Annotated in this window: 91 protein-coding genes, 5 tRNA genes, 1 other RNA gene, 1 pseudogene, 1 riboswitch and 1 other annotated feature; of the genes and pseudogenes, 4 read left to right on the forward strand and 94 right to left on the reverse strand. The window is 40.3% G+C overall.

Translation table 11 applies throughout. From position 1 onward, the window contains the following. Positions 1-108 precede the first annotated feature (108 nt). From ACJQWY_RS02535 to rpsL, 7 genes are all read right to left on the reverse strand, one after another. Positions 109-1,212 carry an ABC transporter substrate-binding protein gene (locus ACJQWY_RS02535; protein ID WP_407076192.1) on the reverse strand — a complete coding sequence of 368 codons (1,104 nt, stop codon included), beginning with the start codon at positions 1,210-1,212 and terminating at the stop codon, positions 109-111. Beyond that, complete coding sequence (locus ACJQWY_RS02540; protein ID WP_407076193.1) at positions 1,209-2,045, reverse strand: ABC transporter permease; 837 nt, start codon at positions 2,043-2,045, stop codon at positions 1,209-1,211. Before ACJQWY_RS02540 ends, ACJQWY_RS02535 begins: the two co-directional genes overlap by 4 nt. Further along, positions 2,045-2,854, reverse strand: coding sequence for an ABC transporter permease (locus ACJQWY_RS02545; RefSeq protein WP_407076194.1), 810 nt, complete (start codon positions 2,852-2,854; stop codon positions 2,045-2,047). The genes ACJQWY_RS02540 and ACJQWY_RS02545 overlap by 1 nt, the downstream gene beginning before the upstream one ends. Further along, positions 2,844-3,932 carry an ABC transporter ATP-binding protein gene (locus ACJQWY_RS02550; RefSeq protein ID WP_407076195.1) on the reverse strand — a complete coding sequence of 363 codons (1,089 nt, stop codon included), beginning with the start codon at positions 3,930-3,932 and terminating at the stop codon, positions 2,844-2,846. The genes ACJQWY_RS02545 and ACJQWY_RS02550 overlap by 11 nt, the downstream gene beginning before the upstream one ends. 478 nt (positions 3,933-4,410) lie before the next feature. After that, on the reverse strand, positions 4,411-6,537 hold the full coding sequence (gene fusA / locus ACJQWY_RS02555; RefSeq protein ID WP_407076196.1) for an elongation factor G: 2,127 nt from the start codon (positions 6,535-6,537) through the stop codon (positions 4,411-4,413). A gap of 276 nt (positions 6,538-6,813) precedes the next feature. Then, positions 6,814-7,284, reverse strand: coding sequence for a 30S ribosomal protein S7 (gene rpsG, locus ACJQWY_RS02560; RefSeq protein ID WP_057754584.1), 471 nt, complete (start codon positions 7,282-7,284; stop codon positions 6,814-6,816). A gap of 19 nt (positions 7,285-7,303) precedes the next feature. Beyond that, on the reverse strand, positions 7,304-7,720 hold the full coding sequence (rpsL, locus tag ACJQWY_RS02565; protein WP_057754581.1) for a 30S ribosomal protein S12: 417 nt from the start codon (positions 7,718-7,720) through the stop codon (positions 7,304-7,306). Between the two features lie 310 nt (positions 7,721-8,030). Here rpsL and ACJQWY_RS02570 point away from each other — a divergent pair, with 310 nt between their 5' ends. Then, on the forward strand, positions 8,031-8,402 hold the full coding sequence (locus ACJQWY_RS02570) for a prepilin peptidase (protein ID WP_407076197.1): 372 nt from the start codon (positions 8,031-8,033) through the stop codon (positions 8,400-8,402). Positions 8,403-8,462: 60 nt separating this feature from the next. On the opposite strand, the gene ACJQWY_RS02575 is transcribed toward ACJQWY_RS02570, so the two are convergent. The 14 genes and pseudogenes from ACJQWY_RS02575 to ACJQWY_RS02640 all read right to left on the reverse strand — a co-directional run bounded on the left by ACJQWY_RS02575 (position 8,463) and on the right by ACJQWY_RS02640 (position 19,083). Further along, complete coding sequence (locus ACJQWY_RS02575) at positions 8,463-8,615, reverse strand: HeH/LEM domain-containing protein (RefSeq protein ID WP_407076274.1); 153 nt, start codon at positions 8,613-8,615, stop codon at positions 8,463-8,465. Continuing rightward, positions 8,610-9,023 (reverse strand): annotated as a pseudogene (gene rplT / locus ACJQWY_RS02580) (50S ribosomal protein L20); the annotation flags it as partial. The gene ACJQWY_RS02575 and the pseudogene rplT, both read right to left, overlap by 6 nt. 60 nt (positions 9,024-9,083) lie before the next feature. Next, entirely contained in the window at positions 9,084-9,281 is a 198-nt protein-coding gene (rpmI, locus tag ACJQWY_RS02585; RefSeq protein ID WP_407076198.1) for a 50S ribosomal protein L35, read from the reverse strand. A 30-nt stretch (positions 9,282-9,311) separates the two neighbouring features. Further along, complete coding sequence (gene infC / locus ACJQWY_RS02590) at positions 9,312-9,809, reverse strand: translation initiation factor IF-3 (protein ID WP_407076199.1); 498 nt, start codon at positions 9,807-9,809, stop codon at positions 9,312-9,314. A gap of 223 nt (positions 9,810-10,032) precedes the next feature. Further along, the gene (gene nusB / locus ACJQWY_RS02595; protein ID WP_407076200.1) at positions 10,033-10,449 is read right to left on the reverse strand and encodes a transcription antitermination factor NusB; all 417 of its coding nucleotides are present in this window, start codon (positions 10,447-10,449) and stop codon (positions 10,033-10,035) included. Further along, positions 10,449-10,889 (reverse strand): Asp23/Gls24 family envelope stress response protein, encoded by a 441-nt coding sequence (locus ACJQWY_RS02600; protein ID WP_407076201.1) that lies wholly within the window; start codon positions 10,887-10,889, stop codon positions 10,449-10,451. The genes nusB and ACJQWY_RS02600 overlap by 1 nt, the downstream gene beginning before the upstream one ends. Positions 10,890-11,061: 172 nt before the next feature. Beyond that, the gene (gene efp / locus ACJQWY_RS02605) at positions 11,062-11,625 is read right to left on the reverse strand and encodes an elongation factor P (protein WP_407076202.1); all 564 of its coding nucleotides are present in this window, start codon (positions 11,623-11,625) and stop codon (positions 11,062-11,064) included. A gap of 125 nt (positions 11,626-11,750) precedes the next feature. Next, positions 11,751-12,572 (reverse strand): DUF368 domain-containing protein, encoded by an 822-nt coding sequence (locus ACJQWY_RS02610; protein WP_407076275.1) that lies wholly within the window; start codon positions 12,570-12,572, stop codon positions 11,751-11,753. Between the two features lie 155 nt (positions 12,573-12,727). Continuing rightward, the gene (locus ACJQWY_RS02615) at positions 12,728-14,071 is read right to left on the reverse strand and encodes a glucose-6-phosphate isomerase (RefSeq protein WP_407076203.1); all 1,344 of its coding nucleotides are present in this window, start codon (positions 14,069-14,071) and stop codon (positions 12,728-12,730) included. A 24-nt stretch (positions 14,072-14,095) separates the two neighbouring features. After that, positions 14,096-15,127, reverse strand: coding sequence for an aldose epimerase family protein (locus ACJQWY_RS02620; RefSeq protein ID WP_407076204.1), 1,032 nt, complete (start codon positions 15,125-15,127; stop codon positions 14,096-14,098). A 110-nt stretch (positions 15,128-15,237) separates the two neighbouring features. Next, positions 15,238-15,924, reverse strand: a complete 687-nt coding sequence (locus ACJQWY_RS02625; RefSeq protein WP_407076205.1) for a winged helix-turn-helix transcriptional regulator — start codon at positions 15,922-15,924, stop codon at positions 15,238-15,240. Positions 15,925-16,071: 147 nt separating this feature from the next. Beyond that, entirely contained in the window at positions 16,072-17,307 is a 1,236-nt protein-coding gene (gene codA, locus ACJQWY_RS02630; RefSeq protein WP_407076206.1) for a cytosine deaminase, read from the reverse strand. Positions 17,308-17,417: 110 nt separating this feature from the next. Further along, on the reverse strand, positions 17,418-18,440 hold the full coding sequence (locus ACJQWY_RS02635) for an AI-2E family transporter (RefSeq protein ID WP_407076207.1): 1,023 nt from the start codon (positions 18,438-18,440) through the stop codon (positions 17,418-17,420). Positions 18,441-18,552: 112 nt separating this feature from the next. Continuing rightward, positions 18,553-19,083 (reverse strand): GNAT family N-acetyltransferase, encoded by a 531-nt coding sequence (locus ACJQWY_RS02640; protein WP_407076208.1) that lies wholly within the window; start codon positions 19,081-19,083, stop codon positions 18,553-18,555. 237 nt (positions 19,084-19,320) lie between these two features. On the opposite strand from ACJQWY_RS02640, the gene ssrA reads away from it, so the two are divergent. Then, positions 19,321-19,682: a transfer-messenger RNA gene (gene ssrA / locus ACJQWY_RS02645) on the forward strand. Positions 19,683-19,864: 182 nt separating this feature from the next. Here ssrA and ACJQWY_RS02650 read toward each other — a convergent pair. From ACJQWY_RS02650 to mreB, 44 genes are all read right to left on the reverse strand, one after another. Continuing rightward, positions 19,865-21,868 (reverse strand): penicillin-binding transpeptidase domain-containing protein, encoded by a 2,004-nt coding sequence (locus tag ACJQWY_RS02650; protein WP_407076209.1) that lies wholly within the window; start codon positions 21,866-21,868, stop codon positions 19,865-19,867. A 249-nt stretch (positions 21,869-22,117) separates the two neighbouring features. Continuing rightward, positions 22,118-23,680, reverse strand: coding sequence for a ribonuclease Y (gene rny / locus ACJQWY_RS02655; protein WP_407076210.1), 1,563 nt, complete (start codon positions 23,678-23,680; stop codon positions 22,118-22,120). A 143-nt stretch (positions 23,681-23,823) separates the two neighbouring features. Beyond that, the gene (locus ACJQWY_RS02660; RefSeq protein ID WP_407076211.1) at positions 23,824-25,377 is read right to left on the reverse strand and encodes an HAD family hydrolase; all 1,554 of its coding nucleotides are present in this window, start codon (positions 25,375-25,377) and stop codon (positions 23,824-23,826) included. Between the two features lie 198 nt (positions 25,378-25,575). Further along, positions 25,576-25,649, reverse strand: a tRNA-Met gene (locus tag ACJQWY_RS02665). Between the two features lie 9 nt (positions 25,650-25,658). Then, a tRNA-Ser gene (locus ACJQWY_RS02670) sits at positions 25,659-25,748 on the reverse strand. 150 nt (positions 25,749-25,898) lie between these two features. Then, entirely contained in the window at positions 25,899-27,611 is a 1,713-nt protein-coding gene (locus tag ACJQWY_RS02675) for an HAD-IC family P-type ATPase (RefSeq protein ID WP_407076212.1), read from the reverse strand. A gap of 415 nt (positions 27,612-28,026) precedes the next feature. Further along, positions 28,027-28,110: transfer RNA gene (locus ACJQWY_RS02680), tRNA-Leu, on the reverse strand. Between the two features lie 56 nt (positions 28,111-28,166). Continuing rightward, on the reverse strand, positions 28,167-30,365 hold the full coding sequence (locus ACJQWY_RS02685) for a Tex family protein (protein ID WP_407076213.1): 2,199 nt from the start codon (positions 30,363-30,365) through the stop codon (positions 28,167-28,169). 2 nt (positions 30,366-30,367) lie between these two features. Beyond that, positions 30,368-30,811: a hypothetical protein gene (locus ACJQWY_RS02690; RefSeq protein ID WP_407076214.1), complete on the reverse strand. Its 444-nt coding sequence runs from the start codon at positions 30,809-30,811 to the stop codon at positions 30,368-30,370. 84 nt (positions 30,812-30,895) lie between these two features. Next, positions 30,896-33,586 (reverse strand): cation-translocating P-type ATPase, encoded by a 2,691-nt coding sequence (locus tag ACJQWY_RS02695; RefSeq protein WP_407076215.1) that lies wholly within the window; start codon positions 33,584-33,586, stop codon positions 30,896-30,898. Between the two features lie 293 nt (positions 33,587-33,879). Next, positions 33,880-34,080, reverse strand: a complete 201-nt coding sequence (locus ACJQWY_RS02700) for a cold-shock protein (protein WP_407076216.1) — start codon at positions 34,078-34,080, stop codon at positions 33,880-33,882. A 224-nt stretch (positions 34,081-34,304) separates the two neighbouring features. Next, complete coding sequence (locus ACJQWY_RS02705) at positions 34,305-35,348, reverse strand: linear amide C-N hydrolase (RefSeq protein ID WP_407076217.1); 1,044 nt, start codon at positions 35,346-35,348, stop codon at positions 34,305-34,307. 186 nt (positions 35,349-35,534) lie between these two features. Then, on the reverse strand, positions 35,535-36,458 hold the full coding sequence (locus tag ACJQWY_RS02710; protein ID WP_407076218.1) for a DUF561 domain-containing protein: 924 nt from the start codon (positions 36,456-36,458) through the stop codon (positions 35,535-35,537). Positions 36,459-36,573: 115 nt separating this feature from the next. Beyond that, a complete protein-coding gene (locus tag ACJQWY_RS02715) occupies positions 36,574-36,996 on the reverse strand; it encodes a pyridoxamine 5'-phosphate oxidase family protein (RefSeq protein WP_407076219.1) in 423 nt (140 codons plus the stop codon). Between the two features lie 71 nt (positions 36,997-37,067). Beyond that, on the reverse strand, positions 37,068-37,514 hold the full coding sequence (locus ACJQWY_RS02720) for a GNAT family N-acetyltransferase (RefSeq protein WP_407076220.1): 447 nt from the start codon (positions 37,512-37,514) through the stop codon (positions 37,068-37,070). A gap of 132 nt (positions 37,515-37,646) precedes the next feature. Then, positions 37,647-39,113 (reverse strand): peptide MFS transporter, encoded by a 1,467-nt coding sequence (locus ACJQWY_RS02725; RefSeq protein ID WP_475324978.1) that lies wholly within the window; start codon positions 39,111-39,113, stop codon positions 37,647-37,649. 206 nt (positions 39,114-39,319) lie between these two features. Further along, on the reverse strand, positions 39,320-40,006 hold the full coding sequence (locus tag ACJQWY_RS02730; protein ID WP_407076221.1) for an EAL domain-containing protein: 687 nt from the start codon (positions 40,004-40,006) through the stop codon (positions 39,320-39,322). 135 nt (positions 40,007-40,141) lie between these two features. Further along, on the reverse strand, positions 40,142-41,467 hold the full coding sequence (locus ACJQWY_RS02735) for a glycosyltransferase family 2 protein (protein ID WP_407076222.1): 1,326 nt from the start codon (positions 41,465-41,467) through the stop codon (positions 40,142-40,144). A gap of 24 nt (positions 41,468-41,491) precedes the next feature. Further along, on the reverse strand, positions 41,492-42,097 hold the full coding sequence (locus ACJQWY_RS02740; RefSeq protein ID WP_407076223.1) for a hypothetical protein: 606 nt from the start codon (positions 42,095-42,097) through the stop codon (positions 41,492-41,494). A gap of 738 nt (positions 42,098-42,835) precedes the next feature. After that, positions 42,836-43,147, reverse strand: a complete 312-nt coding sequence (gene rpmA / locus ACJQWY_RS02745) for a 50S ribosomal protein L27 (protein ID WP_057754495.1) — start codon at positions 43,145-43,147, stop codon at positions 42,836-42,838. 26 nt (positions 43,148-43,173) lie between these two features. Continuing rightward, positions 43,174-43,473, reverse strand: a complete 300-nt coding sequence (gene rplU, locus ACJQWY_RS02750) for a 50S ribosomal protein L21 (protein ID WP_407076224.1) — start codon at positions 43,471-43,473, stop codon at positions 43,174-43,176. A gap of 27 nt (positions 43,474-43,500) precedes the next feature. Beyond that, positions 43,501-43,570 (reverse strand) — a sequence feature (ribosomal protein L21 leader region). A gap of 55 nt (positions 43,571-43,625) precedes the next feature. Then, complete coding sequence (dnaB, locus tag ACJQWY_RS02755) at positions 43,626-45,032, reverse strand: replicative DNA helicase (protein WP_407076225.1); 1,407 nt, start codon at positions 45,030-45,032, stop codon at positions 43,626-43,628. A gap of 16 nt (positions 45,033-45,048) precedes the next feature. Further along, on the reverse strand, positions 45,049-45,501 hold the full coding sequence (gene rplI, locus ACJQWY_RS02760) for a 50S ribosomal protein L9 (RefSeq protein WP_407076226.1): 453 nt from the start codon (positions 45,499-45,501) through the stop codon (positions 45,049-45,051). A 3-nt stretch (positions 45,502-45,504) separates the two neighbouring features. Beyond that, positions 45,505-47,538 carry a DHH family phosphoesterase gene (locus tag ACJQWY_RS02765; RefSeq protein WP_407076227.1) on the reverse strand — a complete coding sequence of 678 codons (2,034 nt, stop codon included), beginning with the start codon at positions 47,536-47,538 and terminating at the stop codon, positions 45,505-45,507. 218 nt (positions 47,539-47,756) lie between these two features. After that, entirely contained in the window at positions 47,757-48,413 is a 657-nt protein-coding gene (locus tag ACJQWY_RS02770; RefSeq protein ID WP_407076228.1) for an amino acid ABC transporter permease, read from the reverse strand. Positions 48,414-48,416: 3 nt separating this feature from the next. Then, positions 48,417-49,061: an amino acid ABC transporter permease gene (locus ACJQWY_RS02775; RefSeq protein ID WP_407076229.1), complete on the reverse strand. Its 645-nt coding sequence runs from the start codon at positions 49,059-49,061 to the stop codon at positions 48,417-48,419. Continuing rightward, entirely contained in the window at positions 49,058-49,891 is an 834-nt protein-coding gene (locus ACJQWY_RS02780) for a transporter substrate-binding domain-containing protein (protein WP_407076230.1), read from the reverse strand. The genes ACJQWY_RS02775 and ACJQWY_RS02780 overlap by 4 nt, the downstream gene beginning before the upstream one ends. Before the next feature lie 33 nt (positions 49,892-49,924). Then, a complete protein-coding gene (locus ACJQWY_RS02785; RefSeq protein WP_407076231.1) occupies positions 49,925-50,659 on the reverse strand; it encodes an amino acid ABC transporter ATP-binding protein in 735 nt (244 codons plus the stop codon). 86 nt (positions 50,660-50,745) lie between these two features. Next, the gene (locus tag ACJQWY_RS02790) at positions 50,746-51,312 is read right to left on the reverse strand and encodes a guanylate kinase (protein ID WP_407076232.1); all 567 of its coding nucleotides are present in this window, start codon (positions 51,310-51,312) and stop codon (positions 50,746-50,748) included. Between the two features lie 134 nt (positions 51,313-51,446). Continuing rightward, the gene (gene pepV, locus ACJQWY_RS02795) at positions 51,447-52,874 is read right to left on the reverse strand and encodes a dipeptidase PepV (protein WP_407076233.1); all 1,428 of its coding nucleotides are present in this window, start codon (positions 52,872-52,874) and stop codon (positions 51,447-51,449) included. 228 nt (positions 52,875-53,102) lie between these two features. After that, on the reverse strand, positions 53,103-55,097 hold the full coding sequence (locus ACJQWY_RS02800; protein ID WP_407076234.1) for an ABC transporter ATP-binding protein/permease: 1,995 nt from the start codon (positions 55,095-55,097) through the stop codon (positions 53,103-53,105). Positions 55,098-55,294: 197 nt separating this feature from the next. Beyond that, on the reverse strand, positions 55,295-57,076 hold the full coding sequence (locus ACJQWY_RS02805) for an ABC transporter ATP-binding protein (protein WP_407076235.1): 1,782 nt from the start codon (positions 57,074-57,076) through the stop codon (positions 55,295-55,297). Then, positions 57,076-58,797, reverse strand: coding sequence for an ABC transporter ATP-binding protein (locus ACJQWY_RS02810; protein ID WP_407076236.1), 1,722 nt, complete (start codon positions 58,795-58,797; stop codon positions 57,076-57,078). Before ACJQWY_RS02810 ends, ACJQWY_RS02805 begins: the two co-directional genes overlap by 1 nt. Before the next feature lie 361 nt (positions 58,798-59,158). Further along, a complete protein-coding gene (gene hflX, locus ACJQWY_RS02815; RefSeq protein ID WP_407076237.1) occupies positions 59,159-60,442 on the reverse strand; it encodes a GTPase HflX in 1,284 nt (427 codons plus the stop codon). Between the two features lie 4 nt (positions 60,443-60,446). Next, a complete protein-coding gene (locus tag ACJQWY_RS02820; protein WP_407076238.1) occupies positions 60,447-61,118 on the reverse strand; it encodes a histidine phosphatase family protein in 672 nt (223 codons plus the stop codon). A gap of 261 nt (positions 61,119-61,379) precedes the next feature. Then, positions 61,380-61,451, reverse strand: a tRNA-Glu gene (locus ACJQWY_RS02825). Positions 61,452-61,583: 132 nt separating this feature from the next. Beyond that, the gene (locus ACJQWY_RS02830) at positions 61,584-62,402 is read right to left on the reverse strand and encodes an exodeoxyribonuclease III (protein WP_407076239.1); all 819 of its coding nucleotides are present in this window, start codon (positions 62,400-62,402) and stop codon (positions 61,584-61,586) included. Between the two features lie 327 nt (positions 62,403-62,729). Further along, positions 62,730-63,437 carry an FGGY family carbohydrate kinase gene (locus ACJQWY_RS02835; RefSeq protein WP_407076240.1) on the reverse strand — a complete coding sequence of 236 codons (708 nt, stop codon included), beginning with the start codon at positions 63,435-63,437 and terminating at the stop codon, positions 62,730-62,732. A gap of 17 nt (positions 63,438-63,454) precedes the next feature. Beyond that, the gene (locus tag ACJQWY_RS02840) at positions 63,455-64,180 is read right to left on the reverse strand and encodes a DUF4811 domain-containing protein (RefSeq protein ID WP_407076241.1); all 726 of its coding nucleotides are present in this window, start codon (positions 64,178-64,180) and stop codon (positions 63,455-63,457) included. Positions 64,181-64,336: 156 nt separating this feature from the next. Beyond that, positions 64,337-64,408: transfer RNA gene (locus ACJQWY_RS02845), tRNA-Glu, on the reverse strand. Positions 64,409-64,484: 76 nt separating this feature from the next. Beyond that, positions 64,485-65,282, reverse strand: a complete 798-nt coding sequence (proC, locus tag ACJQWY_RS02850; RefSeq protein ID WP_407076242.1) for a pyrroline-5-carboxylate reductase — start codon at positions 65,280-65,282, stop codon at positions 64,485-64,487. Further along, entirely contained in the window at positions 65,282-66,475 is a 1,194-nt protein-coding gene (locus ACJQWY_RS02855) for an FtsW/RodA/SpoVE family cell cycle protein (protein ID WP_407076243.1), read from the reverse strand. The genes proC and ACJQWY_RS02855 overlap by 1 nt, the downstream gene beginning before the upstream one ends. 15 nt (positions 66,476-66,490) lie before the next feature. Continuing rightward, entirely contained in the window at positions 66,491-66,703 is a 213-nt protein-coding gene (locus tag ACJQWY_RS02860) for a DUF2969 domain-containing protein (protein WP_407076244.1), read from the reverse strand. A 29-nt stretch (positions 66,704-66,732) separates the two neighbouring features. Continuing rightward, entirely contained in the window at positions 66,733-67,710 is a 978-nt protein-coding gene (gene mreB / locus ACJQWY_RS02865; protein ID WP_407076245.1) for a rod shape-determining protein, read from the reverse strand. Positions 67,711-67,834: 124 nt separating this feature from the next. Between mreB and ACJQWY_RS02870 the strand changes: the two genes are divergently transcribed. Next, positions 67,835-69,208, forward strand: a complete 1,374-nt coding sequence (locus ACJQWY_RS02870) for a UDP-N-acetylmuramoyl-tripeptide--D-alanyl-D-alanine ligase (protein ID WP_407076246.1) — start codon at positions 67,835-67,837, stop codon at positions 69,206-69,208. 133 nt (positions 69,209-69,341) lie between these two features. Here the strand turns inward: ACJQWY_RS02870 and ACJQWY_RS02875 are convergent, their stop codons facing one another. The 25 genes from ACJQWY_RS02875 to secA form a co-directional block, all read right to left on the reverse strand. Next, positions 69,342-70,541: an MBL fold metallo-hydrolase gene (locus ACJQWY_RS02875; protein ID WP_407076247.1), complete on the reverse strand. Its 1,200-nt coding sequence runs from the start codon at positions 70,539-70,541 to the stop codon at positions 69,342-69,344. Further along, positions 70,541-71,878, reverse strand: a complete 1,338-nt coding sequence (locus tag ACJQWY_RS02880; protein WP_407076248.1) for an ABC transporter substrate-binding protein — start codon at positions 71,876-71,878, stop codon at positions 70,541-70,543. Before ACJQWY_RS02880 ends, ACJQWY_RS02875 begins: the two co-directional genes overlap by 1 nt. Before the next feature lie 114 nt (positions 71,879-71,992). Further along, on the reverse strand, positions 71,993-72,814 hold the full coding sequence (locus tag ACJQWY_RS02885; RefSeq protein ID WP_407076249.1) for a carbohydrate ABC transporter permease: 822 nt from the start codon (positions 72,812-72,814) through the stop codon (positions 71,993-71,995). A gap of 12 nt (positions 72,815-72,826) precedes the next feature. Beyond that, complete coding sequence (locus ACJQWY_RS02890; protein WP_407076277.1) at positions 72,827-73,720, reverse strand: carbohydrate ABC transporter permease; 894 nt, start codon at positions 73,718-73,720, stop codon at positions 72,827-72,829. After that, on the reverse strand, positions 73,713-74,780 hold the full coding sequence (locus tag ACJQWY_RS02895) for an ABC transporter ATP-binding protein (protein ID WP_407076278.1): 1,068 nt from the start codon (positions 74,778-74,780) through the stop codon (positions 73,713-73,715). The genes ACJQWY_RS02890 and ACJQWY_RS02895 overlap by 8 nt, the downstream gene beginning before the upstream one ends. Before the next feature lie 55 nt (positions 74,781-74,835). Beyond that, positions 74,836-76,404 carry a bifunctional metallophosphatase/5'-nucleotidase gene (locus ACJQWY_RS02900; RefSeq protein ID WP_407076250.1) on the reverse strand — a complete coding sequence of 523 codons (1,569 nt, stop codon included), beginning with the start codon at positions 76,402-76,404 and terminating at the stop codon, positions 74,836-74,838. A gap of 358 nt (positions 76,405-76,762) precedes the next feature. Next, entirely contained in the window at positions 76,763-77,374 is a 612-nt protein-coding gene (locus ACJQWY_RS02905) for a TenA family protein (protein WP_407076251.1), read from the reverse strand. Then, complete coding sequence (gene thiE / locus ACJQWY_RS02910) at positions 77,364-78,017, reverse strand: thiamine phosphate synthase (RefSeq protein ID WP_407076252.1); 654 nt, start codon at positions 78,015-78,017, stop codon at positions 77,364-77,366. The genes ACJQWY_RS02905 and thiE overlap by 11 nt, the downstream gene beginning before the upstream one ends. 17 nt (positions 78,018-78,034) lie before the next feature. Beyond that, positions 78,035-78,829 (reverse strand): bifunctional hydroxymethylpyrimidine kinase/phosphomethylpyrimidine kinase, encoded by a 795-nt coding sequence (thiD, locus tag ACJQWY_RS02915; protein ID WP_407076253.1) that lies wholly within the window; start codon positions 78,827-78,829, stop codon positions 78,035-78,037. Between the two features lie 19 nt (positions 78,830-78,848). Further along, positions 78,849-79,610: a hydroxyethylthiazole kinase gene (gene thiM / locus ACJQWY_RS02920; protein WP_407076254.1), complete on the reverse strand. Its 762-nt coding sequence runs from the start codon at positions 79,608-79,610 to the stop codon at positions 78,849-78,851. 95 nt (positions 79,611-79,705) lie between these two features. Continuing rightward, positions 79,706-79,802: riboswitch (TPP riboswitch) on the reverse strand. A gap of 90 nt (positions 79,803-79,892) precedes the next feature. Next, positions 79,893-82,466: a YhgE/Pip family protein gene (locus tag ACJQWY_RS02925; protein WP_407076255.1), complete on the reverse strand. Its 2,574-nt coding sequence runs from the start codon at positions 82,464-82,466 to the stop codon at positions 79,893-79,895. 360 nt (positions 82,467-82,826) lie between these two features. Then, entirely contained in the window at positions 82,827-84,518 is a 1,692-nt protein-coding gene (locus tag ACJQWY_RS02930) for a glycosyltransferase family protein (RefSeq protein ID WP_407076256.1), read from the reverse strand. 167 nt (positions 84,519-84,685) lie between these two features. Beyond that, positions 84,686-86,662: a glycosyltransferase gene (locus ACJQWY_RS02935; RefSeq protein ID WP_407076257.1), complete on the reverse strand. Its 1,977-nt coding sequence runs from the start codon at positions 86,660-86,662 to the stop codon at positions 84,686-84,688. A gap of 14 nt (positions 86,663-86,676) precedes the next feature. Next, positions 86,677-87,741 (reverse strand): glycosyltransferase, encoded by a 1,065-nt coding sequence (locus tag ACJQWY_RS02940; protein ID WP_407076258.1) that lies wholly within the window; start codon positions 87,739-87,741, stop codon positions 86,677-86,679. 235 nt (positions 87,742-87,976) lie between these two features. Next, entirely contained in the window at positions 87,977-88,822 is an 846-nt protein-coding gene (locus tag ACJQWY_RS02945; protein ID WP_407076259.1) for a GGDEF domain-containing protein, read from the reverse strand. 176 nt (positions 88,823-88,998) lie between these two features. Next, positions 88,999-89,688, reverse strand: a complete 690-nt coding sequence (locus ACJQWY_RS02950; protein WP_407076260.1) for a hypothetical protein — start codon at positions 89,686-89,688, stop codon at positions 88,999-89,001. A 189-nt stretch (positions 89,689-89,877) separates the two neighbouring features. Beyond that, positions 89,878-90,594 (reverse strand): 2,3-diphosphoglycerate-dependent phosphoglycerate mutase, encoded by a 717-nt coding sequence (gene gpmA / locus ACJQWY_RS02955; protein ID WP_407076261.1) that lies wholly within the window; start codon positions 90,592-90,594, stop codon positions 89,878-89,880. Between the two features lie 127 nt (positions 90,595-90,721). Further along, positions 90,722-91,735, reverse strand: a complete 1,014-nt coding sequence (locus ACJQWY_RS02960) for an NAD(P)/FAD-dependent oxidoreductase (protein ID WP_407076262.1) — start codon at positions 91,733-91,735, stop codon at positions 90,722-90,724. Positions 91,736-91,767: 32 nt separating this feature from the next. After that, the gene (locus ACJQWY_RS02965; RefSeq protein WP_407076263.1) at positions 91,768-92,598 is read right to left on the reverse strand and encodes an SseB family protein; all 831 of its coding nucleotides are present in this window, start codon (positions 92,596-92,598) and stop codon (positions 91,768-91,770) included. Between the two features lie 207 nt (positions 92,599-92,805). Continuing rightward, positions 92,806-93,126: a winged helix-turn-helix transcriptional regulator gene (locus tag ACJQWY_RS02970; RefSeq protein ID WP_407076279.1), complete on the reverse strand. Its 321-nt coding sequence runs from the start codon at positions 93,124-93,126 to the stop codon at positions 92,806-92,808. Between the two features lie 67 nt (positions 93,127-93,193). Continuing rightward, entirely contained in the window at positions 93,194-93,697 is a 504-nt protein-coding gene (locus tag ACJQWY_RS02975) for an HD domain-containing protein (RefSeq protein WP_407076264.1), read from the reverse strand. A 45-nt stretch (positions 93,698-93,742) separates the two neighbouring features. Beyond that, positions 93,743-94,510 (reverse strand): TrmH family RNA methyltransferase, encoded by a 768-nt coding sequence (locus ACJQWY_RS02980; RefSeq protein ID WP_407076265.1) that lies wholly within the window; start codon positions 94,508-94,510, stop codon positions 93,743-93,745. Between the two features lie 167 nt (positions 94,511-94,677). Next, positions 94,678-95,697 (reverse strand): UDP-N-acetylmuramoylpentapeptide-lysine N(6)-alanyltransferase, encoded by a 1,020-nt coding sequence (gene femX / locus ACJQWY_RS02985; protein ID WP_407076266.1) that lies wholly within the window; start codon positions 95,695-95,697, stop codon positions 94,678-94,680. 96 nt (positions 95,698-95,793) lie between these two features. Continuing rightward, entirely contained in the window at positions 95,794-96,909 is a 1,116-nt protein-coding gene (gene prfB / locus ACJQWY_RS02990; protein ID WP_407076267.1) for a peptide chain release factor 2, read from the reverse strand. Between the two features lie 154 nt (positions 96,910-97,063). Further along, positions 97,064-99,430, reverse strand: a complete 2,367-nt coding sequence (gene secA, locus ACJQWY_RS02995; protein WP_407076268.1) for a preprotein translocase subunit SecA — start codon at positions 99,428-99,430, stop codon at positions 97,064-97,066. A gap of 358 nt (positions 99,431-99,788) precedes the next feature. Between secA and ACJQWY_RS03000 the strand changes: the two genes are divergently transcribed. After that, a complete protein-coding gene (locus ACJQWY_RS03000; protein ID WP_407076269.1) occupies positions 99,789-100,628 on the forward strand; it encodes an NAD(P)H-hydrate dehydratase in 840 nt (279 codons plus the stop codon). Between the two features lie 663 nt (positions 100,629-101,291). On the opposite strand, the gene ACJQWY_RS03005 is transcribed toward ACJQWY_RS03000, so the two are convergent. From ACJQWY_RS03005 to alr, 4 genes are all read right to left on the reverse strand, one after another. Continuing rightward, complete coding sequence (locus tag ACJQWY_RS03005) at positions 101,292-102,221, reverse strand: Ppx/GppA phosphatase family protein (protein WP_407076270.1); 930 nt, start codon at positions 102,219-102,221, stop codon at positions 101,292-101,294. 21 nt (positions 102,222-102,242) lie between these two features. Next, complete coding sequence (gene trpS / locus ACJQWY_RS03010) at positions 102,243-103,259, reverse strand: tryptophan--tRNA ligase (protein WP_407076271.1); 1,017 nt, start codon at positions 103,257-103,259, stop codon at positions 102,243-102,245. Then, positions 103,256-103,672 carry a type II toxin-antitoxin system PemK/MazF family toxin gene (locus ACJQWY_RS03015; RefSeq protein WP_407076272.1) on the reverse strand — a complete coding sequence of 139 codons (417 nt, stop codon included), beginning with the start codon at positions 103,670-103,672 and terminating at the stop codon, positions 103,256-103,258. Before ACJQWY_RS03015 ends, trpS begins: the two co-directional genes overlap by 4 nt. A 21-nt stretch (positions 103,673-103,693) precedes the next feature. Next, positions 103,694-104,741, reverse strand: a 1,048-nt coding sequence (alr, locus tag ACJQWY_RS03020; RefSeq protein WP_407076273.1) for an alanine racemase, incomplete at its 5' end; no start/stop codon positions are given.

A 104,741-nucleotide genomic window follows, 5' to 3' on the forward strand; every position in this document is an offset into this window, starting at 1 on the left:
CAAGTTTTATCCCGCTAACATGCCTAAAATAACGGTCAATGCAAATAAAAGTAAAAATGTCATTTCCGCTATTACAATCCGCTTTCTTTTTTTCATTACTTCGTCCCCCTACCGATGATTATTCATCTTAAACTCTAAATATAAATCATTATACGTGGTCGTCCAATCTAAGCCCAAATCTTGATAAACCGTCAATTTTTTCAATGTCTGTTGATTCGGATAAAAATCAGGATTATTTTTAACCACTGCGGGCAAAAGTTGCTTAGCTCCTACATTTGGAGTTGAGTAACCCGTGTACTCGGCATTTTTAGCCGCATGCTCCGGATCAGCCATAAAATTCATAAAAGCATAGGCTGCTTTTTTATTACGAACGGTCTTTGGAATCACCATATTATCAAACCATATATTACCGCGTCCTTGGGGTAAGACATAATGCAGGTGCGAATTTTGTGCTAACATTTGTTGCGCATCCCCTGAGAAATCTACCGCGATTTTAGCTTCATTTTGCACCATATACATTTTAATTTCATCACCGACAATTGCTTTTACATTCGGCATGAGCGCATCTAGGCGTCCCTTAGCTGCTAATAATTCACTCATATTAGCACTATTAATATCATCATCATTGGACGCCAGGCCAACACCCATCACATCCCGGGCTGAATCATAAAGCATCACTGATTGATGCCACTTAGGATTCCATAAATCATTCCACGTTTTTAATTCACCAACTGAAACATCCTGATCGTTATAAACAATCCCAAGCGTCCCCCAAAAATAAGGTAAAGAATACCGGTTCCCAGGATCAAATGGTTGATTCATTAATTCAGGATTATACTCCTGCAACTCAGTAAGTTCATGATAATCTAAAGGCTCCAATAAATTAGCAGCCCGCATTTTTTGAATCATATAATCAGAAGGAATCGCTAAATCATATCGCGTTCCGCCTTGTTTAATTTTAGTAAACATCGCTTCATTCGAATCAAATGTCTCATAATCAACATGATAACCGGTTTTCTGCTCAAACTCATGAATTAGAGCAGGATCGATATAATCACCCCAATTAAAAATGGTCAAAGTTTGGTCTTGATTTTTACTCTGACGGGCCGCAGCTTGCTGTTGACTAGACTGCCAATCTAAGCCTACTTTCACCCCAAATAGCAAGCCAACCACTGCTAAAATAATCCCCATGAACCAAAAGATTCTCTTCACTGCACTCCTCCCCCCAACTGTTGATTAACAGTTACGCGTTTATTCTTGCCAGACCCCTTTTGTTTATGATTGGCGATGAAATAATAAATAATCACCAGCATCAACGATACCAAAAACATTAACGCTGATAAGGCATTAATTGACAAATCTATTCCTTGCCGCGCCCGGGCATAAATTTCAACAGACAGCGTGGTAAAACCATTCCCCGTCACGAAAAATGTTACCGCAAAATCATCCAATGAATACGTAATCGCCATGAAAAATCCCGCCATAATACCCGTCCAAATGTATGGTAAAATCACGTAACTTAGCACCTGATACGGACGTGCACCTAAATCTTGCGCAGCCCGAATTAAAGCGGAATCCATCTCATTTAATTTTGGTAATACCAAGAGTACAACAATTGGAATGGAAAAAGCAATATGAGCTATCAAAACTGACCCAAAGCCCAGCGCTAACCCAGCCATTGTAAAGAGGATTAGAAAAGAGGCACCTATAATAACATCCGGTGAAACCATCAAAATATTATTTAAGCCTAAAAAAGTATTCTGTAAATGCCGGCGCTTTAACAAATAAATACCCAAGGCGCCAAACGTTCCCACAAGGGTCGCCACTAACGATGATAGAAGCGCAATAATAAATGTATTTAACAAAATGCCCATTAAACGCGTATCGGCAAACATCGTCACAAAATGCCGCAACGATAAACCGGTAAAACTAGTCATGTAGTCACCTCGATTAAAGGCAAATAAAATTAGGTAAAAAATTGGCAAATACATCAAAAGAAAGATTACGATTAAATAAACTTTCATCAAAAGACTTTGTTTTCTCATTACCGCTTCTCCCGTTTCTTACGATCACGCGTGACATACATAGTAATCCCCATCGCCACTACTAAAATAATCCCAATTGTGGAACCCATCCCCCAATTTTGCGTGATGAGAAAATGTTCTTCAATTGCTGTTCCTAAGGTAATGACCCGATTTCCACCAATCAAGCGTGTCAACATAAAGAGCGAAAGCGTCGGAATAAAGACCGCCTGTATGCCAGCACGGACCCCATCTAAGGTAAGCGGAAAAATAACCCGTCTTAAAGTTTGCCACGGCGTTGCTCCCAAGTCACGCGCTGCATTGGGCAGACTTGGGTTTAATTCCACGAGACTATTAAAAATCGGTAAAATCATAAAGGGTAATTCAATATAAGAAGCCACCAAAATAAAACTAGCATCCGTAAACAATAATTGTTGCGGTGCAACTCCAATAAAGCCTAAAAACTGATTCACAGTTCCAGTCTGCGAAAGAAGTCCAATAAACGCATATGCTTTTAGTAATAAATTCACCCAAGTCGGTAGAATCACTAACAATAACCAAAATTGGTTATTCTTAATCCGACTAAGTCCATACGCCATCGGATAACTAATACCTAGTGTAATCACTGTGACCATCAAGGCATAAAAAATCGAATTAAAGGTCATCTTTAAATATGTGCCTGATCGAAAAAAATTCGTATAATTAGCCAACGTCCAGTGCTGATGAATATCCTGAAGGGATTGAATCAACATCAGCAATAACGGCAAGATTACAAATAAAACAATCCAAAGGACATACGGAACCATGTAAGGAATCGATTGTCTACTCTTCATCGTAGGCCTCCAAACGTGCATCAAAATCCTCTTCGGTTTCATTTAAGCGCATAATATGAATATCTTCCGGATCAAAAGTTAACCCCACCCGACTGCCTTCTTCAACCCCATTTGTAGATTGAATTTGCCACTCATGATGATCGATGTCTGAAGCCGTAATTTCAAAATAATCTCCCCGAAAAGAAACCGTGTCAATACGAACCGTAACAGCGCCCGTTTCAACGGACACAATATCAACATCCTCTGGCCGAATCACCACTTCAACCGGTTCATTTGGTCGCATCCCCCCGTCTACGTTTTTGAAATCTTGTCCATTAAAATGCACTAAGTTATCCGAAACCATTGTGCCAGGGATGATATTAGCCTCACCAATAAAATCCGCCACAAAATGATTAATTGGCTCATCATAAATATCAATGGGATCCCCATTTTGAACGACTTCACCATCATTAATGACAAAAATCCAATCCGACATAGCTAATGCTTCCTCTTGATCATGCGTCACAAAGATAAAGGTGATCCCCAAACGTTGCTGAATCGCCCGTAACTCATATTGCATTTCCTTGCGTAATTTATAATCTAACGCTGATAGCGGTTCATCCAGTAACAAAACCTTGGGATCATTCGCTAATGCCCGCGCAATGGCAACCCGTTGCTGTTGACCACCTGACAATTCATCAATTTCACGCTCTTCAAAACCTTTTAATTTAACGAGCTCCAACATTTCTGTTACTTTGGTTTGAATTTGCGCCGGTGCTACTCCCCGCAAGGTCATCCCAAAAGCCACATTTTCATAAACATTCATACTTGGGAACAAGGCATAATTTTGAAAAACGGTATTAACTTGACGCTTCTCTGCGGGTACATCGTTAATCCGTTTTCCATCAAATAAAATATCACCACTACTGGCATCCAAAAAGCCAGAAATCAGTCTCAAAATGGTTGTCTTCCCCGACCCAGAAGGTCCTAACAAGGTATAAAATTTCCCAGCATCAATTTCTAAATCGACCCCGTTTAAAACCACGTGGTCATCATAGTTTTTTACAACATTTTTAAATTCGATTATTGGTTGCGTCACATCAAGTTCCACCTTTCATTACTCATTAGCATTATACTATGTTTAAACCCACCCCCGCCAGAATAAAAGTAAGTTCGTATACATTCTTCCTGATAAAATAACGAATCGACCCTAATGCTCCCCCCTAAGCGCAAAAAGATTATCAGTAAATTACTGATAATCTGTGAACCTACAAAGTCTACTAGCAATCCTTTAAATTAACGCATCTGTCATTAATTATGCCCATCGATAACACTAGACGCCGACGCCCGTTTGGTTTAGTTGGCTGCCCTCGTATAATCAATACCATTGGTATTGTAGCATACAAAAATTACCATTCATTCAACAAATGTTCAAAGCGCCTATTTGGCCAAAACTTATGGTGATAACGTCCCCGCAATTTATGTTAAACGCAATAAAGTCGATGCATAACATTTACACAATAAAAAAAGTCTATCTTAGATAATTTTCTAAGATAGACTTTGATTTAACTAATTAATTAGTCTTCATCACTGTTTCCACGACCATACTTCTTAACGATCTCTTCTTGAACGTTCTTAGGTACAGCTTCGTAGTGATCAAAGACCATCTGGAATGTTCCACGTCCTTGCGTTGATGAACGCAAAGTTGTAGCATATCCAAACATCTCTGACAATGGTACGTTACCATGAACTGTGACTGAGTTTCCACGTTGTTCTTGTCCTTCGATCACTCCACGACGAGCAGAAATGTGACCCATAACATCACCCAAGTTATCCTCAGGCACAACGATATCAACCTTCATGATTGGTTCCAAAATTACGGCACCAGCTGTCTTAGCTGCTTCACGCAAAGCCAATGATGCAGCAACCTTAAAGGCCGCTTCTGATGAGTCGACATCGTGGTATGATCCATCATACAACTTAGCCTTCAAATCAACCAATGGGAAGCCAGCTAATGGTCCGTTATTCAATGCTTCACGCAACCCAGCTTCAACTGAAGGGATGTATTCACGAGGAACAACTCCACCGACGATGGCATCATCAAATTCGAATCCAGCTCCTTCTTCATTTGGACTAAATTCAATCCAAACGTCTCCATACTGTCCTTTACCACCTGATTGACGCTTGAAGTATCCACGTGCTTGCACAGTCTTAGTAAAGGCTTCACGGTAAGCAACTTGTGGGGCTCCAACAGTGGCATCAACGTTAAATTCACGACGCAAACGGTCAACGTAAATATCCAAGTGCAATTCACCCATACCAGAAATCAAAGTGTCTCCAGTTTCAGGGTTCGTCTCAGCACGGAATGAAGGGTCTTCTTCAGTCAACTTTTGCAAACCTTCAGTCATCTTAGCTTGGTCAGCCTTAGTCTTAGGCTCGATTGCTAATTGAATAACAGGGTCTGGGAACTCCATTGATTCCAAAATCAATGGACGATCCATAGATGTCAAAGAATTTCCAGTTGTAGTATCCTTCAAACCGATTGCAGCAGCAATATCTCCTGAGAAGACTTCATCAATTTCAGTCCGATCAGTTGCGTGCATTTGTAGCAAACGTCCAACACGTTCACGCTTTCCCTTTGAAGTATTTTGCACGTATGAACCTGATTCCAAAGTTCCAGTGTAAACACGCAAGAAAGTCAAACGTCCGACATAAGGATCAGTCATGACCTTAAAGGCCAAAGCAGCGAATGGATCTTCGTCATTAGCGACCAAGTCAACTTCTTCATCTGTATCAGGATCAGTCGCAACATAAGGCTTAACATCCAATGGTGATGGCAAGTAGTCAACTACGGCATCCAATACCATTTGGACTCCCTTATCCTTATAAGCTGATCCAGCCAAAACTGGGTAGAATTGCAAAGACAAAACGGCCCGACGAATAGCTGCCTTCAATTCGTCTTGAGAAATCTCATCACCGTTTAAGTACTTTTCCATGATATCGTCATCGACATCCGCGATTGCTTCAACCAATTCATTGTACTTCTCTTCAGCTAATTCTTTGTAATCATCAGGAATCTCGCGAGGTTCCCACTTTTCTCCCAATTCGTCCACTGGATACATAGCTTCCATGGTAATCAAGTTAATGATTCCTTCGAAATCATCTTCAGTCCCGATTGGCCATTGGATAGCCTTAGCATTGGCATCCAAGCGTGTCTTCATTGAGTCAACTGACATTTGGAAGTCAGCTCCCAACTTGTCCATCTTATTGACGAACACGATACGTGGCACTTGGTAAGTTTCAGCTTGACGCCAAACAGTTTCAGTTTGAGGTTCTACTCCAGCCGCCCCGTCCAAAACGGCAACCGCTCCGTCCAAAACACGCAATGAACGCTCAACTTCGATAGTGAAGTCAACGTGACCAGGGGTGTCAATAATATTTACTCGGTAAGGAGTATCCGCAAATTGGTCATGGAAACCATGCCAAACGGCCGTTGTAGCGGCTGATTGAATCGTGATTCCACGTTCCTTTTCTTGATCCATAAAGTCCATTTGTGAAGCTCCATCGTGAGTTTCACCAATCTTGTGGATCTTTCCTGTGTAGTACAAAATACGCTCAGTAGTCGTTGTCTTACCGGCGTCAATGTGAGCCATAATCCCGATATTACGAGTCCGACTCAATGGGTATTCACGCTTGTTAGCCATTGTGAAAAATCTCCTGTTATTTAATTCAGCATTCTAGCTGCTTATGTTAAAGTATACCCTAAAAGCAGGAAAGAAACCACCCAAAAAGGCAATTACCAACCCGTTATGCACGTATTTTTTTAAAAATACAACTAGCCCAAAGACTAATTGGCATAAATTAGTGTTACTTCAGTTTTAACTCTTTTAGTTTAGCATAGTCCTTTTAAACACGCCAACTAAAGCCTACAAAAAAGACGTTGAATTGAATCCAACGCCCTCTTCATCGTTGCTAAAAGATTACCAACGATAGTGTGCAAAGGCACGGTTGGCTTCAGCCATCTTGTGTGTGTCTTCGCGCTTCTTAACAGATGCACCAGTATTCTTAGCAGCATCCATAATTTCCTTAGCTAAACGCTCATCCATTGTGTGCTCTCCACGCAAACGTGCGTATGAGACCAACCAACGAAGTCCAAGCGTTACACGACGCTCAGGACGAACTTCAACTGGAACTTGGTAGTTAGATCCACCGACACGACGTGCACGGACTTCCAAAACAGGCATGATGTTATTCATAGCCTCTTCGAAAACTGACAATGGTTCTTCACCGGTTTCTTCTTTAATACGATCAAAAGCATCGTACAAAATTGTTGAAGCAGTTCCCCGCTTACCGTCAAGCATCAAACGGTTAATCAACCGTGATACCAACTTTGAATTGTAAATTGGATCAGGCAGAACTTCAGCCTGCTTCGTATAACTTTTACGTGGCATATCTAATGTCCTCCCTTAATTATTTCTTCTTAGGGCGCTTTGCACCGTACTTAGAACGTGATTGCATCCGTCCGTCAACACCGGCAGTATCCAAAGCTCCACGAATGATATGGTAACGAACTCCAGGCAAGTCCTTAACACGACCACCACGGATCAAGACAACAGAGTGTTCTTGAAGGTTGTGACCGATTCCGGGAATATAAGCCGTAACTTCAATCAAGTTTGACAAACGTACACGAGCGTACTTCCGCAAAGCTGAGTTAGGCTTCTTAGGGGTCATTGTTCCCACACGAGTTGCAACTCCACGTTTTTGGGGAGCTGGAGCAAGAATGGTTTTCTTTGATTGTGAGTTATAACCGAAGTTCAAAGCTGGTGAGTTTGACTTCGTGCTCTTTGACTTACGAGGCTTACGAACCAATTGATTAATTGTAGGCATGTCTAAAGAGGCTCCTTTCGATTTATTATTTATTAGTCCACAATACCGGGCGTTTCCTTATATATAAGAAAAATTCGGATTGTTATTTACTGGTACTCCGCACAGTTAGTTCAGCACGTCGCGTAAACTAACGCGGACACCTTCCTGTTTGAAGCACAATTAATATAATAACTTTTATTCCAAATAATGTCAAATGTTTTTTAGAAAAAAGTGAATTATAGCGCGATTCCTTTCGCAAACAGTTCCGGGCGTTTCTTTTTTAATGTGGTTTTCTTCATACACGGGTCTTTATTCTGTAGGAGGCGTTAATATGATTCATTTGCTTATTATCACTTTAATTTACCTCAGTTGGCAGGACCTAAAACTGCAACTGATTCAAAGCCAACTGTTATTCCCATTCATTTGGATAGCTGCGCTCGAGTGGCATAATTTTTATTTATGGATAAAATTAGGTATTTATATTATTTTCCTTTACTACAACCATACTGAAAAAAAATTAGGGAACGGTGATATTGACCTTGTTTTTGTCGTTAGCCTCTGGCTGTCGGCCTGGCAATGGTTAATCTGGTTAACCCTGAGTTGCTTTTTGGCAATATTTCAGTACCAAATATTTTCAAAAGCAAAGATTCCTTTTGTACCTGCCCTAACCATAAGCCTTGCGCTCAGCGTTTTTTATTTTTAAGCAAATTAAAAACCGTCGACAGTTTGCACGTTCAACGGTTTCATTTATTAAGCTCTTAAATTAAACAAGCTCCAACAAATCAGCCTTCTTAGCTGATGAGTTGTAATCTACACCCTTAGCATCAAGGTATGCCTTGATTTCAGCAACGGTGTTCTTGTCTGAAGGCTTTGCTGAATTAGCATTATCTGCTTCCTTAGCGGCCTTAATGTTAATCTTAACTTCCTTCTCGTTAGTAGCAGGTGTAACGACGCGGAATTCTTGATTGTTGTCAGCCAAAGCCTTCTTAGCTGCATCTGCTAAAGCAGAGAAAGCAGCAGCATCAGAAATTGCCAAATCAGCTAGCATCTTACGGTTCAATTTTGATCCCATCAAGTTCAAACCATTCATAAAGCGTGAGTATGACAATCCGTTCATCCGAGCAGCGGCATTGATACGAGTAATCCACAACTTACGGAAGTTCCGCTTGTTTTGCTTACGATCACGGAAGGCATAAACCCAACCCTTCCAAACTTGTTGCTTAGCAACTTTATAATTGATATGACGTTGTCCACGGTAACCCTTGGCCAACTTAATCATCTTCTTACGACGCGCACGTGTAACTGTTCCACCTTTAACTCGCATGGTTTAATCCTCCAATATCTTTCTACAATTCGATGAACCCTAAATACAATCTAATTTAAATTAGATGCGGCTCAATAGGTTCTTATAAGTCTTCAAAGTAGTGTGGTCCATCATTGAAGTTCCACGCAATTGACGGCGTTGCTTCTTAGTCTTACCGTGGAAACGGTGTGAAGTATACGCATTCCCTGACTTCAAACCACCATTAGCAGTTTTCTTGAAACGCTTAGCTGAAGCGCGGTGAGTCTTAAATTTAGGCATTAGTCCATCCTCCAAAATTATAATCTGTAATTACTTAGCGTCCTTAGGGGCCAGCACCATAAACATGCTACGTCCCTCCATCTTTGCGCGTGATTCAACCTTTGCGATATCGGCTAATTCTTCGGCAAAACGATTCATAACTTCACGTCCAATTTCCTTGTGCGTAATTGCGCGCCCACGGAAACGAATTGAAACTTTAACTTTGTTCCCTTTACTCAAGAACTTCATTGCGTTATTTTTCTTGGTGTTAAAATCACCTGAATCAATAGTAGGACTTAAACGAATTTCCTTAACAGTGACCGTTTTTTGATTTTTACGTTGCTCACGGACTTTCTTTTGGCTGTCAAATTTGAACTTACCATAATCCATAATCTTCGCAACGGGTGGCTTGGCGTTAGCTTGAACTAGTACTAAGTCTAATTCAGCATCGTCAGCAATCTTTTGCGCATCGGCCTTGGGCATAACTCCTTGATCACCATCATCAGTAATCAAACGAACTTCCCGAGCCCGAATATGCTCATTAATCAAATCGTTCTTCTGTTGCGGTTGACGTACATTAGCTGCTATGGTACTTACCTCCTAATTTTTCTCCAGACAAAGTAAAAGCGAGCTATTGTAAATCATACAATAACCCGCCATCCATTTATCTCTTCAATGAAATCGATTAACCCGGCAAACTTAACTTTACCAAGGTGGACAGCGGGCGCCATCACTTTGTTCTCTAACAATACTCTATACTACTCTCTCGCTTTTAGAAAGTCAACACTTTCGATAAAACACCATTAATAAATTTACTTGATGCTTCATCTGTAAAATCACTCGCTAAATTCAAGGCTTCATTAACAGCAACTTTTGCTGGGGTATTGCCTCTTTGCGCTTCATAAATCGCAATTCGCATGATTTCTAAGTCTACTAAGTTCAAACGCTCTAACGTCCAACCTTCCACCAAATATCGTGAAATTTGTAAGTCAGCATCATCTTGATAAGCTTGAACATTGCGCACTAAGTCAATAACTTCTTCTGGCGCTTCAATTTCACGTTCCACTTCCGGATCGCCGGCTAAGACTTGTTCAATCATTGGTTCCACTTCAGCGTCTGGATTAACTGCTAATCCAAAAAGCGTTTGGAAAGTAACTTGCCGAATTGCATGGCGGGTTAACATCGTCATTACTTTCCCACCTCGTCGACATCATCTTCACCAAATAAATTATTTGGATCGATATCTAATTCTGTTTTTTCTGATAAGATGCCAATTACATGGACATCAACACTTTTAACGTTTAAGTCCATCATCGCATGAATTTGTGACTTAACCTGTTCTTGTATCGCATGAGCCACCTTAGGAACAATTACGCCATAATTAACGTCAACATAGACATCAATGCTAAGGTTTCCTTCAGCATCTTGCTTCGTTAGGATTCCCTTACTATGTTGGTCTTTATAACCTAGCACTTCTTTAGCGCGCTCGCCAAAAGTTCCACGTAAACGTGCAACCCCTTCAACTTCCTTAGTCGCTAAACCTGCAATAATATCAATTACGCGCAAGTTCACTCGAGTTGATCCAGCTGCGTCATCTTGAGTTAATAAAATTGTCTCTTCAATTGCCATTTATTTAATCCTCCTAGGTTCGAAAGCTTTCTTCTTCATACCTACTATTAAGAAATTTATACTTCCTAATACAGATATTCCATCGATTTCAAAGATGAAATAATATAATTGAAGCGCCTACCAGGACTGTCATTTGGTAGACGCTACACAAATGGACAAAACTCAGCAGCTTTTAAGCACGTGAAGAGTATGTTCCACCATTATCTGTATTTACGATCAACTTATCCCCAGAATTGATGAAATCAGGTACAGTAATTACTAAACCAGTTTCCATAGTAGCAGGCTTTCCACCACCGTTAGCTGTTGCTCCCTTAATTCCAGGTTGCGTTTCAGTAACTGTTAACTCCACCGTCTTAGGAACCTCAACTCCCAAAAGTTCACTATCATAATAGGTAACCTTCACATCGGTTCCTTCTAGTAAGAACTTCATCTCATCTTCAATCCGATCAACAGGAATTGCGATTTGATCATAAGTTTCCATGTTCATGAAGACCCGGTTATCTCCATCGGCATATGAGTATTGCATTGCCATCGTTTCAATGTTGGCCGTTTCGAATTTATCTCCTGGACGGAAAGTTACTTCGTTTACAGCACCCGTACGCAAATTCTTCAACTTTGAACGCACAAAGGCAGCCCCTTTACCAGGCTTAACGTGTTGGAATTCCAACACACGCCAAATTGAATTTGAGTATTCAATAGTCAAACCCGTTTTTAAATCATTCATTCCAATGGCCATGATTAAATCTCCTAAAATATTAACTTTTATCTACTACATAGTAACAGAAAACCGACAGAAATACCATTTTTTAGCCAAATTAATTCAAATCTGCGAAAAGATTTCCATCTTCTTGTAAAGGAAACTTATTTATACTGTTTCTCCAACTGGCTCATTTTCCATCCTAATCCAACCCCTAAAACAAAGAGCACTAAACACAACAACATTTCCAATACTGAAGTATGATTATAATTGGCTACTGGCGGAATCAAAATTAAAATAATTGAGGCCCCCACAATCCCAATGATAATATGATATACCACACTGTAAGCCTGTTCTAAAATTTTAACCATGACTTTAGACATCAATAATAAGGTCACAAGCCCCCCAACGGCAATCGGCAGTAGCACACTCCAATTGAAGCTTTTAAATCCTGTTAACATGGGACCAAATAGACCCAGATACAATAACAAATTTGATGGACTTAGCCCCGGCAAAATTACGCCTAAAGCTAAGAGGCTTCCGGCTAATAACCAACTCCATCCATTAATAGGCACTGGCCCCGTTAATGCTGCTAAATAGTAAAGACCTAAGCCGCCAATTAAAGCCGCCGTAAACATCCAGATGCAATCACTCATTTTACGACCTTGCTGTCCAGCCGTTTGATATAAGCTCGGCAATGTTCCAACCATTGCCCCTGCAAACGACCATAAGACTAAGAGCTGATAATGATTTAATAGGTATTCCAACGGGGCACTTAACAAGGCCAGACCCAATAGACCACCAATTCCAACTGGTAAAAAGTACAAAAAATCTTGACGCCAACGGGTCCGCACATTCGCTATAAAATTTAGCATCCGCTCATAAATTCCTAAAATGGCGGCTAGGACACCCCCGGAAACGCCTGGCAAGATAAATCCTAAGGCAATCACCATCCCCTTCAAAACGCGTACTAACCAGCTTTGCATTGTGTCTGCTTTCATCATCTCCCATCCTCATTTCAATCTTTTGCGCCAGTTTATCAAATTTTCCATAAACTTAACTTTAAAAATGCTCTAAAGGATCCAAATCATTTCAAAAATAAGGTATCAGCTATTGCTAATACCTTGATTATCATTAAATTTTACAAACGAGTGCGTAGCTCTTCCGTTAAGCTCTCATAACCAGGCTTCCCTAACAAACCAAACATGTTCTTTTTATATGCTTCAACTCCAGGTTGGTTAAATGGATTAATTCCATTCAAATAACCTGAAATTCCAACTGCAATTTCAAAGAAATAAATCATATAGCCAAGGTGATAAGCGTCTTGCTTTTCAATCTCAACAACCATGTTAGGAACCCCACCATCAACGTGTGCGAGTAAAGTTCCATCTGATGCCATACGATTAACATAACTCATCGTTTCACCTTGCAAATAACCTAATCCATCATCAGCATCCATTGTTGGGATCGTGACATCTGTAACAGGTTCAGTCACACGCACCAAAGTTTCAAATAAATTCCGACGCCCTTCTTGAATATATTGACCAAATGAATGCAAATCGGTTGAGAAATTTCCAGTAGCTGGGAAAATCCCCTTCTCATCTTTACCTTCAGATTCTCCCTGTAATTGCTTCCACCATTCTCCAAATTGAACCAAAGTTGGCTCATAATTAATCAACAATTCAGTAGTGTACCCCTTCCGATACAAGATATTACGGTAAGCTGCATATTGATATGCCTCATTCTTGCTTAAGTCCGCATCGGTGTAGTCAGCTTGAGCTTGCGCAGCTCCAGCCATTAATTGTTCAATATCACCACCAGCTACTGCAATTGGCAACAAACCAACGGCGGTCAAAACAGAGAAACGTCCACCAACACCATCAGGCACTACAAACTCTTCATAGCCCTCTTCATCAGCTAAAGTCTTCAACGCCCCGCGCTTGGCATCCGTTGTTGCATAAATACGCTCTTTAGCGGCTTCAACCCCATATTTTTTCTCCAACATTTGCTTAAAAATCCGAAAAGCAATTGCCGGTTCGGTTGTCGTTCCTGACTTTGAAATAACATTCACAGAAAAATCACGATCCCCAATTAACTTAATAATCGAGTTCAAGTACTGCCCTGAAATATTATTTCCAGCGAAAATAATTTGAGGCGCTGTCCGGTCAACATCTGAATAAGCTGAATTAAAGTAATCATTCAAAAAATCGACTGCAGCGCGGGCACCCAAGTATGAACCACCAATCCCAATAACAACTAAGACTTTTGAATCATTGGCAATTTTCTTAGCGGCGGCTTGAATCCGTGCAAATTCATCGCGATCGTACTCAGTTGGCAGATTAATCCAATCAGTATAATCAGAACCAGCCCCAGTTCCTTCACGCAACAATGAGTCTGCCATGTTAACCATGGGTTGCATCATTTCTAGCTCGCCCTCATTCACGAATGAAGATAATTTACTTGTATCAAAAGATAAAGCTGTCATGTTTAATACTCCTATTTCTTATAACTAGATATTTTTAAACGCATACGTGTTGACATATGTCTGTGTCTGATTGACTGGTAAAATAATATCACCTAGCTCAGGATGGTGAATTGAATCTGATAGCGTTTGTGCTTCTAAAGCAATTCCATTATACGGATGTTCAGCCAAAAAAGCCTCCTGATCTGCATAATTATCTACCTCTGGATTCGTAATAAAGCATACCATAGCATTCCGATCCGCGCTAATTTCAACCGAGCGCTGTGAAGCCGGATCAGTTAAAATCACATCTGGCTTTGAGTCACCATTTAAAGCAAACACATCATCGAATTTTTTGTCAAAAGCATTCGAAGGCAACTTTTCCAAAGCAGCGCTCATCAATTGAGGCTCCCGAAAATCATAAGCTGTCCCTGCTACTGGCAATAAATTACCCGTTGGAACTTTATCAGCACGCAATTCCATGTAACGGTCAGCTTTAATCTGTAACTGCATCTTACGTGCATCCGTGCCCACACCACCAAGATTGAAATAGACATGCGCAGTTGGATTATACAAAGTTGTCGCAGTCGATTCGGCTGTAAATTGGATTTTTACCTCATCATTTTCCGTCAAGGTATATGTGACAGTTGTCCGCATATCACCAGGGAAATGGTCTTCAGCTGAAGTCAATTTAGTTCCAAAAGTCACCCGATTCATAGCTTCATCAATTGCTTCAATCGTCCAATTGCGGTGTGAGAAACTTTGTTCACCACCATGCAACAAATTACCATCTTCATTAGCTGGAATAACCACTTCTTGACCATCTAATTCAAAACGGGCGCCATCAATGCGTCCAGCTGTCCGTCCCACAATATTACCAATATAATAATTATTATCAAGATACTCAGCTGCCGTTTGAAAACCTAATGTTAAATCAACTCCAGCTGCCGTTTGAAATGATTGCCAAGATGCACCCCAGGTCACTAGGCCCAGCTTATGCCCATGATTATTCTCAATAGTTACTTTTTGCACTTCCACATTATCTTGTACCGTCCCGAGACTAGCCACATTAATCGTCATTTACCTAACCATCCTTTATTTTTAGTCACAGTTATATTTTATCACGATTAAGCGCTTTCAAGTACAGTTATTATTATACCAATTTATAGACCAATTTTTCAACCCATGTTTTACGTTTCGTCATATTTATACCCAACTCCCCAGACTGTCGCGATACAAGGAAACGGAATTTTTTTCCGCAAAGTTTTAATATGCGTATCAATCGTCCGATCATCGGCAAAATATTTATACTGCCAAATTTCACGCATCAATTCTTCTCGCGTAAAAACCCGACCAGGCGCTTGCACTAAATACGAAATTAATTCAAATTCTTTGGGACGTAACTCAACCACTGTTTTTCTGTCCACAACAATATTAAATTCATCCGGATTTAAACAAATCCGCCCATTTTTTTGCGGTTGTAGGGGTTGCGGCGTTGGAACATCATCTGGTGTTTGGACCGTTGGAACGAGCATTTGCTCACATTTTTTAATCAAATCCTGCAAACTAATCTCTGGTGCCAAAATTAAATCAGGTGGAAACTTAGTCCAATGAATTAACACCGCCGGATCAATTTGACGAGCTAAAACAATAATTTTCAAGTGCCGATTACTGCGTTTTAGTTGCAGCATTTGAGCCAACGCATAATCAGTTGGCTGATCTAAGAGCAAAATTTCCCACTCGCTAGGCCATCGTTTTAAGAAGCGCTCTGCTAATTGATAATCTTGTAAAACATCAATAAACCCAGAATCACGTTGAAAAGTTAAATGTAATAATTTTTTCAACTTTTGATTGTCAGTCATCAACATCATCTTCATATATTTGTCCCCCATAATTCCCTTAGCAATAATATACTGTAAAATAAATGAGAATTAAAGGAGTGTTTTTAATTTATTTTTAATTAAAGTTTCAACAAATTTAAAAAAACGCTTGGAATCGTCCAAACGCTTTTGTTTATTTTATGCTTAAAAATTAAGTGAACGTTCTGCTGGCTTGGTTTCAACTAAAATCTTACCGGCGTGAATTGAATACAGAATCTCCGCATGGGTATTTAACGCATCATAAAAGTTCTTGGCATCCAAAATCAAAAATGAAGCAGGTTTACCAGCCTCAATTCCATAATGATTTTCAACTTGCATCACCCGTGCCCCATGTGTTGTCACAAATTGATAAGATTGCATAATTTCTGTATAACCCATCATCTGAGTTGCGTGCAACCCGAGGTGTAAAACTTCCAACATATCGCCGTTTCCCATTGGGTACCATGGATCTTTAACATCATCTTCACCAAAGGCCACATTGATGCCATTTTGATGTAATTCTTTCACCCGTGTTAGGCCCCGGCGCTTGGGATACGTATCAAAACGTCCACCAAGATACATGTTAATCAATGGGTTCGCAATGAAATTTAAATCAGCCATTTTCAATAATCGCATTAATTTATACGTATAGGCGTCGTTGTACGAGCCCATAGCTGTCGTATGTGAAGCCGTCACTTGCTCCTTCATCCCCGTCTCCAAGGCTAAAGTCGCTAAGGTTTCTAAACTTCGCGAGGCGGGATCATCAATTTCATCGGTATGCGCATCAATTAACAGATGATATTTTTGCGCCAAAGCAAAAACAAATTGTAACGATTCAATCCCATACTCACGTGTAAATTCGAAATGCGGAATTGCTCCCAGTGCATCAACTCCTAGCTGCGCCGCTTTTTCCATTAAATCTCGACCATGTGGAAATGATAAAATTCCTTCTTGTGGAAAAGCCACCAATTGTAATTCCATCCAAGGCTTAACCTCTTCACGCACTTCAATCAAGGCTTTTAGAGCTGTTAAATCTGGATCAGTCACATCGACATGTGACCGCACAAACTGCAACCCATGTGCCGCTTGGATGCGCAACGTTTCAATTGCCCGTCGTTTAACATCTTCATGCGTTAATTGCTTTTTACGTTCAGACCAAATCCGAATACCATCAAATAATGTTCCCGATTCATTCCATTCTGGTTCACCCGCGGTTTGCGTTGAATCCAAGTGAACATGCGGATCAACAAAAGGTGGAATCACCACCTTATTCGTTGCATCAATAACTTGTTCATGTGCTAAGGGCGTTAAATTGGGCCCGATTGTCTGGATTAGTCCATTTTCAATCCGAATGTCTGTTAACTTCGGATTATTTTCGATACTAACTTGTTTGATTAACATAAAAAGGCCTCCGCAATCATAAGTGTAAACGTTTTCCTTTAACATTTTACACTAATCACGAAGACTTGCCTATCACCTATTTAATTAATATTAATGTTAGCTTTCCAGGCTTAATCAATGGCATTATGCGTAAATTTGTGCACGTTTAAGACATCCAGGGCAAATGAAACAATTGGTACTCCCAAAATCAAGCCCCATGGTCCCAATAAACGCTCCATCACAATTAATGAAATAAAGGTGACAAAAATCGGTAGATCCGACCGTGATGCCATTAACTTCGGATGTAAAAAGTAAGCTTCAAAGGCATGGATGCACAAAATGAAAATTAACATTTCTAACGCTAACACCCAACCTCCAGTTGAAAAAGACACGATAGTTAACGGAATCAAAGAAATTAAAACCCCCGCGACTGGAATCAACCCCAACACCATAACCATACTTCCCAAAACCAATGGTGATGGCATTCCTAACAAAATAAAGCCAATTGTTGAGAACGTTGTGTTTATTAAATCAATTTCAACCTGTACACGAATAATTTGTCCTAAAATGTAAACAAATTTATTGGATAACGCAAAGACATTTTTAAAAAAGTTAGGGAAATCCGAGTGCTGAAATTGCTTTCCAAAACGTTTTAAGGGATGCAATGATACGGCATAAACTAGGCTTAGCAAAATTGCAATCGCAACTTCTGTCACCACTTTCCAGACACTTTGCACCGCTACTAAACTCATTTGCAAAAAGGTTGTCACACTATTAGCAATTTTTTCATCTAAATTTGTTTGAGCTAAATAGCCACTAAATTGTTTTGACAAATGTGGATAATCTTGCACAGTTTTAATAGAAGTCTGAATTAACGAATACCCCTCATGATAAAACATCGGTGCGACTAATGAAATCACCCACATAACTCCTACAATCATCAGAACGTAAAAGCTCACTACCCCGATTACGTATGGAATTTTCAAGCGTCGTTCTAGCCAACGCCCCCCTGAAATGCCCAATGAAGCAAAAATGATAATTAACAAAATAACTGGCATAAAAGTACGTGCCCAATAAATCAATGCCATCAAAAAAATTAAAGTTGCATACATCTGCGTTTGTTCACTAAAAAACCAACGCTTTAAATTTTCCATCGCTCTTTCCCCTTAGGTTTTCATGTTTTGTTTTACATTATACTGCGTTTTACTGGATCATTTATTTTTTTCACAATTAGTTCTTATAAAGATCTCCAAAAGAATACCTTTTTTAATCGTTAAGTTCCATTAAAGTGGCTTTAATTCCAAAATGATGCACAGCTTCTTGGTATTCAAGCGGTGTAATTTGTGCAGTCGAACGCATTAGATGGTATTTACCACCCATATTTTCTGATATCGTCCCCGAATCTAATAAGCCATTGCGTAAATAGAAACGGTAACGGGCTTGCCGAAGCTCCTCATTTTCAGCATTTTCTCCGATTAATTCACATTCCAAAATTATTCCACCGGGATAAATTTGCTTAAAAAGTGCTAAGGCTTGCGTCCCTATGCCTTGTCCCCGTAGCCGACTATCCATCGCAAAATACAACAAAAAGCCTTTTTCACCTGGTAGTGCATAATGAATAGCCAAACCACACATTTCACCCGCTTGTTCCAGCTGTGATAGATAAATATTTACATTTGCATCCGACAAATCTTGTAAATCAGTCAACGCAATCCGCTCCTCAGCCGGGAACGCTTCTAAATAAATCCGTTCAAAAGGCTGATTTCCTATAATCCGGTCAAGATTAACTAATTCCATAGAACCTCCTAAAATAATTAATCTGCATCAGCAGAGGTATTAATAAATGCTTCCACTCTTCCCGTGTTCTTCTTATATAATTCGTACTTCTTTAATGATTTCAGTTTAGGCTGAATAAAAAATATTATACCATTTATTTTCAAACAACGCGGGCGCCGCAACCTCCACTTCACTCTAATAAATTTCATAAATTCGTGGTTATTTTTACTGAAATCCGCTATACTAAGTAGTGTATACGGGGTCGTTCCGGAATCGACTGATACTGTTTGTATTATTACTGCGTTTAGGGGTTGTGGCCCTATAATCCACTCAGAAGAATTAACTGCAAAAAATTCAAATAATTTGGCTTTCGCTGCCTAAAAACCAGCGTGCCTAACCAAGCTGAAATCTAATCACGGTTTCAAATTGGTCATTATAAACGTGATTTACGCCTGCTTTTTTACATCTGGAAAAAGCTTGAATAAGATAATCAGATTAGTCAAAATGATGGCCTAGTTTGAAGGCCTGCATGCGACGAAATTTAAATGTTCAAACTATGAACGTAGATGTAATAATTACAAGGTGTTAGGACAGGGGTTCAACTCCCCTCGGCTCCATTCTTAAACGTTGAACGCGTTGGCACACAAGCGTTTACAAAGAATTCGATTATTTAGGTACAAAGACAGGTCCTCAACCTGATAATAGTTAAAAAGGCTTATTGATTTAATAATCAATAAGCCTTTTTATTTAACTACCTTGAAGGAGCAACGTATAACGATCAATCTCTTTGACAAATCAAATCTTACTTATAATTTTGCTCTAAATAATCAATAGAAGGCTTAGCCAAGACGTCAGCTTGTGGATTATTATCTTTTCCATTCAAGACTGAATTTTCAACAATATATAAACCAGTAAATTTATTATTTTGGGCGTCATGTACCGATACTAGCGCATTTTGGTTATTATTACCCGTCTCCGCAGTTCCCGTTTTGGCAGCTAATTTAAAGCCATCATTATAAAGCGCATGTGCATACCCGTCTGCATTTTCGACAATCCCTAATTCATCATCTAAAATTGTCTTTACATGTTCAGAAGTTGCCACATCCTTAATTACTGTTGGCTTTTTATTATCCATCAATAACTTAGGCATCACAATTGATCCATCATTATCTAAGAAGTTAAACATCGTCACCATTTCAATTGGTGTGACGGACATTTCACCCTGACCATAAGCACTATCTACTAATTGCTTATCGTTTTCTAATTTACCACTATTGCTATAAGAAGGGCTAGCCATATTCAATGGTAATTTGTAATCTCGTCCAAATGTAAATTTATCGTGCAGCGCTTTTTCAAATTTATCACGACCAACCTTTAAAATTTCTTGCGCAAAATAAACATTATCCGAATGTTGTAAGGCAGTTTGTAAATTAACATCTACATCTGAATTAACCCGCGTCACGTTATATGGCGTCCATTTTTTACCCTCAATATGATGCACTTCATCCGGATTCAAAGTGCCATTTTCCAGCCCAATCGCCGCTGAAACTTGCTTAAAGGTAGAAGCCGGGGCATAACCTTTATTAAAACGCTCCATAAATGGATAGTCTTGATTATTAGCTAAACTACTATAATCTTGCACCATCGTTTCTTGTGCGAAAGATGGGGATGAGACAACCGCTAATAATTCACCCGTTTTCGGTGCTTGAATGACTGCTGCACCAGGCTTACCGGCAAAGCCATCATACGTTGTCTGTTGCAGGTTAGCATCGATAGTCAGCTTAATATCTTCACCCTTTTCAAATTTTCGATTCAACAAAACCTTGTCAGGAGTGCCATTTTCATTCAAAATTTGATATTTAACAGCTTCTTTACCGCGTAGGCGTTGATCTAAGCTCTTTTCTAGACCGGCACGTCCAATGATATCATTTCCACTCAAAGACGGATTTTTAGCTACATCATCAGCCGTCGCAGTCCCTGTATAGCCTAATAACAGACCGAAAGCAGCCCCCTTGGGGTAAGTGCGCTCGTAGGCCGTTTGCACCGATGCCCCATCATTTTCATCATCCCCTTGGTAGTCGTCATCTGTTAAATTTTTAACAGTATATCCCCAATCTGGATGATCATGATACGCATTGATGCCCTTGGCGATTTCATCTCCTGAAACATTATACTTGTTTGCGACATCGGCAACTTTAGTTTGATCAATGCTACCATCATCATTTATAAAATAGCGCGGAACAATTTTTAAAATTTTCGTAGCTTGATTGCCCGCTAATACTTCACCATTTCGGTCTAAAATTTCACCACGCTCACCACCATCTTTAAAGATGTTCAATTTTTGCGATTTATGTAGCCCCGGAATAATTAAACTATTACTATAAACAATGGTGGCCTTTTTATCCTTGACCTCAATGGGTACCCGATATTGTTGATCTTTAATTACCCCAATTGGCGTCGTTAAATCCGCTCGATATTGTAATAAATATTTATGTGCACCCTGATGTACCGTTTTAATATCAGTAACTTTAACCTTATTAATCCCTAAATATTTAAAATCAGCGTTCATTTTTTCCGCAGGGTCCTTGGTTGATACGCCGTTTTGTTTTAAGCTAGCTTGATCAACTTGTTTGAACAATTTTTGATAATCACGTCGTTCAAAATTCTCTGCATATTGATGAGCAAATTGTTTTGCCTGACCATTTTCAGTTGCCGATGATTGATAATACCACCAGCCTAACCCACCAGCTATTATCAATGCCGTAACCGTCCCACCTAATATCCAGCCCTGTTTTTTTGTAACCATACCCTACCCCTATTTAAACCTTTTTTACCTGATTAAATTTAAGACAATCATACCGCATTTTAGATAATTTATAAAACACTTTTCATAAATTCTACACCGATTTTCGCCAATCAAAAAATTCACAATTTAAACATTACTTGGTAAATTTAAGCCTTTATCAGCCCATCTTAACGAGTTTTACATAATACGCATCACCAACTAAAATGGTTCTTCCATCAAAAAAAGATGGCACCAAATGCCATCTGTTTTTTATTTAGCATATTCTACTGAACGTGATTCACGTATTACTGTCACCTTGATATGACCTGGATAATCCAAATCATGCTCAATTTGATTCTTAATATCACGCGCCAAAACCGTAGCTTCAACATCTGAAATTGCGGCAGGCTCAACCATCACGCGAATTTCGCGTCCGGCTTGAATAGCAAAGGACTTTTGAACTCCATTAAATGCGTTCGCAATTCCTTCTAATTGTTGGAGTCGTTGAACATAATTTTCTAACGATTCAGAACGTGCTCCAGGGCGCGCCGCTGAAATTGAATCAGCTGCCGCAACTAAGACGGCAATATTTGATTCAGGCTCCACATCCCCATGATGAGATGCTATGGCATTAATAACAGTTGCTGGTTCGTGGTACTTGGTTGCCAATTCAACACCCAATTCCACGTGTGAACCATCCACTTCATGATCAACTGCTTTACCAATATCGTGTAGTAATCCTGCGCGCTTCGCAAGCGTAATGTCTTCACCTAACTCAGCTGCCAACAAGCCGGTTAGTTTTGCAACTTCAATCGAGTGAACTAAGACATTTTGTCCATAACTAGTTCGATAATTCATACGACCAATCGTCTTAACCAAATCTGGATGAATATTATGGAGTCCCAAATCAAAGACTGTTTGTTCTCCAACTTCTCGAATATGTTCATCCATTTCTTTCCGTGCTTTATCAACGGTCTCTTCAATCCGAGCGGGATGAATCCGCCCATCAGAAATCAACGTCTCTAACGCACGTTTTGCAATTTCACGTCGAATTGGATCATATCCACTAAGAACGACCGCTTCTGGCGTATCATCAATAATTAAATCAACTCCAGTTAAGGTCTCCAAAGCACGAATATTACGGCCTTCACGTCCGATAATCCGACCCTTCATGTCATCATTTGGTAAGGTTACGACTGAAACCGTCGATTCCGCCACCATATCAGCAGCGGAACGTTGGATTGCTTGAACGACCAAACTTTTAGCACGTTTATCCGCTTCAGCAATCGCTTCTTGTTCACTCTCTTTGATTAACTTCGCGCGTTCACCAACTAAGGATTCTTTCGTTTCAGCTAAAATCACATCTTGAGCGTCAGGACGGCTCATGCCAGCCACTTCAACCAATTTATCTTCTCGATCTTGTACCAACTGTTCAGCATGTTGTTGTTTATCTTTAACACTTTGCCGCTGTTGTTCAAGTTTCGTTTCTTTATCGGCAATCGTTTCTTCCCGTTTTTGCAAAGAAGCGTCTTTCCGATCTAGCACCGATTCACGACTTACCAAACGTTCTTCTTGAGTCTGCAATGCTTGGCGCCGGCTCTGAAGTTCAGTTTCCACTTTTGCTTGGTATTGTTGGCTTTCATCACGCGCTTCCACTAAGGCACTTTGTTTCATGCTCTTGGCTTCCATTTGTGCTTGTTTCGTGATATCTTCTGCAGCTTGGTGTGTTTGCTTTAAACGATTCTCAATTTTCGTCTTTGTGAAAATCGTTCCACCAGCACACCCAATTACGATTGCGACAAGCGACGCAAGGATGATCCATATAACGTTCATCACTGTCTCCTGTCTAGTAAGTTAATTGATTCAACTTATTATAATTACTTTCTTTTGCGCTTTTTAACACCCTTTAATTTTAGTCGCTTTCCTATGTGGTGTCAATAACTGAACTGACCTTTTAACAAACGCATTTTGCCTAATTAGTTGCGCGTTTGATAGACTAAAATCATAGAAATAATTATTCGAATCCCTAGAGCAAATAATGGAGCTAAAATAATCAAATTACCTATAATTAATCCCAAAATCAACCCAAATAATAGCAAAATAATTGTTAGCACATTGAGCCAACGCAAATTTCGATGGCTTATTTTCACAAAGTCATCAGCAGCTTGCAAAACAAATTTCAATTGACTTAAATCATTCATTTGAATATCGACAAAAGGGAGACTATCTCCGATTTCAATCATAATTCGATCAGGCATGCCACTTGGAATTTGTTGATTCGTAATCAACAGCGCATCCTTTCGTGACAAGTAGGTTAACTGCATGGCAATTTTGGCACTTGGACTTAAACCGGCTTTCACTACATTCGCACTATGAAAAATTTCAGGCAAATCACGCACCGAGCCTGATGCATCAGCCGAGATTACTTGGGTCTTAATTTTACGCTTCGTCAATTCATGGTCAATATCAAGTAATGAAAATTTCAACGGAGTGCCATAATTAATGACCCCAATCACCTGAATTCCATCTACAATATATGAAACTGAATTGCCAATAGCTTGATAATTCGCTAAAACTTCTGGGTTGACCGCGTAATTTTTTAAAGCTTCCCGCGCTGAAATCACCGAAAAACGTTCTTGGTGTATGACCCCTGAAATTCCTACTAAGTTAACTTTTTCTGGCTCACTAACTTCACTCGCCGAAATTCCCCGCGTTTTTGCATAGATTGCAAATGCGCTTGATAAGGGGCTCGCAAAATTATCTAACAATCCCGCTGCAATTCCAATCACATCATTATCACTATACCGATCATCTAAACTTTTCACAGAATAAATCTGTGCAGAATTTTCAGTCAAAATACCAGATTTTTCAACAACCATATTTTTAATTCCTGGTAATTGATTAAAAGCCTCCCAACGGTTCACTTGCACCCCCAAATTGGTCAGATGGTTTTTGACTTTTAACCGCTGATATTGCGAAATCATCGTTGACCAACGTACATCAGTAATTAAAATTACCGTTATCAAAGCTGACAAGCCGGTCATTAAATTAATCGTGAGGCTAAAGAAAATTAAGCCATACAAGGCAATAATCCAGGTGACAAAATTCATTCCCACTAAATTACGCTGATCTAAAGTCGTCAACTGATCTAATGGTTGTAGTTGAAAAATGTCAATCACAATTAGTAACAGCGTCACACCTAGCAACATAATAGGTAGAATGACCCACGCATTATTTTTCGCACAAAACAACGTAACTAACCAGAGCACCAACCAGCTAAAAACACCTAGCATTGCCCACCCGACTTCAATTGCCAAACCAGACTCAGCCTGACGCCATTGACGATACATCTGTACGATTAACAACAACAAAATAGCAAAGCTAATCCCCGCTAACACAGGATAGCCATACGGAAGCCAATTTTCTGGTATTTGCCATTGGTGCTGGCGCTGTATTAACGGCCATACTACTCCGCTTAAAATAGTCATTAATCCAATGGCGATTATATAACGTAAGTTTTTAAACTTCATTATTAACGCTCCTAATTTTTTTATAATTCATCTCTATGTATTAGAGTATAGCAAATTTCATTTTAATCTTGGGCAGGCTTTAACAAACCTTATCAAGTTCGGCATCAGTCTGTAGTATCAAAATACTGCTTTTTAATTTTTAATCAAAAAAATCACCGTTGAAACAATATCAACGACGATTTTTTACTGAATATATGATTGCGGGAGCAGGATTTGAACCTACGACCTTCGGGTTATGGGCCCGACGAGCTACCAGACTGCTCCATCCCGCGATAATAAAAAGGAGAATGTGGGATTCGAACCCACGCGCCGGTTTCCCGACCTGACGGTTTTCAAGACCGTTCCCTTCAGCCAGACTTGGGTAATTCTCCATAGCGTTATTTCATAACACATTTAATATTATCTTATATTGCCATTATTGTCAATATTATTTATAAATCTATTAAAAAAATAATTGCACCAATTAAACAACAGGCTTAGTAATANATTCTCCATAGCGTTATTTCATAACACATTTAATATTATCTTATATTGCCATTATTGTCAATATTATTTATAAATCTATTAAAAAAATAATTGCACCAATTAAACAACAGGCTTAGTAATAATACGCCACTAGAACCGATGATTGTTAAATGTAACTGGGGAAAATCATAAATCAATAACATCAAAACTATTAAATTTAGCCCCCACCAGACCAGATAATCCAACCAGTTTTTAAGCCAACCTTTTCGTAATAGCTGTAAAACTTGTATACTAGCATCTAAAGATGATTCGCCAATTATCAGGTGGGCTTGTTTTTCCCGCGGAAATGGTAATGATGTATCAGCCAAACTAATCCCTAAATCAGCTAATTGTAATGCTAATTGATCATTACGGCCATCCCCTAAATAGATGACTCGCCCTTGCTTTTGATAAGCTTGCACCACTTGCGCTTTCATTTGTGACGTTAAATCGGCAGCGATAACATCTAACCCAAGTTGAACCCCCACTTGATTAGCATTACTGTCATTATCCCCCGTTGCCATCACGGTTACCCAATGCCAACGTTTAACCAACTGGACCAGCGCTCGTGCTTGAGGCTTTAATTTTTCTGTCAGACAAATTTCAGCTAAAATCACTTGCTGATTTTTCACTAAGTAGCTCATCGTTTTCCCATTATTCTTCAGTTGTGGTTCAAGGCCCAATTGGCGTACTGCACTCCGACTAACTAAGACATAATGATTACCTTGCCAATCTGCCCCAATTCCCATCAAAATCTTGCTCCATTGTTTCAATGGCAATACTTCACCACCATTCGCTCTAGCGAATTGATTAATTCCTTGTGCAACTGGGTGATTTTGATTTTCTTCTAAGGATACCAGTAAGGACCAAATTAAATGTTGATCTACTCCCGGTTTAATCGTGACGAAATCAACCTCAGCCATGGGTTCCGTCAGAGTTTCTGTTTTATCTAAAATCACATACTCAAAGCCCTTTAACTGCAAAGCGACTGCTAAATTTTGACTGGCAACCTGTAGCTGCCTTAATTTTTTACCAATATGATTTACTAATGCCTTTGAACTAAGCTCCGTCCAAGGTAAACTCCGTAAGATTAACCAAGTAATCAACAATCCCAAATAATCTTTGCGAGAGCAGCTCAAAATCAACAGCATACCCAAGATTGTCGTACTTTCTCGGACTATCACTTGCAGATTCCATTCAAATTTTAATACATCTCCTCGTAATAAATGCATTTCATACATCATTTGGCCCATCAACAGAACCCAAGTACAATTAAGCCAAAGAAACTCCGTAGTATTTTGGGTGATGGCCGCCTGAATTAAAAGTAAATTTCCTGCTAACCAACGCCAAAGGCTCTCCAAAAACCAACTTCTCGTCCACATTAACCAGGCATACGCACTTAAAACGACCAAGCCTACTAAGCTCAGCAGAATCATCATAATTTGTTGCCAAAAAGGGCTCACCCATTCGTAATTAAAACCGTGTAAAATTGATTGTCCCATTAAAATAAACAGACTTAATCCACCAAAACACAAAATCATTTGCAACATCCACTGACTTTTTTTTAAAGCCTGAACTAAATGTTTACTAACAAGTAAAGGATGTTTGAATGGTGCTGATTGTTTTGCAATTGCAGGCAATGTTGCCTGTGAATTTGTCATGCGTGGCCAATGTGATTTTGAAGCAACTTTACTTAACCAATTTGCATGTTTATCAGATTTAGTCATCATTCATCCCTCCTTGTCAAATTTGTTTCTATTGTATCATGTTGGTTTATCTCATACCGTAACTATCTGTTTATAATTTTTTTAACTTAATACTACATACCATGTGTCACCTAGAAGGTAATCAAACTGTCCATCAAATTCTTTTGCGTAGCCAGTAAATTTAAAAAAGTCCCTTATTCAGATTCCCTTTTGTTCGGATTTCCATGGACTCCCACTTATATTGCTATAAGCGAAGAAATGAAAGAAACCACTACGAATATTTTTACTAATTTAGTTAACTTCTAAAACTACTAAAAAATTAATATAAAAAATACACAGTTGATGTGCATTCAATTCGATTCAGATATATGTATAAACAAAAGAAACCCTACCAAATCAACGCTTACGTTGACTTACCGGGGTTTCTAAATCTTGATGATGCGGGCGGCGGGGGTCGAACCCGCACGGTATTTCTACCACAGGATCCTTAGTCCTGCGCGTCTGCCAATTCCGCCACGTCCGCAATTATCTATCTTAGATAACTAACATAGATAATTCTATCAAATTCAAGCTCATTTTTCAATGTGTATTTTCTGAAACTTGATCTTGAAAGAGGGTCAGACCAATTCGTTCGCGTTGAATATCTACATTTAAGACCCAAACGGTCACGACATCACCCACCGCAACATGATCATGTGGATTAATTTTACCGCGTCGCTGCTGCTTGGATACCATATTATTCACATGAATTAGGCCGTCTTCGTGCACGCCAATATCAACAAAAGCCCCAAAATCAACCACATTTCGCACAGTACCTTGCAGTTGCATCCCAGGCTGTAAGTCCTTAAGCGATAGAACGTCCGTCCGTAAAATAGCTCCCGCTGATGTCGCTCGGACATCACGGCCCGGATGAAGCAATGAATCTACAATATCCTTTAAAGTTGGTAGTCCAATTACCAACTCCGCCGCAACGGCTGGCTGAGCTAACATGGTAAGCTGTTGCTTTTGCTGCTCAACCGGTTGACTAATATCAACCTTTTTTAACAACTTCTGGGCAACAGCATACGATTCAGGATGAATATCTGTATTATCTAAACGATTGATTCCATCAGGTATCCGTAAGAAACCAGCCGCTTGTTCAAAAGCTTTGGGTCCTAATTTTGCAACCTTTTTTAGTTCATTACGCGTTTTGAAAGCTCCGTTTTGATCCCGATATGCAATAATATTTTGCGCCGTTGTCTTATTCAAACCGGCAATATGCAACAAAAGTTGGGGTGAGGCAGTATTTAAGTTTACCCCAACTTGATTGACCGCACTTTCCAAAACTTGATCCAATTCTTGAGTCAACTCTTTATCAGGCAAATCATGTTGGTACTGCCCCACGCCGACCGCCTGAGGATCAATTTTAATTAACTCCGCCATCGGATCTTGCAAACGCCGGGCAATTGAAATCGCAGAACGCTGCTCAACTGGCAAATCAGGGAATTCTTGCCGAGCGATATCAGATGCAGAATAAACAGATGCCCCCGCTTCATTGACCACGACATACTTCAAATCAGGCAAATCATGCTGAATGATATCAGCAATAAATTGCTGTGATTCACGAGAAGCAGTCCCGTTCCCAATCGCCACTAAGGTTACTTGATATTTTTGAACTATCTCTATAATCTTTTTTTTAGCCCCAACTGGATCATATTTGGCCGCTCGATGTGGATAAATCACCGCTTTATCTAGGAATTTACCATTCTCATCTACGACCGCTAACTTAGACCCCGTTCGGATTCCAGGATCAAAGCCAAGAACCACTTGCCCACGCAATGTTGGCCCCATCAATAGATGATACAAATTTTGCCCAAATACATGAATGGCATCCGCATTGGCTGTTTCCGTTAATTCCTTGCGTAATTCTCGCTCAATTGCCGGACCAATAAAGCGCTTATAAGCATCATGTGCCGCTTCCACTAATAAATCAGCTGCCCAACCATGTCGCTGCCCAACTAACCGAAATTTCAAATAACGTTCAATTGCATCTTGATCAACTAGGATATTAACATTTAAAATCCCCGTCTTTTCACCTCGATTCAAGGCTAAGATTTGATGATTTTGAACGTTTTGAATTCGTTGTTGAAATTCATAATACAATCGATAAATACCTTTAGGGTCTTCGGCTGCCGCTTTCTTTTTCAAGTGCGCAACAATTTGTCCATTTTTTTGCGTATAATTGCGAATCCAGGCCCGTAAACCAGCATTTTCTCCAATCACTTCCGCAAAAATTTCGTGAACTCCAGCCCGCACATCCGCCAAGTCATTTAAACTACGGTCAGGTTGCACGTATTCCGTGGCCACCGCTTCAAAACTTTGGCCAGGAAAAGTCTGTACTAATTGCGCTAATGGCATTAAACCAGCTTCTTTAGCAACAGTGGCTTTGGTTCGCCGTTTTTGCTTAAAGGGGAGATAAAAATCTTCCACACCTTGCATCGTAGTTTGCGCATTTAATTGTTGTGCCAATTGCGCCGACCATGCCCCCTGTTCCACCAATGTTTTTTGCACGGTAACTTTACGCGCTTGCAAATCTTCTAATTTCTTCGCAGCAGCCTGCACATCCCGAATTTGTACTTCATCTAAATTGCCCGTCGCCTCTTTTCGATAACGCGCAATAAAAGGAACTGTATTCCCAGCCTTTAATAAATCGAGCGTGGCTTGAACTTTAGTTTGTGGCAGGGTCAAGGTTTGAGCGACTTCGGGAACTACATCTACCGCTTTAAGTTCCGCTATCATTATTACATCACCGTTTGAAAAGCACGCCGCGCTTCTTTCATAAATTCTTCCATCAAATTATCTTGATCAATTTCTGATTGATTAAATGCTGCTTCATCAATCGTTTGATCGGTGATATTTAAAGCCCCCGCCATTACTTTCGTGGCTTCGTAATATTGTCGAAAGGTTTTTTGCATAGCACCATGCAACCCAATTAAGCGAACTGGTGCCTTCATCTGGTCTAAAGTATCTGCCACTGCGGCGTATACTTCAACGACATCATCAAACTCAGCTGAAATTTCAGCAAATTCAACCTTAGGCATGTCGGCCACGGTTCCAGCTTCAATGGCCGCCTTCAATTTTTCAAAATAAGGTGCAACATTCGTTCCTGTTGTTTCAGTCTCCTGCAACTTATCAGACAATTGCATTGCGTATTCGCGCGGATTAGCAAATTTTTTCTTCATCATCATTCCCTCGTACTTCTATTTTTTTATTTCATTTTTTAAACAAAAAAGGTTGAGTTAACCCTCAACCTTTTATATTATACATGATTAACCTTTGTTAAAAAAACGGCGTTGAATAAATTTAATAATCTCGACAACTGGAATAATCGTAAATGAAGCACCCAAAACAATTAGCCATTGATGCCAATCTAAGTGTGTCACATGGAAGAGTTGGTTAAAGCCAGGTACAACAATCGTCACCGCCAAAGCAATTATTGAGATTAAAATAGCCCAATTAAAGGTCTTATTACGCCAAGCGCCAACCGTAAAGATTGATTGATAAACTGACTTCGTATTAAAGGCATGGAATAATTGAATCAATCCCAATGTCGCAAAGGCCATGGTTAATGCATCTGCGTGGGCTGCCCCACTAGCGGCATGTACTGGATACGTAATGCCAAACCAATAAACCCCTAATGTGATCAATCCTTCAATAATTCCTTGATAGATAATGGTGCTCCCCAGCCCATTCGATAGAAAATCACTCTGCCGACCACGTGGCTTTTGTTTCATAATTCCGGGTTCGACCGGTTCCATCCCCAACGCAATCGCTGGGAACGTATCAGTTACCAAATTAATCCATAAAATATGGACCGGTGCTAGGATATTCCATCCCATCATCGTCATCACGAAGAGAGTCAAAACTTCACCCAAATTAGCAGACAACAAATATTGAATGGATTTTTGAATGTTAGAGAAGACTTTGCGTCCTTCCCGCACTGCATTTACGATTGTCGCAAAATTATCATCGGCCAAAACCATGTCCGCAGCGCCCTTTGACACTTCCGTCCCTGTAATTCCCATAGCAATTCCAATATCAGCAGCTTTTAACGCAGGTGCATCATTCACCCCGTCTCCAGTCATAGCAACCACCTTATTTTGTGCTTGCCATGCCTGCACAATGCGCACTTTATGTTCAGGTGCAACACGCGCATAAACACTGTACTGACCAACATTAGCCTTAAATGTTTCCTCATCCATGGCATCTAAATCAGCTCCAGTAATAACCGCTTCACTCCCTTGACTATCATCCAAAATACCAAGGCGACGTGAAATAGCTTCCGCTGTCACCTTATGGTCACCGGTAATCATCAAAGTCCGGATTCCAGCATGCTTGGCTTCCGCTACTGCTCCAGCAACTTCGCCACGCTCAGGGTCAATCATGCCGACCAAGCCGACAAATGTTAAGTCTTGTTCAACTAATGCTGAAGTTAATTGATTCGATGCAGGCAATTCATCGAGCATTTTATAAGCAAACCCTAAGACCCGCAAAGCATCTTGAGCCATCGCCATATTCACGGCTGCAATATGCTTTTGATCATCCTCAGTCATCTTGACCACTTGATTTTGCTGCAAACGCGTTGTCGCCTTTTGCAAAAGTTCATCCGGCGCCCCTTTAACTGTCACCATGAACTGATTACCAAAGGGATGAATGGTTGTCATTAACTTTCGTTCAGAATCAAATGGAATTTCCGCAACTCGTGGGTATTGCGAGAATAATTGCTTTAAATTGCGTCCCTGAGCTTCATTAAAAGTAATCAATGCCGTTTCAGTAGGATCACCTAATTTTTCACCTTCAGAATTAATTTTAGTATCATTATTTAATGCTAATAAATCAGCCAAACGTTCAGCTGAACCAGCGACAGGTGTATCAGCTGTAATTAAATTTTCATCAACATAATACTTCTCAACCGTCATTTTATTTTGCGTTAAAGTCCCCGTCTTATCAGAACCGATAATCTGGGTTGATCCTAAGGTTTCAACGGCTGGTAAGCGTCGCATCAAAGCATGTTGCTTAGCCAATTGTTTGGTTCCTAAGGCCAAGGTAATTGTCACAATCGCTGGCAAACCTTCTGGAATCGCCGCAACAGCCAAGGAAATCGCCGTCAATAACATATCAACCACTCGATTACCACCCGACACTTCCGGCGCCCGAAACATTCCTACAATAAACACAATCACGGCAATTACCAAAATTAAATAAGTTAAAGACTTTCCAAGCTTTGAAAGATTAACTTGTAATGGTGTTTTAGTTGTTTCCGTCGTATCCAACATTCCGGCAATATGTCCAACCTCAGTTTGCATTCCGGTTCCAGTAACAATCCCAACACCACGCCCGTAAGTTACGTTGGAATTCATAAAGCCAAGATTAATCCGATCACCCAAAGGCAAATCATCAGCAGTCAGCGTTTCGGCTTGCTTTTCAACAGGCACTGATTCACCTGTCAAAGCTGATTCCTCAACCTTCAATGAAGCTGACTCAATCAGTCGCATATCAGCAGGAATAACATCCCCAGCCTCCAAGCTTACAATATCTCCAGGTACCAATTCATTGGCCGCTAAAGTTTGAATCTTACCATCCCGTAAAACATTGGCGTTTGGGGCCGACATCTTTTGTAGCGCTTCAATCGCCTCGTCTGCCTTAGCTTCTTGATAAACACCAAAGACGGCATTCAAAACCACCACCGTCATAATAATAATCGCATCCGCTACTTCACCAGTTAACCCAGCAATCACCGCGGCCACGATTAAGACAATAATCATAAAGTCTTTAAATTGATTTAAAAACTTTTGCCATAAGCTTGTCTTCTTCGTCCCCTTTAGTTGATTGGTCCCAAATTCGGCCAATCGCTTTTGGGCTTCCGCGGTCGTTAAACCGACCTTTGCATCACTGCCCACTTCAGCAAACACTGCTTGCACACTTTTTTGATACAAAGGCTTTGTTTGTTCTTCTTTCATCCTATCCCTCCAAGATTAAATCTGCTTGGACCACCAGGAGACATAAAAAGACTCATAGTGGCGCCAAAAAGCCACCATGAGTCTCACATTTTAAGGATCACCGGAATACAAAATGTATTCTTGTTGACGATGAGACCAAGAATTAATTAAAATTCTCCGTTACTCCCTCATGATTTTTTCTAATTTATTTAATTTTATCATATTTAAATCTAATTTTCCAATTACTTAATATTTTATTTAACAAAAAAAGCCGGAGCATAAATACTCCAGCTTTTTAAATTGTAAGGTTTAAATTAGTCCTTAACAACGTTAACAGCTTGCAATCCGCGAGCCCCTTCTTCAACGTCGAAAGTAACTTTTTGTCCTTCGTCCAATGACTTGAATCCATCAGTTTGGATAGCTGAGAAGTGTACGAATACATCCCCACCATTTTCGCGTTCGATAAATCCGAATCCCTTGTCTGCGTTAAACCACTTTACTGTTCCTTGTTCCATGTCTGAAACCTCCTTGGCACATGCCATATATAATAAATCAAAAATCAACGTGCCATACATTTGGTAAAACATAAAACAAAATTGCTTTTTAACTCGCTTTTTATTATAACACCAACTAATTTATAAAGATACATTTTAATCACGTACTTTTGTATTTTATTTCCAAAGGTCCATTCCTACGCTGTTTTTAGTCACCAACTTCATCGAATTATAAAACCAAATTTCTATTTAACATTAAAGTGATAAATTTTCCCATAATTACGATCCAAAGCGACATCCATTTGCAAAGTTTTTTGGTTATAAACGGAACTCCATTGTGTTACTAATGGCCTTCCATCAGGATATTTCTTATTAGATTGCGCTGCTTGTAAGATCTGCATCGCCTCAGGCATGCTCATCACTCCCTGCTTCTTAGCGAGGGCATGATCAGCAATCGCATATCGATCTTGCCCACTCCCTTGATTATATTTCTCAGGGGTCAGATAGAAATTAGTAAGCACTTGATATTTTTTATCCATTGGTAAAATTTTCATTTGATTATCAACATACTCGACTACAACACTCTTTCCTGATTGATCTGCAATTTGGAAATGAAAGGCTGAACGTGCCGAACTATTCATATCATATTGTTTTAATAAATGAACCGCTTCATCCACATTTTTAGCTTGATCCAATAACATCCGTAAAGCAATGGTTGTTGTCACACCTTTTTTACCAGTATCTTGTTTTGTCGGTTGATCAGCCAATCGCAAAACCCCCACACTCAAGCCCTTTTCGTTCATCCCATCTAATGGAATATAAGGGGCCACTAGTTCTAACGCTTTTGACATTGGACGATTAATATTATCAGCCTCTACGCCGACTAAACTAGGATCTACCATTGAGATACTTTGATAGCCATGAGATGGCTTGGTTTTCACAATCATCGCCGGTCCATTATCTAAATCATAATTGCGGGCAAACAAATGGTCGCCACTTGGAGTTTGTGCATTAAAAGTTGTACAACCTAAGTTTGGGACATTCACCTGAACTGGCATCCCTTTCAATAATTTTTTAGCCGCAAATTTTGCTAATTCCTGATCGCTGTTCACCCCTTTTTGTAACAATTCATCCAAGGCATAATCTCCTTTATAATTCATTTCATAAAAGGGCTTATCATTAATTTTTTTCACCGTCGCCAAAGTTACTAACTCATCTTTAAACAACAGACCAATCCCTAAAATCAATAATACCAATAAAATACCTAACCATTTTAGTCCACGTTTCATGCTCATACTCCTAATTTTCAAGGTCTCACCTTTGTAATTATCTGGTCGGCTCTACCGAGTTAACAAGATATTTTTAAAGTATAACGCATTTACTTTGAAAATAGAATAATTTTATCTTGCGATATTTCGATTAACTTATAAAAATATAAGTATTTTCATCTCATCTAAACTTGAAACCCTTATAATTTACTTAAAACTTAGAATATTTTGCGCTTGCTGCCAATCATGAGCTAACAGCGTTGCTACGGGCTGCTCCTGATGTAATAGTCCAGAAATTTGCCCAGCCATAATTGCCCCTTGGTCCATATCACCTTGTAAAAAGGCTGCTTGATGCCGACCACGCATTAATTTCATCAATTCCTCTGCACTCGCGCCTTGCTGCACCAATTCATGATACTGCTGCGTCAACGAATTCTTTAGTGTCCGCAAAGGGGTACCTATTTCAACTTCAGTCACATCAGTATCAATATCGCCAGCTTGCACCAAAGCCTCCTTGTAAGCAGCATTAATTGGCGCTTCTTGCGTCAGTAGAAAGGCCGTCCCCATCTGCACCCCTTGAGCGCCCAAGGCTAATGCTGCTGCGATTCCACGTCCATCGCCAATGCCACCCGCTGCAATTACTGGAATCTGAACTGCATCAACAACCTGTGGTACGAGCGCCATAGTTGTCATATTACCAATATGACCACCCGATTCTAAGCCCTCCGCAATCACCGCAGCTACCCCTAATTGTTCCATTTTCCGGGCTAACTTCACCGAAGGGATCACCGCTAAAACCTGAACCCCCGCTGCTTGTAACTTTGGCATATATGCTTTAGGTGTCCCAGCCCCGGTCGTCACAAACGGCACCTGTTCTTGAATAATCACATCCACTAACTCTGCAATATTAGCTTGCTTTAACATTAAATTCACTGCAAATGGTTGATTGGTTTGTTCACGCACCGCTTGAATTTCGTGACGTAAAGCTGGACCATCCATTCCCACCGAAGTTAACGTTCCAAGCCCGCCAGCCGCTGAAACAGCAGCGACTAACTCATGTGTTGCTAACCGTGACATGCCACCTTGAATAATCGGATACTTTGTTTTTAATAATTCTGTAATTAGCTGCATTTTACACCTCATTTATTTATTTTTTATTCAACCAAAATTTAACTTCAAACCATTTTTGACTCGAGATAGAAAAAAGTTAGTGCTACCTTCGCAGCTCTAACTTATTGGCCTTAAATTAATTATGAAAAGTGATTTCTTGCCGATCAGCAGGATTATAAGTTTCCAAAACTAGCGAATCAAAATGCAATTCATAAAGCTTTTCTTGTTCAGGATAATGGGAATTTAAAAATCCTTGATTATCTGCAAAGAATGGTTGTACATCAGCCCAAGTTTTCTGTGAAGGGCGCATTGTTACTTGATTCGAATTAATGCGCATCCCCGATTTCATATCAACTGACGTGACAACTGCCACATGCTCATTTTGCGCTAATTCTACTGTTTTAGGGGCATGTGGATCCATGGAAAAGACATACCAAACACTTTCATCGTTGACATCCACCGCAAAAGCAACTAAGCGTGCACTTGGCTGTTGCTTAACTGCAGTCGCTAAATAGACCAATCCATGTGAAGCATCCACAAATTTTTGATAACTAAGCATCACTCATTCCTCCGTCCTGACTTTAGGCTTTTTGAATCAACCCACCTTATTTTATCATAAAAGCGTTTGCATTAAGCGTGTACCATGTCAACATGCGGAATATTATCTTCCAAAAAAACATCCGAAACGGCTTCAAAGCCAAATGAAGCGTAAAATTCACGAAGATAATTTTGCGCCGCAATTTTAATTGGTCGATGCGGATTTAACCGTTTAATCTCATCCAATGTCGCTTGTACAATAGTTCGACCGAAGTGTTGTTTACGGTAAGCACTCGTAACCAAGACCCGTCCAAAACTAATATACTTAGGATTATCGTGGGGGATAATTCGCGTATAGGCCACTAATTGATTGCCATCCCACATCATCACATTCAATGCTTCATAATCTTTCTCATCAATTTCAGGATAAGGACAATTCTGTTCCACTACAAACACGCTAATACGCGCTTGCATAATCCGCACCACTTCTAAAGCCGTTAAATCGGCCGTTTTCTTGATTTCGATTTGGTATTGGGTCATCTTTGCTATGCCTCCGTCTGCTTCTTTTTAATATAGATATTATATCACGCACATTTTTTAATAATTACTTTTATATAGTAAAAAGGTCTTGAATTGCCATTCAAGACCACCTGCGCTTATTAAAATTAACTTTTAATCAACACCATCCATTAATCGCACAACAATTTTAACTAAGAATAACATTAGCAAACCAAGTCCAACTGCTAATAGTCCAAAAATCATGAAGTAACGAATTTCAGTTTGTGCACTGTAGAGTCCGACAAATTGCGCATTCAAAGCTGAACCAACAGCTGCTGCTAAGAACCACAAAGACATCATTTGTGAGTTGAATGCTTTAGGCGCTAATTTAGTCGTAACAGACAAACCAACTGGTGAAATCAACATTTCCCCAATGATAATCAAGGCCCATGAACCTAACAACCATAATGGTGATACGCGTACATCAGTCCCCCACAAAATCCCAGGCAATGTCAAGAGCAAGAATGAAGCCCCAGCAAACATTAACCCAATCGCGAATTTCATTGGTGATGAAGGTGCATGCTTCTTCCATTTCGTCCACAAAGTAGCAAAAATGGGTGTATACAACATAATAAAGAATGGATTTAATGACTGGAACCATGCTGCTGGGAACCATGAATGTTGCGTCCGTTCTTGCGCAAAGGTCGCCAATACAACCGAACCTTGTTCCTCTAAGGCCCAAAACAAAACAGCGCCAAAGAAAAGTGGTATATATGCTAAAACGCGTGAACGTTCTTGCTTCGTAACCTTTTTTGAAGTCAACATCTGAGTAAAATATACCACCGGAATAATCACCGCAATGACCGTAATCAAATTAATGTAGTTTGTAATGCTACCCATGCCGGTCTTTAACATCCCCACCACAATAATTGCTAATACAGCCAAAGCTAAGATCACCTTAATTACTAATGGCTTGATTTCCTCGGGCTGCAAAGGGTCAGCAGGCTTTAAGTCTTTCTTTGGCAAATCTTTTTTACCACCGAAATGATACTGAACTAAACCAATGAACATTCCCACCGCTGCTAAACCAAAGGCCAAGTGGAAGCCAGCATTTTCTTGAACCCATCCAACCAAGAGAGGGGCAATGAATGATCCTAAATTAATTCCGAAGACGAAAATTGAAAAGCCAGCATCTCGACGGCGATCATCGGGGCTATACAAATCACCAACCATCGCTGAAACGTTTGGTTTCAAAAGTCCCGTTCCAATAATAATCAGCACAATTGACCCAAACAAGGCATTAGCCCCAAATGGCAAAGCCAACACAATATGTCCACTCATAATGAACAAACCACCAATGAAGACCGCCCAGTGTGCACCAAGAATCCGGTCCGCCAGATAACCACCCAACGCTCCTGAGAGATAAACCATTGATGCGTAGATGGCCATAATTGATGCGGCAACGGCTCGCGAAATATTTAAATCACCAATCTCAATTAAATGCCACATGTAGAACAACAAAATGGCTCGCATTCCATAGTATGAGAACCGTTCCCACATTTCAGTCATGAAAAGTGTCGACAAACCAATGGGTTGCCCAAAAAATTTGCGTTCCTTTTTAATGCCTTCTTCCATATTCATCACCATTCCTTAACCTTAATATCATTTTTTAATAATGTACTCATTTTAGCAACTTAGTCTTTTTTTAGCAAGGATTAATTTCATTTAAATATAAATTCAATGTAGTTTACGGTACTATCATCCAAAAAACGGCAGTATAATCGAATTGCTCGTTATACCACCATTTTAATTTTTTAGATAGTTTTAAGTATGAAGGAAAATTTTTCTTAATTTCGAAGCGTCCCATAATTAGGCTTATCAATTAAATAACCTTGTCGATATTTTAAATGGAGCTTATCCGCTAATTCAATATCATCAGTGTACTCGAGTTCGGTCACATCAATTGAAAAGCCGTAATACTCGGAAATGCGTTTCCATTCACCCATATTAATATCAACCCAGTGGTCAACTCCAGAAGCACGATACTGAGAAAAGGGGATTTTAATGCCGGCAATATTATGAAACATCCAACGCACCTTCTTGAGGTATTTTTTATTGGATTCAATTTTTTCCAAAATCACATCAACCCCCAACTGTTCACTGACTTGTAGATTATGTTTGATTCGGCGCTTTTCCGCATGCTTAGGTCGATAACCCGGTTCAAAACTAATTTCAATTCGTAAGTCAACGGGATAAATCGTTCCTCGGGCCCAACGAATAAACCATTCGTACCGAGGATCATTCATTTGATTAACCGTGATATTAATAGCTAGAAATTTTTCTGAACGATCGAACCGCTGCAAAACATCGGATAATAATGGAATCATTTCGTATAATGAAAAATTAGCAAAATTTTCGGGGAACTTCCACCGTCCATCGGTAGAATCATAATACCGCAACAACGCTTCTGAACCGACACCAACGCCCTTTTCATCAATAATTTTTTGAATAAAATAGCCATATTTATAGGTCATTGTATTATCCACAGTTGAATAAATGCCTGCTTGCCGTTACGCCCAAAAATAACTACTGAAAATAGCGATGGAAAAAACGACCCCCATCACCAAGATAATGCCAAAAGCAACATATAAAATCATATCGGGCTCCTCCTATTTCTTTAACGACTTACGCGTTGGACTCACCCAAGTTCCATGACCCTTCCCCAACAATGACTGAACCGCGGGAATGAAGGTGACCACAATGGTCAATGGATTGACCATCCATAAAAACAGCATGTAAATCGGTGCGAACAAAAAATATTTAAATTTAGCCGCACTTTGATCCAATAACAACGCCGCTAACAATTGTAAAAAGCCTGAAAATAATTCAAAGGTCATAAAAATAAAACTCAACGAAATTCCATGCCAGACCCGTTCATAATTGCCTTGTAACAAAAAATAAAGCATCGTGATTATAAAAATAATCGTCGTTATCACAAAGAAGAATGACCAAATTACCGAAAGGGTGGTATCAATAAACATAGACAAAACATATCGATATTTAATTGGATGCCGTAAAAACAAATGTGCATTGGTCAACCAAACTTCTGTTCCCCCTTGGGCCCAGCGTTTACGTTGCCGAAAAAGTTCCGATAAGGTTTCTGGCACATTCATATGAAAAATAATATCTGGGGCAAAACGTGGCGTTACTCCGAACAACAAATGATCCCAAGCGATACTAATATCCTCTGTCGCTCGGTCTTGCCGAAAACCTCCCACATCAATTAAAAATTGTTTACGATACATGGTGTTAGCACCACTATACGAGTACATTGAATCATTAATTGCCGTTTGACTGCGTTTAATCACTCCGACAATACTAGAAAACTCCACGGTTTGCGATTTTCCAATTATTTTCGTCCGGTTCTGAACGTCCATATTGGCCGTTACTGCGGCGGTATTCACATCTTCGGCATTAATAAAATAATTCATATACTTCATTAATGAATCTGGCTCCGGTAAAGTATCGGCATCATTACTTAAGATATAATCACCTTTCGCGAAGTTCATCCCAATATTAAAAGCATGCGCCTTCCCCTTATTTTTAACGATTTTGATAACTCGCAAATTTGAATACTCCATCTGCAACCGCCGTAATATTTTATTCGTATCATCCGTACTACCATCATCCATGACCAAAATTTCATAGTTACCATAATTTAATTTAGTGCATAAATAATGAATTGTCTCTTCAATCATTACCTCTTCATTATGAGCTGGAATCATAATCGTAATCATCGGCTGCTGTACTTTAGGGATGCTTTTAAATGCGACTTCCTTACGACCAATCTTAAGCCAACGATAACTTAATGAACCAAAAAACCAGAACATCGCCCCCATCACAGGGTAAAGGCATAGAATTATTAAAATGATACGTAATGCTATCGCTATCGGTCTCCCTTGCATCAACATTTCATCAAAAATTTCACTAATCATCCTAACTTCCATTCGTCCCTATATTTATCCACGATCAACGTGTAAGTAATCTGCTAATTCAGTATCTTCTAAGTTCTGGTCAGGTTGCACTTCATAATAACGTACATTATGTCGCACCGCTTTAATAACAAAGCGTCGTTCCATAAATTGCTCAGTCATTGCTTTTTTATGTATATCATCAATGGAATCAAACGTAGGCCATTTCTCTAAAGTCCCTTCGCGTCGATTATTTTGAATTAAAGTCATTGAAATCGCAAAAATAAACGTAACACTCGCCATAAAGGCCAATAAAAAAATTAAAAACAAAATCTCATGAATTCCCTCAGTATAGCGCCAAAACCCAATGCCATGCCGCTGATGCGTCGCATAATTTACAAAGGATTCAATAGTAATAAAACTTGGGACTAAGACACATCCCCAACTTAATAAGGCAATTATCGTTTGCCTAATTTTCAACCACCAATGACCTGGTTCAAAATACTCATCACTATAACCATATTGTTGATCATCCTTAGCGGAATAAAACAACGTTTCCGCCTGCATATGTTTTTCCAAAGCCACCGCCGGTTCCAGAATTTCAATCTGTACCACTGACGTCTGATTCGTTTGTTTTAAATTCTTATTTTCCATTTGCAACCTCCTTCCTTAAACTAATTTCAATGAAATCGATTTCTTTGTTTTCATTTATTTACATTCATTTAATATATATAAAATATAGTAACTTTTTATACTAAGCCTTTATATTGTAGCACAAACAACTTTTAAAAAGGAGCTGTTTTACAGTTGGATAGTCGTAATATCTTTAGCAACATCATTAGGCACAATTATTAATAAATACATTTTTTGTATATTACGCAATCAATTTAAAGATATTATTGAATTAGATTTACATACTTTATTATAAGACAATTCCATTTAGAAAACGTATAAATTATGATTATTATTAATCACTTTTACAACAAAACCATATCATATTTGATATGAAGAAACCACAAAGAGCAATCTGTTCATAGTATTTATTTTGTAAATTTTTACGAAAAGTATACTCCGATATTATCGCAGAATACTTCATCTTGAAAACTATTCCATTAATTTAAATACCATGGATGATCACGGGTCGTCAAACTCGGTCCTGGTCGACGGATGTTTTTTTCTAAGAGTTATGTATGGTGTTCTAACAATAAATAAAAAGACTCGTCACAAATGACCAGCCTTTTTTAAATTTAATTACTTAGCAATCATTTCTTTGTACTCATCACGAGTAATAATGAGAACATCTAATCAGGTTATCTTCTCCTTCACAAATCACTTTAGAACAATAAAAAAAGACTTACCAAACTAAATTGGTAAGTCCTTATCTATATTAAATTACTTAGCAATCATTTCTTTGTACTCGTCACGAGAAACAACAGAAACTTGACGCTTGTCACGGCCTAAACGACCGAACTTAACAACACCATCAGCCTTAGCATACAAAGTGTCATCATTTCCGCGTCCAACATTTACACCAGGGTAAATATGTGTTCCACGTTGGCGATAGATAATTGATCCTGCTTTGATATCTTGTCCATCAGCACGCTTCGTACCAAGGCGACGACCTGCTGAATCACGACCGTTAGCAGATGAACCTCCACCTTTGTGGTGAGCAAGCATCGTCAAGTTAGTTAAATTCAATTCCATGATTTTATCCTCCTATTATTCGATGATTAGGCAATAGTGTCAATGACAACCTTAGTATAAGGTTGGCGGTGACCTTGCTTACTGTGTGAGTGCTTCTTTGGTTTGTACTTGAAAGTTACAACCTTCTTTTCCTTACCCTGCTTAGCCACTGTTCCTGAAACAGAAACACCATCAACGTAAGGTGCACCAACAGTACCATTTGCAAAGACAACCTTATCGAAAACAATCTTGTCTCCTTCAGCTGCTTCCTTCTTTTCAACGTAAATTACGTCACCGGCAGAAACCTTATATTGCTTTCCGCCATCCTCAATAATCGCATATGACATGAGTATGAGACCTCCTAATATAATATAGTAACAACTTAGACTCACCTAATCCGCAGGGCATACCTTTATAACGGGGTTCGAGTGGTTGCAGTTTGTGGAAGCCACAAACACAACAGTATTATTCTACCTTAAATAGTCTAATCTTTCAAGGATTAATTAAAGGGATTATCATCATCAGTATGATAGTAGTCGAAATTAGAGAATTTACTATATGCTTTTTGGAAAAGCATCTTAGCTGTTCCGCGCGCTCCCGAACGATTCTTTTCAATAATCAATTCAATTGGACCATCCTCATCTTGTTGACCAGCTCCGGTACTCTCACCTTCATCGTTATCTTGCCGATAATAATCTTCACGATACAAAAAGCCAACAATATCCGCGTCTTGCTCAATCGAACCAGAATCACGAATATCAGATAGCACCGGGCGCTTATCCTGACGTTGTTCAACCCCACGTGACAACTGAGCTAATGCAATAATTGGCACTTCCAGCTCCATCGCCATTTTCTTAATATTCCGTGAAACTGATGAAACGGCTTGCTGTTGCGATTCATTGGTCGTTCCTTCCACCAACTGTAAATAATCGATAATTACTAAGCCTAATTGACCTTCTTGTTTTTTTAAGCGTCGTAATTTCGAACGGATTTCAGTAATTTTAATTCCCGCAGTATCATCAATAAAGAGCTTGGTCCCACTTAAGGAAGCCATCGCAATTGTTAATTTACTCCACTCTTCATCCGTCAAAGCCCCACTTCGCATATTTTGTGAATTAATATTACCTTCGGAGGCCAACATTCGATTCACCAACGAAACGGCTGGCATCTCCAATGAAAAAATTGCGACCGGTAGACTTGGATTCATCACCGCCACTTTTTGCGCAACATTTAAGACAAAAGCCGTTTTACCAACCGCTGGACGGGCGGCCACGACAACCATTTCCCCAGGGTGAAAGCCAGTTGTCAGATTATCTAATTCCCGAAAACCAGATGCCAAGCCAGTAATTTTACCATCATTATGCGCATTCCGTTCAATTTGATCAAACGATTCAGTAACCACCGTTTCAATTGAACGAAAATCTGCTGAGCCATCTTCGGTATCGATCCCATCCAACGAACCTGAAACTCGTGCAATCAGGTCTGTCACGGGTTCTAATTCAGAATAACTCGCTTCAGTCCCATCAGCTAAAACATCTAACAATGTCCGCCGTTGAGATTTTTCTTTCACAATTTTCGCATAGGTTTCCGCATTACTAGCAATGGGTACTACCATGCCTAGTTCAGCTAAATAAGCAGCCCCTCCTGAATTCTCGAGTTGATTCATACTGCTTAATTGATCTTGTAAGACCAAAGAATCAATCGGCCGCCCCGCATCATCGAGCGCTATCATCGCTTGATAAATCAATTTATGCCGCGTTTGAAAAAAGTCATGACTTTGAATAATACTACTGACGGTAGTCAAGGTATCAACTGGATCCGTACTAATAAGAATGGACCCCAAGACTGCTTGCTCAGCAAAATTATCTTGCGGAGCGCTTTTATAATCTACAACTTCATCCGCCATTTTCAAATCTTCCTACTTATTGTTCTATCGTGTGCACCCGCAAAGTTGCTTCAACTTGCTTATGCAAACGAATTTTAATATTCCGATAACCTAACGCCCGAATTGGTTCTTTCATATCCATCTTGCGCTTATCAAGCTTAATTCCTAATTGCTTTTGAGCTGCTTCAACGACTTGTTTTGATGAAACAGCTCCAAACAAACGACCATCAGCACCCGCTTTGGCTTTTAACTCAATGACCGCATTGTCGTCCTCCAGCTTAGTTTTTAACGCTTCCGCTGAGGCTAACTCCTCAGCGGCTTCCCGTTCAGCGGCCCGCTTTTGACCTTTCAAGGCTGCCACATTGGTATTTGTCGCTACTTTAGCTTTTTTATTTTTAATTAAAAAATTATTGGCGTATCCATCTGGGACATCCTTAACTTCACCTTTTTTACCGCGACCCTTAACATCTTCTAAAAAGATAACCTTCATCTTCTAATCCTCCATTTCAGCATCTGCTTGATCTTTTTTCAATACTTCATATAGTTCTTGTCCAGCTTCATTAGTGGAAACATCATTTAATTGCGTTGCAGCAAAGCTCAAATGGCCGCCGCCACCCAGTTGTTCCATAATCGTCTGCACATTCTTACGCCCATCTGATCGTGCTGAAATGCCAACCGTCGTGGCATCCCGCCGTGCGACCACAAAGGACCGCTCAATCCCAATAATTTGCAATAATGAATCAGCCGCTTGTGCCACCGAAACTGAATCGTAAATTGTCTGGTCATCAGCAATTACGACGGCATCATCACCAAGAATTTGGGCTTGCGCAACCAATGCTGCGCGTTGACGATAATCTTCCACGGAATCCTTCATAAAGTTTTGAATTAACTTACCATCGGCCCCCACGGAACGCAGATAACTCGCCGCATCAAAGGTCCGCGTTCCAGCCCGAATCGTAAAGGATTTCGTATCCAATTGAATTCCAGACAACAAAGCTGTGGCCTCAATTCTAGATAACCCGCGGCGTTTGCGAGACTGATATTCAAAAAGCTCCGTCACCAATTCAGACGTTGACGAGGCATATGATTCAATATACACCAACAAAGCCTGCTCAGGGAATTCTTCACCCCGGCGATGATGATCAATGACAATTAGGCGGTCCTTCAAGGCAGCATACACCGAACGACTTTCAGTAATTGATTCCTTCGAATGATCTACTAGAATCAATAACGATTGTTCCGTCGCTGCATTCAACACTTCTGAAGGAGTCATTGTAGCATCGGCAGTCTGCGCATCTTCATGCATCTCATTAAGTAATAACCGCATATCAGTATGACGCTTCACGTCTGGATCAACAACGACCCAGGCAGGCTTATTCACCATCTTAGCTAACCGCCGCACCCCTAGCGCGGCTCCCATTGAGTCCATATCATCGCGGGCATGTCCCATCACAAAGACTTGGTCAGCCGCACTCATCAACTCAGTTAAAGCTTGTGAAATCACCCGGGCTCGAACCCGCGTCCGTTTTGCCATCGGGTTAGTTGTCCCACCATAGAAACGCGCGTCTTGTCCTGGCGCCTTAACTACCACTTGATCACCACCACGACCCAAAGCTAAGTCGAGTTGCTTTTGGGCCGAAGTGGCCATTTCGGCAATATTCTCAATTTGATAGGCAATTCCGATGCTTAACGTAATCGGCATATTCTGACTCGAGGTTGATTCACGAATGGTATTTAGAACCTTAAACTTATCCTTTTCAGCCTGACGCAATCCACTCATGTAACCAATTAACATATATTTATCCGAGGCACTCCGTCGAACGTAAATATGTCGTTCATCCATCCAATCGCTCAAAGTCGTCGTCACATGTGTATGCAAAACTGATGATTCAGTATCGCTCAAACGTTCTGATATTTCATCATAATTGTCCAAAGATACAACTCCAATAAACAATTGATTATCTTCAAACCGCTCTTGAACTCGTAACTCTTCGGTCACATCGCGCAAGTACAGGGCTTGTAATTCTGGTTGAACTTCAACTTCAAATTGGTGATCCAACCAATCTAAGTGTTCTTTAAAAGTTGCTTTTTCAGTATCCACGCGCATCTGGGCCTGCTCAATTATATTCATTAAATCTGGGCTAACTTGATTAATTTTTTGATCAATCAGGGACTTTGCACTCAAGCTTTGTAAATACGGGTTAACCCAATTAATTTCATCTTTATCATTATACAAGATTACCCCAAGTGGCATTTGGATTAAAGCTTCTTGTTCTCCTCGATTCACCCGATAAGATAAGCTTGCGATATACTTTTGCGTATTGCTACCAATAATCTTTAACGTATTAAAGACAAACACTAAAGCACAGGCAATGATAGCGACCCATATAATTCCTACCAACCAATTAGCCATAAATGCCAATACGGTCCCACATGCAGCCATGATTGTGACCCATATGGCTAACCAGGTCAATCGCCGATTTTGAAAAAAATCTGGCAAAGCCTGGAATAGACTAAAACGTTTCATTTTTTTGGTCTCTCCTTCACAATAATATCTATTCTATTATACCATGAACCCCCGCATCATTAGCGTGTCTTCTAAAATTAACCCACTTCAACAAACTATTTTCCACATTAACGCCTAATTTCTAACTCACCCTCATTCACCACTTTAAGCAAAAAAGGATGTCCCACAATGGTTCATCCTTTTCAAAATTCTATTTAATTCCAGCGTTACAACAATAACTACACAATCATCCGTTTATCAATAATTTGTCCGACCTTTGATAAGCAGTAATTCAAAACAAAGTATAGGAAGGCTAACATCAAAAACATAGGTACAATTTGCTTTGGATTTTGGGCATAGATAATTTGGGCCCGATAGGTCATTTCTGGCAACATGATAATCGTTGCCAATGACGTATCCTTAATCAAAGAAACAAATTGCGAAATAATTGGTGGAATCATTTTCTTATAAGCCTGTGGCAACAAGATGTACCATAACGTTTGCCCAAAACTTAAGCCATTAGAGCGTGCTCCTTCTGACTGACCTTTAGGGACAGATACAATCCCACCACGAACAATTTCAGCTAACATGGCTGATTCAAAAATTGTCATCGCAAAAATCGTGCTACCAACAACCGAAAATTGTACGCCAATATGAGGCAAAGCAAAATACGTAAAGAAAATAATCAGCAATAATGGTAAATTCCGAATCAAGTCAATCACAAGTCCAACCAGCCAAGATACGTAAGGGATTTTAGCGTAACGGATGATGCCCAAAATGGACCCAATAATGAAACTTAAAATCACGGAAACAACGGCAACCTGAACCGTCACCCACATCCCCTCGAACAGGAAGCGCATATTAATCCATGAATAAGCATGTATAAATTCATTCATCTTCTACCCCTCCTGTACTAATTTATCTTCTAAGTAACGCATGTAATAACTAATTGGTAAAGTAATCACCAAATACAAAATTCCAACGATAATGTATGGATTAAAGGTATCAAAAGTTGTCTGCGAAATTTGATTAGCTTGATACATTAAATCAAAGCCAGCTACAAACGCTAAGACTGACGAATTTTTCACCAAGTTCACAAACTGATTGCCCAAGGGTGGAAGGACATATTTAAAGGCTTGCGGTAACACAATCATCCGCATCGTTTCCCACCAACTCAAACCGTTAGCGCGGCCACCTTCATACTGCCCCGTTGGTACGGCATAAATCCCAGCTTTAACGGTTTCAGCGATAAAGGCGGAAGTATACAAGGTTAAACCAATTGTCCCAGATACAAAACCATTAATTTTAAAAATTCCAGAAACCACAATATAGAAAAACATTGTAATCACCAATAGTGGAATATTTCGTAAGACTTCAATGTATAACCGTGCAATATAATGTGGAACCGGGTGGGGAATCACTTCGATAATCGCAAAGAGTGTCCCAAGAATCAACGAACCAACGAGCGCGATTACACTTGACAACAAAGTCCAGCCAAAGCCCGTTAAGAAGTCCGCTCCATACGTACTAATTAAATGCATCATGATTTCGTCAACTCCTTCCAGTCCATTCCAGGTACCTGACCGAACCATTTTTGAACTAAGTGATCATACGTACCGTCCGCCCGCATTTCCGCCAAAGCGCGATTAATTTTCTTAACTAAAGCTGGGTTCTCTTGGGCAACCGCAATTCCGTATGGTTCTTCAGTAAATACGCCCCCAACTAATTGCAAGTTCTTATCTTCAGCAGCCATCCCCGCTAAAATACTAGCATCGGTCGTCAAAACATCCCCTTGACCCGCTTTCAGAGCGGACAAAGCAGTTGCATAATCTGATAACGCCAATACTTTGGCCTTAGGCGCTTTTTGCTTAGCAATTTCGACAGAGGTTGATCCTTGAACTCCTAATATCGTGACATTTTTATGATTGACATCATTAATATTTTTAAGTGATGAACCTTTTTTCACCAAGAGGGACTGCCCAGCCATCAGATAAGGCTTTGAAAAATCAACAGCTTTAGCCCGCTCAGATGTAATCGACATGGTCGCAATAATCGCATCAATATTTCCATTGCGTAACAAAGGGATGCGCGTCCCCGACGTGACTTCATTAAAAACCGGCTTTGCTTTGGGATCAATTCGCTTTGTCACCTCTTTGGCGACATCTACATCAAACCCTTCAACTTTTCCGGTTTTAATATTCATCAGCCCCATTAACCGGGTATCCGCTTTTGTTCCCCACACCATCTCATGCCGAGTCTCAATTTTATTCAAAACTTGATTCTGCTTTTCAACGGCTTGTCCTGTGCCCGGCCAACTCATGCTTAGCCCCAACACCACAATACCTAGGCCAACCATTTTAAATATTTTTTTCATTTTGTTGTCCCCCTGAACCAGTTTAATCAGTGTCTAATGTTGAATCTGAGATAAGAACTTTTGAGCACGCGGTTCCTTAGGATGATTAAAGAATTCAGCCGTTGGGGCATCTTCCAAAATTTCACCATCCGCCATAAAAATAACCCGATCGGCCACCTGCCGCGCAAAGCCCATTTCATGGGTTACCACCAACATTGTCATTTCTGAATCAGCGGCAATTTTTTTCATAATATTCAAAACATCATTAACCATTTCAGGATCCAAAGCAGACGTGGGCTCGTCAAACAACAAAGCTTTTGGCTTCATTGCTAAGGAACGCGCAATCGCAATTCGCTGTTGTTGTCCTCCCGATAATGACGATGGCATCTTATCCGCCTTGTCAGCCAAACCAACTAGGCTTAACAATTCTTCAGCCGTGGCTCGATTCTCTGCTTCGGCCATCTTCAATACTTTGCGAGGCGCTAACATAATATTTTCCAATACCGTTTTATTCGCGTAAAGATTAAAGTGCTGGAAAACCATTCCAACATTTTTGCGCATTTTATTCATATCTGTCTTCGAATCTGCTAAATCAAAACCATTCACAATTAAGTGGCCTTCTTGAATTGGTTCTAAACCATTAATAGTCCGAATTAAGGTCGATTTACCAGAACCAGATGGGCCTAACAAAACCACTGTCTCACCTGGATCCACTTCTAAATTAATATCTTTCAATGCATGAAAATCACCATAATATTTTTCCACATGGTTAAACTCGATCATTGACATTTGCCTGCCTCCTATCAACATTCTTTTTTAATTTATCTTTATAATTTCTCATATAAATACTATTTTTGTCAAATAATTCTATGAGTTTACTCATTTTGTTTTGTAATAACTTCAGTAATAATCGCCCCCAAACGCTGCTCCGTTGCTGACCAATCATCATTTTGAATCACATAAGCATGCCGGGTCAGTTCTATTGGAATGGCTAAGTCCCGTTGATACTCCGCACTATTTAAACGAGCTTGCACTTTGGCAGGAGCATCCCCCCGAGCCAAAAGCCGCTCAGCCAAGCGATCCGTTTTCCCAACCGTTAAATACAAGATTACGGCTTCTGACCCTAAAGCCTTTTGGTACGCAATCGCTCCCGCCGTATCCAAAACAATCGAAATAACCGGCGCCTTTCGCCAAGCTCGCTCCAAGCCTTCATATGAAGATCCATACGCCGCTTGACTATATTGAACATGTTCTAATAAATGTAATTGTTGAAAGGTCTCTGATGTTTCAAAATAATAGTCTCGCCCATCAACTTCACCTTGGCGCGGGACACGGGTCGTATGGGTAATCACTTGTGGAATATCATAATGCCGCTTCAAATAATTCGCTACTGTTGTTTTCCCAGTTCCCGTGTTACCGGTAATTACCAATACTTTTTTCATTAAATCTTCCTTCGTTTAGCCGTAATACTTTAGGCTAATTATCTAATAATTGATAAAAAAAAGTCAATCATTGACCTCATCAATAGGATCAACGACCAACTTAATTTATTTTAAATTAAATTGCCAAAAACCACCTAGGCTTCATTTGCAAGGCGTTCAATGGCATCCGCAAACAACGCCATCGCCCGCGTCAAATCAGCGACTGGGTAGAATTCATCGGCTTGGTGCATGGTATCAGGTACGCCTTCAAACATGGCCCCAAAAGCGACACCACGATCTAAGAGGCGTCCAAAGGTTCCTCCACCAATCACTTGTTCTGCAGCAGGCAAACCAGTGTGCTGACGGTAAACGTCAAGCAAAGTAGCAACCAATGGATCATCACCGGGCACATAGTGTGGTAATTGAGCATTACCTTCAATCGCAATCGTCACATCGAAATCATCGTCCAAGCCACTTTCAATGGCCGCACGAATTTCATCATTATTTGTATTCTTAGGGTAACGGAAGTTCAAGTTAATCAAACCTTCTTCATCTGCTGTGAATTCTTGAATTCCCACGTTCATTGACAAATTGCCCATCAAGTCATCGTGCTTAATGGCACCAATGCGCAAAGCTGTTGTGTCATCGTGGACAGCTGTTCCCAAGAAGTTCAAGAAGCCTTTGGCATTTCCTCCAAAATCAAATTGTTGCAAGAAATTAGCCAAATACGTTCCCGCATTTTCACCAGTTTCAGGCTTAGCCCCGTGCACTTGCTTACCGTAAAAGGTAATGTGTGCTTGATGTTCTGAAGTTTCAATTTCAGCTTTAATACGCTTTTCTGTAGCCAAGTAACGCTTTAAGCCGGTCTCTATAAACTTAGGGTCCATCGCCTCAACCGTAGCTTCAGCCAAACCAGGGACCATATTAAACCGTTCCCCTGACTTAAATGAAACCAACTTAAAACTTCCACCATTTGTTCCTTGGAACCGAATGACATGTGAAGCTTGTCCTTTTTCACCATTAATAATAGGGAATTCGGCATCTGGTGAGAAGCCCATTGTTGGATAGCCCACTTCTTCAAAGAATTCTTTCATTCCCGTCCAGTTTGATTCTTCATCAATTCCCATGACCAACCGCACACGGCGCTTCATTGGGACATTCATGTCCTTTAACATCTTGACGGCATAATATGCAATCATTGAGGGACCCTTATCATCAGACGCTCCACGGGCGTACAAACGTCCATCTTCAATGACTGGCTTAAATGGTTCTTTGGTCCAACCTTCACCAGCTGGCATCACATCAAGGTGTCCAATAATATCAATTGATTCTTCAGCATCTTCTGGACCCACTTCAGCATAACCCACAAGTCCTTTATAATCACCAACTCTAAAGCCATCACGACGCGCTAAATCTTCCCAGGCCGTTAAAGCAGCTTTGGTCTGAGGTCCTAAGGGCGCGTCATCCGTTGCTTCTGCGTCATTTCGCACTGATGGAATCTCTAACATCATCTTCAAATCAGTTAGCAAATCATCTTCATATTGAAGTGCTTCACTCATCCATTCGGCTGGTTTCTTATTCATGCTCATTTCCCCCAAATAATTTTATAATCTTATTTAATATAATACACTTTTAACATCAGTTTTTCCAAATAAATTTTTGAGCATTCGCCTTTGAAACTAACTGTCTCAATCATCCTTCAGCAAACAAAATTAGAATAATTTCACCATCAACAACGGCTCAAAAAAACAACTAATTAAAAAATAAGGATGGTTACCCATCCTTATTTTACATCTAACCAACAATCTACATTAATCAGCTGCTAATGCATCAATTGGATTCAATCGTGAAGCCCGTCGCGCTGGCAACAAAGCCGCTAAGAATGAAATCACTAATGCCACAATAATCGTAAAGATAATATTATTGACACTGACTTGAATCATATTAAACTTCGCAATCTTGTACAAAGCTGTATTCATCATAAAGCCAAGACCATATGCCATAACTAAAGCAAGAATGGCTGACATAATTCCAATAATCAATGATTCAGACGTAAACAAACGGCGAATATCACGCTTTGACTCACCTAAGGCCCGCAAAATTCCAATTTCTTTCGTCCGCTCAGACACTGACATGTACATGGTTACAATAATCATCAAGGCTGAAACTAACAATGAAATTCCAGAAATGGCAGCCAAAACGTTAGTAGCTAAGCTTACAATCGTATTAATCGTATCAAGCATTGAGCCAATAGAAATCGCTAAGACATTCTGTGTCCCCGTATCATCTTGCAGCGCATTAATATCTTTGACGGCTTGCTTGACATTATCAGTCTGGTCAATTTGCGCTGAGGCAAATGTATAATCAGTATTAGCCCCTTCATCTTGCAAAATTTGCTTCATCGTTGCCAAATCCGTGATTGCCACGGGTGATGCAGATTCAACGACCCCTGCAACCTTAAAGGTCTTCGTCAATGGCATCGGCGTATTATTGGCATCATACGCCACAAAGCTCATCGTTACCTCTTTACCAATAATTGACTGCCAGTTTTTAGCATCAATTTCTTTAGCGAAAGACTTCTGATCAACTAAAATTTCACCTTGCTTTGGCGCATGACCCGCCTTAATGATTGACTTACTCGTGGCTGGTGTCCAGCTTTGGTACTTAGGCGTTTGAACATCATGTCCTTGATAAGACATTGTCACGTTCATAAATGTGTAACCTGGCACAACCCGTTTAACATGCTTTACTTTTTCAATTTGATGTAAGGAAGTATTTGACAAGGTAGCTTTCTTATAGTCTGTCATCATCGACTGATACGTATTTTGCATCAAATCGGTTGCTTCTTTCCCCTTAGATTGTTCTTTAGTCGAAACATTTTTGATAATCGTAGGGTAATCCGGATTGGCTAAATCAGATACCTGCTTATTAATATAAGCATTTACCCCATTTCCCAAACCAGAGAATAACAAAACGGCAAAGAGTCCAATTGCTGTTCCAAGCATAATAAGCGAATTACGCCAGAAATTATGTGCAAAGTGTTTCCAAGCATTTTGGAAACTAGCACTTAATGGCATTGCTTTAGCGCCTAAGCGAACTTCCTTACCCGTAACTGGGTAGGCAGGATGCAAACGTTCATCACTATCAATTTTTCCATCAGCTAGGTGTACAATCCGCGTTCCGTGATTGGCCACATCTTGAGAATGCGTTACGGCAATCACTAACTTACCTTCTTGCGCAATCGTTTGCAATAATTCTAAGACTTCAGCCGTATTTTGTGAATCCAAAGCCCCAGTTGGCTCGTCAGCAATAATTACTTGAGGATCCGGCGCCAAAGCACGGGCAATCGCAACTCGTTGTTTTTGACCTCCTGATAGTTGGTTTGGATGTTTGGTTATTTGATCAGCCAAGCCAACCCGCGCTAACAAATCTTTCGCCCGCTCTTCGCGCTCCTTGTGCCCTAACGTCGTCATATCCAAAGAAATCAACACATTTTCCAAAACTGTTAAATGCGAGATTAGATTATATGATTGATAAATATAGCCAATCGTTCCGCGTCGATATTCGTCTAATTTTTTCTCTTGTTGATGGTCTAAGGCTTGTCCATCAATTGTAACTTCTCCTTCAAAGTTCCGATCTAAACCGCCAATAATATTCATCAAGGTTGACTTACCACCCCCTGATTCACCTAAGACCGAAACAAAATCACCCAATTCAAAATCTAAATCAATGCCCTTTAAAACCGCAAATTCTTTTTGGCCTAAAAAGTATGATTTTTTAATGTTGCGCAATTCTAAAAACGCCATTATTGCTACTCCTTTATTTTTTTACATTATGATTGTTGTCATTATACCAATTTACTACTAAAATATACACCTATTTCAAAATTTAGATGTCCGAACCATATCTGCGCCTAAAAATAAAAAGAGTAAACCAAAATAACCATGTCACTTAGTTTACTCTTTGTTTTTCAATAAACATATCCAGCTTGTCTTATTATTTTTTATTCAAAAACCATCTGACTAGTGTACAACTCCGCATAGAAACCATGCTCAGCTAAGAGCTCAGCGTGCGTTCCTTGTTCAATGACATTTCCATCCTTTAAGACCACAATCTTATCTGCAGAAAGAATAGTCTTTAAACGGTGGGCAATCACAAAGCTCGTTCGCCCTGAAATCACGGCTTCCATTGCTTTTTGAATCTTCGCTTCAGTCACGGTATCCACGTTTGAAGTCGCCTCATCCAAAATCAAAAGATCCGGATTAGTTAAAATCGTTCGTGCAATTGACAAAAGCTGTTTCTGTCCTGTTGAAAAAACAGAATTTTCGTCATCAACATGTGTTTGATAACCATCTGGTAATGACATAATGAAATCATGAATATTCGCCTGTTGCGCAGCTGAAATCACTTCATCATCCGTTGCATCTGGTTTTCCAAAGACAATGTTGTCTCGCACGGTTCCACTAAAGAGCACTGAATCTTGCAAAACAATTCCAACATGGTCACGCAGACTGCGCAAGTCCATGTCACGAACATCAATACCATCAAATTTAACAGTTCCCGCCGTCACATCATAAAAGCGGTTAAGCAGGTTCATGACAGTTGTCTTTCCTGAACCAGTTGGCCCCACCAGAGCCACCATCTGCCCCTTTTTCACATCAATTGACACACCATGCAAAATTTCTTTATCAGGCTTGTAGCCAAAGTGGACGTCGTCTAATGTTACTTCATTCTTAATACCTGTAAGTTGTTGCCCATTGGCCGGCGAAATTTCGTCATCTTGCGCAAAGACTTCAGATAAACGATGAGCTCCAGTTACGGCCAACTGCAACATATTGTAAGTCGAAGTAATATTGGTGATTGGTTGGTAATATTGTTGTGAGAATGACATAAACATAACAATCAAGCCCAAGGCCGCTGAACGTGACAAATCACCGTTCAAAGCCATTGACCCACCAAAGAAAATCACAATCGCTGTGTTAATTAAACTCATTCCAGACATCAATGGGAACAAAATTCCTGACCAGACTTGGCCTTTATAAGTCGCTGAACGTACTTCTTCATTATGCTTTACAAACTTATCAATGGATTCCGCTTGCAGGCCATTTGTAATAATAACCCGCTCACCATTAATTTGTTCATTAATATAACCATTCAAGTGTCCAATTTCTTTTTGTTGTAAATCAACATATTTCTTCGCTTGAATCACTACCACCACCGCAATTAAGAGCGCTAATGGTGTAGAAGCAATCGTAATCCAGGCCATTTTCACATTCTGTTGGAACATCATAATAATAATTCCGACCATTAAGGCAATCTGTGAAAAGAGTTGGAAAATCGCTTGATTCATCGCATTAAAAATATTATCCAAATCCGAAGTAAAGCGTGCCAAAATTTCACCGTCTTGATGTTCATCAAAGTAGCGAATCGTCATTCGTTGCAACTTCGCAAATAAACCAGTTCGCATATCATTAACGGAATTAGCCGAAATAATTGATTGCAAAACTCCCATGATCAACATTGCCGCTGCCGTTGAAAGAACGAATAATAACATCAGCCCCAAAGCGTGGTGGAACTTATCCAAATTAGCAGTTGCCGCCGTCATTGGGTTTAACTTCAAGAAAATATAGTCCCCCATTTCTTGAATTGCTTTCCCCATATAAACGGGAGCTTTAACTTGCAAATAAGTTGAAAGAACGATGAAAATCCCTACTAGGAACATTCCAAACTTAAAGCGCTTAAAATAATGCGCAAAGAATTTAATTGCTTGCCAAAAATCCTTCATTATGAGTTCACCTCCTGCGCTTTTTGAGTACCATAAATCTCACGGTAAACTGGGGACGTCTCTAATAATTCAGCATGTGACCCTTCACCCACCAACTTACCTTCATCTAAGACTAAGATTCGATCAGCATTAATCACTGATGAAATTTTTTCCGCAATAATAAAGGTAGTTGTATGCTGCAAATCACGGTCCAATGCCTCTTTCACGAGTTTTTCAGAATTAGCATCCAGAGCCGACGTTGAGTCATCCAAAATCAAAATTTTCGGGTCCGCAATCACTCCCCGCGCAATTGAAAGACGTTGCTTTTGGCCACCTGAGAAATTAGCTGAACGTTCTTCAACGACATGTTCATAGGTGTCTTCATAACGCTCGACGAATTCAGCGGCTTGCGCAATATTAGCTGCATGACGCATCTCTTCAGTATCGGCGTCTAATTTACCTTGACGTAAATTATCAGCGATTTTTCCAGAAAACAAGGTTGCCCGTTGCAAAACATATGAAACGGTTTGCCGTAGTGATTTCTCATTAACATGCTTTAAATCATGTCCATCGATTTCAACCGTTCCCGCCGTCGGATCAAATAACCGCGCAATCAACTGTGCCAACGTCGTTTTACCAGATCCAGTCGCACCAACTACCCCAATCATTTCGCCCGCATTGGCTTTAAAGTTGATATGTTTTAAGACGTCTTGTTCATCATCTGGATAATGGAATGATACATCCTTGAACTCAACAGAACCCATTAGCTCAATTTCAGGAGCCTTATCATCATATTGCATGGTTGGCTCTGTATTGATAACCTCTTTAATCCGGTTAATCGAAACCATTCCACGTGCAGCAAAAGACATAACCATCCCACCGATAATCACGGCCATCATAATTTGCATCAAATAATTAGTAAATGACGAGACACTTGCAATCCACATGGGATGTTCATTAACTTGCGTTCCAACATACCAAATTGAACCAGCAATTGCCAACTGCCCTACCAGCATAAACAATGGTGACATCACTGAGAAAAGATATCCAATTTTAATGTTAATTTTATTTAATTCACCAGAAGCTTCATTATAACGCGTTTCTTCATTTTGTTCTTGGTTAAATGATTTAACAACCCGTACTCCTTGCAAATTTTCTTTCGCCAAATTATTGGTTTTCTCAATCCAACCCTGAATTCGCCCAAATAACGGACCCATTTTTGAGAAAACAAAGGCGGTAATTAATACCACCGTCACGACCATAATCACAATGATCCACCACAATTGTGGCAAAGTATTAATTGCAAAAATTAATGCTCCAACAAAAAGAATGGGCATCCGCAAAAGAGCTTGCAACCCAGACATTACCAGGGTCTGCACTTGCTGGATGTCATTGGTCATCCGTACCACTAGATTTCCTACTGAAAAGTGCTCAATATCAGCAAACGAAAATGTTTGAATTTTCCGATACTGATCTTCTCGCAAATCGGCCGCAATATTTTGAGAAACTTTAGCGGCAAAAATTGCATTAATCGCTCCTGCAATCAATCCAATCGCTGCCACCGCTATTAGCCGAACCCCAATTGCATTGACCTGACTCATTTTATCTTCAGTAATAGCTTTCATCACATCTTGCAAAAGTCGTGGTTGATATAACGCCGCCGCCGCCATTACAATCACGGACAAAACGGTAATAAATATATCACGTTTATACTTAACAAAGTACGGTTTTAATAAATCCATAAATTCATCTCCTTTTCTACCCTAAATAACAGTACTGATTAGTCTACTCCAATCTTATATTAAAAACAACCTAAATTTAGTCCCTTTAAATGGCTAAAATTAGGTTTAGCTTATTACGTCTAGAAAACGCATCATATCAACCCTTCAGCCATTAATTATGATTCAATTAGCTTACATTTAACTAAAAACAGCATGCTAATTACAACATATTTTACCTCATGCGTAAATACTTTTAGCTTAAGCGGTCATTATTCTTTCTTATCAGGTTATTTGACAAATAATCAATTAAAAAAGACCACCAGCATTGACGCATACATCAATCTAGCAGTCTTTTTCAATTTTTTAATCATCAAAGCACTGATTACTCCGTCAGATACTTTGCATAGCGTGGTAATTGTTCAGTTCGCAAGCGGACTTGCAACAAAGTTCCGTCGGCTTCATATTCAGTTGCTAAGATAATAGCATCTTCATTTAATTTAGCTACAACTTGACCTTGATCAAAAGGCACCAAGAGCTGGTATGTTTTTAAATCAGCAAATAATTTTTGCTGCAAAACTGTAACCAAATAGTCAATCGAAGCGGCATCTTGAGCCGACAGCACAATTCCATCGCCAGCAGCTTCCGGATATTGAACGTTCTCTAAACGATCGGCTTTATTGTAAATAGTCACCATCGGAATATCTTTGACCCCAATTTCAGCCAAAGTCTGTTGGGTGGTGTCCATCATTGCTTGATAATTCGGATCGGAAAAATCAACAATTTGTAAAAGTAAATCCGCTTGTGCAGCCTCGACCAACGTCGCTTTAAATGCTGCAACCAGTTGGTGCGGTAACTTTGAAACAAAACCAACTGTATCAGATAGTAAAATGGTTTGATTCTCCGGCAAAAAGATTTTGCGTACTGACGTTTCCAAGGTTGCAAAGAGCATATCCGCCTGAAGGACCGTTTTACTTTGGTTGGCTCCAAAACGTTCTACTAATTGATTCATAACCGTTGATTTCCCCGCATTGGTATAACCAACCAACGCGACGGTAGGCATCAACAACTCATCGCGATGCTTCCGCCGGTTTTGATCATCAACATCAATCTCAGCGATTTCTTTTTTTATGCCAGCAATCTGCTGTTCCACTAAACGCCGACTCGTTTCCAATTTCGTCTCACCAGAACCACGCGTGGTAAAGCTACCACCGCCGCCACCAGTTTGTTGATCCAAACGAATATTTAAACTCGTCCGTAAACGTGGCAACTGATACTGCAATTGCGCCATTTCAACTTGTAATTTAGCTAAACGCGTCTTCGCTCGTGACGCAAAAATATCCAAAATTAAAGCTGTCCGGTCAATGATGCGCGCACCAGTTACATTTTCCAAATTACGAATTTGTGAAGGTGATAATTCATCATTAACCACTACCATCTCCGCTCCATTAGCTTCAACAGCAACCCTTAATTCGTCAACTTTTCCTTTTCCAAAATAAGTTGCCGCAATGGGGCGATCTAACTTTTGCGTTAAAGTTCCAACCACTTGCATCTGATTCGCCTGAGCTAAATTCGCTAACTCTGTCATTTGATAATCAAACTGCGAAACTCCTTGATCAAGCCCAATTAATAAAACTGTAACCTGCGGCGTATCATCATTTTCATGCATCGCGTTACCACACTTTCTCAATATCGTTAAATACTTCTAACTCCATACTTTTAGCATCCATCGTCCACTTAGATACTGATCCGTTATACATACTTGAGAGCGTGTATTCACGTCCGGCGTACTTTCCTGATAAATTGCGAATCAAAGTGCCGTGTGCAACCACTAAAACATTCTCTCCATCTTGCACATGTTCACGCAGGAATTTCAAACCACGTTCTAACCGTGCCCAAAATTGTTCTGCGTTTTCGGCATCATGGTATGGGTCGGCTTTTGCAATGGCATCCATCAACTCATCTTGCGTTAACTGACCCATCAAATCGCCATAAGCCTTAATATCATGCAAACCTTCTTGTGTTTGAATTTGGTCTGCCAAATCAACCCCATGCAAACCTTCAAATGAACCAAAGAATTCTTCACGGAATTCTGGCAAAGTCTCTGGGAATTGAATAGCATCACGTTCATTATTTTCATGCATGATATATTTTGCAGTATCAACCGCCCGCGTTAAGTCTGAGGAATAGACATGATTAAATTTGATATTAGCTAACCGCTTGCCTGCTGCCTGACCGTCTTGAATCCCTTTATCAGTTAAAGGTGCATCAGACCACCCCTGCATCCGATCATATTTATTCAGATAGGTTTCCCCGTGCCGTACCAAGTATAAATTAAAGCTCATATCCAATTCCTCCATACAATAATTACCCCTATTGTATCATGGATCAGAAAAGGTTGGGGCGCTTCCCCGTGAAATCCAGTGAATTAACCATACCATCCTTGGAAGATTTTTAAATTTAGATCATCAAGCTTAGTCATGCACCAACTACTTTTTTAAAGTCAAAGCTTACACTTTTCAAAATTCAAAACCCAGCTTAACTTCGATTAAATGAACAAAAAAGACTGTTATATCAACGATACAACAGTCTTCCAAAATATAAAATAGCCCAACAGGGAATCGAACCCTGGATTCCGCGATGAGAACGCGACGTCTTAACCACTTGACCATTGGGCCATTGAGTTAAATTACCTCAACAACAATAATTAAATATACAGGAAACCACATATCCTGTCAACTATTTAGTTATCTTTTTTAATTTTAACTCAAAATCAAGCACCCTTAAGGTGTATTCAATCAATCCCAACTTCAAAGGTCCCACTCCACACAAATAGGAGCGTGATCACGCCGCTCCCCAGTATCCAAAACTTGAAAATCTTGCAAATTAGCTTGCAGGCGCTGCGATGCTAAATAATAATCGATGCGCCAACCACTGTTATTAATTTTAGCGGTCTTACTGATTTGCGCCCACCACGTATAAACCCCGCTTTGATCCGGATGTAACGCCCGAAAGGTATCAATAAACCCGGCTGCTAACAATTGCCCGAATTTATCACGTTCTTCATCCGTAAAGCCCGCTGAGTGATGGTTCGATTTTGGATTTTTCAAATCAATTTCTTGATGGGCCACATTATAATCGCCACTAGCAATCACTGGCTTTTTAGAATCCAGCCTTAATAGATAAGCCCGATAAGCATCATCCCACACCTGTCGATCAGCTAAACGCTTAAGCTCAGAACCTGAATTTGGCGTATAAACGGTTGAAATATATAAATCAGGATATTCTAAGGTAATAATGCGCCCTTCCCGATCCATTTCACCAGGGGCGCCAATCGTTGGAAAAGTGACTTGTGCAGGCTCAACCCGCGCTAACATCAACGTTCCCGCATAGCCTGACCGTCCAGTACTGGAATTGGCATACTGATAATAACCAGGGAAAAGCTCTTCTAATTTCATCCTTTGCTTCTTTGTTAAACCTGTCGCTTTCGCCTTCGTTTCCTGAATAGCAAAAACATCGGGCTGCAATTGCGCAATTGCGTTTAATGTCTGCCATGTCAACTCACCTCGTGCCGACTTATGTTCTAAAGCTGCGTTTAGACTGTCAATATTCCAAGAAATCAATTTCATCACTTCAATCTCCTTCGGTTACGTTTGTCACCCTGAATTTATTTAAAATAAAAAAGTGCTTCTCACAAATTGAGCGTGCACTTTTTCAAAGATGTCCCCATCTTTTTTCACCATATTGATTTAACTGATCCACCACGACAGTTAAATCATTCTTCCATCCAGCTAAATGTCCCCATTTAGCCGTTCTCCCATTTCAGTCGAGTCCTTCACCCCTCAACTTAAATGATCGCTGGACGACAAGGCATCGCACCTTCTTAAAATAAGCAGTCCTAGGTCCCTTAATTCCTTGACTAATCGCATCTCCAGCAACATTTTATATTATACAACCTACCAACGAATTTGGGTATCCTTTAATAGGCCTAATTTTTCTACCATTTCTGGCACAATTTGACTTGCAAATTTATCTGCGGTCACAACTTGTGGTAATTGATCGACGGATAAATTAACCAAAGCCAATGCTTGCGGATCCCATGTAGCATGATTTAAATCATAAAGTCCCGTTCGCGCCGCCAAATGCGTTGTAATTTGATCCTTACCCGTCAAAATTTGGTGTAAATATTCTTGCAAGCTACAAATACGCGCCATTTGTTCAAACAAGTGTGGTTGTTCATTTTTCAGCCATAACACCGCCAACAAAGGCAAATTTTCCGTAAATGTGACTCCTGCTTTAGCTTCCAGTTGACCAGCAATTCCATTTAGCCGTAAAGCTCGCAAATAACCTTGGGCAATTGGTAATTGGGCTCCTGATAAAACGCCACTGGCGAGAGTCACATCATTTTGATTTAAAAAAGCCCAGCCGTCAGTATTATCATGCAATTGAATCAGTTGTACTTGTGAACGAGGTGGCAATTGCTCTCTGAACTGCTCCAAACCATGAATGAACATGGTACCAAGTGCTTGCAAATCTAAGTTAGCCATCGCAACCAACCAGTTTTTAGAATACGGATGGGAAACATCCCGCCGATTTCCATTTTCATCAATGGCGGAAGCAATGATCTGATCCTGCGCAATCCGAATTTCCAATGTATATTTCATCCATTTATACCCGATTCTTACTTGGCAACATTCCATTCTGTCAACTTCTCATCAACTTTTTGCGTTAAACTTTCGTTAATTTCACCTGTCACTTGTTCCACAATTTTATTTTGTGTATCTTTTTGCGCATCCTTATCCTTCAAATAATCTGGATTCTTTTTGACCTCAGCCTCAATTGCGTCCGTTACCCCTTTTTTGATCTTATCGTCCATGCCATCTTTAGACTCAGCAATCATCTTTTGAATTTCATCATTTTGTTGCTTGGTAATAATATACCAATTGTCGGGTAGAACAAAAGTATAATCAACATTTGGTTCCGTTTGGGTGGTCAATCCCACGAGCATAAATTTATCAAAGAAATTAGTAGCTTGATAGTTACTAATCCGTTCCTTTAAGACCGCTTTATCCCCCTTTGCAAAATGCGTAGCGCCATCCTTAGGATTTACTCGATAATTTTTATTCTTCCATGTGTAATGATAGTTAAAAGTTCCATTTTTAGCATTTGTGGACACAATAAACGACTTCCCCACTACCGTTGACTTAGGGGCCAATTGAACCGTCTTATTCATCGTTTGCTTTTCCATAAATAAGTGTTTAGAACCGGCCATTCCCATCCCAATTCCATTAATAAGCACTAATAACAATCCTACGATGATCATCCAGTAGCGCACGGAATGTTTCTGATAATACGAAATACCTGCTAGGACTAAAAGAACTACCCCTGCAATTAACAAAATTAGCATAAAAATTCTCCTGTAAATTCAATATATCTAAAACTATCATAACATAAATTAGAGGAGTTGTAAGAACTCATCATCAATTGCCCGGTTAAAAACCATGGCGTACCTCAAAAGTAATTTTATAAATAAAAAAACACCCATAAAAGGTGCTTTATCTGATAGCTCATCAGGGAGTCGAACCCTGGATGCCGGTGTGAAAAACCGGAGTCTTAACCGCTTGACCAATGAGCCATTATTATTTGTTGTCGCTTAACAACAAATAATATAATACCAAGTTTTTAAATGTTTGGCAAGCATTTTTTTAATTTTATTCAAATTCAGCATTTTTCTTCATGGTTGCTTGAATTACGGCATCCATCATCTGGTCAATATCACGTTCTTGCATAACGTCCCAACCGGCCGCCGTCGAACCACCAGGCGTCATAACCTGGTGTGCTAATTCAAGCGGTGTAATTTCTTCCGTTGCCATTTTTTGCAAAGTTCCTTGAATGGTTTGCTGGACCAATTTAGAACTCGTCTCATTCTCTAACCCCGCTTGCTGGCCAGCCCCTATCAAAGCTTGCACAAAGCCAGCGATAAACGCAGGTCCTGAACCGGCTAGGGCACTCACTGCCCCAAATTGTGCTTCTGGGTATTCTTCCACCCGGCCCAGCTCAGCAAGGATAGCAAACACCGCACCCTTTTCATCAGGGGTCAAAGTTTGTCCAGCCGCCATGGCAATATAGCCTTCATCCACTGCAACATTCACATTTGGTAAGGCCCGCACTAACTTAGTCTGATCGCCAAAAGCAGCTTGCAACATTTCCAATGAGATCCCTCCCATAATTGAAACCACAATCTTATTCTTAGCATATGCCACTACTGAACGAATCTGGTGGGCAATATCAGCTAAAGCGGTCGGTGGCGTTGCTAAAATGATCATATCACTCTCTTGTGCTAATGTTTCCATATCTGGCACCGCTTGAATGTGCAACTTCTCAGCCACAGCAGTAGCGGAATGTCGTGCGTAAACCATTTGTTGCACCTGTTCGCGGTCTAAATGCGACCAGCCTTTAATCATCGCTTGCGCCATGTTTCCAGCACCAATAAAGCCAATTTTAAACACTATGAAAATCCTTCCTGCTCTGATAGCGTGTAATTATGATTATGAAAACTCATCGACATAATTAATCCAATTCCAATCATATTTCCAATTAACGCAGATCCTCCCTGTGAAATAAAAGGGAGTGGAATTCCCGTTAATGGGACCAATCCAATGCTCATTCCAATATTTTCAAAAATATGGAATAGCAACATCATAATAACTCCTGCCCCAATATACGCATAAAATTGGTTTGATGTTTCCATCACCACTCGGTAAATGCGATAAATCAACAAGAAATACAAGAGCAATACTAATAATGATCCAACGAACCCGGCATTTTCTCCAATAACTGAAAAAATCATATCAGATTCGCGCACAGGGACATTCACATGCGAAACATTAAACCCGGTTCCTGTCATACCACCTGAACCAATCGCCATCATAGAATGCCATAATTGGTATGCTGAATTGGAAGTGTCGCCTTCTGGGTGTAGCCATGCATCAATCCGCGCAAACTGATAGGCTTGGAAACCGACGTGACCTAATATTTTTCGACCTGCGGTACTAGCAACCAAAGAAATCGCCGTAATCCCTAATGCTGCAGCGCCCCCAATAATCGGTCCCAAAATTCGCCATGACATCCCTGAAACTAACGTCATACCAAAAATAATGGCTAAGAAAACCAACATCGTTCCAAAATCATGCTGCAATAAAACTAACAAAATAATTGGTAAGCTCAATAAAGCAATCCGCTTTAAGAGCAGCCAATCATTGGCGGGGGTATGCTCAGTGTACTCTAAATTATGGTTAGTAATCACTTGCGCTAACATTAAGATAAAGGCCGGTTTCATCACCTCAGAGGGTTGAAAGGTCAAGCCACCTAACGCAAACCAAGATTTACCTCCGGTCTGTGCATAGTAAGACCGACTATAGAAAATCAAGACAGCCAACATTAAAAAGACACCGATACCAAAAATATATGGCGAAATCCGCCAAAGTCGTTCAGAATCAAATTGCATGATAAATGTAATCGAAGCAATTCCCAAAACATACCAAATTGCCTGCATAATGATCATTTTTGAAGCACTAACTGTTGCAGCATCATGACTCGCGGCCACATAAATTGATGCTAAACCAATTAAAGCCAACATCAGCACCACAAAAATAATACTCCAATCGACTTCGCCTTTTTCCCCTAAAATTCGTCTCGTCATTCAAAACGCTCCTTTTTAGTGGTGCAAATTATACTCCGCAATTAAAACTTCAATCCCTTCGTCAAATGTGTGAACCATCTGTTTACGATTAGCTCCCATTTGAACTTTTATAGGCGCAGTACTTTCATCAATCTGTCCTAAGACATTTTTATTAATTTTTACTTCACTCACTTGATGTCCTAAATCATTAATTTCGACATCAATGGCTTTATTCTTTCGCGCTGCCATTTTTCTTCACCTCAAACTGATTTTATTTCTTAATCATGCATATGTTCTAATAATTCACCGGCACCCCGCGCAACATTATCGAGTGGGTGATCAGCGACAAAGACTGGTACACCCAATTCATCGGTAATCAACTTATCAATATTGCGTAACAAGGCACCCCCACCGGTTAAAATAATTCCCCGGTCCAAAATATCTGAAGCTAATTCCGGTTGAATTTCAGCAAGCACTTCATGCGCGGCGTGCACAATCTGTTGCAGTGAATCATGCAAAGCTTCTTCAATCTCATTAGAATTAATTTCAACTGATTCCGGCATTCCATCATACATGTCCCGACCACGAATCGTCATCGTCATTGGGTCATCCATCTGCCTTGCGTCTCCAATACTAATTTTAATCTGCTCAGCCGTCCGTTCACCAATTTGCAAGCCATGTCGCCGCTTTACAAAATTGGTAATCTCCGCATTGAGCTTATCACCAGCCACACGAATTGAACGTGCTGAAACAATATCACCTAATGACAACACCGCGATATCAGAAGTCCCACCTCCCATATCAATAACCATTGACGCCGTGGGTGAGAAAATATCCAAACCTGCTCCGATAGCAGCTACCTTCGGCTCATATTCCAAATAAACCTTAGCACCACCAACTTTTTCAGCGGCTTGCATAATCGCTTTCTTCTCAATCTCAGTAATATTTGTTGGGGCCGCTACCATAATATTAGGACGACTCATCACGCTCTTCAAATTCAACTTTTTAATAAAGTATGACAACATGGCTTCCGTCATATCAAAATCAGAAATAACCCCATCCTTTAAGGGCCGAACTGCCCGAATGTGTCCGGGTGTCCGTCCAACCATTTGATAAGCTTCCGTCCCCACTGACAAAACACGGTCTGTTTTAGCGTCCACTGCCACTACGGAAGGTTCGTTTAATACAATTCCCTCCCCTTCGACAAAAATTAAAACATTTGCTGTTCCTAAGTCAATTCCAATCTTTTTAGCCATTGATTTTTTCTACCTCTTCATTTGTTATGCTTTTAAGCTTACTAACTTTTATTATATCAGAATTAAGCTGAGTTTTTTGTTAGAATATAGGTAACTTAATCTTTTTTACTAAAGGAGCTTTTTTATGAACTATTCTCTAACAGAAATCGCCCAAATTGTTGATGGTCAATTAATACAAAATAATCCAGACGTCACCGTTCAAACGGTGGTCTTTGATGGGCGCCAAGCTAGCCATGATACCCTCTTCATTCCGATTACTTGGGGTAATGATGGTCATAATTTTATTCAAGGCGCCATTGATAACGGTATCGTCGCTACTTTGTGGGCCAAAGATCACCCCCGTTACCCCACAACAGTCCCAGTCATTTTAGTTTCAGACACATTAAAAGCTTATCAACAACTCGCTAAGTACTATCTCCAACAAGTGACACCAAAAGTCGTAGCCATTTCTGGCTCAAACGGAAAAACTACGACCAAAGACTTTATCGCTGCGATTGGAGCCACCAAATATCGGACGGCCAAAACTCCACAAAATTTTAATAATGAACTTGGGGTCCCCCAGACAATTTTAAACATGCCTGCTGATACAGAATTACTAGTGATTGAATTAGGCATGGATCACCCAGATGACCTAGATGTCCTTTCTAAATTAGTCACCCCAGACATTGCCGTTTTAACCATGATTGGGGAAGCCCACATCGAGTTTTTCAAAACTCGAGCCCGGATTGCTGACGGCAAAATGCAAATCATCAACGGCCTCAAACCACAAGGAACTTTGGTTTATAACGGGGATGAACCATTACTATTGGAACGCGCGCAACAATATGCGCAACTCCAAACGACTACTTTTGGACTTCACTCGACCAATGATTTTTATGCTACCGAACAGGTCTTGCATCAAATGACGGCCGAATTTAAAACTAATCAATCTGACTTAACTTTCAAATTACCGCTTTCTGGAATTTACAATATTAGTAATGCCTTGGCGGCCATTGCCGTGGGCCACCTCTTAGCAATTAATGACCAAAAAATCCAAATGGCATTAGAAAATGCCACCATTACTCAAAATCGGACTGAGTGGCTTAAAATGCGAAACGGTACGCAAATTCTGAGTGATGTTTATAACTCCAATCCTACGGCGGTGCAATCCGTCTTGAACTCCTTTCATGCTGTCCAAACCACTGGTCATCGTTATGCTGTTCTCGGTGATATGCTAGAGCTGGGTAAGCAGGGACCCAGCCTACATGCGAATTTAGCACCGACGATTGCGAGCGCCTCTCTCCAAGCCGTTTTCCTAATTGGTCCTTTGATGGCAAATTTAGCTGAACGTTTACGCGTTGAGCAGCCGCACCTAGCCGTTTTCCATTTTGCGCCTTCGGATCAGGCGACATTAATTCAACAATTAAAAGCCAGCTTACAACCAGATGACTTAGTCTTAATTAAAGCTTCTCATGGTCTCCACTTAGAAAATGTGGTTGAAGCTTTACTCGCTGATTAAATAAATAATCACATATGCAAGCGTGATGTTTAAGTGCAAGCTCCAAAGGTCGTACTCTTATCTTTTAACCCAAACAAAAAGCCCAGGTTAACACCTGAGCTTTTTAATTTGGCACCTTCATCGCCGATTAGGGTCAAAATTCGAAAATTTCATTTTGAACCGGCACTTGAACCGACAAGCCTTGAGCTTTTAAGGCAGCTGCTAGCCGTTCAGGTTTGAACGAATGCCAAGACAAGGTCAATTTAGCGTGCACTGCCTGCGCAATTCGCACTAAATCAACCGGTTTCGCATGCCCACTCGCCCCCAACAGTTCTAATGCGACTTGATGCTGTTTTAAATACGTCACTAGCACTTGGTAGCGTGGGTCATACTCGCCTAAAGGTTCACCATTTAAATGCAGATAACGAAATGGTTGCGTAAAATGATTCAACTCCTGTAAATCTTTAAAATGATTCTGTACCACATAAGCTTGTGGATTTTGTTCGATTGCGTCCCAAGTCACATCTCGATTTAAGACTAGTGCATCAATCTGCAAAACGTCTTGTAAGATTTGACCGAACCGTTGATCCCAAACAATTTGCCGACCAGCGCTCTGCGCTGATTGAATCAAGGCGGCCAAACGTTCCACATTCCGTTCATACGGATTAATTACAACTAGTTCTGAACTTGCCACCAAAATCTTTTGCAAGCGAACTTGTAAAGCATGCTCTGTTAAGCGGGCTGCCTTATCGTCGTTGTCAAAACTAAATTCCGTACCCTCTAACAACAATAGATCAATATTTTCTTGTTGTAATAAGTTAACCCAATGTGTCACCCGCTCCGGATGAGGACCATCCCAGCGCACATCCCCACTATGCACAAAAGTATGCTGACCGTCATATACCTTTAACATCAGGGCCCCCGCTTCATCATGATCACTCGCATAACCCGTTACAGTCAAATTTCCAAACCGATAAGGAATTTCTGGCTTTAAAAGATGTAATTTAGCATTGGGTGCTGCCTCTAAACCTTGTTGCACCAAGCTCTGATACAATTTATAACTCATCGGGCTCATATACACGTCAGTTGGGCGTGTTAAATATTTCAATGCCCCCATGTGATCAAGATGCAGATGAGAAATGAAAACAATTGGTTGTTCTTCACGGGTCTTGTCATTTGTAAACAGGTTCGGTACTTGGGGTAAGAGCCCATCCGCATATAAATCGGCAGCGGTTTGCAGGTCTGGTGCAAAATTCACGCCTAAATCCATAATCAATTGCGTTGAACCATTAGTAAAACTAACAACATTGCCCCCAATCGTATCAATCCCATTTAAAATTTGTACCGTCGTCATTACTTATTATCCTTAATTGTTTTTTCTATTTGTTGATTCAAGGTCTTCAAAGCCTCCTTGGCGGGGGTATGCTTGGTAACCATCTTGTCAACCGTGGCCGTCAAATTATTCCGATATTCTTGATAACCAGGGAAGGCTGCATCCGAGAATCCATACTGCAAAGAGTCAGCCCCGGCTGTAGCCAAAGGATTGTCTTTCAAGTATTGGTTGTACTGCTTTGAGTTCGCCGCCTTCTTAGTAATTGGCAAATAACCCGTCTTTTCCGCCCACTTCTCCGTTTGCTTATCAGACGCCAAGAATTTCATAAAGGCAAAAGCCCCAACTGCTTCCTTCTTATTCGCTTGCGATGTTAATACCAGGTTATTTCCCGCAAATTGAGTTGCTCGCTTACCTTGATATGCTGGTATAACTGCCGTTCCCCAATCAAAACCATCTGGAACTGCTTCCTTCGTCGCACTCACTCCCGCTGATGACGAGAAACTCAAAGCCGTCTTACCATTAACAAAGTTGTTAGTCCCGTACATATCTGAACCAGCAGTCAGCGCATACCCTTTATCCAGCATGCCATTAAGCATATCTGCTGCTTGGACTGCATCCTTGGAATCAGCTTTTACATGACCTTTTTTGTCCACAATTTGGGTACCAGCTGAACGCACTAAGCCGTCCCATTCCATATCATATGATTTATCAAAGCCAACTGTCGCAATCCCATCGGCCGCCAACGTTGGCGCCATTTTTTGAATATCATCCCAGGTCTTTGGGACTTCAAGATTATATTTGTCTAAAATGGTCTTGTTATACAGCATCACCCGCACTGAGGCCGAAAATGGCATAGCATAGTAATGTCCATCATATTTCGTTTGTTCTAAGAAGCCGGGATAAATATTTTTTAAATCTTTTTTACTCCAACCATCTTTACCCTTCACTTGTTTATCCAAGTTTTGAACAATCCCCTGCTTGGCATAATCAGGAACTTGCGTATACGTAGCTTGCGAAATGACAGGCAAAGTCTTTGACTTAGCTGCTGCCATCACCTTTTGGTTCAAGGTCGTATAATCTCCTTGCCCCGTCGCAACCACACGATACTTCTTTTGTGAAGCGTTAAAAGCCTTCACTTCATCTTGAAAAGCATCATTATAATTTCCATTCATCGCATGCCAAACTGTTACCTTGGTTGGTTTGCTAGCAGCTTTTGCTTCCACTGGCGAAATTGTTGTTAAAGAACTAGCCGCTAAAAGCGCAACGGCTGACCCAACAGCCAATTTTTTGAAGGTTCGATTCATGATGTTAATCCTTTCATATTCATATACTAACTCTGCAACACTACCAATCTGCACACTACCAATTCACCATGTCTCTTAGGGCCCCTCAAGACATCGCTTTTATCAGCAGTCATCAACTTACTTGTTTTAAACACGTAAGCTGATGACCACCCTAAAGTGATCGAGCTTTTAACCTTTCAAACCATTGTTACTGATTCCAGCAACGACGTATTTATTGAAGCAAATATACAACACCGCCATTGGTAAAATCACAAAGGTTGATGCCGCCATTAATTCCGGATAATTAATTCCGGCATCTGTTGAAAAGGCTTGCAATCCGACCGGCAACGTTCGCATTGCCTCACTATTTGTGACAATTAATGGCCACATAAATGAATTCCACGAGCCAATCACCTGAAGCAAACCAATCGCCGTAATCGAAGACTTCGCATTAGGCACTAGCACTGACCATAAAAATTGCCAATCACTAGCCCCATCAATCCGGGCGGCATAATATAACTGATCGGGAATCGTATTAAAACTTTGGCGTAATGTAAAGACAGCAAAGAAACTACCCAACCAGGGTAAAATTAACGCCCCATACGTATTAATTAAATGAAATTGCGAAAGAGTCACGAAATTGGGAATAATTAACATTTCTACTGGCACCATCATCGTCGCTAGTAAAATCGTAAATAAAAGGTTTTTACCCGCAAAATTAAGCTTGGAAAAGGCAAAAGCCGCTAAAATTGCGGTAAAAATTTGCCCCACAGTTGTCACTGCTGCCACAATTACGGAATTGATTAAATAGCGTAAAAATGGCGCAGCCTGCCAAGCATTCACCCAGTTTTCCCAGACTAAATGCTTAGGCCACCAAGTCACCGGAGTTTGCAAAGCTTCAAACCCGGTTTTAAAAGCCGTGCTAATCATCCAAAAAAAAGGCAACAGCATGGTAATCGCGCCTAAGCTCAAAAGACCATAAACAACGACTTGTTTGATTGTTTTTTTCATCTTTTTCACTCCTTAATAATGTACATGCTTTTTACTAAACCACATCTGCACTAAGGTCACTAACAAAATTAAGATAAACAATACCACCCCCGTGGCTGCTGCTTGCCCGTATTTATTTTGTTCATAAAAAGCGCGATAAAGATAATAAACTAACGTCATCGCTGAACCAGCAGGACCAGGTTGGCCACCGTACAATGCATAAACCTCATCAAACACTTTAAATGAAGCAATCACCGCGTTAACCGTTACCAAAAAGGTCATTGGCGAAATCATCGGTACTGTAATATGCCACCATTGTTGTAATGGCTTCGCTCCGTCTAAATGGGCTGCATCGTACAACCTTTGATCAATGTTATTTAATGCCACCAAGAACAGCATGATATTAAAGCCCAAGCCTTTCCAGATGGCTAAAATAATCAAGGCCAGCAGCGCATAATGCGGATCATTTAACCAATCGATTGGGCTAATCCCAATCCAGCCCAACACAACATTTAACAAACCGGCATCTTTGTTATAAATCCACCGCCACACCATGGAAATAGCGACGACCGAAGTCACAAATGGTAAGAAGTAAATCGTGCGGAAAAGGTTGGACAACCATTTAATTTGATTCAATAAAGTGGCAATCAACAATGACAGGATAATTTCAATCGGCACCACCCCTACAACAAAAATCAAGGTGTTTTTCAGGGCATCACAAAACGTTGGGTCACTGAAAATCGTCGTGAAATTGTCAATTCCGAGCGCCTGAACTTCATTGGTGAAAAAATTATATTCGGTAAAAAAGCTCATTGCAAAACTTGAGACGATCGGATATAAATTAAAGATTCCAATAATCAAAAGCAGTGGTAAAACATACAACCATCCTTTTAAATTTTCCTTAAGTGTTGGTTTATGATTATTCATCATGCGCTGATACCTCATTAAAATGTGGATAAATCCGCTTACCGCGTTCATCGAAGCCATATAGATACGGCAACTTAATATACGTCATCAAAGGCCGATTTAATGCAGGCACTGGTCCTAAATCGGTCACTTCCAAAAGCTGATCATTTAACCGCAATGTAACCTGCTGTTCACGACCAAAATGTTGCTCTTGTACGACTTCCACCCGTGCTTGTAAGAACGGATCAGCTGTTGGCTGCAAAGCAAATGCTTCCGGCCGAATGCCCAAAGTTTGGACACTTTGCGCCGCTTGACCGAAAACAGGCGGTAAGGCATCAGCCAATGTTTGAGCGGGCACCAAATTCAAGGCCGGTTCACCGATAAAGCTGGCTACAAATTGATTGGTTGGATCAGCATACAAGGTTTGAGCTGGTGCAAATTGTTGAATTACACCATCATTTAGAATCATAATTTGATCAGCGATATGCAGAGCTTCACTTTGATCATGGGTCACAAAAATCGTCGTAACGCCGGTTTCTTGCTGAATACGGCGGATTTCTTGACGCATTTCCACACGCAACCGTGCATCTAAATTCGATAATGGCTCATCAAGCAACAATAAGCTCGGCTCTTTTGCTAAGGCGCGCGCAATCGCCACCCGCTGTTGTTGCCCACCGGATAACGCCGCTGGCTTTTTATTAATTTGCGATTCCACTCGCACCAATTTTGCTAAGTCTAACGCTTTTTGGCGCCGCATAGCTTTAGGAGTTTTCGCCATTTTCATAGGAAACATAATATTTTCTAACACCGTCATATGCGGATACAATGCATAATTTTGGAAAACCATCCCCACGCCTCGTTTTAAAGCATCTTGCTTCGTAACATTGTCCCGGCCAAAAAAGACTTCCCCAGTTGTGGGTTGCAATAACCCAGAGATTAAATTCAAAGTTGTCGACTTACCACCACCGGAAGGCCCTAATAAAGCAATTAACTGCCCAGATGGTATTGCAAAATCCATATCATGAAGCACTTCGCTCCCATTCGGATAGGTTAAAGTGACATGTTTAAACGTAACTTCCAAAACTTTCCCTCTACTTTCTCTATTTTCCTTCGCGTTAATTTCAAGGCCCACTTCGTTATCCCTCAAGTAGCACCTTCTGATACCCCACCGTTGTGATATTATGTGGCTGAGCAATTTCCAGCTGGGGGTGGTGCACCAAATAATCGATTACTAATTCTGCCGTAGAGCGTTGGACCTCACGTACGATTTTATCCGGCCGATACATCGGATAATTCCCAGCTCCCCCAGCCCGGTAGCTATTTAATGCCACTTCGTATTCTTGCTTTAAATCAAGTGGTCGCCCTTGGATTGTCACCTTTTGCACACGTTGATTCATTGGTTGACTGAAATCCAAAGTATATTCAATACCACTCCAAAGATCATAGTTATAATGCTGTATTTTAGGATGTAAAAATAACGGATTGATCATCAATTCTTGCTGACCATTCACCTGAAAATAACGTGCACTCACTTCCAACGCATCCTTAATATCTTGACCACTTAAACGTTCCACGACCAACGTATTCGGATAAATGTAATTGGTCATGACATCGCGGCGTGTCACCACGTCATCAAGCCCACGCGCTTCATTATTAAAAAGCGCGGTATTCGAAATTTGAGTTTGCCCATATTCCATCTGAACCTGATTTACTAATTCAATAAATGGATGCCCGTACAGACGAGCTTGCTTATGATTGTGAATTAACATATTGTGTCCCACATGCCCCACTGGTTGATCCAACCAGGTGTTCACTTGTGCCTGCTTTGCCTGAGTTAATGTATGTATTTTTTCATCAATACCGGCGTGTCCACTATCAAGTAATTGCGCATCAACATCGACCACCTGATGCTTGGCATTCAAATCCAAAGTAATCGCGCCCACAGCCTCACCGCGATATCCAGGTTGCGTTGTCGGTACGCCGTCGACTACTTCTGCTAAGCGCCGATGCTGATGACCCGTGACCAAAGCATCAACTCCTGGTAATTGCAGTAATTGATACCCTTGATTTTCACCAGTTACCCGTTCCAACGTCTCACCAGTGGTTAAATCTTCGGCAAAGCCACCATGATAGGCAATTACAATCACATCGACTTGCATTTTAAGTTCCTGAATATATTGCTTGGCAACATCGACTGGATCGGCAAAAACCAAACCTTGAATATGTTCAGGCGTCTCCCAGTGCGGAATAAACTTGGTCGTCAATCCAATTACCCCAATCGTATACCCATTCCGGTTAAATATTCGATAAGGCTCGCCTACAAAGGGACGTTGTGTGGTTTCATCGAGAATATTGGCGTTCAAAACGGGTAAATCCTGGAAGACTTGTTCTAAATAGGTCCGCCCATAATTGAACTCATGATTCCCTAAAATATGCACATCATATTGCATCGCTTGACTCAACTGCTTAAAAAATGCGCGAGTCTGCGTCACCGGCTGTTGCGTCAAATACTCCGTTAACGGTGAACCTTGAATAAAATCACCATTCTCAATACGGAGTACCCACTGCTTATCCTGGGTAGTCTCCGTTTTTAAAACCGTGGCTGCCTTTTCTAAGCCCAATGCTTGATTCGTTAATGGTCGCCGGAAATCATCCGCTTGTAAATACCCATGGACGTCAGAAGTCGATAATATCTTAATCCGCATGCGCCCCTCCTTTGTAAGTTAACTTAGCGTTATATTCGGCAAAAAACAATTTCATTTCGCCACTTAGTTTACTAGGAAATAGCGAACTTTTCAAGTGACATTTAATTACAATTAACCCTTGACAAGCTAAAAACCGAACATTAATAACCTGTTGCACACTAAAAGATATATTTATCCAGATATAACGCTTTGTTATAATTTTGTAAAATTCACCACTATTGTCGGTTTAAAGCCCTTTTTTAAATATCCGCAAAAATTAATAACCGAAAGTCTCAAATGAATTTTTAATCGCTAAATTGAAAATAAAAATCATCAACCACGTAGGTCGATGATTTATAATTATATTTTTTATCTAATTTTATTCTGAAGCTTGCGCAGCCGCTTGCCAAAAATTGAACTCATCTTGATAGGATTGCTGATAAATTCTTTGCAAAATTTGCCAATCATCGGCTGTCAAATGCGGCAAAACCTGCTGTAATTCCGTATTAATAACCTGCCAAAACCACTCAACCAATTGCTGATATTCAAGCCCAGCATAATAATCAAACCACCCGTGATACACCAGAGCCGCTTGTGGTTGAAATTTAACCGCAATTAAATGATATGATTCAATGCACGGTAATAAAGCAATCATTCCGGCTAAAGGTTGCCAATTATCATCTAAAGCTTGGTTTAAATGTGCTAAATACGCCTGATTAACAGGGTCTTTCGCAATTTTTGAAACACCTAGCCCAGGACGTAAGGCCGCATGGGCATCCGCCTCTGCTTCACCCAAAACCGGTAATTGTTTTTGCCATTGCGGCGCGACTTGAGCCACGACCTGATTAAAGTATGCATCAAATGCTTGCAAATAATATTGATCTTGAGCCACATAATAATCACGCTGCTTTTGAGTGAGTTTCCCAGTTACCATTCCTTGAATAAAGGAGCTCTGCTCAATTTGTCCTAAGGTGTTCATCTTATTTTGCATTTGGCTGCCAGCTCTTTCGCATTGCTTGGACCATCATTGCTGGTTCTGACGCCTGGGTTAACAATGACACCACTGCCACCCCGTCTAAGCCAGTCTGAGCTAAATTTTTTAAATCAATTAACTTAATGCCACCAATTCCCACAGTCGCATGCTGATTATGCGCCAACAACTTTTTCAACCCCGCTAGCCCTAAGGCTGGTGCAGCATCAGTCTTCGTCTGCGTTGGCATCAATGGTCCGACTCCAAGGTAATCTACAGCTAATGCTTGAGCCGCTTCCATTTCAGTTAAATTCCGGACTGAGAGCCCCACCCAAAAATTCGCTGATTGATACCGTAAGACTTGCTCAATCGCTAAATCATCTTGTCCCACATGAACGCCAGCAGCTTGCGCGGTCAACGCCAAATTTAAGTCATCATTAATAATCACGGGCACATTCAACTGTTGCCCCCAGTGCACTAATTTTTGAACTAATCGTAAACGCTCGTCTGCATTTTGATAGATATACCCTTTATCCCGAAATTGATAAAGCGTAATGCCGGCCTGCATCAAGTCCACAATCCGTTCAGTAAATTCCGTCAAGGTTAACCGTGGGTAATCTTGTGGTCCCGCCACTAGATACCTGGCCAAACGTTCTCTCTCCATCTTGAAACCTCCTGCTGTTAACCAGCAACCCAATGGTTCAATGGTCCGTGACCATGACCAACAGCAATACTCTCGCCAATAGCGGCCTGCATGAATGCTTTAGCTTGGGGCATAATCGTCGTTAAAACTTGACCTTGCGCTAACTTAGCCGTAATGTATGCTGCCAAAGTATCCCCTGTGCCATGCGTGCGAACCGTATCAATCCGCGGACTTGTATACCAATGAAAATTACCATCAACCGTTAGCAAAACATCACTGACTTCTGTTCCTGCCAAGTGTCCGCCTTTAATCAAAACATTTTTGGGACCCATTGCTTGTAGTTCCAAAGCGGCGGCTTCAATCGCCTCACTTTGCGTTAGTTTCCGGCCTAATAAAGTTTCGGCTTCCGCTAAATTCGGGGTAATTAGTTCTGCCAAGGGAAACAAATTCGTTTTAACTTTTTGAATTGCTAAGGGCTCTAATAAAGTGGCTCCACCCTTGGCCACCATGACTGGATCCACCACCAAATGCTGAACCGGGTAGCGTTTCAGGCCAGCAACAATCGATTCGACCCGTTCTGCATCAAATAAAGCTCCCGTTTTTGCGGCTTGAATTTCCAAATCTTCAAACACCGCTTGGAATTGTTGCGCAATCATTTGTGTGTCAACCGGCTGGATGCCTTGGACCCCCAGTGTGTTTTGCGCTGTGACCCCGGTAATAATACTAGCGGCATAGACATGCTCTTGGTGAAAAGTCTTTAAATCAGCATTCACTCCGGCTCCACCACTGGAGTCGATACCTGCAATCGTTGTAACTTGTGGTACTTGAATCATTTTTTATGCCTCCTTAATTTTAAGCCAAATCTAATGCTGCATCATCAATCCAACTCAATTCATCAAGTAACGCGGCTGGTAATTGACCTGGGTGCTGTTCAACGCGCTGACTAGCCCGTTCGCCAGCAACCGCCATACATTGTGCAGCTGCCACAGCCGCTTGAAATGAATCTGTCGTCACAGCTAAAAAACAGCCAGTCAGACTAGATAATACATCCCCCATCCCGACATTTTGAGCCAGCATCGGGTTTGAACGAGTTTGGGTCACCCAATGGTCACAATCGGCGATGACATCGATCGGACCGGATTGCAAAATAATAGCGCCCGTCCGTTCACTCGCCTGCTGAGCCATTGTACCATCAACTGCTATATCTTGGGCGGCATCAATTCCCTTGCCTTGTCCTTTAATCTGGGCAAACCAAGCAATTTCAGCAGCATTACCGCGAATCACCGTAAATTGAATCGCCTGTAATAATTGCTGCACGCTTTGACTACGTTGTGGTAAACCTACGCCCACAGGATCCAAAACAACTGGAATGCCCTGCGCATTCGCCACTTTTCCTAACTGCAACATCAATTCCATCCCGGCGGCATTCCAAGTTCCCAAATTTAGCACCACCGCCTGACTCGCCGCCACTAACTCTTCAATTTCTGACAAGGCTTGGGTCATTAATGGCGAGCCCCCCAACATACTAATACTATCTGCCACCCGTTGTTGCGTAACCGTATTAGCATAATTTAACACCATAGGCTGCGTTGCCCGAATTCGCTCAATTAACATCTTTTAATCCTCTCTTCATTCCTCGACCATCTTTTTAAACTAGTCAATAAAACCCCCACCAACTTCTCTTGCGACAAATTGATGGGGGTCTACCCGAATTCGATTCATCACTTTCCTCCGTAAGTCTTAACTCAATCAGGTTCAAAGGGTCCGGTCTCCCGTCTCAGCGCGTACGCTCCCCTAGTGGATCTTTTATTTAATTATTGAAACATTTTTAGTCTAGCATATTTTTCCCCGAAAAAAAAGCATAGGTACCATGCACCTATGCTTAAGCCATTAAGTTTAGTGCTCAACAGCTTGTAGTTCTTGATTATTATCGAGTTGTGACTTGCCAGCCAAACCGATTCTTTGCAAAATCACCATTGAAATCCAAAGCAAAATCAAACCAATTAAAGTGAAAATCGTCAAAACGATGACTGATTCACTGATTTGTCCAGCCCCTAATCCCGACGTAATTCCTTGCCGCAATCCAAGAATTGAATACGTCATTGGCAAATATGGATGGATGACATTGTAGAAGTGGTTTGTGACTTGCATTGGGAAGGTTCCACCAGAACCACCCAATTGCAACATCAAGAGAACCATCGCCAAGAAACGACCTGGGTTATCAAAGGCCATTGACAAGAACATAACAATTGCCATCGAAGCCAACGCGTACATCACTGAAATCGTAAAGACTTGCGCCGGGTGGTCAAAGTGCAACCCAGCCAACATCATCAAACCTGGTTCAATCAAGCCCATCGCAACGGCCATAATTCCACCAATAATAATTTTACTGAAGAACCATGCCGTAGCTGATTGTCCTGGCATTGAAATCTTACGGATTGGGAAAGCAAAGTTAAAGACAATTGCTCCAACGAACAAAGCGACTGACAAAACATATGGAGCCAAAGCATGTCCATAATTTGGCACATCGCTGTAATGTGAATGCTTCAATTCTGAAGGGGCGGCAAACTGTTCGGCATTTTTCTTACCCAACTTAATTGATCCCACTTGATCTGAACCAGCCTTTAAGGCCTTGCTTAACACACCGCTACCATCAGATAATTGATTTGAACCATCCAAAAGGGCACTCGAGTTACCAGCTAATTGATTTGTTCCTAAGGCTAATTGATCCACACCACTGGTTAAGGTTGGAATTTGGGCCTGCATTTGACTCAATCCACCAAAGAGAGCTTGCGAACCATTAGCTAGTTGACTCACACCACCCGTCAAAGCTGGTACTTGCCCATTCAACTGTTGCGTTCCATTCGCTAATTGCTGAGCGCCACTGTTTAATTGACCAGAATTCTGGTTCAATTTAGCTGAACCAGAAGCCAAGGCATCAACTGTTCCCGTGTATTTTTGCATTTGCGTTGGCATGTCCTTCGTTCCAGCCTGCAAATCATCAATACCTTGATTCAATTGATGCATTCCAGCAACCAAGCCTGGATTCTGCGCATCACCTGGTATACCATCTAATCCGGTTTGAATCTTCTTCAAGTTCTGCAACATCCCTGCAGATTGTTGCATTGCATCTTCCAACTTTTGCAAATCCTGACTTGAAACTTGGCCTTGCACAGTCGTAGCTACTCCAGCCACAATTTGCTTGGCTTCATCAACAGCACTAGCTTTCAACTGCTGCGTCAAGCCCGCTTTGATCTTAGTCTCTTGCTCTGGAGTAAAGGTAACCCCCGCCGCCTTTTCGGTGTTAATAATTCCTTGCGCCTTAGTACTGTAATCTTGCCCAGCTACTTGGTTGACAATCGGTTGCAAAGCAGTGTCCAAGTGCGACAAAGTAGCTTGCATTCCCTGCAATTGCTTCTGGGCTGCTTGATAACCAGCTAAAGCTTCTTGATATTTTTGATCTGAGGCCAAAGTCGGATTTTCATCCAACTTCGTTTGCAGCTCATTTAACTTAGCATTAATTTTTAAACTACCAGCTTGTAATGCAGCAACTCCGTTGGCCAACTTGGTCACTTGTCCATTAATATTCGAATCCTTACCAGTTTTTGAAAGCTGACCGAGACCATCGCTGAGTGTTCCAACTCCATCCGTGTATTGACCCAAACCATTTTGTAATTCTCCTGAGCCATCCGCTAATCGCTTGGTCCCAGCGGCTAACTCACCGGTTTTACCATTTAAGGTCTGCAAACCAGTGTTCAACTGTCCTGAACCAGCGGTTAATTGGTTGACACCACTAGCTAATGGTGTCACCCCCGTCTTTAAGGTCATCACCCCGTTATTGACTTGGTCAACTCCGGACGTATAAACCTTTAACCCATCAGTCAAAGCAACAGACCCGTCATTTAATTGTTGCGCCCCTGTTGCGGCGTCCTTAAAGCCTTTACCAGCCTCTTTGACTTGGTCAAACATCGTGTTGGCATAGGCCGTCGTGACTGCTTGCCGTATTTGCGTATTTAAGGTTGAAGCCCCGACTTCACTAATAACTTCTCCGATGTAATTCAATGAATCATTCGTCTTAAACTGAATCTGCATCTTCTTTGGTTCGTTATCTAAAACGGACGTGGCATTCTTTGAAAAGTTCTCAGGTAAGGTAATTACTGAATAATATTCTTGGTCTTTCAAACCTTGTTCCGCCTTTTCAGGGGAAACAAAGCGCCAACCAAGCTGCTTATTTTTCTGTAATTCCTTGACCATATCATCACCCGCGTGCATTTTTTGCCCATGGAATTCAACGGCTTGGTCTTTGTTGACCACCGCAATTGGCAAATTTTGCGTTGTTCCATATGGATCCCATACAGATTTCAAGAAGAAAATACTGTACATAAATGGAATGAACATAATCGCGAGTAGTGAAATGGCAATGAGCTTATTCTTGAAAATAAACTTAAATTCATTTTTAATCATTTGCATGATTGAAATACTCTCTCTTTCCTGCTACTTAAAAAATAATAATAAATAAATAATAACTTTAACTAGATTAGTATAGTTTGAGCCGAAAAACAACCGTAAACTTTAAATTTCGTTAAGTTTTTTGACGAAAACGGTTACTTATTACAAACGGGATTCTTTCGCCATCGAACCATTTAATTTTGGAAATAAATCACTTCTTCATTTAAGCACATTTAAAATTTAATAGCCGTCTTGGCTATCCGCTCGCACGCATTTCAAATTAAATAAAAAAGTGCTTTACCACCGGCTAATCTAGCTAGTAAAGCACTGTTTTAATTCAAACTAAAGCTGGCATTTAAACGTTGTACATTAACCTAAATTTCATTCAGGAATATTCGTTACAGGAACTAACCCCCCATTAGTGACCTTAAAGATTCCCTTGGTAATCGTTTGATGATATGCATGCTTCATCATTGTTGTGAAAGTAGCATATTCTTCTGGGATGATTACATATTGGTAATTATTAAGAACCCGTTTAAAATCTGCATTCGACAGCATAAAATTCTCTCGAGCACTGACGTTATCAGAATAGAAATAATATTTCCCTACATATCCAGCATACATCGTTTGGACATCATTGGGGTGAATATCAACTAATAAAATCTTATTATCATTATAATGCATATTCTGCGGCATCATTTTGGCCAGTTGAATTGGTAGGGCGTTTTCATTTAGGGCTTGATTGAATTTAAGACCATTAATTTCAGAAAACATCAAGATTGTTGCAAAAGTAGTGAGAACTATTCCACTATTTTGATATAATTTTTTAGTTGAAATCGAACGATAAGAACGTATACCACGTTTGTGAATATCGATTTCAAACATCGATTTATCCATAGTATTAACAATAACCATACCTGCTAATAACATATTAAGCATCACCATGCTGGATAAATAACGCTCTGAGCCATCGAGATTGATTGCTTCGGCATAAGGCATTGACACAATATACATTCCAAAAACGCTAATGTAATAAATAATAAAGCTTATATCAATGGCTACTAAACTCGAAGCTAAATGATTTTTCTTTTTTAAAAAGAGCCGAATTATGATCCACGCCATAATTAACACTACATTAATTAATATAACCCCTTTGGTGGAAAGCGAATTAAAACTAAAAATTTGTTCTAGAAATTTGTGTCCAATCTTACTAATCGTCACAGTGCTCTCACTACTAAGCTGGTGTTGATAAGCTTGCGCACTAATTTCATGCTTGGAAACTGCTTTGAAAGTCGTATGAACATGCTGGCTCCACCAGAAAAATAATAAATAGCCTAGCCCTAACGGAACGAAAGCTTCTCCTAAGCCCAAAGCCCATCTTTTGAACCAATTTCCTTGAACGTCATGTGCAATACTATAAATTAAGTATGCTCCTAACATTACAACATACATCGCACCTGAATTTTTAATTAACAACAACTCGCCACTAAATAAAAAGGTTAAAAGCAACTGTAAACCACGTTTTTCCCGATAAGTATACACTGCCGCAAAACCAACTGCAGCGATAACAGGCATCACAAAATCAACTAAGAGATTATCCATTCGAATAGATATGTTAAAAACATTTAACAACGCAAGAATTAAACAAATAACATAAGTAAACGTTGCTCGTGTGCGATCTCTGACTACAGCAAACACGCTGTATAACCCTGCCCATATGACAATAAATTGGCCTAAAAGCATCCCACCTTCACTAAAGCCCAGCCATGTTACAAATTGCGTAATAAATAACGCCATAGCCGGCGGATACGATGTAAACGAAATAATCGGATCACTAGCTACCGGCAAATGACCTTGCGTAAATAAATATTTAACAATAATCGCCCAGTGCGAATAATTATCGTAGTGAATCAATGGACTATTATATATAACAACTCCAAAAGCAATGCCGAAAAAAAGCATCCAAAGGTCAAAATAATGTAACCCTTCCCGAGATACATCTGATTTTTTAAAGTATAAAATTAACAGTCCAATAACAAAAAAACAGGCACCTAAGATAATCACCAAGCGCATTCCCATCCTCAAATTATTAAACATGGCAAATCCATACAACATCATAGTTTGTATGATGAATGATGTTATCCAAACTAAATATCGATTAATCCCACACATATTAAGGATTATTGCATAACCAAGCTGAGCTATGATAAAAATTATTAAACCTACTAGTGACACGGTAATTACCTACCATTCTTACTAAACTTTTTCATAACAATTCGTTCAAATTCCTTCAAATGGAAAATAATATTTAAATTCAATTCATCTAAAGTAGTTAACCAATTATCTTGTTCCGCAGCAACAAATTTATTTTGTCCATCATAAATTAATTCTAAATAATGATTACGGTCTTCTTTATCTTTAATTTCATTAAGCAGACCATACCATTTTTCAGATCCTTGACCACTAGCTCGCATCACTAATCCATCAAAATGAATTTGATACGATTTATGATATAAAATTCCCTCTATTTTTTGTCCACGTTCTAAAACGGGGCTTGGACCTTCAGTCCGCAATTCCATAGAGAGACCAGCATCTGAAACGTCCCTCGTTCTAAATGAAATCCACTCGCCATTATATTTTATTTTCCCGTTAGCCTTACGCATGAAGCGCTCACTTTTACGATGAATATTTCTCTTCATAGAAATAAATACACAAAAGCTTAAGTTAATAAAGTGCATCAATAACCAAAAAGTAATAACACTTCCATACAAAATTTCTGATCCCCACTTACCATAATTAAAAACAATAATGGAAACCAATGTTAATCCCCAAAGAATTAAATAAGGAATTGAGTACAATTTATCTTTCCAAGAAAAATTAACTTTTTTATCAGTTACTTTAAATTTTTTGGCGCGAATACCAATTGTCTCCAAAATAACTGGCAAAAAAATGTAAGGAGCAAAAAAAGTTTCTTGTATTTCTCCCCAACGTTCATTGCGAATATTTGTAGATGTATCTCCTAAGACGCGATGGAGAAAGAAATAACCTGGCGCCCAAAAAATCATCAATAACCAAAAATCAGCATTAACTACCTGAATATGAAAAAGTGCGTACAAAATTGGCGCAATAATAAATATTAACCGCCTGAAAAATGACCACCAGTATAACCAAGTATTTATCAAAATGATTCGATTCAAAAAAGTTATTTTAGGATTGGTAAAAATATGCATATTTTTACAACTACGAATGACTCCCCGTGCCCAACGCACCCGTTGTTTAATGACACTTTTAATATCAACCGGCGTAATCCCACTGGAAACTACAACCTCAGTCGCTAGACTAATATAACCGGCACTATTAATGCGGGTCCCTAATTCAAAATCTTCAGTAATCGTATCTGTTGGGAATAATCCTACATTATCAACACTTTCTCGTAAAAACACGGCATTGGACCCCGTAAATAAGGCATGTCCATTTGCACCATTTAACACATTTATATCTCGCGAAAAATAATCTTGCTCATTAACCACTGAATTTTCTAAAAACAGATTAAATTGAAAAATATCAGCATTATAGAAACTTTGCGGTGTTTGTACAAAGCCCAGTGGATCAGTGTTATCTGGGTCATTTTTTAAGTCAGTAAAATTCTTAGTGAAGTATGGCACACTTGCCATAAGATAGTTCGAAAACGGAATCATATCAGCATCAAAAACAGTTAAGAGTGTTGAATGCAACTGACGCAATGCATTATTGATATTACCTGCTTTTGCATCCTTATTATCTTCCATGCCAATATATTGAACCTTGTATTCGTCAGCCAAAGCCTTAACTTCGGGGCGATTTCCATCATCAGCTATCACAATATTAACTAATTTAGGATCAGGATATTCCATAAATTTAGATGCATTTACAGTTTTTCGTAATAGCTCAACCTCTTCATTATGCGTTACGATAATGACATCTATACTAGGAACTGGATCATTTAAAGCTAACTTGGGCTCTTCAATTTTTTTATCACTTTTATCTCGCATTAAACGAAAAATTATCAGCAGAAAAGCAGTTAAACTAGAAAGAAGCTCACTAGTAACCAAAAGAAGCGCAAATAATAAAGTGAAAAATGAAGCTGTCCACGGAATAGTGAAAAATATTCGCCAGATTAAATATATCCCCGTCAAAAAAATTGCTAAAAAATACTGTACTTTTTTCTTAATTTCCATTTTGAGTTTGATCCTTATTTAGCATTTTTAAAAATAAAATCTCGTTGAATTCGATAACTAATCATAAACAACACGAAGTCCACAACTATTTTAATCAACACAGGCGTAACATTAGTATTATTTGGAATCAACTGTGTGAAAAAATCAGTCATGAAACCTGAAATAAACATTTGGACTATAAAGAGGCTTCCATACTTAATTAAAGTATTTTGACCATTTTTATCAAAAACAACATTGCGATTTAAATTATAATTAACTACGGCAGACATCAACCTGGAAACTATCGTCGCTATTAACACCGATTTCAAAACATGATTATCAAAAATAAAGATAATTACTTCAAAGAGTAAAATATCAACTAAAAACGAGATTAAACTACTTGCAGCAAATGTAAAAAATCTAGAATAAATGGATAATGAATCCCGTATCACGCGAAAATGCGAAGACTTATTGCCATCAATATAAATTGTAGGAATTGGTTGCTCAACAATCTTTATACTATACGCATTAGCCTGTAAAAGCATGTCAAACTCAAACTGAAATCGGTCACCATTAAAATCTATTAATTTCTGCGCATAATTCTTGGGGATAACTCTAAGTCCCGTTTGAGTATCTGAAATATTCTGGTGCGTAACAAATTTCACCAATTTATTAGTTAAAATATTACCAAATTGGCTACGCAGTGGTATTTTATTAGTAAATTGTCGTACGCCTAACACTAAAGCATCCCCATTTTTATCAAACGCATCTAAACAATCATTCAAAGCGCTTACCGTGTGTTGACCATCGGCATCTAATGTAGCAATTCCATCGAGCTTTGGATTATATTTAATCAAAGTTTTAAAGCCAGTTTTAAGCGCAGCCCCTTTGCCCAAATTTTTGATATGATGTTGAATATGAATTTTAGGATTGTTAAGTTGCTTAATTTGTTTAAAGATATCCTGACTACCTCCATCACTACCATCATCAACTATTAGAATAGAACTAAATGGACGAGCTTTAGTAATCAAGTCCTTAATTAACGTAATCAATTTTTGATCAGGATTTAGCGCAGGAATTAAAATACTATAATTTTTCATAAATAACTTAACTGCCTTCCTTATTATTAATATTGGTCGATTATTATTAAACATTTATCATGTGTTAAATATCACAATGGATAACACTATTTTTTAGGGGGGTTCATTTACGAAAAAATTACAATATGCTTAATGAACCATTTAAAGCACCAGAGCATAACATGTTTAATAATTAAAATTTATATCATTTAATATAAAACGTTTTTGACTTAACACGTATAAACTAAACGTAATTTTAAACTTCATTCATCGCTGCATTCATAAAGTCGTATGGTGTTTTCATTTTATTTGAATCCCAAGCAACTGCACCTGTTTTCAAAGATATAACAGTATCTTTGAAGATTGTTGATTCATTTAATTTAATTTTAAAATTTTCTTCAATACGCGTAGCTACAGTGTATGCTCCTTCTAAATCTGTATATAAAAGCAATGCCCAAGTAGTGTCATCTCCATCATTAAGTAAATAAGAAATGTCATATTCTCGTGTAGTTAAGTTCAAAGAATCAGTGACCATATTAAGTAGCCCATTTAATTGGGCCTCACCCATGATACTTCGTAAATGCGCCAAAGAATTAATTTTGATGGCAACAATACTCGTAGGAATTATAAACCGGTGACTGGTTTCTATAAAAACACCGGCATCTTGAATAAATGCTTCTTTTGTTCGTAGATTAGTTTGTTCATGAAAAATGCCTGGTTTTATCATTTCTGCCGGTGTTTCCTGATTATTAGAATGAATGGCATGTGCATTTTTAACCAGCAAATTCAGCAAGCACAATAAAATAGTTGGTGCCAGCAACCAATAAATTAAAATTAAGTTAATACCCACATTTTTCGAAACATGCAGATAAACTAAATATAAAATTTGTATGGTAATGAAGATTGCATCAGCAATAGAGCCAATAATCAATCCTCCGAATAATTCCAATATAATAGTTATGGCTGTCAATCCTAAATAAATAATATTAAATAATAAATTTCCTGACGTCATCGTAATTATAGCCGTAATCAACATGACCACCATAAACAACGAAAAATACACCTTATTTAATACCAACACCTGTTTACCTTTATGTCCCATTTGTTATCTCCCTACAACCATCTTGTATCTATGTATTTATTCATAACTGAATCTAAATTACTACGGCATTGTAAATTATACCCCATTTTGGTATTATTTTATACTTATATCCGAATTTTACCGCAATCCAATCTATTAAAAAAAGATGTTAGAAACTAAGTTTCTAACATCTTTTTTTATTGCCATGGTATCGTTACGTCATAATCAACTTGCCACGCGCCGTTGGTATCAACTATGCCCATTCGCAATTCTACATTTTGACCATCGCCTCGATCAGTCACTAATGCTTTTTGAAAAGAACCATCTGCATCAGTCGGCGTCACAAAAGTAAAATTAGTGCCATCATTACTATCTAACATCCACTGTCCGCCACCAAGCGGATCATTTTGTTCAACTAAAGCTTGCGCCGTATTTCCATCAATTACAGCTACATTAGCTGCAGACGTACTACTTGCTTGCGCCATTTCATCCTTTACTTGCGTCTGAACCTTTTGTTTATTTGGCTTATGTGTCTTCTTTTGGGCCTTTTGATTGCGTTTAACAGCATGTTTCTCATTTTGCTCAATTTTATTTTGGGCTTGCGTTTGATCGTACTGCCACCAATAATAACAACCCGCGCCTACAATTACCACCAAAAGTAATTCTAACAAATATCGTCCAAAATGACGCTTGGGGTGCTTCTTTTGCTCAACCGCGTTGCGTGATTCGCGCAACTTTTGCGGGCTATTTTTTCCCTCAACTGATAGAGCAATTAATTCTACCTGGATGGCCCGCTCTTTCAGACGGTCATAATCTGCCTGTGAAAGGGCACCTACGTCAAGCAGCTCTTTATATCGTTTTAATTCTTGAACTTGATCGTCCGTCATGCTGTTATCCTCGCCTTTTACACCGTGTCATTCTTTAAAAGATTAATCCATAATAATTTTATTATAGGTGAGCTTCGATACTTTTGCATGCTATCTCAAAAATCATATCCTTTTCTTTAGAATTAAATTCCCCTGTTAACAAAAAGACCCAACCACGTTGCCGTCATTGAGCCTTAATTTATTAATTAATTATTTATTTTCTAAAACTTTCTTTGAAACAACTTGCATGTTGTCATCAAAGTCGTATACCAATGGTTGTCCATTCGCAATTTCAACACCTAAGATATCATCATCTGAGATATTTTCAATGTGCTTAACTAAGGCACGTAATGAGTTCCCATGCGCGGCAATCAAAACGTTCTTTCCAGCTTGCAAATCTTTTTCGATATTTGAAGTCCAAAATGGCAAGACACGTTCCAAAGTGACCTTCAAGTTTTCACCGTATGGCAATTCACCTGCAGGAACATCTGCATAACGCCGATCAAAGGCTGGGTAAGTCTTACCCAAAACTTCAACCGTCTCAGTTTGTTCAGTCAACAATGGTGGCAAAACGTCATATGAACGACGCCATTGGTGCACTTGTTCATCACCATACTTTGCAGCGGCATCAGCTTTATTCAAGCCTTGTAAAGCTCCGTAATGCCGTTCGTTCAAACGCCATGTTTTCTCTTCAGGAATAAACATTTGCCCAGCTTCTTCCAAAGCATAGTGCAAAGTTGTAATCGCACGCGTCAAAACTGAAGTATAAGCTTGGTCAAATTGAATTCCTTCCTTAGCCAACATATCTCCAGCTTCTTTGGCTTGAGCGACTCCCTTATCAGATAGCTTTGTATCTACCCAACCATTAAATAAATTCAAAGCGTTCCACTCTGATTGTCCATGACGAATCAAAACTAATTTAGCCATTCTTTGTTTACCTCTTTCTGAATCAATATGTGAATATTATACCAAAAAAATATATACTTGACGAGCAGATTCTAACAATCATCAGTAAATGGGGCTGACGCTGAAACCTTTCACTATATCATTCAATTTATTGTAGGTGTCCATCTCGAATTTGCAAACTCGACGAATGTACAATGCCACGTGCCATTGGGAAATAATCATTAATAATCGTATTAATGGCAACCGGTGCCTCCCCTAAACCAGTCGCTATTAGTTCAGCCTTATTTTCATATTCAGCTGCATCACCAACCGCAAAAACGCGCGGAATCGAGGTCCGCAATTGTTGATTCACTAACATTTTTTGCCGAGCGAGCGCTGGTTGTATTGTCCACTGCTCCACTATCCGATTATCCGATCGGAAACCATAACTCGGTAAAATATAATCGGTCGTTAACGTCTGCACCCTGGTCCCATGAACTTCATGAACCGTCGCTATTAATTTTTGTTCGGCATTTTGTTCAATTGCCTCCACCGTATACGGCGTCATAACGGAAACTTCGTTGCTTGATAACTGTTGCACCGCATGCTCTAACGCCCGAAATTGTTGCCGTCGATGCACTAAGGTTACATGCGCAGCAGTTTTAGTCATCTGATTAGCTAAATCGACTGCGGTATCCCCACCCCCCAACACTAAGATATCACTGTTGGCATATTTATCTAAATCGGTTAAAACATAATCGATCCCTCTGGTCACAGAAGGTTGTACTAATGTTTCTGGCAAATAACGGGGTTGAAAGGCCCCTTTACCAGTTGCCACGATGACAGCCTGCGCTTCAATCGTTTCTTGTCGGTCTGTAATCACCGTAACATGATCCAAGCTAGCCTGAACATCAGTAACCGTCGTCGATAATTGCAGATGTGATTTTAATTGCGTTCTTTGCTGTTCTAAATTTTGTACCAACGCATCACCATTGATACCAAATAGGCCGGGCACATCTAAAATTTCTTTATATGGATATAAATTTTGTGGTTGTCCACCCACAACTGCTAAACTTTCAATTACCACTGTATTCAGTTCACGCAATCCTGCATAATAGGCCGCAAACAGCCCCACCGGCCCCGCTCCAATAATTACTAAATCCGTTTGACGCGTTTTCATCATGTTCCCTCTAAAAAAGATGGGCCAAAAGCATTTTAATACACGTAAAATGGTTCAAATTCATCCATATTCAAACCAGGTACTTGATCAATCAGCAAAACTTGAACTTGTTGTGTTCCACCTGTCATTTCATCAAACTTTTCTTCAAATTGCGGTAAAGTTTGTTGCAATTCAACTTGACTATCACCATTTAGAATCAACAATGATTGCATGGGCTGTTTGAACGGCGCATCCGCCTCATCAGCAAAATATCCATCGGGTAATTTCATCCAGAGCATATACATTTCACTAATAACACCTTGCATATCGTCAGCTAAGCCCATCAATTCTGCTTGCAAACTAGTTGGAATATTTTCAGCCGTTACAATTTCAAGCTCAGGAGCCCCGTCTGATTCTTGATAGTGTGTCGCTGCATGTTGGTGTTCATCAGGCGCATAAATATCCAGCATGTATTCAATGTTTTCACGCGTAATCTCCATGCCTTCTTCCGAAAATGGATTCATCACTAATTTATTCAAGGTTGGATCTTGCTTAAACATTTCAACGAATTGCGCAAAGGGAAATTGAACTACCATAATGTCTGGTTCCCATGGTTGTGGTGTTGCTTGATAATTTTTATCATCAGTAAAAATTGGTAGTACTGGCTCCCCGTCGGCGGCCATTAATGACACAAATTGGAGTGGTTCACCTGGCTTAACTGTAACAGTCCCGTCCGTAGTGCGCTTAGCTCCTGCTGGTACTTGCACCGGTGCTAAAAATTGAGCATTCAGCAAAGCCAATTCAAATTCAGTTTGAAATTTCGGCGTTTGCTTAACCCGAAAATGGGCTAAAGCATTTAATAATTCAGTGTTGTTTAAATCAATCATTAATTAGTCTCCATTAAATATAATTATTTCATTTTAACACTTTTTTCCAGTCCTTTAATCACCCACCCAACATTTAAAATGCACAATTTACAGTTATACACCTTATCTCGCTCATGATAACAAAAAAAGCGTCTTTCCACCAGGCCAAGCCTGGTGAATCGCCGCATCTGCCGCATGTCTTAAAAGAAAGACCCACGTTTTGAACTTTTAATGATTATATTCATCAGCCCACTCATGAATTGACTGCATTACCGGACGCATCGCTTCACCCCGTGTTGTCAATTGATAAATTGCTCGACTTGATTCAGGACCAACTTTACGTTCCAAAATATCAGCCTGCTCCAATTCCTTCAAACGCTCTACTAAAACCCGATCTGAACAAGCTTCAATTCGTGTTGCCAGATCTTTAAAACGCTGTGGACCAGCAAGTAATAATGATTCAATAATTAACCCATTCCACTTACGACCTAAGATATCAAAGGTTGCCACAAACTTATCACATAATTTTGCTTGATTTTGTTGTTCCATCATCAACTGTCCCCTCTCGTTTCATCAAGTTATTTGACAAGCATAACTTCACGAAACCAGCTCCGTCTTAAGACCGACGTCGGACCCAACGCAGGGTGGACAAGGTCATAAATCGATCGGTTACTGGATTCAAAAAATCAGTCACAGCCGTCCAATCGTCAACTATATTCAACACAAAGCTTTCCCAATAGTGGGGCATCGCCCAAGTCGATCCCCACATATGTTTTAAAATAATATCTTTTTCCATGTTTGACAAAGGCGTCAATTTTTCAGCATTACGCAAACTTACGCGTGGATGAATGAAAGCATGGGTCCCAAGTTCGAACTTGGTCTCGCGCCAATCATAGTAGAAGAGATCATGTAAAATACCTGCCCGCGCGAGTGCAGTTGCGTTTAAACCTAACCGCAGCCCAACCCGATAGCTCAAATATGAAACATCAATGGAATGTGTTAAGCGATCCGAATGATGATGCTGCGGATAATTCGCTAATTCTTGCACTTCTTGATACGCCAACAAATCATCCACAATGGCCCGATATGCTCGGTCATTTTGCCATGCCTTTTGCTTCATGTTTTTGCTCCCACCTTTATCAAAACGTATAAATACCAAAAAAGCTTAATGCTTCAATGTATACATCGCAATTCCAGCCGCAACCCCGACATTCAATGATTCTGCATGTCCGGCTAAGGGAATATACAAATTTCGCGAAGTTAATTGCGCTAACTCTGGGGCCATCCCTTGACCTTCATTACCCATAATTAACGCAAAATTCGTTGCTGGTTGAACACTAAAAATATCAACCGCTTCTGGATTTAGTTGTGTCCCATAAACTGTAAAATCATTACGGGTAAACTCTGGGACCCAGGTGTACAAATCACCCACCGTTAATTCCAAATGAAATTGTGAACCTTGCATTGCTCGCACTGCTTTTGGAGTATAAGGATCAACTGAACCTTGACCAAAGACCACCCCAGCAAAGCCTGCTGCATCTGCAGTCCGCACCATCGTTCCCACATTCCCAGGGTCTTGAATCGCATCCAAGAACAACCATGCTCCATCATGGATGTACTTTGGATCACGATATGAGCTTGGCAGGGAAACTTCGGCAAAAATACCTTGAGGCGTAACTAAATCAGAGAGCTTCTTCGCAATCTCATCTGTAATAACAAAAACTGGAACTCCTTGTGGAAAATCAGCTTCATGTTCTTTAAACTGATCTTCTGTCGCAATCAACGCATGTAATTTACCATTGGCGTGAATCGCTTCTTGGACCAAGTGCCAACCGTCAAGTAAGTATGTTTGGCTCGCTTGGCGACCTTTTTTTGTCTGTAATTTTGTCCAGGCTTTCACCCGGGAATTTTGATTTGAATTTATTTTTTCCATATCACCATTATACGTCAAGTTTAATGAAATTAATAGCTAACGCAATGAGTTTCCTCATAAAAATACACATCTTTACACAAAATCAAGTCTACTTTTATCCGCTCGCTACTTCGTAGGCTCGGTTCTTTATCCATAAAAGCGATTTACAATCAATACCTAACTAATTTTTAGTAACCCATTTGATGGTAAGTATCTTGATCTAACACGACATCGATTTCCCCAATAAACTCGTGTGCCGGCGCTTTGACAAAAGTATGCTTAAAGACGTATAAGCCATCACTTGAATCTTCAATTTCAATGCCACCCATATCATAAGCTGACAAATGCTCATCTAATGCCCATTGAATCATGGCTGTTTGCACTGCATACGGCGCGTAGTAAATATTGCCATCCATTGATCCCGCATACATATACCAGATTTTATCACCGTACTTAAAGCCAATCCCGGTCGCCAACAATTCACCATCTTTTTCTGCCATGTAAATTCGCATCGTGTCACCATTTGCATCCCCAAACGCAGCAAGTAAACGCTCAAAGTACGCTTTGGGACGATATGAGATACCATGCCGGTTAGCCATATCAGCATACGTCGTGAAAAAGGCTGCTAAAGCATCGGCATCGTCGGCCCAACGAACCGTAACTCCGTCACGGATTGGGCGCTTTAACTTGCTTTTTGTTTTCGATGGGTATAGATCAAAAGTTTCTTTTGCGTCCGGCCATTGGGTCAAATCAATAATCATATTCCGTCGCGGTTGAATCGTCGCATGCATCCCATCAGCGTCGACATTCCGATTCCGCGTAACATAACCATGGGCCTGCAAAGCAGTATTAAAAACATCACTATAATCTACTTCTGGATCAAAGCGTAATAAATAAACCGGCTCATCTGCTAAAGCTTGCTTAGCCTCTGCCACTAAGCAATCAACTAAATCTAAATCATCAAAATCAACCACAGGTCCTTTAGAGGCATAGGCAAATTTTTGACCATTAGGCGTTGTACTCATTAAAATCGACATCGCCGCAATAATTGATCCTTCATCATTTTCTACATAAACATACCGCGGTTCCCAATTGTTTTTAACTTGGCTCCATCGGATATCTTGAGTAATACGTCCAAAGGGTGATGTTTGTACAAAGTCTTGATAACGTTGCACTGCCGCTGCATCATCTAAATTTAAAACTGGCATAATGACCTCTCTTCTATATCTAAAATATTAATGTTTCATTTTAACATACTACAAACACTTAGCTGGCATACATTAAATTCTCTAACCAAAAAGACTTTATTCGGGGTTCAATAGCCCTAATTTCCACTGCAAATAAGCATTCATAAAGCCATCTAAATCACCATCTAAAACGGCTTGGGGATTTCCACTTTCATAATTTGTCCGATGATCTTTTACCATCCGATACGGTTGTAACACGTAAGAGCGAATCTGTGAGCCCCAGCCATTTTCTAGATGTTCTCCCGAAATCTCCGCACGTTCCTCAGCTTGTTTATCTAACTCCAGTTGGTATAATTTGGCTCGCAACATCGCATACGCCGTATCCTTGTTTTGGAATTGCGACCGTTGTTGTTGTGAGGCAACGACAATCCCCGTTGGAATATGGGTTAACCGCACAGCCGATGAAGTCTTATTAATATGCTGTCCACCAGCTCCAGATGCGCGATAAACATCCATTTTAACATCGGCGGGATTAATATCCACTTCAATTGAGTCATCTAATTCTGGCATCACATCAACCGAAACGAACGAAGTATGGCGCCGCCCCGCCGAATCAAAAGGAGAAATTCGGACAAAACGATGCACACCTCGCTCGGAACGCAAATAACCAAACGCATTGTGCCCGACAATCCGCAGTGTCACAGAATCAATACCTGCAACGTCGCCAGGATGATAATCCATCACTTCAACTTGTAAGGCGTGTTTCTCCGCCCAACGTGTGTACATCCGTTGTAAATTCGCCCCCCAATCAGCTGATTCAGTTCCCCCTGAACCAGGATGGATTTCCAAAATGGCATTATTCGCATCATAAGGTTCGCTCAACAACTGTTCTAACCGGTAACGATTTAAATCGGCCTGTAATTTATCAAAATCATTCGCCAACTCTGCTTCAATTTCTGGGTCATCGATTTCTGATAAAAGTTCTATCGATGTTTCCACGTTTTCAACGCCTTCCATCAATTGTAAATAATTATCACGCCGTTGCTTTAACTCATTATTTTCATCAATCACCTTTTGCGCTGCTTCATGATCGTTCCAAAAATCACCTTGCATCATCAAATTTTCATTTGCGGCAATTTGATCAGTCAATGCATCTAAATCCAAATTATCACCCAATTGTTCAATTTCAGGTTTCATCTGTTCTAATTGTTGTCGAATTGGTACTAATTCCATCATTTACTCCTTTACAAATCTCAAATTTTATCAAATTTACTACAAATCATCTTAGCTCTTAACTGAAAACGCCAAACAAAAAGAGGCTGGATAAATACCCAACCCCTTTTCAAACTACCGCCAAGTCAGTTTGAAATTGCTTGACCTCAACGTGTTACATCGTTAAGTTCTGCCGAATTTCGGACTTCATAAAGAGGCGTGTAACTTCGTACTCAATTTTTTCAATCATTTCTTCAAACATGCGGAAGCCTTCATTTTGATACTCAATCAAAGGATTCAATTGACCATACCCACGCAATTGAATTGCATCACGTAATTGGTTCATCGCTTCCATGTGATCGGTCCACTCTTCGTCAACCACCCGCAAAAGGACCACTCGTGTAAATTGCAATAGTTGTTCTTCATCCCGCAAGGCGCTAACCTTATCTGCGTAAACTTCTAAGGCCAGGTTATACAGATAGTCCGTCAATTCTGAACGTGTTTTATTTTCTAATTGTTCAGGGTGTACCATCTCTTCTGGCATCAACGTCGCCCGCATAAATTCAGCAATCGTGGCCAAATCCCATTCCTTGGTTGAGCCCAAAGTATTGGCTTTCACCACTCGTTCAATCGTCCGTTGTACCATTGGTAACAAAACGCCTTCCAATGACTTTTTGGCATCAATCACATAGTTACGATCCCGATAAAAGACTTCTCGTTGTTGTGACATCACATCATCATATTGCAAAACGTTCTTTCGTGAATCATAGTTATTTCCTTCAACCCGCTTTTGCGCTGATTCAACTGAACGGGTGATTAATCCATTCTTAATAACGGCATCTTCATCTTCAAGATTCATTTTATCCATCATGGTCTTAATCCGGTCACCACCGAAACGAATCATCAATTCATCTTCCAACGATAGGAAGAATTGTGAAAATCCTTTATCACCTTGACGACCAGAACGACCACGTAATTGGTTGTCAATCCGTCGCGACTCGTGCCGCTCAGTTCCAATCACGGCCAAACCACCTAATTCAGCCACTCCAGGGCCTAATTTAATATCAGTTCCTCGGCCGGCCATGTTAGTCGCAATTGTTACTGCACCACGCTGGCCCGCATTAGCAATAATTTCGGCTTCGCGTGCGTGATTCTTGGCATTCAACACATTGTGAGGAATGCCAACCCGTGTTAACAACTTAGATATTAATTCTGAGGTTTCAACTGCCACCGTCCCAATCAAAATTGGCTGTCCCTTGGCATGTAATTCTTGGACTAATTCAACCACCGCCCGGAATTTAGCTTGTAAATTCGGATACAACAAATCTGGTTCATCCACTCGCGCATTAGGCCGATTTGTTGGAATCGTCACAATTTCCATATTATAAATTTCGCGGAATTCTTCAGCTTCAGTCTTAGCGGTTCCAGTCATCCCAGACAATTTCTTATAACGCCGGAACAAGTTTTGATAGGTAATTGATGCCATCGCCCGGTTGTCTTCTTGAATTTGAACCTGTTCTTTAGCTTCCAAAGCTTGGTGTAATCCATCTGAGAAACGTCGACCTTCTTGAATTCGCCCAGAAAAGGCATCGACTAATACCAATTCTCCATTACGCACCACGTAATCCTTGTTGTTCTCCATGGTGTAATTAGCACGCAAAGCTTGATCCAAGTGGTGCGTTAAAGCCGTATTAGCTGAAGAATATAAGTTCTCCAAATTAAAGTAACGCTCAGCCTTCGTGATTCCATCGTCAGTCAGTATGACCGCCTTGGCCTCCAAATCCACCTCAAAATCTTTATCTTTTACTAATGATTTAACAAAGCGATCCGCCCGAATATAAAGTTGCGTTGATTCTTGCGCTGGCGCTCCAGAAATGATCAACGGTGTCCGCGCCTCATCAATCAAAATAGAATCAGTTTCATCTACTAACGCAAAGTTTAATGGCCGCTGTACCCGATCGGATGCCTGAGTCACCATGTTATCACGAAGATAATCAAAGCCAATTTCTGAATTAGTTGAATACGTAATATCGGCTTGGTAAGCGGCTCGCTTTTCTTCAGCTGATTGATCCGCTAAATTAATGCCTACCGTCATGCCCAACCACTTATACAATTCACCCATTTCAGTTCCGTCACGTTGGCTCAAATATTCGTTGACAGTAACCACGTGCACCCCTTCACCTGGCAAAGCATTCAAGTAAACCGCCATCGTCGCCGTCAACGTCTTTCCTTCACCGGTCTTCATTTCAGCAATGTTTCCACCGTGTAAAACGACAGAACCCATAATTTGAACAGGGAATGGATACAAGCCCAAAACCCGCTTAGCAGCTTCGCGCACAACCGCAAACGCTTCAGGCAAAAGGTCGTCCAATGTTTTACCTTCCTTTAGTAGCTGCCGAAAATAAGGCGTTTTAGCTTGCAAGTCGGCATCACTTAATGCCGCCATCTCATCTGCATAACTTTCAACTTTATCTGCTACGCGTCGCAAACGTCGTAACGTCCCTCGGTCACTTTCAATCAAATTTCTAACTGGATTTGCCATCGTTTATCTTCACCTTTACATCCCAATTTTTAAATCTAATTTTTACCGTTCAGTTGCCATTAGTTAAACCACCATCCTTAGTAGCTAACTGCTCATGCACAACCTTATGGCATAACGGTAAACTATCCCAATTCTTCATAACACCTATTGTATCACAGTCTGTACTATCACAGTATGATTTTATCAACCGCATTCCTTGGATTTTAATCAACGGACCAGGTGGAATCTTCGTCCCTTCCGCCCATTTTATGCTAAAATTAAATTAAATTATTAATGTGTCAAAATGCCCGCGTTTTATCAGCATCATTTCCAGCTGGTTACATAGGCAAAATCACATTTCCGAGAGAGGTTTTCGCAAATGGAAGAATTAAAACCGGATATTTTACATGAAGTCATTCAAAAGCGTTTCGCTCAGGCTAATAAAACGAACTTCGGGAACATCTTGTTAATCGGCGGTAGTTTGCAGTATGCCGGTGCCATTTTAATGGCTGCTTCTGCCGCCGTTAGTTCAGGCGTTGGGCGCTTGACCGTTGCGACGCAAAGAGAAAATCTCACTGCTTTGCGCGTGCGTAATCCCGAGGCCATGGGACTTGATTGGAGCCAACATGGTCCAGTCTTAGACCAAGTTCGCAAGAGTAACGTTGTCTTAATTGGTCCGGGCATGGGCGAATCCGATGAGGCAGCTGAACTAGTCCGGGCAACCATGCGGGCGATGCGTCCCGGACAAAATCTCGTGATTGACGCCTCCGCTTTAAACTTGATTGCTGATCATCATATCATGATTCCAACGGACGTCTTCACCATTGCAACCCCTCATCAGGGCGAATGGGCCAAAATTTCAAGTGTCATGATTCCGTATCAAGGGGCAATGGAACTCAACGATTTGCAACGCCAGAACTTAAATTTAGATGTCCTCGTCTTGAAGCAATATCATACCGTTGTGCTTAGCAACAACCGCCAAGTTCAATTACAAATCGGGGGGCCTTATCAAGCAACTGGCGGGATGGGTGATACCTTGGCGGGGATGATTGCTGGCTTTGTCGGTCAATTCGCGGAACCACGCCGGGCCACCGAAGCCGCGGTCTACGCCCACAGTGCAATTGCTGAAGAGCTCGCCGCACATAACTGGGTGGTTCAACCGAGTCTAATTGCTGATTATTTACCTAATTATATGGCCCGGATTAACACCAACCTTTAAAATTTTCGAATTTTCACATGAACACTATTTTTGGATAGTGCTCTTTTTTTATGTTTATTTTCCTGTTGTTCATCTATTTAATTGTAAATAAAAACACGCCAGTTAATTGTAAATAAAAACACGCCAGCTTTTTAGCCCGCGTGCACTTTTAGAAGCAGCAATTAAATTATACGCTTCAAGGGGGAACTATTTATCACCCTGTATTCAATTGTCATCGGTTATGATTAAAGGTCTAATCTGCAGTTTTAGACGCCTGTCATTAATCAAAACCCTCACCAAATTCATCACTAATAATGCTAGCCTAAACGTCTTGATTCAAATCAAGTCATATCAGGAGCAGTTTATTAGCACAGTCATAAATATTATCAATCTAGTTGATACTGATGACTCGTAATAAATCTGATTGCTAGTGTTTCTAGGACGACCTACTCATGGCCTGATGTTTATCTTTTAAATTTAATGATACGCGCTTTCCTAGTCACTACTGTGATATGCCCTCGTTTAGGGATAGGTTATTCAATGTGAATTGGTCGAAAATATTAGATTGCTCCAAATTCTCTACCTCCCTTTCCTTTAGGTTAATTACATTATAACATCGAATGAAAACGCTTGCAATTAAAATATTTTAAGTTTTATCATTACTTTTTGGCTAACCATTTACCATTACATTTGTTCTAAAACGTATTCTTGCAATATACCTTCGCGCACGCCAGACGATGAAAAAATGACTTCTTTCGAATCTGTAATTTCAATTAATCGTATTAAAGGTAATAAACCACCAATAATAATATCCGCCCGGTTGGCCTCGCTACCTAAACATTCCGCGCGTTGCTGTAGCGTTAATTGGCATAATTCATCAAATAATTCCACCACCCGGCTCGTTGCCAAGTGATAACCATGGAAATCTTCTTCATCTGGTAAAGCTTGACGTTTTCGATCTAACCGCGCCAAGGTTCGATTAGCACCCCCGAGCAAAACAATGGGCAATTGGTCCGTCTCTAGCCAAGGTAATTCAGCATATTTTTGATCAATAAAATCAATCGCGGCGTCGAGGTTCCGTTGTTCCAGCAAACCATCCGCATCTAAATGGAAGCGCTCAGCTAAGTTGACTGCTCCAAATGGCAGGCTAATAAAATTCGCTGCCATTTGCTTTTCAATACCTACTAATTCAACGCTGGCACCCCCAGTATCTAATAACCAGGCATCCGATAAGGCCAAGGTGGATTCCGTGCCTAAATAATCGTAATAAGCTTCTTGATCCCCTGTTAAAACTCGAACATTCATCCCAAATTCGCTATACAAGGGCAATAGTAAATCATTTTTATTTAAAGCTTCACGAACTGCAGCCGTCGCAATCCCAATCACTTCAATTTCAGGATATTTTTGATAAATTTGGTAAAAACCTCGCACGGCTGTTAAAACGCGTTCAATCGCGGCCGGTTGTAAATACCCTGCATTTTGAGCCATCCCCTCTGCTAAACGCGTGTCTTGCTTTTGTCGCAAAACTTCTTCAATTTGTCCGTCTATCGTTACTTTTTCAATCACAAAACGGGTTGAGTTAGAACCTAAATCTACAATTGCCAAAAAGCTCATATTAATACCCCATCTGAACTACTAATCCCAATATTGAATTCCCATTGCCGCGCGAACTTCTTGCATCGTGGCCTGCCCAACTTGCCGTGCTCGCGTTGAACCTTCTTTTAACATGTTCAAAACAGCCGCTGGATCGCTCGCTAAAGCCGCCCGTCGGTCCCGAATCGGTGATAATTCAGCATCCAACACTTCAAACAATTCTTTCTTCAACTTCATATCACCCAAGCCACCGGCTTGATATTGTTGCTTTAATTCAGCTACACGGGCTTGGTCGGTCGCAAAAATATCTAAATAGGTAAAGACCATATTTCCTTCAACATGTCCTGGATCTTCAACGCGCACATGGGTCGGATCAGTATACATTGACTTAACCTTGGTCCAAAGCTCATCGGATGAGTCCCCCAAGTAAATGGCATTTCCAAGCGACTTTGACATCTTGACACCATCCAAACCAGGAATTCGTCCCTGACCCTTTGGTGGAAAGTAACCCATGGGCTCTTTTAACAAATCAACACCATAGACTTTATTAAAAGTCCGGACTAATTCACGCGTTTGTTCCAACATTGGTTCTTGATCATCCCCAGCTGGAACCACCGTCCCTTTGAACAAAGCAATATCGGCAGCTTGTGAAACTGGATAGATAAAGAATCCAGCGGGAATTGATTCACCAAAACCTTTTTGTTGAATTTCCGTCTTAACGGTCGGATTGCGTTGCAAACGTGCAATTGAGACTAAATTCAAAAAATATTCCGTCAACTCGGATAATTCTGGAATCGCTGATTGGACAAAAATAGTCGTTTTTTGTGGATCAATCCCAACGGCTAGATAATCTAAAGCTACTTCTAACAAAGAATTATGAATTTTTTCAGGATCCCGCGCATTATCAGTAAAGGCTTGTTTATCAGCAATCATAATATAAGGATTATACTTCCCTGAATTTTGTAACTCCACGCGGTTCTTCAACGAGCCTACATAATGCCCAATATGTAATCGTCCTGTAGGCCGGTCACCTGTCAACAACACTTCTTTTTCACTCATTTTTCTTCCCCGCTCTCATCATTTTTATTTTTTAATTGAATTAAACCCACGCTAATGCCTAATGCTTTTTGCACCGCAGGCATGATTTCTAATGGTAGCATCCCAATCTTATCTTGGACGCGTGATTTATCAATCACGCGCACTTGTTCTAACAAAATTGTCGATTCGCGGCTAATCCCTGTCCCCGGTGTACTCGCGTTCAATCGCACATGGGTCGGCATTAATTTCGCAATTTTTTTAGTTGAAATCGGTGCAATAATCGTCGTGGGTGCATGTACGTTGCCCATATCGTTTTGTAAGATTAAAACGGGACGTACACCCCCTTGTTCTGACCCTTGCTTTCCATCTTCCAAATTAGCATACCAAATATCTCCACGCCGGATAACCTTAGTATTACGCTTTTTAACCGTCATGCAATTTTCCTCTATAATTCATCAATCTATTAAGTATCGTGGTAAACGCGCTGCCAAATTAGTTGCGACTTCATATGGGATAGTTTCTAATTGATCAGCCAACATTTCTAATGTCACATGCTGATTCCCAACTGAACCAATCAAGGTAATTGTTGTCCCCACTGGTACAGATTCCGGCAAAGCAACCATCAATTGATCCATCGCAATCCGCCCAACAATTTGGACATGTCGTCCATCCGGCAAAAGGCCATAACCGCCTTGTAGTTTACGCAAATAACCATCCCCATAGCCAATTGGAACAGTCCCAATCCAAGCTGGTTGTTCAGTGGTATACGTGGCACCATAAGACACCGAAGTCCCAGCTTCTACTTGTTTAACCTGGACCAAATTGGCTTTCAGTTGCAAAACAGGTTGTAAATCTCGTGATGGTAGTGCTCCTTGTGAGGCATCAAAACCATACATGCCGGCGCCAACTCGAATCGCATCCGTTGAAGGGACAGCATGCCATAAGGATGTTGCCGAATTTGCTAAGTGTAACCAGGCATCATCTGGCAATTTCAGATCATCAACCAACGCGTGCCAGCGCTGTAATTGTTGCTCGTAATAAGCGTTATCAGCCATATCAGCGGTCGCAAAATGCATGCCTATGCTATGTAATTTAAAATGTTGATCGGTTTGAATTAACTCAACCACGGCTTTTAATTCATCAGCATGCCGAATTCCGATACGCGTCATCCCAGTATCCACGGCGACTGCCACCAAAAGCGGAGTTGTACCACTTAAATTCGCTTGCGCTGCTTGCAACCACGCTAAACTCACTACCGGTACAATTAATTGATTTTGAACTGCCAAATTCAAATTCTGCGGTTCAACTTCGCCTAATATCATAATCGGCAATGTCACACCAAACTGGCGCAACCAAATACCTTCATCTAAAGTAGCCACCGCAAAAGCATCCACCCCAGCCCGCAAAGCCGCCGTCACAATCTGCGCGCTTCCATGCCCGTAAGCATTCGCTTTAATCACAGCCACAAATCTTTTAGCATGCGTTAACTTCCGAATATAGTCA

It is taken from the genome of Weissella kandleri, assembly GCF_045504165.1.
In the GTDB taxonomy this organism is placed as follows: Bacteria; Bacillota; Bacilli; order Lactobacillales; family Lactobacillaceae; genus Weissella; species Weissella kandleri_A.

Coding starts and splice junctions, on each gene's coding strand:
- ACJQWY_RS02905 (WP_407076251.1), bottom strand. CDS start 77,374: ATGCAAAATAAGATGAACACCTTAGGACAAATTGAGCAGAGCTCCTTT.
- ACJQWY_RS02700 (WP_407076216.1), bottom strand. CDS start 34,080: ATGGAACAAGGAACAGTAAAGTGGTTTAACGCAGACAAGGGATTCGGA.
- ACJQWY_RS02675 (WP_407076212.1), bottom strand. CDS start 27,611: ATGATGACTAAATCTGATAAACATGCAAATTGGTTAAGTAAAGTTGCT.
- nusB (WP_407076200.1), bottom strand. CDS start 10,449: ATGACGATGTTAACCCGCCATGCAATTCGGCAAGTTACTTTCCAAACG.
- ACJQWY_RS02785 (WP_407076231.1), bottom strand. CDS start 50,659: ATGTCAATGATCGAGTTTAACCATGTGGAAAAATATTATGGTGATTTT.
- thiE (WP_407076252.1), bottom strand. CDS start 78,017: ATGGAGAGAGAACGTTTGGCCAGGTATCTAGTGGCGGGACCACAAGAT.
- rplU (WP_407076224.1), bottom strand. CDS start 43,473: ATGTCATATGCGATTATTGAGGATGGCGGAAAGCAATATAAGGTTTCT.
- ACJQWY_RS02705 (WP_407076217.1), bottom strand. CDS start 35,348: ATGAAACGTGGACTAAAATGGTTAGGTATTTTATTGGTATTATTGATT.
- mreB (WP_407076245.1), bottom strand. CDS start 67,710: ATGGCTAAAAAGATTGGAATTGACTTAGGAACAGCAAATGTTTTAATT.
- ACJQWY_RS02695 (WP_407076215.1), bottom strand. CDS start 33,586: ATGAAAGAAGAACAAACAAAGCCTTTGTATCAAAAAAGTGTGCAAGCA.
- ACJQWY_RS02725 (WP_475324978.1), bottom strand. CDS start 39,113: ATGAATATGGAAGAAGGCATTAAAAAGGAACGCAAATTTTTTGGGCAA.
- femX (WP_407076266.1), bottom strand. CDS start 95,697: ATGCCAGTTTTAAATTTAGATGATGCAGCGGCAGTGCAACGTTATCAA.
- dnaB (WP_407076225.1), bottom strand. CDS start 45,032: ATGGCGGATGAAGTTGTAGATTATAAAAGCGCTCCGCAAGATAATTTT.
- ACJQWY_RS02600 (WP_407076201.1), bottom strand. CDS start 10,889: ATGGCAATTGAAGAGACAATTTTATTAACTCAAGATGACGCAGCTGGA.
- ACJQWY_RS02710 (WP_407076218.1), bottom strand. CDS start 36,458: ATGCAGCTAATTACAGAATTATTAAAAACAAAGTATCCGATTATTCAA.
- ACJQWY_RS02615 (WP_407076203.1), bottom strand. CDS start 14,071: ATGACAGCTTTATCTTTTGATACAAGTAAATTATCTTCATTCGTGAAT.
- ACJQWY_RS02835 (WP_407076240.1), bottom strand. CDS start 63,437: ATGAAATATACATTGGAAATTCGGATTGCGCAGGATCAGATCATTGCT.
- ACJQWY_RS02855 (WP_407076243.1), bottom strand. CDS start 66,475: ATGACGAGACGAATTTTAGGGGAAAAAGGCGAAGTCGATTGGAGTATT.
- ACJQWY_RS02870 (WP_407076246.1), top strand. CDS start 67,835: ATGAACTATTCTCTAACAGAAATCGCCCAAATTGTTGATGGTCAATTA.
- ACJQWY_RS02735 (WP_407076222.1), bottom strand. CDS start 41,467: ATGATTAGTGAAATTTTTGATGAAATGTTGATGCAAGGGAGACCGATA.
- efp (WP_407076202.1), bottom strand. CDS start 11,625: ATGGCCATTGGAATGAATGATTTAAAAACGGGTTTGACTATTGAATAC.
- ACJQWY_RS02730 (WP_407076221.1), bottom strand. CDS start 40,006: ATGACCTATAAATATGGCTATTTTATTCAAAAAATTATTGATGAAAAG.
- ACJQWY_RS02720 (WP_407076220.1), bottom strand. CDS start 37,514: ATGACCCAATACCAAATCGAAATCAAGAAAACGGCCGATTTAACGGCT.
- ACJQWY_RS02770 (WP_407076228.1), bottom strand. CDS start 48,413: ATGAATGAATTTATACATGCTTATTCATGGATTAATATGCGCTTCCTG.
- ACJQWY_RS02970 (WP_407076279.1), bottom strand. CDS start 93,126: ATGGAACAACAAAATCAAGCAAAATTATGTGATAAGTTTGTGGCAACC.
- rpsG (WP_057754584.1), bottom strand. CDS start 7,284: ATGCCACGTAAAAGTTATACGAAGCAGGCTGAAGTTCTGCCTGATCCA.
- ACJQWY_RS02625 (WP_407076205.1), bottom strand. CDS start 15,924: ATGAAGATGATGTTGATGACTGACAATCAAAAGTTGAAAAAATTATTA.
- ACJQWY_RS02610 (WP_407076275.1), bottom strand. CDS start 12,572: ATGCAAAGCTGGTTAGTACGCGTTTTGAAGGGGATGGTGATTGCCTTA.
- ACJQWY_RS02820 (WP_407076238.1), bottom strand. CDS start 61,118: ATGAGCTTTAATTTATACTTGGTACGGCACGGGGAAACCTATCTGAAT.
- ACJQWY_RS02790 (WP_407076232.1), bottom strand. CDS start 51,312: ATGAAAAAAGTATTGGTAATTACCGGTAACACGGGAACTGGGAAAACA.
- ACJQWY_RS02635 (WP_407076207.1), bottom strand. CDS start 18,440: ATGGAAAATTTAAAGCGTTGGTTTTTTAGTGAACAAACGCAGATGTAT.
- ACJQWY_RS02775 (WP_407076229.1), bottom strand. CDS start 49,061: ATGATGCATTTAATTAGTACGTATGGAGCGGACTTCTTAACGGGCTTT.
- ACJQWY_RS02810 (WP_407076236.1), bottom strand. CDS start 58,797: ATGGATTTATTAAAACCGTACTTTGTTAAGTATAAACGTGATATATTT.
- rpmI (WP_407076198.1), bottom strand. CDS start 9,281: ATGCCTAAATTTAAGACTCACCGCGCTTCAGCTAAGCGTTTCAAGAAA.
- ACJQWY_RS02885 (WP_407076249.1), bottom strand. CDS start 72,814: ATGAAAAAAACAATCAAACAAGTCGTTGTTTATGGTCTTTTGAGCTTA.
- ACJQWY_RS02940 (WP_407076258.1), bottom strand. CDS start 87,741: ATGAAAAATTATAGTATTTTAATTCCTGCGCTAAATCCTGATCAAAAA.
- secA (WP_407076268.1), bottom strand. CDS start 99,430: ATGGCAAATCCAGTTAGAAATTTGATTGAAAGTGACCGAGGGACGTTA.
- ACJQWY_RS02860 (WP_407076244.1), bottom strand. CDS start 66,703: ATGGCAGCGCGAAAGAATAAAGCCATTGATGTCGAAATTAATGATTTA.
- ACJQWY_RS02875 (WP_407076247.1), bottom strand. CDS start 70,541: ATGACGACGGTACAAATTTTAAATGGGATTGATACGATTGGGGGCAAT.
- codA (WP_407076206.1), bottom strand. CDS start 17,307: ATGTTAATCAAACAAGTTAGTATCGAAAATAATCCGAAGTTAACAGAC.
- ACJQWY_RS02740 (WP_407076223.1), bottom strand. CDS start 42,097: ATGGAAAATAAGAATTTAAAACAAACGAATCAGACGTCAGTGGTACAG.
- ACJQWY_RS02980 (WP_407076265.1), bottom strand. CDS start 94,510: ATGGAAAAAATAAATTCAAATCAAAATTCCCGGGTGAAAGCCTGGACA.
- ACJQWY_RS02660 (WP_407076211.1), bottom strand. CDS start 25,377: ATGAAGTTTAAAAACTTACGTTATATAATCGCCATTGGATTAATGACT.
- ACJQWY_RS02715 (WP_407076219.1), bottom strand. CDS start 36,996: ATGCTTAGTTATCAAAAATTTGTGGATGCTTCACATGGATTGGTCTAT.
- ACJQWY_RS02570 (WP_407076197.1), top strand. CDS start 8,031: ATGATTCATTTGCTTATTATCACTTTAATTTACCTCAGTTGGCAGGAC.
- ACJQWY_RS02640 (WP_407076208.1), bottom strand. CDS start 19,083: ATGGAATTAGTTAATCTTGACCGGATTATAGGAAATCAGCCTTTTGAA.
- ACJQWY_RS02960 (WP_407076262.1), bottom strand. CDS start 91,735: ATGATGAAAACGCGTCAAACGGATTTAGTAATTATTGGAGCGGGGCCG.
- rplI (WP_407076226.1), bottom strand. CDS start 45,501: ATGAAGGTTATCTTTTTAGAAGATGTTAAGGGTCGCGGTAAAAAAGGT.
- ACJQWY_RS02930 (WP_407076256.1), bottom strand. CDS start 84,518: ATGCGCTTGGTGATTATCTTAGGTGCCTGTTTTTTTGTTATTGGACTG.
- ACJQWY_RS02765 (WP_407076227.1), bottom strand. CDS start 47,538: ATGAAACGTTTTAGTCTATTCCAGGCTTTGCCAGATTTTTTTCAAAAT.
- ACJQWY_RS02650 (WP_407076209.1), bottom strand. CDS start 21,868: ATGGTTACAAAAAAACAGGGCTGGATATTAGGTGGGACGGTTACGGCA.
- ACJQWY_RS02900 (WP_407076250.1), bottom strand. CDS start 76,404: ATGCGGATTAAGATATTATCGACTTCTGACGTCCATGGGTATTTACAA.
- ACJQWY_RS02945 (WP_407076259.1), bottom strand. CDS start 88,822: ATGGGACATAAAGGTAAACAGGTGTTGGTATTAAATAAGGTGTATTTT.
- ACJQWY_RS02840 (WP_407076241.1), bottom strand. CDS start 64,180: ATGCTAATTTTGTTAATTGCAGGGGTAGTTCTTTTAGTCCTAGCAGGT.
- ACJQWY_RS02925 (WP_407076255.1), bottom strand. CDS start 82,466: ATGCAAATGATTAAAAATGAATTTAAGTTTATTTTCAAGAATAAGCTC.
- thiM (WP_407076254.1), bottom strand. CDS start 79,610: ATGTTAATTGAGCGAATTCGGGCAACGCAGCCTATGGTGTTAAATTAT.
- ACJQWY_RS02965 (WP_407076263.1), bottom strand. CDS start 92,598: ATGATTGATTTAAACAACACTGAATTATTAAATGCTTTAGCCCATTTT.
- prfB (WP_407076267.1), bottom strand. CDS start 96,909: ATGGAATTAGTACCAATTCGACAACAATTAGAACAGATGAAACCTGAA.
- ACJQWY_RS02685 (WP_407076213.1), bottom strand. CDS start 30,365: ATGATAGCGGAACTTAAAGCGGTAGATGTAGTTCCCGAAGTCGCTCAA.
- ACJQWY_RS03005 (WP_407076270.1), bottom strand. CDS start 102,221: ATGAGCTTTTTGGCAATTGTAGATTTAGGTTCTAACTCAACCCGTTTT.
- ACJQWY_RS02975 (WP_407076264.1), bottom strand. CDS start 93,697: ATGAAGCAAAAGGCATGGCAAAATGACCGAGCATATCGGGCCATTGTG.
- ACJQWY_RS02540 (WP_407076193.1), bottom strand. CDS start 2,045: ATGAGAAAACAAAGTCTTTTGATGAAAGTTTATTTAATCGTAATCTTT.
- pepV (WP_407076233.1), bottom strand. CDS start 52,874: ATGAATAAGAAACCAGCCGAATGGATGAGTGAAGCACTTCAATATGAA.
- rny (WP_407076210.1), bottom strand. CDS start 23,680: ATGAACGTTATATGGATCATCCTTGCGTCGCTTGTCGCAATCGTAATT.
- ACJQWY_RS02780 (WP_407076230.1), bottom strand. CDS start 49,891: ATGAAAAAAATATTTAAAATGGTTGGCCTAGGTATTGTGGTGTTGGGG.
- ACJQWY_RS02935 (WP_407076257.1), bottom strand. CDS start 86,662: ATGGAAATTAAGAAAAAAGTACAGTATTTTTTAGCAATTTTTTTGACG.
- hflX (WP_407076237.1), bottom strand. CDS start 60,442: ATGCATGAAAATGATGATACGCCGCAGGTTACAGTTTTATTAATTGGG.
- ACJQWY_RS02950 (WP_407076260.1), bottom strand. CDS start 89,688: ATGACGGACGATCAAGTTCAAGAATTAAAACGATATAAAGAGCTGCTT.
- ACJQWY_RS02800 (WP_407076234.1), bottom strand. CDS start 55,097: ATGGCGTTTTTAGAATTGCGCAACATTAAAAAATCATACTTTTTAGGC.
- ACJQWY_RS02620 (WP_407076204.1), bottom strand. CDS start 15,127: ATGACGATTAATGTGGCTAGTCTCGGGACGGTACAAGATAATGTGGAA.
- ACJQWY_RS02890 (WP_407076277.1), bottom strand. CDS start 73,720: ATGAATAATCATAAACCAACACTTAAGGAAAATTTAAAAGGATGGTTG.
- fusA (WP_407076196.1), bottom strand. CDS start 6,537: ATGGCTAACAAGCGTGAATACCCATTGAGTCGGACTCGTAATATCGGG.
- ACJQWY_RS03015 (WP_407076272.1), bottom strand. CDS start 103,672: ATGACGGTTAAAAAGCGTAATACTAAGGTTATCCGGCGTGGAGATATT.
- rpsL (WP_057754581.1), bottom strand. CDS start 7,720: ATGCCTACAATTAATCAATTGGTTCGTAAGCCTCGTAAGTCAAAGAGC.
- trpS (WP_407076271.1), bottom strand. CDS start 103,259: ATGAGTGAAAAAGAAGTGTTGTTGACAGGTGACCGGCCTACAGGACGA.
- rpmA (WP_057754495.1), bottom strand. CDS start 43,147: ATGGAATTGAATTTAACTAACTTGACGATGCTTGCTCACCACAAAGGT.
- ACJQWY_RS02830 (WP_407076239.1), bottom strand. CDS start 62,402: ATGAAATTGATTTCTTGGAATATTGACAGTCTAAACGCAGCTTTAGAA.
- ACJQWY_RS02805 (WP_407076235.1), bottom strand. CDS start 57,076: ATGAAGGATTTTTGGCAAGCAATTAAATTCTTTGCGCATTATTTTAAG.
- ACJQWY_RS03000 (WP_407076269.1), top strand. CDS start 99,789: ATGGAAGAATTAAAACCGGATATTTTACATGAAGTCATTCAAAAGCGT.
- ACJQWY_RS02545 (WP_407076194.1), bottom strand. CDS start 2,854: ATGAAGAGTAGACAATCGATTCCTTACATGGTTCCGTATGTCCTTTGG.
- gpmA (WP_407076261.1), bottom strand. CDS start 90,594: ATGGCTAAATTAGTTTTGATTCGTCATGGACAATCAGAGTGGAACGCT.
- ACJQWY_RS02690 (WP_407076214.1), bottom strand. CDS start 30,811: ATGATGAAGAAAAAATTTGCTAATCCGCGCGAATACGCAATGCAATTG.
- thiD (WP_407076253.1), bottom strand. CDS start 78,829: ATGATTCAAGTACCACAAGTTACAACGATTGCAGGTATCGACTCCAGT.